105 protein-coding genes and 2 tRNA genes (2 of these 107 running past the window's edge) are annotated in these 115,343 nt (G+C 41.8%); 64 read left to right on the plus strand and 43 right to left on the minus strand.

Annotation, left to right across the window (positions count from 1 at the left end):
- From K6V21_RS14425 to K6V21_RS14440, 4 genes are all read right to left on the minus strand, one after another.
- A protein-coding gene (locus K6V21_RS14425; protein WP_217713880.1) for a DUF6048 family protein crosses the window boundary here: on the minus strand, positions 1-534 show its 5' portion. The gene continues 237 nt to the left of window position 1, outside the view; only the first 534 of its 771 coding nucleotides appear in the window; it begins with the start codon at positions 532-534; the stop codon falls past the left edge of the window.
- Positions 494-997: a DUF6452 family protein gene (locus K6V21_RS14430; protein WP_217713879.1), complete on the minus strand. Its 504-nt coding sequence runs from the start codon at positions 995-997 to the stop codon at positions 494-496. The genes K6V21_RS14425 and K6V21_RS14430 overlap by 41 nt, the downstream gene beginning before the upstream one ends.
- A 3-nt stretch (positions 998-1,000) precedes the next feature.
- On the minus strand, positions 1,001-1,954 hold the full coding sequence (locus K6V21_RS14435) for a glycosyltransferase family 2 protein (protein ID WP_217713878.1): 954 nt from the start codon (positions 1,952-1,954) through the stop codon (positions 1,001-1,003).
- 86 nt (positions 1,955-2,040) lie between these two features.
- Positions 2,041-2,589, minus strand: a complete 549-nt coding sequence (locus K6V21_RS14440) for a DUF4199 domain-containing protein (protein ID WP_007213164.1) — start codon at positions 2,587-2,589, stop codon at positions 2,041-2,043.
- Positions 2,590-2,829: 240 nt separating this feature from the next.
- Here K6V21_RS14440 and K6V21_RS14445 point away from each other — a divergent pair.
- Both K6V21_RS14445 and K6V21_RS14450 read left to right on the plus strand, forming a co-directional pair.
- Positions 2,830-2,903 (plus strand) — tRNA-Thr (locus K6V21_RS14445).
- A gap of 96 nt (positions 2,904-2,999) precedes the next feature.
- Positions 3,000-5,897, plus strand: a complete 2,898-nt coding sequence (locus K6V21_RS14450) for a triple tyrosine motif-containing protein (protein ID WP_224319047.1) — start codon at positions 3,000-3,002, stop codon at positions 5,895-5,897.
- Positions 5,898-6,000: 103 nt separating this feature from the next.
- On the opposite strand, the gene K6V21_RS14455 is transcribed toward K6V21_RS14450, so the two are convergent.
- Positions 6,001-6,330 (minus strand): thioredoxin family protein, encoded by a 330-nt coding sequence (locus K6V21_RS14455; RefSeq protein ID WP_022208383.1) that lies wholly within the window; start codon positions 6,328-6,330, stop codon positions 6,001-6,003.
- 129 nt (positions 6,331-6,459) lie between these two features.
- Between K6V21_RS14455 and K6V21_RS14460 the strand changes: the two genes are divergently transcribed.
- Positions 6,460-8,730, plus strand: coding sequence for a cation:proton antiporter (locus tag K6V21_RS14460; protein ID WP_217713875.1), 2,271 nt, complete (start codon positions 6,460-6,462; stop codon positions 8,728-8,730).
- 53 nt (positions 8,731-8,783) lie between these two features.
- Positions 8,784-9,209: an HIT family protein gene (locus K6V21_RS14465; protein WP_007213177.1), complete on the plus strand. Its 426-nt coding sequence runs from the start codon at positions 8,784-8,786 to the stop codon at positions 9,207-9,209.
- A gap of 41 nt (positions 9,210-9,250) precedes the next feature.
- Here K6V21_RS14465 and K6V21_RS14470 read toward each other — a convergent pair whose 3' ends face one another.
- The 5 genes from K6V21_RS14470 to K6V21_RS14490 form a co-directional block, all read right to left on the minus strand.
- Positions 9,251-10,237, minus strand: coding sequence for a Gfo/Idh/MocA family protein (locus tag K6V21_RS14470; protein ID WP_044265008.1), 987 nt, complete (start codon positions 10,235-10,237; stop codon positions 9,251-9,253).
- Positions 10,238-10,265: 28 nt separating this feature from the next.
- Positions 10,266-10,685 carry an RNA-binding S4 domain-containing protein gene (locus tag K6V21_RS14475; protein WP_022208384.1) on the minus strand — a complete coding sequence of 140 codons (420 nt, stop codon included), beginning with the start codon at positions 10,683-10,685 and terminating at the stop codon, positions 10,266-10,268.
- Between the two features lie 40 nt (positions 10,686-10,725).
- Positions 10,726-11,289 carry an aminoacyl-tRNA hydrolase gene (gene pth / locus K6V21_RS14480; protein WP_007215890.1) on the minus strand — a complete coding sequence of 188 codons (564 nt, stop codon included), beginning with the start codon at positions 11,287-11,289 and terminating at the stop codon, positions 10,726-10,728.
- A 191-nt stretch (positions 11,290-11,480) separates the two neighbouring features.
- Positions 11,481-12,071, minus strand: coding sequence for a 50S ribosomal protein L25/general stress protein Ctc (locus K6V21_RS14485; RefSeq protein ID WP_044265013.1), 591 nt, complete (start codon positions 12,069-12,071; stop codon positions 11,481-11,483).
- A gap of 126 nt (positions 12,072-12,197) precedes the next feature.
- On the minus strand, positions 12,198-12,626 hold the full coding sequence (locus K6V21_RS14490; RefSeq protein WP_044265015.1) for a PUR family DNA/RNA-binding protein: 429 nt from the start codon (positions 12,624-12,626) through the stop codon (positions 12,198-12,200).
- Positions 12,627-12,798: 172 nt separating this feature from the next.
- Between K6V21_RS14490 and nusB the strand changes: the two genes are divergently transcribed.
- The 6 genes from nusB to K6V21_RS14520 all read left to right on the plus strand — a co-directional run bounded on the left by nusB (position 12,799) and on the right by K6V21_RS14520 (position 16,937).
- Entirely contained in the window at positions 12,799-13,725 is a 927-nt protein-coding gene (nusB, locus tag K6V21_RS14495; protein ID WP_007213183.1) for a transcription antitermination factor NusB, read from the plus strand.
- 39 nt (positions 13,726-13,764) lie between these two features.
- Complete coding sequence (gene yajC / locus K6V21_RS14500) at positions 13,765-14,094, plus strand: preprotein translocase subunit YajC (protein WP_007213184.1); 330 nt, start codon at positions 13,765-13,767, stop codon at positions 14,092-14,094.
- Positions 14,095-14,112: 18 nt separating this feature from the next.
- Entirely contained in the window at positions 14,113-15,132 is a 1,020-nt protein-coding gene (locus K6V21_RS14505; RefSeq protein ID WP_217713874.1) for a CdaR family protein, read from the plus strand.
- Positions 15,122-15,760: a dephospho-CoA kinase gene (gene coaE, locus K6V21_RS14510; RefSeq protein ID WP_224319048.1), complete on the plus strand. Its 639-nt coding sequence runs from the start codon at positions 15,122-15,124 to the stop codon at positions 15,758-15,760. The genes K6V21_RS14505 and coaE overlap by 11 nt, the downstream gene beginning before the upstream one ends.
- Positions 15,761-15,839: 79 nt before the next feature.
- On the plus strand, positions 15,840-16,274 hold the full coding sequence (locus K6V21_RS14515) for a DUF5606 domain-containing protein (protein ID WP_044265021.1): 435 nt from the start codon (positions 15,840-15,842) through the stop codon (positions 16,272-16,274).
- 426 nt (positions 16,275-16,700) lie between these two features.
- Positions 16,701-16,937: a hypothetical protein gene (locus K6V21_RS14520; RefSeq protein WP_044265022.1), complete on the plus strand. Its 237-nt coding sequence runs from the start codon at positions 16,701-16,703 to the stop codon at positions 16,935-16,937.
- A 60-nt stretch (positions 16,938-16,997) separates the two neighbouring features.
- On the opposite strand, the gene clpB is transcribed toward K6V21_RS14520, so the two are convergent.
- Positions 16,998-19,586 (minus strand): ATP-dependent chaperone ClpB, encoded by a 2,589-nt coding sequence (clpB, locus tag K6V21_RS14525; protein ID WP_224319049.1) that lies wholly within the window; start codon positions 19,584-19,586, stop codon positions 16,998-17,000.
- Between the two features lie 938 nt (positions 19,587-20,524).
- Between clpB and K6V21_RS14530 the strand changes: the two genes are divergently transcribed.
- The 7 genes from K6V21_RS14530 to K6V21_RS14560 all read left to right on the plus strand — a co-directional run bounded on the left by K6V21_RS14530 (position 20,525) and on the right by K6V21_RS14560 (position 27,045).
- Positions 20,525-21,127 (plus strand): DUF6621 family protein, encoded by a 603-nt coding sequence (locus tag K6V21_RS14530; protein WP_217713871.1) that lies wholly within the window; start codon positions 20,525-20,527, stop codon positions 21,125-21,127.
- 46 nt (positions 21,128-21,173) lie between these two features.
- The gene (locus tag K6V21_RS14535; RefSeq protein WP_224319050.1) at positions 21,174-22,070 is read left to right on the plus strand and encodes a LysR family transcriptional regulator; all 897 of its coding nucleotides are present in this window, start codon (positions 21,174-21,176) and stop codon (positions 22,068-22,070) included.
- Between the two features lie 96 nt (positions 22,071-22,166).
- Positions 22,167-23,177, plus strand: a complete 1,011-nt coding sequence (locus K6V21_RS14540) for a YeiH family protein (RefSeq protein WP_007213204.1) — start codon at positions 22,167-22,169, stop codon at positions 23,175-23,177.
- A 488-nt stretch (positions 23,178-23,665) separates the two neighbouring features.
- Positions 23,666-25,072, plus strand: a complete 1,407-nt coding sequence (gene ltrA / locus K6V21_RS14545) for a group II intron reverse transcriptase/maturase (protein ID WP_224322048.1) — start codon at positions 23,666-23,668, stop codon at positions 25,070-25,072.
- 187 nt (positions 25,073-25,259) lie between these two features.
- A complete protein-coding gene (locus K6V21_RS14550; RefSeq protein ID WP_007213205.1) occupies positions 25,260-25,775 on the plus strand; it encodes an RNA polymerase sigma factor in 516 nt (171 codons plus the stop codon).
- On the plus strand, positions 25,756-26,283 hold the full coding sequence (locus K6V21_RS14555; RefSeq protein ID WP_007215899.1) for a hypothetical protein: 528 nt from the start codon (positions 25,756-25,758) through the stop codon (positions 26,281-26,283). Before K6V21_RS14550 ends, K6V21_RS14555 begins: the two co-directional genes overlap by 20 nt.
- Positions 26,284-26,289: 6 nt before the next feature.
- A complete protein-coding gene (locus tag K6V21_RS14560) occupies positions 26,290-27,045 on the plus strand; it encodes a DUF4252 domain-containing protein (RefSeq protein WP_217713870.1) in 756 nt (251 codons plus the stop codon).
- Positions 27,046-27,128: 83 nt separating this feature from the next.
- Here the strand turns inward: K6V21_RS14560 and recA are convergent, their stop codons facing one another.
- The 3 genes from recA to K6V21_RS14575 form a co-directional block, all read right to left on the minus strand.
- Positions 27,129-28,172 carry a recombinase RecA gene (recA, locus tag K6V21_RS14565; protein WP_044265029.1) on the minus strand — a complete coding sequence of 348 codons (1,044 nt, stop codon included), beginning with the start codon at positions 28,170-28,172 and terminating at the stop codon, positions 27,129-27,131.
- Between the two features lie 102 nt (positions 28,173-28,274).
- A complete protein-coding gene (bcp, locus tag K6V21_RS14570; protein WP_007215901.1) occupies positions 28,275-28,721 on the minus strand; it encodes a thioredoxin-dependent thiol peroxidase in 447 nt (148 codons plus the stop codon).
- A gap of 28 nt (positions 28,722-28,749) precedes the next feature.
- Positions 28,750-29,943: a saccharopine dehydrogenase family protein gene (locus tag K6V21_RS14575; RefSeq protein ID WP_007213211.1), complete on the minus strand. Its 1,194-nt coding sequence runs from the start codon at positions 29,941-29,943 to the stop codon at positions 28,750-28,752.
- Between the two features lie 207 nt (positions 29,944-30,150).
- Here K6V21_RS14575 and K6V21_RS14580 point away from each other — a divergent pair, with 207 nt between their 5' ends.
- A complete protein-coding gene (locus K6V21_RS14580) occupies positions 30,151-30,942 on the plus strand; it encodes an META domain-containing protein (RefSeq protein ID WP_007213212.1) in 792 nt (263 codons plus the stop codon).
- Positions 30,943-31,005: 63 nt separating this feature from the next.
- Here the strand turns inward: K6V21_RS14580 and K6V21_RS14585 are convergent, their stop codons facing one another.
- The 4 genes from K6V21_RS14585 to K6V21_RS14600 all read right to left on the minus strand — a co-directional run bounded on the left by K6V21_RS14585 (position 31,006) and on the right by K6V21_RS14600 (position 34,153).
- Entirely contained in the window at positions 31,006-31,332 is a 327-nt protein-coding gene (locus K6V21_RS14585) for a DMT family transporter (protein ID WP_217713869.1), read from the minus strand.
- A 71-nt stretch (positions 31,333-31,403) separates the two neighbouring features.
- On the minus strand, positions 31,404-31,967 hold the full coding sequence (locus K6V21_RS14590) for a Crp/Fnr family transcriptional regulator (RefSeq protein WP_224319051.1): 564 nt from the start codon (positions 31,965-31,967) through the stop codon (positions 31,404-31,406).
- A 238-nt stretch (positions 31,968-32,205) separates the two neighbouring features.
- Entirely contained in the window at positions 32,206-32,781 is a 576-nt protein-coding gene (locus K6V21_RS14595) for a Crp/Fnr family transcriptional regulator (RefSeq protein ID WP_044265037.1), read from the minus strand.
- The gene (locus K6V21_RS14600) at positions 32,720-34,153 is read right to left on the minus strand and encodes an MATE family efflux transporter (RefSeq protein ID WP_224319052.1); all 1,434 of its coding nucleotides are present in this window, start codon (positions 34,151-34,153) and stop codon (positions 32,720-32,722) included. The genes K6V21_RS14595 and K6V21_RS14600 overlap by 62 nt, the downstream gene beginning before the upstream one ends.
- 135 nt (positions 34,154-34,288) lie before the next feature.
- On the opposite strand from K6V21_RS14600, the gene K6V21_RS14605 reads away from it, so the two are divergent.
- The 10 genes from K6V21_RS14605 (at position 34,289) to K6V21_RS14650 (ending at position 43,387) form a co-directional block, all read left to right on the plus strand.
- On the plus strand, positions 34,289-34,438 hold the full coding sequence (locus tag K6V21_RS14605; protein ID WP_224319053.1) for a hypothetical protein: 150 nt from the start codon (positions 34,289-34,291) through the stop codon (positions 34,436-34,438).
- A gap of 27 nt (positions 34,439-34,465) precedes the next feature.
- Complete coding sequence (gene dnaK / locus K6V21_RS14610; protein WP_217713865.1) at positions 34,466-36,385, plus strand: molecular chaperone DnaK; 1,920 nt, start codon at positions 34,466-34,468, stop codon at positions 36,383-36,385.
- Positions 36,386-36,588: 203 nt separating this feature from the next.
- Entirely contained in the window at positions 36,589-37,134 is a 546-nt protein-coding gene (locus tag K6V21_RS14615) for a helix-turn-helix domain-containing protein (RefSeq protein ID WP_224319054.1), read from the plus strand.
- The gene (locus K6V21_RS14620; protein ID WP_224319055.1) at positions 37,131-38,393 is read left to right on the plus strand and encodes a site-specific integrase; all 1,263 of its coding nucleotides are present in this window, start codon (positions 37,131-37,133) and stop codon (positions 38,391-38,393) included. Before K6V21_RS14615 ends, K6V21_RS14620 begins: the two co-directional genes overlap by 4 nt.
- Positions 38,394-38,705: 312 nt before the next feature.
- On the plus strand, positions 38,706-39,059 hold the full coding sequence (gene mads1 / locus K6V21_RS14625; RefSeq protein ID WP_224319056.1) for a methylation-associated defense system helix-turn-helix domain-containing protein MAD1: 354 nt from the start codon (positions 38,706-38,708) through the stop codon (positions 39,057-39,059).
- Positions 39,056-39,655 carry a BT4734/BF3469 family protein gene (locus K6V21_RS14630; RefSeq protein WP_224319057.1) on the plus strand — a complete coding sequence of 200 codons (600 nt, stop codon included), beginning with the start codon at positions 39,056-39,058 and terminating at the stop codon, positions 39,653-39,655. The genes mads1 and K6V21_RS14630 overlap by 4 nt, the downstream gene beginning before the upstream one ends.
- Positions 39,606-41,411, plus strand: a complete 1,806-nt coding sequence (locus K6V21_RS14635) for a DUF3987 domain-containing protein (RefSeq protein WP_224322049.1) — start codon at positions 39,606-39,608, stop codon at positions 41,409-41,411. Before K6V21_RS14630 ends, K6V21_RS14635 begins: the two co-directional genes overlap by 50 nt.
- A 101-nt stretch (positions 41,412-41,512) precedes the next feature.
- A complete protein-coding gene (locus K6V21_RS14640; RefSeq protein WP_224319058.1) occupies positions 41,513-41,881 on the plus strand; it encodes a MobC family plasmid mobilization relaxosome protein in 369 nt (122 codons plus the stop codon).
- Positions 41,865-42,764 carry a relaxase/mobilization nuclease domain-containing protein gene (locus K6V21_RS14645; RefSeq protein WP_224319059.1) on the plus strand — a complete coding sequence of 300 codons (900 nt, stop codon included), beginning with the start codon at positions 41,865-41,867 and terminating at the stop codon, positions 42,762-42,764. The genes K6V21_RS14640 and K6V21_RS14645 overlap by 17 nt, the downstream gene beginning before the upstream one ends.
- On the plus strand, positions 42,764-43,387 hold the full coding sequence (locus K6V21_RS14650) for a hypothetical protein (protein WP_224319060.1): 624 nt from the start codon (positions 42,764-42,766) through the stop codon (positions 43,385-43,387). The genes K6V21_RS14645 and K6V21_RS14650 overlap by 1 nt, the downstream gene beginning before the upstream one ends.
- Positions 43,388-43,922: 535 nt before the next feature.
- Here K6V21_RS14650 and K6V21_RS14655 read toward each other — a convergent pair.
- From K6V21_RS14655 to K6V21_RS14675, 5 genes are all read right to left on the minus strand, one after another.
- Positions 43,923-44,618, minus strand: a complete 696-nt coding sequence (locus tag K6V21_RS14655; protein ID WP_224319061.1) for a macro domain-containing protein — start codon at positions 44,616-44,618, stop codon at positions 43,923-43,925.
- Entirely contained in the window at positions 44,611-50,007 is a 5,397-nt protein-coding gene (locus tag K6V21_RS14660; RefSeq protein WP_224319062.1) for a DarT ssDNA thymidine ADP-ribosyltransferase family protein, read from the minus strand. The genes K6V21_RS14655 and K6V21_RS14660 overlap by 8 nt, the downstream gene beginning before the upstream one ends.
- A complete protein-coding gene (locus K6V21_RS14665; protein ID WP_224319063.1) occupies positions 49,997-54,286 on the minus strand; it encodes an AAA domain-containing protein in 4,290 nt (1,429 codons plus the stop codon). Before K6V21_RS14665 ends, K6V21_RS14660 begins: the two co-directional genes overlap by 11 nt.
- A gap of 314 nt (positions 54,287-54,600) precedes the next feature.
- Complete coding sequence (locus K6V21_RS14670) at positions 54,601-55,302, minus strand: hypothetical protein (protein ID WP_224319064.1); 702 nt, start codon at positions 55,300-55,302, stop codon at positions 54,601-54,603.
- Between the two features lie 16 nt (positions 55,303-55,318).
- Positions 55,319-56,842: an ATP-binding protein gene (locus tag K6V21_RS14675; RefSeq protein WP_224322050.1), complete on the minus strand. Its 1,524-nt coding sequence runs from the start codon at positions 56,840-56,842 to the stop codon at positions 55,319-55,321.
- A gap of 208 nt (positions 56,843-57,050) precedes the next feature.
- On the opposite strand from K6V21_RS14675, the gene K6V21_RS14680 reads away from it, so the two are divergent.
- On the plus strand, positions 57,051-58,796 hold the full coding sequence (locus tag K6V21_RS14680) for an HNH endonuclease (RefSeq protein ID WP_224319065.1): 1,746 nt from the start codon (positions 57,051-57,053) through the stop codon (positions 58,794-58,796).
- Positions 58,797-59,132: 336 nt separating this feature from the next.
- On the opposite strand, the gene K6V21_RS14685 is transcribed toward K6V21_RS14680, so the two are convergent.
- Positions 59,133-59,597, minus strand: a complete 465-nt coding sequence (locus K6V21_RS14685; protein WP_224319066.1) for an N-acetylmuramoyl-L-alanine amidase — start codon at positions 59,595-59,597, stop codon at positions 59,133-59,135.
- Between the two features lie 263 nt (positions 59,598-59,860).
- Here K6V21_RS14685 and K6V21_RS14690 point away from each other — a divergent pair, with 263 nt between their 5' ends.
- From K6V21_RS14690 to K6V21_RS14710, 5 genes are read left to right on the plus strand one after another with little or no spacing between them, the layout of a single operon-like run.
- Entirely contained in the window at positions 59,861-61,120 is a 1,260-nt protein-coding gene (locus K6V21_RS14690; protein ID WP_224319067.1) for a carboxypeptidase-like regulatory domain-containing protein, read from the plus strand.
- A gap of 48 nt (positions 61,121-61,168) precedes the next feature.
- Complete coding sequence (locus K6V21_RS14695; RefSeq protein WP_195511817.1) at positions 61,169-61,720, plus strand: RNA polymerase sigma-70 factor; 552 nt, start codon at positions 61,169-61,171, stop codon at positions 61,718-61,720.
- Positions 61,717-62,574, plus strand: coding sequence for a FecR family protein (locus K6V21_RS14700; RefSeq protein WP_224319068.1), 858 nt, complete (start codon positions 61,717-61,719; stop codon positions 62,572-62,574). Before K6V21_RS14695 ends, K6V21_RS14700 begins: the two co-directional genes overlap by 4 nt.
- Before the next feature lie 19 nt (positions 62,575-62,593).
- Entirely contained in the window at positions 62,594-64,150 is a 1,557-nt protein-coding gene (locus tag K6V21_RS14705) for a carboxypeptidase-like regulatory domain-containing protein (protein WP_224319069.1), read from the plus strand.
- Between the two features lie 55 nt (positions 64,151-64,205).
- On the plus strand, positions 64,206-64,382 hold the full coding sequence (locus K6V21_RS14710) for a DUF4250 domain-containing protein (protein ID WP_007213229.1): 177 nt from the start codon (positions 64,206-64,208) through the stop codon (positions 64,380-64,382).
- Positions 64,383-64,394: 12 nt separating this feature from the next.
- Here the strand turns inward: K6V21_RS14710 and K6V21_RS14715 are convergent, their stop codons facing one another.
- The 3 genes from K6V21_RS14715 to K6V21_RS14725 form a co-directional block, all read right to left on the minus strand.
- The gene (locus K6V21_RS14715; RefSeq protein WP_224319070.1) at positions 64,395-65,492 is read right to left on the minus strand and encodes a DUF4421 domain-containing protein; all 1,098 of its coding nucleotides are present in this window, start codon (positions 65,490-65,492) and stop codon (positions 64,395-64,397) included.
- Between the two features lie 579 nt (positions 65,493-66,071).
- On the minus strand, positions 66,072-66,299 hold the full coding sequence (locus tag K6V21_RS14720) for a hypothetical protein (protein WP_007665603.1): 228 nt from the start codon (positions 66,297-66,299) through the stop codon (positions 66,072-66,074).
- Positions 66,296-66,841 carry a GNAT family N-acetyltransferase gene (locus K6V21_RS14725; RefSeq protein ID WP_224319071.1) on the minus strand — a complete coding sequence of 182 codons (546 nt, stop codon included), beginning with the start codon at positions 66,839-66,841 and terminating at the stop codon, positions 66,296-66,298. Before K6V21_RS14725 ends, K6V21_RS14720 begins: the two co-directional genes overlap by 4 nt.
- A 164-nt stretch (positions 66,842-67,005) precedes the next feature.
- On the opposite strand from K6V21_RS14725, the gene K6V21_RS14730 reads away from it, so the two are divergent.
- The 5 genes from K6V21_RS14730 to K6V21_RS14750 all read left to right on the plus strand — a co-directional run bounded on the left by K6V21_RS14730 (position 67,006) and on the right by K6V21_RS14750 (position 72,900).
- Positions 67,006-67,545, plus strand: a complete 540-nt coding sequence (locus K6V21_RS14730; RefSeq protein WP_217713852.1) for an RNA polymerase sigma factor — start codon at positions 67,006-67,008, stop codon at positions 67,543-67,545.
- A 4-nt stretch (positions 67,546-67,549) separates the two neighbouring features.
- Positions 67,550-67,903 carry a hypothetical protein gene (locus tag K6V21_RS14735; protein ID WP_022209788.1) on the plus strand — a complete coding sequence of 118 codons (354 nt, stop codon included), beginning with the start codon at positions 67,550-67,552 and terminating at the stop codon, positions 67,901-67,903.
- 24 nt (positions 67,904-67,927) lie between these two features.
- The gene (locus K6V21_RS14740) at positions 67,928-68,470 is read left to right on the plus strand and encodes a hypothetical protein (RefSeq protein WP_224319072.1); all 543 of its coding nucleotides are present in this window, start codon (positions 67,928-67,930) and stop codon (positions 68,468-68,470) included.
- Between the two features lie 31 nt (positions 68,471-68,501).
- On the plus strand, positions 68,502-71,249 hold the full coding sequence (locus K6V21_RS14745; protein WP_224319073.1) for an outer membrane beta-barrel protein: 2,748 nt from the start codon (positions 68,502-68,504) through the stop codon (positions 71,247-71,249).
- 76 nt (positions 71,250-71,325) lie between these two features.
- Positions 71,326-72,900: a ClC family H(+)/Cl(-) exchange transporter gene (locus K6V21_RS14750; RefSeq protein ID WP_224319074.1), complete on the plus strand. Its 1,575-nt coding sequence runs from the start codon at positions 71,326-71,328 to the stop codon at positions 72,898-72,900.
- Between the two features lie 16 nt (positions 72,901-72,916).
- Here K6V21_RS14750 and K6V21_RS14755 read toward each other — a convergent pair whose 3' ends face one another.
- A complete protein-coding gene (locus K6V21_RS14755) occupies positions 72,917-74,284 on the minus strand; it encodes a TrpB-like pyridoxal phosphate-dependent enzyme (RefSeq protein WP_224319075.1) in 1,368 nt (455 codons plus the stop codon).
- A 134-nt stretch (positions 74,285-74,418) separates the two neighbouring features.
- On the opposite strand from K6V21_RS14755, the gene K6V21_RS14760 reads away from it, so the two are divergent.
- A complete protein-coding gene (locus K6V21_RS14760) occupies positions 74,419-76,248 on the plus strand; it encodes a TrkH family potassium uptake protein (protein ID WP_224319076.1) in 1,830 nt (609 codons plus the stop codon).
- A 24-nt stretch (positions 76,249-76,272) separates the two neighbouring features.
- A complete protein-coding gene (locus K6V21_RS14765; protein ID WP_044265075.1) occupies positions 76,273-76,959 on the plus strand; it encodes a potassium channel family protein in 687 nt (228 codons plus the stop codon).
- A gap of 38 nt (positions 76,960-76,997) precedes the next feature.
- Here K6V21_RS14765 and K6V21_RS14770 read toward each other — a convergent pair whose 3' ends face one another.
- From K6V21_RS14770 to K6V21_RS14805, 8 genes are all read right to left on the minus strand, one after another.
- A complete protein-coding gene (locus K6V21_RS14770) occupies positions 76,998-77,366 on the minus strand; it encodes a winged helix-turn-helix transcriptional regulator (protein ID WP_217713845.1) in 369 nt (122 codons plus the stop codon).
- Between the two features lie 114 nt (positions 77,367-77,480).
- Positions 77,481-78,101 (minus strand): energy transducer TonB, encoded by a 621-nt coding sequence (locus tag K6V21_RS14775; protein WP_224319077.1) that lies wholly within the window; start codon positions 78,099-78,101, stop codon positions 77,481-77,483.
- 68 nt (positions 78,102-78,169) lie between these two features.
- Positions 78,170-78,607 (minus strand): LytR/AlgR family response regulator transcription factor, encoded by a 438-nt coding sequence (locus tag K6V21_RS14780; RefSeq protein WP_224319078.1) that lies wholly within the window; start codon positions 78,605-78,607, stop codon positions 78,170-78,172.
- A gap of 128 nt (positions 78,608-78,735) precedes the next feature.
- Positions 78,736-79,497 (minus strand): LytR/AlgR family response regulator transcription factor, encoded by a 762-nt coding sequence (locus K6V21_RS14785; protein ID WP_224319079.1) that lies wholly within the window; start codon positions 79,495-79,497, stop codon positions 78,736-78,738.
- A 4-nt stretch (positions 79,498-79,501) separates the two neighbouring features.
- Positions 79,502-80,701, minus strand: coding sequence for a sensor histidine kinase (locus tag K6V21_RS14790; RefSeq protein ID WP_217713930.1), 1,200 nt, complete (start codon positions 80,699-80,701; stop codon positions 79,502-79,504).
- Between the two features lie 322 nt (positions 80,702-81,023).
- The gene (locus K6V21_RS14795; protein WP_224319081.1) at positions 81,024-81,866 is read right to left on the minus strand and encodes an aldo/keto reductase; all 843 of its coding nucleotides are present in this window, start codon (positions 81,864-81,866) and stop codon (positions 81,024-81,026) included.
- A 68-nt stretch (positions 81,867-81,934) separates the two neighbouring features.
- Entirely contained in the window at positions 81,935-82,498 is a 564-nt protein-coding gene (locus K6V21_RS14800; RefSeq protein ID WP_217713841.1) for a flavodoxin, read from the minus strand.
- A gap of 19 nt (positions 82,499-82,517) precedes the next feature.
- Entirely contained in the window at positions 82,518-83,501 is a 984-nt protein-coding gene (locus K6V21_RS14805; RefSeq protein ID WP_224319082.1) for an aldo/keto reductase, read from the minus strand.
- A 241-nt stretch (positions 83,502-83,742) separates the two neighbouring features.
- Between K6V21_RS14805 and K6V21_RS14810 the strand changes: the two genes are divergently transcribed.
- Complete coding sequence (locus tag K6V21_RS14810; RefSeq protein WP_025831973.1) at positions 83,743-84,633, plus strand: helix-turn-helix domain-containing protein; 891 nt, start codon at positions 83,743-83,745, stop codon at positions 84,631-84,633.
- 4 nt (positions 84,634-84,637) lie between these two features.
- Here the strand turns inward: K6V21_RS14810 and K6V21_RS14815 are convergent, their stop codons facing one another.
- On the minus strand, positions 84,638-85,456 hold the full coding sequence (locus K6V21_RS14815; RefSeq protein WP_224319083.1) for a class I SAM-dependent methyltransferase: 819 nt from the start codon (positions 85,454-85,456) through the stop codon (positions 84,638-84,640).
- A gap of 212 nt (positions 85,457-85,668) precedes the next feature.
- Positions 85,669-86,997, minus strand: coding sequence for an MATE family efflux transporter (locus K6V21_RS14820; protein WP_224319084.1), 1,329 nt, complete (start codon positions 86,995-86,997; stop codon positions 85,669-85,671).
- Positions 86,998-87,255: 258 nt separating this feature from the next.
- On the opposite strand from K6V21_RS14820, the gene K6V21_RS14825 reads away from it, so the two are divergent.
- From K6V21_RS14825 to K6V21_RS14875, 11 genes are all read left to right on the plus strand, one after another.
- The gene (locus K6V21_RS14825; protein ID WP_224319085.1) at positions 87,256-87,960 is read left to right on the plus strand and encodes a hypothetical protein; all 705 of its coding nucleotides are present in this window, start codon (positions 87,256-87,258) and stop codon (positions 87,958-87,960) included.
- Positions 87,961-88,657: 697 nt separating this feature from the next.
- On the plus strand, positions 88,658-89,053 hold the full coding sequence (locus tag K6V21_RS14830; protein ID WP_224319086.1) for a helix-turn-helix domain-containing protein: 396 nt from the start codon (positions 88,658-88,660) through the stop codon (positions 89,051-89,053).
- A gap of 246 nt (positions 89,054-89,299) precedes the next feature.
- Positions 89,300-90,316: a sensor histidine kinase gene (locus K6V21_RS14835; protein WP_224319087.1), complete on the plus strand. Its 1,017-nt coding sequence runs from the start codon at positions 89,300-89,302 to the stop codon at positions 90,314-90,316.
- Positions 90,317-90,351: 35 nt separating this feature from the next.
- The gene (locus tag K6V21_RS14840) at positions 90,352-91,110 is read left to right on the plus strand and encodes a LytR/AlgR family response regulator transcription factor (protein WP_217713835.1); all 759 of its coding nucleotides are present in this window, start codon (positions 90,352-90,354) and stop codon (positions 91,108-91,110) included.
- Between the two features lie 123 nt (positions 91,111-91,233).
- On the plus strand, positions 91,234-93,144 hold the full coding sequence (locus K6V21_RS14845; RefSeq protein ID WP_224319088.1) for a TonB-dependent receptor plug domain-containing protein: 1,911 nt from the start codon (positions 91,234-91,236) through the stop codon (positions 93,142-93,144).
- Between the two features lie 14 nt (positions 93,145-93,158).
- Positions 93,159-93,671 (plus strand): ECF transporter S component, encoded by a 513-nt coding sequence (locus tag K6V21_RS14850; protein ID WP_224319089.1) that lies wholly within the window; start codon positions 93,159-93,161, stop codon positions 93,669-93,671.
- Positions 93,672-93,690: 19 nt separating this feature from the next.
- Positions 93,691-95,196 (plus strand): 4Fe-4S binding protein, encoded by a 1,506-nt coding sequence (locus K6V21_RS14855; RefSeq protein ID WP_224319090.1) that lies wholly within the window; start codon positions 93,691-93,693, stop codon positions 95,194-95,196.
- 50 nt (positions 95,197-95,246) lie between these two features.
- Positions 95,247-96,635 carry an aldo/keto reductase gene (locus tag K6V21_RS14860; protein ID WP_217713831.1) on the plus strand — a complete coding sequence of 463 codons (1,389 nt, stop codon included), beginning with the start codon at positions 95,247-95,249 and terminating at the stop codon, positions 96,633-96,635.
- Positions 96,636-96,760: 125 nt separating this feature from the next.
- Positions 96,761-97,837, plus strand: coding sequence for an MBL fold metallo-hydrolase (locus K6V21_RS14865; protein ID WP_309493826.1), 1,077 nt, complete (start codon positions 96,761-96,763; stop codon positions 97,835-97,837).
- Positions 97,838-98,088: 251 nt separating this feature from the next.
- The gene (locus K6V21_RS14870) at positions 98,089-99,027 is read left to right on the plus strand and encodes an EFR1 family ferrodoxin (RefSeq protein ID WP_224319091.1); all 939 of its coding nucleotides are present in this window, start codon (positions 98,089-98,091) and stop codon (positions 99,025-99,027) included.
- Between the two features lie 85 nt (positions 99,028-99,112).
- The gene (locus K6V21_RS14875; RefSeq protein ID WP_217713829.1) at positions 99,113-99,706 is read left to right on the plus strand and encodes a type 1 glutamine amidotransferase family protein; all 594 of its coding nucleotides are present in this window, start codon (positions 99,113-99,115) and stop codon (positions 99,704-99,706) included.
- A gap of 14 nt (positions 99,707-99,720) precedes the next feature.
- Here the strand turns inward: K6V21_RS14875 and K6V21_RS14880 are convergent, their stop codons facing one another.
- On the minus strand, positions 99,721-100,758 hold the full coding sequence (locus tag K6V21_RS14880) for a hypothetical protein (RefSeq protein ID WP_224319092.1): 1,038 nt from the start codon (positions 100,756-100,758) through the stop codon (positions 99,721-99,723).
- Positions 100,759-100,768: 10 nt separating this feature from the next.
- Positions 100,769-102,850, minus strand: coding sequence for a hypothetical protein (locus K6V21_RS14885; RefSeq protein ID WP_224319093.1), 2,082 nt, complete (start codon positions 102,848-102,850; stop codon positions 100,769-100,771).
- 365 nt (positions 102,851-103,215) lie between these two features.
- Between K6V21_RS14885 and K6V21_RS14890 the strand changes: the two genes are divergently transcribed.
- The 5 genes from K6V21_RS14890 to K6V21_RS14910 all read left to right on the plus strand — a co-directional run bounded on the left by K6V21_RS14890 (position 103,216) and on the right by K6V21_RS14910 (position 106,827).
- Positions 103,216-103,764: a DUF4738 domain-containing protein gene (locus tag K6V21_RS14890; RefSeq protein ID WP_224319094.1), complete on the plus strand. Its 549-nt coding sequence runs from the start codon at positions 103,216-103,218 to the stop codon at positions 103,762-103,764.
- Between the two features lie 47 nt (positions 103,765-103,811).
- Entirely contained in the window at positions 103,812-104,489 is a 678-nt protein-coding gene (locus K6V21_RS14895; protein ID WP_224319095.1) for a response regulator transcription factor, read from the plus strand.
- On the plus strand, positions 104,486-105,775 hold the full coding sequence (locus K6V21_RS14900; RefSeq protein ID WP_224319096.1) for a sensor histidine kinase: 1,290 nt from the start codon (positions 104,486-104,488) through the stop codon (positions 105,773-105,775). Before K6V21_RS14895 ends, K6V21_RS14900 begins: the two co-directional genes overlap by 4 nt.
- Positions 105,776-105,873: 98 nt before the next feature.
- Positions 105,874-106,311: a PepSY-like domain-containing protein gene (locus tag K6V21_RS14905; RefSeq protein ID WP_217713824.1), complete on the plus strand. Its 438-nt coding sequence runs from the start codon at positions 105,874-105,876 to the stop codon at positions 106,309-106,311.
- Between the two features lie 12 nt (positions 106,312-106,323).
- On the plus strand, positions 106,324-106,827 hold the full coding sequence (locus tag K6V21_RS14910; protein ID WP_217713823.1) for a PepSY-like domain-containing protein: 504 nt from the start codon (positions 106,324-106,326) through the stop codon (positions 106,825-106,827).
- Positions 106,828-106,945: 118 nt separating this feature from the next.
- On the opposite strand, the gene K6V21_RS14915 is transcribed toward K6V21_RS14910, so the two are convergent.
- A complete protein-coding gene (locus K6V21_RS14915; protein WP_217713822.1) occupies positions 106,946-108,157 on the minus strand; it encodes an L-serine ammonia-lyase in 1,212 nt (403 codons plus the stop codon).
- A 10-nt stretch (positions 108,158-108,167) separates the two neighbouring features.
- Entirely contained in the window at positions 108,168-110,693 is a 2,526-nt protein-coding gene (locus K6V21_RS14920) for an endonuclease MutS2 (RefSeq protein ID WP_224319097.1), read from the minus strand.
- A gap of 113 nt (positions 110,694-110,806) precedes the next feature.
- On the opposite strand from K6V21_RS14920, the gene K6V21_RS14925 reads away from it, so the two are divergent.
- The 6 genes from K6V21_RS14925 to K6V21_RS14950 all read left to right on the plus strand — a co-directional run bounded on the left by K6V21_RS14925 (position 110,807) and on the right by K6V21_RS14950 (position 115,033).
- A tRNA-Ser gene (locus tag K6V21_RS14925) sits at positions 110,807-110,891 on the plus strand.
- 274 nt (positions 110,892-111,165) lie between these two features.
- Positions 111,166-112,392 carry a site-specific integrase gene (locus K6V21_RS14930; RefSeq protein WP_224319098.1) on the plus strand — a complete coding sequence of 409 codons (1,227 nt, stop codon included), beginning with the start codon at positions 111,166-111,168 and terminating at the stop codon, positions 112,390-112,392.
- A gap of 110 nt (positions 112,393-112,502) precedes the next feature.
- Positions 112,503-113,009: an ORF6N domain-containing protein gene (locus K6V21_RS14935; RefSeq protein WP_195643202.1), complete on the plus strand. Its 507-nt coding sequence runs from the start codon at positions 112,503-112,505 to the stop codon at positions 113,007-113,009.
- Between the two features lie 258 nt (positions 113,010-113,267).
- Positions 113,268-113,720 (plus strand): RadC family protein, encoded by a 453-nt coding sequence (locus K6V21_RS14940; protein ID WP_224319099.1) that lies wholly within the window; start codon positions 113,268-113,270, stop codon positions 113,718-113,720.
- 298 nt (positions 113,721-114,018) lie between these two features.
- Positions 114,019-114,552 (plus strand): antirestriction protein ArdA, encoded by a 534-nt coding sequence (locus tag K6V21_RS14945; RefSeq protein WP_224319100.1) that lies wholly within the window; start codon positions 114,019-114,021, stop codon positions 114,550-114,552.
- 280 nt (positions 114,553-114,832) lie between these two features.
- The gene (locus tag K6V21_RS14950) at positions 114,833-115,033 is read left to right on the plus strand and encodes a DUF3873 domain-containing protein (protein ID WP_224319101.1); all 201 of its coding nucleotides are present in this window, start codon (positions 114,833-114,835) and stop codon (positions 115,031-115,033) included.
- 101 nt (positions 115,034-115,134) lie between these two features.
- Here the strand turns inward: K6V21_RS14950 and K6V21_RS14955 are convergent, their stop codons facing one another.
- A protein-coding gene (locus K6V21_RS14955; protein ID WP_224319102.1) for a hypothetical protein crosses the window boundary here: on the minus strand, positions 115,135-115,343 show its final stretch. Its footprint extends 1,924 nt past the window's final position; only the last 209 of its 2,133 coding nucleotides appear in the window; its start codon lies off the right edge, out of view; its stop codon occupies positions 115,135-115,137.

Here is a 115,343-nt window from a genome sequence, read left to right on the forward strand (position 1 = left end):
TCCTCCCCAGATACCATCCATTTGATTGGGGTTTCCGATACTTCCGTCAAAAATGGGGTCGGTCACGGGGAGAGCTGTTATATCATATTTGAAGCTACTCATTGCATAGCGTAAGCCAACAAACAGGAAATTATCGAACTTCTTTTTATAAAGAGCGTTATAGTTCATACCGATACGGAAATAAGGTGCATTACTTTTGTAATTCGTTCCGTTATCATTCCATGCGTCGGTGCTGCCATATCCAAGTTCCACAATCGGGAAGAAACGGTTTTTAAGGTTGACGTCAACAGCTACTTCCGAGCTTAAGAAATCACCTCCCAGAACTTTGCTTCCGATTCCCCACAGGTCCACACTGACAGTCACGCCATTGTATAGCGGGAAGACATTCTCATCCGCTTCTTTCTTTTCCTCCTGCTTGGGCGGATTGGAAGCGGGAGGCCGGTTGCTGTTCTGTGCCTGTACCGGGAGCCCTGTCAGCAAGAAAAATGCCAGATTAAGGCTGAGGATAAAAGAGCTTAAGATTTTCCGTTCCATAAATGCTTACTTCTTTTTCTTGAATATATATGGAGTCAAGTAGATAGCGACTGTGTGCTCCGCCTGTGATGCTTTGTTTCATCTGATAGCCGCAATCCATTGACAGGAAATAGGGCGTATTCTTTTGGTAGATAATAATAGTATCTTTTTTAATCTTGGGATCTTTGCTATAGTGAAATATCAATACGGTAGAATCTGCTGTATAGCGCAGAGGCAATGATAGCGAATGCACTTTCTTCTGATTGTTAAGAATGACGGAGTCTGTATCGAATGCTGTAATAGTCAGCGAGTCGAGTGTATCGTTGAACACTCTTTTACTTTCCCTGTCCACCGTATATAGATAACATTCCATCATCGGACGTGCATTCATGGAGCAGTCTTCTTCTTCCGAACAAGAAGAAACGATGCTGATGATGGGATAAGCAATCAGACAAAGCAATATCAGTTTTACTAATTTTTTCATAGTCTATATTGTTTTTTCTATTTGATATTTATTTCGTTCAGGAGCACTACGCGAAATCAGTTCGCCAAGGAAGCCTGCAAGGAACAGTTGAGTTCCGATGATCATGGCGGTCAGTGATAAGTAGAAGTAGGGGGAGTCCGTAACCAGGCGGTAAGGCATTCCGTTATACATATTATACAGTTTCGTGATTCCTACAATAATCACTGAAATAAAACCGAAGATGAACATCAGTGAACCGAGCAACCCGAAAAAATGCATAGGTTTTACTCCGAAAGCTGACAAGAACCAAAGTGAAATCAAATCCAGATATCCATTGAAGAAACGGTTTAAACCGCCGAACTTTGTCTTTCCGAATTTACGTGCCTGGTGCTGAACTACTTTTTCTCCGATTTTTTTGAAGCCGGCATTTTTGGCGAGGTAGGGGATATAGCGGTGCATTTCGCCGTACACTTCGATGTTCTTCACCACATCCAGTTTGTAGGCTTTCAATCCACAGTTAAAGTCGTGCAGGTTCTTGATGCCCGACACTTTACGAGCTGTTGCATTGAATATTTTTGTAGGAATGGTTTTTGAAAGTGGGTCGTAGCGTTTCTTTTTCCATCCGGATACCAGATCATAACCGTCTTCCGTAATCATACGGTACAGTTCGGGTATTTCGTCCGGGCTATCCTGCAAATCTGCATCCATGGTGATGACTACATCTCCCTGTGCCTTCTCAAAGCCACAGTACAATGCCGGCGATTTGCCATAGTTACGGCGGAACTTGATGCCATGCACGGTATCCGATTTTCGGCTCAGTTCTTCGATAATTTGCCAGGAACGGTCGGTACTTCCGTCATTTACGAAAATTACTTCGTATGAAAAACCATTGGCTTTCATTACCCGTTCAATCCATGCGTACAGTTCCGGAAGTGATTCTTCTTCATTATATAAAGGAACGACAACTGAAATATCCATCTTGTGATTTATGATTTATGAATTATGAATTAGGGTTGAAATCACATCTGCTTTTTTACTTTATCACTCATTTTAATTATCCATCTTTATCTTCCGCCTATATGCTCTGCCGGTGGGCGCTTCATGACAAATAAGGCGGTGGGGATAGCAAGTAATGATCCGTAGAATACATTCTGAGACATCAGTTGCATGGTGATATCTGTTGGAGATAGCGAGCGCATCGCACTTATAATTTCTTTAAACTGCTCTACATAGGCATCCATCCCCGGTATGGTATGGCTGGTCAGACTGTTCAGTAAGCTTTCGTATGTGTTTAGCACAAACCCTTGATCAATAAAACGGAAATATACATAATGAGCTACCGCCGTAAGCAATGCGGCAAACATATACATAAATACAGTGAAAATCCATGCATGAAGAAAACTGATGGCACCACCACAAACTTGGTTACGGTACATTCGTACATAATAATACGCCATAAAAGGCACGCATAGAGTTAGTCCTGCAAAGAGGAAAAATAGGAACGGTGTAGTTAACCCTAAAGGAAATAAAATGAACTTCAAAATCCAAAATCCTCCCAGGTAAGTGCCGAATAACATGGCATATCGTTGTAAGTAACCTTTGTTCTCTGTCATCTTTCATTAGGAATAATGGCGCAAAGGTATAAATAATATTGTTTGTAACCCCCGTATTCTTGTTAAAGTTGAAAAAAGTTTGGGCAAAGTATTGCAGGTTTAATAAAAATGCATACCTTTGCACCCGCAAACAAAAATACGGGTAAGTCCTATACGGCCAGCTCCCTTCGAATCCTCCAGGGCTTGATCGCAGCAAAGGTAGTTGGTTGTAGCGGCGCGATATAGTAAGCTTACCCACCCGCCTCTTTAGCTCAGCTGGCCAGAGCACGTGATTTGTAATCTCGGGGTCGTTGGTTCGAATCCGACAAGAGGCTCAAAGAAAAAGAGATATGTTCTAACAAGAATGTATCTCTTTTTTTATTTGTTTTTTGCGAAAAAAGTAATAGCTTTGTTCTGTAAAACCTAATATTATGATACGAAAACAACCTTATACCTTCTATGTACTCTTCGTTTTTCTCTTCCTGATCCCTTTTGGTAAAGCGTTTGCCGGTTGGAATAACTTCATTGTAAACTTTGATAAAAGCCTTTATGGGAAAGGTCCCCAAACTTGGCAAATAGCTCCTTATGATGACCATTGGGTGTATTTTGCCAATAAAAACGGTATGGTGCAATTTGATGGTAATGTGTGGAAAGTATTTCCGTTAAATAACTTCTCGGATGTGCGTTCCGTATTGGCATCCACTATTCAGAAAAGAATCTATGCCGGTGGTATTAATGAATTCGGCTATTACGAACCGGCAGAAGACGGCGAACTGATTTACCACTGCATGTCCGATACGCTTGACAACTCTGTTCGTATGCTTGGCAATGTGTGGGGAATCCATGAGGCGGATAATATCCTTTATATACAAGGCGATGACCGTGTAGTGAAATATCTGAATGGAAAATATACCGCCATCGAAATGAATGCCAAGATCGACTGTTCCAATATGGTGAATGGTATCCTCTATATAGGTACCGATCGTGGTGTATGGGTACTGGTCGGAAATACTTTCTTTCCATTGCAGGGTGCGGATTCCCTGGCTTCCAATCGTATCCGTGGAATCATTCCACATAAGGGTGGGGGAATCATCATCGTGACGGCGTATGACGGTCTGTTTTATTATAATGGTCGTACCATTGCTCCTTTTATTACCGGTGCAGAGGACTTTATGCGTGAGAACGAAGTTTTTTGTGTGGCTGCTCAAGATGATAAGATAGCTTTGGGAACTATTCATAAAGGCTTATTACTGATAGATTGCGCTACCATGGATGTGAAATACTTCAACGAGAATAACGGGCTGCGTAATAATACGGTGCTTTCCGTTGCCTTCGACGGCCAGGGAAATTTGTGGGCGGGCTTGGATAGTGGTATTGATCATGTTTGTCTGAGCTCTCCTTTTACCAATTTGTATTCATATCCTTATTCTTACGGTACGGGCTATGCTGCTGCTGTTGAGAATGGCTATCTGTATCTGGGTACCAATCGGGGACTTTATTATACTTCTTATCCGGTGAAGCTGAACGGTAGTTTACCGGATATTCATCCCGTTCCTCAATCCAGTGGTCAGGTGTGGAACCTTTGTAAGATTGGTGATGATCTGTTTTGTCTTCATGATCGTGGAATTTTTCAGATTAAAGGTACAAGTATACATAGAATCACGGATATTACAGGTGCCTGGTGCTGTCAAGAGGTTATGGGGCGACCCGATCGTATGTTTGTAGGGGTGTATAATGGCATTTATCTTTTGGAGAAGAAAGCGGGCGAATGGCATATGCTTTGTAAGATCGAAGGATTTGTTGATTCAAGCCGTTTGTTTGAGCAGGAGTCTGCCAGGATTCTATGGGTTCATAATTCCGGCATTATCACCCGTGTGGAGTTGAGTGAGGATTTAACCCGTCAGATCAGTGTAAAATCCTATGGTGTGGCAGAAGGTTTTCCGGTTGAGCGTGATATTTATGTAGCTAAAATAGAAGGTCGTGTTTATTTTGCCACTTCCCACGGTATCTATAAATATAATATTCACAAAGATATGATGGAGCCTTGCAACGATATGAATAATTTGTTGAATGGCACTGCTCCCTATACGCGTTTATTGGAATATCATGACCGGCTCATCAGTTTGAGCCCTTATGAAATCTGTATAGCTAACCTGGGGACTTATAAGAGGGGAGCCAATACCAGTATCAATTCCATTCCCCAGTCTTTGCTTGAGTTGGTGCCGACGTATGCAATTGTTCCTTTATCGGATTCGCTTATGGTGATTCCGAATGAAGAGGGATTTGCCCTGTTCACGATTCCGGCGGTGAAGCACCGGCAAGATCTTGCCCATTCCGTATATATCCGGAATATGTATATTACCTATCCTAAAGATTCTTTGATATATACAGCTAATTTTCTTGGAAAGAAGCCATCCCTCGCTATTAACTATACATCCAATTCGGTTAGGTTCGATTATAGTCTTTCTTTTTTGGCTTTTGGAGGAGATGATATTCGTTTTCAGTATCGTTTGAATGAAGGAGCATGGTCGGACTATACCACTGTGCATACCAAGGAATATAGTAATCTGTCCGAAGGTGATTATACTTTTGAAGTAAAAGCCATTTATCCGGACGGTACTACTTCATTGGATGAACTTTCTTTCCGTATTCTTCCGCCTTGGTATCGCAGTGTGCCGGCTTATGTCTTCTATTTCATTCTTATGCTTTTGGGAGTATGGTATATCTACCGTTGGGATGATGTGCGTGTGAAGCGTAAGAAAGAGCAGGCCGTTGTAGAAAAGGATAAAGAATTGCATGAAATGGAGAAGGAGTTTGAGGCTGAAAAATCCCGTCGTGAGAAACAGATTATGCAATTGGAGAAAGAAAAGCTGGAGTACGACTTGCAGCATAAAAGCCAGGAGATGGCTAACCTGATGATAAACTTTGTCCGTAAAAACGAGATGTTGACGGAGATCAAATCGGAGATTTTCAAAGTGGCTTCCTCGCTGAAAGGGGAGGGGGCCCGTGAAGGCAAGCAGCTCCTTTTGATTATAAACGGTAAAATTGACTCCAACATCCAAAGTGATGAAGTGCTGAAGCGCATCGAAGATCAGTTCGACTTGATTCATAATAACTTTATGAAGCGTCTTCATGCCCGTCATCCCGATCTCTCTGATAATGAGCGCATGATGTGTGCCTATCTGAAAATGAATCTTTCCACTAAAGAGATTGCTCCTTTACTGAATATCTCTGTTCGTGGTGTTGAAACTATCCGCTACCGGTTGCGCAAAAAGTTTGGTTTGGAGCGTGAGGATAGTTTGACAGATTATTTAAGTAATAAGTTGTAAGGGGACTGTCGTTGTACTAAATCCCGCATACGTTTTAGCTAAAGTTTAGCTATATGTATGCGGGATTTAGTACAACTGTACTATCCCCATTTAGTCGTTCTTTTTATGCTTTTAATTCGTACTCTTTCACTGCCTTTTCTAATCTTTCCAAAGGCAATTCTCCCGATTGTCTCCAAAGCTGTTCACCTTTCCTCATTAATATAAATGTGGGGTACATCTCAATGGTGTAGAAATCAGCAAGGGCACTTTCCTGGTCGATATCCACTTGCACTACTTCGAGGGTTCCTTCCATTGCCTTTTTAAATTCTTCTACAATAGGCTGCATGCGTTTGCAATGCGGGCACCAGCTTGCGTAAAATTCTGCCATAACCCAGTCGCCATTGGCTAACTTTTCCCTGTTCCGTTCTTCACGGGCTTCTTTTTTCTCTTCCATAATGGTATGTTTTAAAATGATTGATTATACTTTGAACAATACCGGAAGAAAAAAAGTTTCTATCATTACAATTATTAATGCTATAAAAATTGCTACTTTTGTAAGCAAAAACATGAAAGGACAAATAATATGTCACACTTGGCTACTTTAATAAACGACTTGGCGTTGATCCTGATTTGTGCAGGAATCATGACGCTATTGTTCAAGAAACTGAAACAGCCGTTGGTGCTGGGGTATGTAGTGGCAGGCTTTCTGGCCAGTCCGCATATGCCATATACCCCCTCGGTGATGGATACGGCTAATATACAGACTTGGGCGGATATCGGTGTAATATTCCTTCTGTTCGCACTGGGACTGGAATTTAGTTTCAAGAAAATTGTAAAAGTTGGTGGAGCGGCTATCATTGCTGCCTGTACCATCATATTCTGTATGATTCTTTTGGGAATAACCGTCGGTACAGGCTTTGGCTGGCAGCGTATGGACAGTATTTTTCTGGGAGGTATGATTGCCATGTCTTCCACTACCATTATTTATAAAGCGTTCGATGATTTGGGAATGCGTAAGAAGCAATTCACAGGATTGGTGCTTAGCGTGCTGATATTGGAAGATATTCTTGCTATTGTATTGATGGTGATGCTGTCTACTATGGCGGTAAGGCATAATTTTGAAGGTTCGGAAATGCTGGAAAGTATCGGAAAACTGCTCTTTTTCCTGATACTTTGGTTTGTGGTCGGTATCTACCTGATACCCGAATTGCTGAAGCGATGTCGCAAGTTGATGAGTGAAGAAACACTGCTTATTGTCTCCCTTGGACTTTGTTTCGGTATGGTGGTTATGGCTGCTCATACGGGTTTCTCTGCAGCATTCGGAGCTTTTATAATGGGTTCCATTCTTGCTGAAACGGTTGAGGCTGAGAGTATAGAACGGTTAGTGAAACCAGTGAAAGATCTTTTTGGTGCCGTATTCTTCGTGTCGGTAGGTATGATGGTGGATCCTGCAATGATTGTGGAATATGCACTTCCTATCATTGTAATAACACTGGCTGTTATTTTGGGACAGTCCTTGTTCGGTACGTTGGGTGTGCTGTTGGCTGGGCAGCCTTTGAAGACGGCTATGCAATGCGGTTTCAGTTTAACTCAGATTGGTGAGTTTGCTTTTATTATCGCATCGTTGGGGGTGTCGCTCCATGTGACGAGTGATTTTCTGTATCCTATTGTGGTGGCAGTTTCGGTTATTACCACCTTTCTTACTCCCTATATGATTCGCTTTGCCGAGCCGGCTTCAAATTTCGTTGATACTCATTTGCCGGCAAAGTGGAAAAACTTTCTGTTGCATTACTCATCCGGTTCACAGACTATGAATCATGAGAGCCTGTGGAAGAAGTTTATTTTGGCTTTGACGCGAATCACTATTGTCTATTCCATAGTGAGCATTGCGGTTGTTGCGTTAGCTTTCCGCTTTCTTGTTCCGTTGCTTTTGGAGCATATACCCGGAATCTGGGGGAAGCTGCTTGCTGCTTTCCTGACTATTCTGTTTATTGCTCCATTCTTGCGGGCTATTATGATAAAAAAGAATCATTCGGCTGAATTTGTAACTTTATGGAAGGATAGTCGGGGAAATCGTGCACCGTTGGTAGCAACAATCGTTATACGTATTCTGATAGCCGTATCTTTTGTGATGTTTGTGATAGCAGGCTTGTTTGAAGTCTCTGTTGGTTTATTGTTGGGTGTGGCTGTTTTATTGGTTACGATGATGATATTGTCCCGGCAACTAAAGAAACAGTCTATCATGATAGAGCGGAAATTCTTCCAGAATCTGCGTTATCGCGATATGCGGGCCGAGTATATGGGAGAGAAGAAACCGGAATATGCAGGACGTTTGTTGTCCCGTGACTTGCATCTGGCGGATTTCGAAATCCCCGGTGAATCGGCATGGGCGGGAAAGACGTTGCTGGAGCTTAATTTGGGAAAACAATTTGGTGTACATGTCGTCTCTATTCTTCGCGGAAGGAAGCGGATCAATATACCGGGAGCTTCCGTAAGGCTTTTCCCGGAAGATAAGATTCAGGTCATAGGTACAGATGAAGAACTGAACCAGTTTGGTACCGAAATGGAGAAAGCTTCTGCTCTAGATATGAATGTAGTTGAAAAGAGTGAAACTATCCTGCGTCAGTTCCGCGTGGATGCGCAATCAGAATTTCTGGGCAAGACGATGCGTGAATCCGGTATTCGTGAGAAGTATCATTGCCTTATAGTAGGGGTGGAGAGAGGAGAAGAAGCCTTGCATGCTCCCGATTCGCATGAGCCGTTTATGGAGGATGATGTGGTATGGGTAGTGGGAGAAAAAGCCGATGTGTATAAATTAGTCGGCCAAAAGAATGAAAATATCGACATGGAATAAAGATGGAAAGTTTATCTTTGTTCCGTAAACATAAATAATAAACCAAGAATATCATGAAAAGTGATCCGAAAGAATGTCTGTATTGTCAGAATAACGAGACGCTGCACAATCTGATGATTGAGTTTGCCGAACTGAGTGTATCCCGTGTGTTTTTGTTTAAGGAGCAAACATACAGAGGGCGTTGCCTTGTGTCTTACAAAGACCACGTCAATGATTTGAATGAATTGAGCGATGAAGATCGTAATGCTTTTATGGAGGATGTGGCGCGTGTAACTCGTGCCATGCAGAAAGCGTTTAATCCCGAAAAGATTAATTATGGTGCATATTCCGATAAGTTGTCACATCTGCACTTTCATCTTGCTCCCAAATATGTAGATGGTCCCGATTACGGTGGTACTTTCCAGATGAACCCGGGAAAAGTATACTTAACGGATGCTGAATACAAAGAATTGATTGAGGCTGTGAAGAAAGAGCTTTGATAGTGATTAGGGGTGAGTGATCACTCACCCCTAGTCGCTAATTAAAGTTTATTCAGTATTTTGTCCATTGCCCAATTAGTGAGCGTTGCGCTTGCTCCGTCGCAAGTGCAGATGGATTTGCCTAAAAGGTGGTCGACAACGGCTTGGATAAGCGGTTGCTGTACATGTTCCGGATTAGCTACCGGGATTTCTTCTCTTCCTTTTTCTGTATGAAGGGCGATAGGGTCGTAAGTAAATACAGAGAAACAAATCATTCCTTTGTCTCCTATCACTTCAATGCGGTCTTCGCGTGCGGAGTCGTGCGCTACGAAACACCAGGAACCGCTACCTACCAATCCGTTATCAAACTGGAAGCATGCACTCAGAGTATCTTCGGCAGGATAAAGCCCGCCACGGTTACTTTTATATCCGCTGGCTTCGAGGATACAACCGAACATGTTTTGCAATAAGTCAATCTGATGTGGGGCTAAATCATAGAAATAGCCACCGCCGGCAATGTCTGGTTGTACACGCCATGGGAGATTCTCCTTGTTGTAATCTAAATCACGGGGGGGCTGGGCAAAACGAATTTGAACGTTGATGACGTTGCCTATGCTTCCATCCTCTATCAATTCTTTTACTTTGAGGAAGTAGGGCAGATAGCGACGGTAATAAGCCACAAAGCAAGGAACCCCGGTTTCATTGGAAATACGGTTGATGCGGCAGCACTCTTCGTAGGTTACGGCCATAGGCTTTTCTATATATACGGGTTTGCCGGCTTTCATTGCCATGATAGCATAAGTGGCGTGTGAAGAGGGAGGGGTAGCAATGTAGATAGCGTTCACATCTTCATCGTCAATCAATTCCTGGGCATCATCATACCACTTTGGAATACCTCTTTCCTTAGCATAAGCTTTGGCTTTGGCGCCATCGCGACTCATGACAGCAATCACTTCCGAACCTTCCACCTTTTGGAAGGCGGGACCACTTTTATATTTGGTCACTTCTCCGCAACCAATAAATCCCCATTTTATCTTCTTTTCGCTCATAATGATGTAATGTGATTATCACTCTTTTTTATTCTTCCTCAAAATCGAATTCAAAATCAAAGTCGTCCATGAATTCGGGAGTTGTAAACTCTTCCAAAGTTCGGCGATCCTTTTTCGTGGGACGACCTGCACCTTTGGCACGGTCAATGAAACCACTGATACGGCTCATCTCCAGCAGTTCATACTGATCGGGAGTCGTAACGTTCTCCATCATTTCCGTAACGAGCTTTGCACCAATACGTTTCTCGATAGCTTGCAATACTTTGAAAGAGTAGGTCACAGGTGGTTTGCGCACTTGTATCACGTCACCTGGTTTCACTGTACGGGCAGCTTTTGCTAATCCTCCATTGATACTGATGCGTCCTTTCTTACATGCTTCGGCGGCAATGGTACGTGTCTTGAAAATACGTACAGCCCACATCCATTTATCTATTCTTGCTTCACTCATATTGTTTTTTAGTAGTTAGTAGGAAGTAGTTAACTACTATCTACTTCTTATTAAATTGGTTCATTGTAATATCAATTCCTGCCAGGCAGAAGCTTTTGATAATGTCTCCTGCAGTCTTTAAGCGTTCGTCCATGGTCTTCCAGTCTTCGTCAGTGAAGTGGCCCAGTACATAATCTATCTGACCACCTCGTGGGAACTCGTTACCGATACCAAAACGGAGCCGGGCATAGTTCTGTGTGCCCAGGATGGCTGCAATGTGTTTTAGTCCATTGTGTCCGGCGTCGCTACCTTTTCCTTTCAGGCGCAAAGTACCAAATGGCAGAGCAAGATCATCTACTATTACTAACACGTTTTCCAATGGAATGTTCTCTTTCTGCATCCAGTATCGCACGGCATTTCCGCTGAGGTTCATGAATGTAGAAGGTTTCAGCAGTAAAAGCTGGCGTCCTTTCACGGATAGGGTAGTGGTGAAGCCGTAGCGGCCATCATTGAAAGTGACCCCTGCTTCTTTTGCTAATGCATCCACTACCATGAATCCTATATTATGGCGGGTTTCGTGATAGTCAGGACCGATATTTCCTAATCCAACAATTAAGTATTTCATTTCTCTGAGAAATTGTATCTTTTCACCACGGAGTTATACTGAGTTTCACGAATTTTTTTTCTTCTTGTGGTGAATAATTATAAAAAACAAGGAACGCGGATTATCACAGCCTTCGCGGATTAATGAAATCTGCGTCTTCTGCGTTAATCCGCGTTCCGGAATATGTTATCTTTACTGAATGAAAGAAAAGATTAGTTGCCAGCAGTAGCGGCAGCACCTCTCGCGGCACGAGTCAGCTTAACTGCGCATACAACAGCTTCTTTTGCGTTCATCAATTCCAGACCTTCGAAGCTCAACTCGCCAACTTTAACAGTCTTGCCCAGACCTAAGTGAGCAACGTTTACTGTCAGTTTTTCCGGAATAATGTTATATAAAGCTTTCACTTTCAGTTTGCGTGTCTGCAATACCAGCTTACCACCGGCTTTCACACCTTCTGCCAAACCTTCCATCTGTACAGGAACTTCCATTACGATGGGTTTAGATTCGTCAATCTGATAGAAGTCAACGTGCAGGATTGTATCTTTTACCGGGTGAAATTGGATATCTTTCATGATAGCGTTGATTTTTTTTCCGTCGATAACCAGGTCAACTACATAGATGTGCGGAGTATAAACCAAGTTACGCAGACCATCAGCAGATACAGTGAAGTGAATGTTTTCACTTCCTCCGTAGAGTACGCAAGGTACACCGTTGTCTTTACGAATAGCTTTCAAAGCTCTTGCTTGTTCCGAAGAACGTTCTGCAATAGTTCTTGCAGTACCTTTTACTTCAATTGATTTCATTTTTTAAATTTTTTGTGTTACTCTAAATTAAGTTGTTTTGTTGCTTAATTCACCATCGCACGATGTGGGGTTAGCCACACAATGTTGCAAAAAAGCGGTGCAAAAGTACAGCTTCTTTTTGAATTATCAAAGAGTTGGCTCTTCAAAATCAATATCAATCTTGATTTCTCCGTCCAATTCCATTCCTTTGGTATTCATTTCAGCTATAGCATCCAACTCTGCTTCTGCATTTTCATCCGCTTCTGCATTCATATCGCTTATAACTTCCAACATTTCTTTCTGGTTAATGAAATCAATAGCTTCGTTCAGGCCGTTCATGAATTTCTCAAAATCTTCTCTATATAAGAAAATCTTATGTTTTTCAAAACTTACCTGCAAATCTTCGCCTTCACCGGTCACTACCTTCTTACTTTCAGTAATGGCCAGGAACATTTCATCTTTTCTGTTCTTCTTTACATCCAGATAGTAGATTCGTTTACCTGCTTTAATTGATTTGGAGAATACAATCTCCTTATCGTTCATGTCCGCACCGTTTTTCTTCTTTAAGTCTTCCATATTTTAGGTTTCTTGTTGTAATTGGCTTCAAAAATGACGATTTTTTTTAAACTGTCAAAAGAAAAAGCCCGGATAATGAATATCTGCATTAAAAAATGTGATTTATTTGCGTAAACTCATTAAAAATGTCTACTTTTGCATCTCGTTAACAACAGTATTGATTAATAGATTTATGATTAACAGAGTTCTTATTCGTCTTAAGATTATACAGATTGTATATGCTTATTATCAGAATGGCAGTAAAAATTTAGACTCAGCGGAGAAAGAATTATTCTTTAGTCTTTCAAAAGCGTATGACCTTTATAATTATTTGCTGATGCTGATGGTAGCTCTGACGACTTACGCACAAAAACGCATTGATGCGGCAAAGTCCAAGTTAGCTCCGACCGCGGAGGAGTTGTATCCCAACATGAAATTCGTAGAAAACAAGTTCGTTTCACAACTGGAAGTGAATAAGCAGTTAATGGAGTTTGCTGCCAACCAGAAACGTTCGTGGGCAAATGACGAAGACTTTATCAAGGGTTTGTATGACAAGATTATAGTTTCTGATATATATAAGGAATATATGGCTTCGTCTGATAAATCTTATGAAGTTGACCGTGAACTATGGAGAAAGCTCTATAAGGCATTTGTTTTTAATAACGAAGAGTTGGATGTTTTGCTGGAAGATCAGAGCCTTTATTGGAATGATGACAAAGAAATAGTAGACACTTTCGTGCTGAAGACAATTAAACGTTTTGAGGCAAAAAATGGTGCTAACCAGACTTTGTTGCCGGAATTTAAGGATGAGGAAGACCAGGAGTTTGCCCGTCGCTTGTTCCGTCGCGCTATACTGAACTGTGACTATTACCGTCATCTGATCAGTGAAAATACACGCAACTGGGATTTGGATCGTGTAGCCTTTATGGATGTGATAATAATGCAATGCGCATTGGCGGAAATTCTAAGTTTTCCGAACATTCCGGTAAGTGTTTCGTTAAATGAGTATGTTGAGATCGCTAAAGTCTATAGTACGATAAAGAGCGGAAGTTTCGTAAACGGTACATTGGACGGAATAGTTAATCAATTAAAAAAAGAAGGTAAGTTAGCGAAAAACTGATACCTTTGTTGAGTATTAAAAACTAAAAACGAATATTTTATGAATTTAATGACCGTATTCTTGCAAGCTCCTGCCGCAGCCCCTGGTGGTGGTAGCATGATGTGGATTCTTTTGATTGCTATGTTTGCTATCATGTATTTTTTCATGATTCGTCCGCAAAACAAAAAGCAGAAAGAAATTGCAAACTTCCGTAAATCACTTCAAGTAAACCAAAAGGTGATTACTGCCGGCGGTATTCATGGTGTGATTAAAGAAATTAATGACAATGATATAGTACTTGAAATCGCTTCTAACGTTAAGATTAGAATAGATAAAAATTCTATATTTGCGGCTGCTGCTGATGCTAACAGCAATCAGGCTGCTAAATAATTTTGAATAAGTGAGCCTATGATTGATCGTAGGAACATAAAACGCATATATTTAAAAACAGCGAGAAAAGTTAAGGACTTTCTGCTCAGTGATAAGAGCAGAGAGTTCTTAATTTTTTTATTCTTCTTTTTTATAGCCAGTGGTTTCTGGCTACTTCAGACGCTGAACAATGATTATGAAACGGAATTCTCCATTCCGGTACGTTTGAAGGGAGTGCCCAATAATGTGGTTATAACTTCCGAACCACCTTCTGAACTGCATATCCGGGTGAAAGACAAGGGCACGGTGCTGCTCAACTACATGCTTGGAAAGAGCTTTTTTCCTATTACTCTGGATTTTTCTGATTATAAAGGGACTGATAATCATGTACGTATCTACTCTTCACAGTTTGAGAAGAGGTTGCTTAATCAGTTGAATGTATCTACAAAACTGCTTTCTGTAAAACCTGATACTTTGGAGTATATTTATTCTACAGGTGCTTCCAAACTGGTTCCGGTAAAGCTTCAGGGCACGGTGAGTGCAGGGCGGCAATATTATATATCCGATACTGTTTGCAAGCCTGATTCTGTGTTGGCTTATGCGCCGGAGGGAGCATTGGATACCATAACCGTTGCTTATACGCAAAAAGTGAAATTCGAGGATATTTCCGATACATTGAGGCAACAGGTTCCTCTGTTGGCTCCAAGAGGAATTAAGTTTGTGCCCGCTTCGGTAGAAATGGTTTTTCCGGTAGATATTTATACTGAGAAAACGGTGGAAGTTCCCTTGCGGGGAGTTAACTTTCCGGCAGGAAAAGTGTTGCGTGCGTTCCCTTCGAAAGTCAGTGTCACCTTTCAGGTTGGTTTAAGCCGTTTCAATAAGATAACGGAAAGTGATTTCCATATCAATGTTTCTTATGAAGAACTCTTGAAACTGGGTTCGGATAAGAAGTACACAGTAAAACTGAAGTCAGTACCCAAAGGAGTTAATCAGATACGTATCAATCCGGAACAGGTCGACTTTCTTATCGAGCAAGTATCCTTCGAATATGGCGATTAAAATAGGAATAACCGGTGGTATTGGCAGTGGGAAAAGCCTTGTTTCCCGTTTGCTGGAAGTAATGGGGATTCCTGTTTATATTTCAGATATTGAGTCGAAGCGGTTGACGAATTCGGATGCTTTGATCCGTCGTGAATTGATTGCTTTACTGGGTGAAGAGGTGTATACCGGTGATGAATTAAACAAACCTTTGCTTGCTTCCTATATTTTTGGAGATCCTGAGCATATCCGTACAGTGAACAGTATTATCCATCCGCGGGTACGGGACGATTTCCGTCAGTGGGTAGAGCATCATACTACCTATCCGGTAGTAGGCATGGAGTCTGCAATTCTGATTGAAGCAGGATTTGCAGGCGAAGTAGATGCTGTGGTTCTGGTTTATGCGCCCGAAGAAGTTCGCATCATGCGTGCCATGCAGCGTGACACCGCTCCTCGCGAATTGATAGAACGCCGTGTTCGTAGCCAAATGAGTGATGAAGAGAAGCGTACTCAGGCTGATTTTGTAATTGTAAACGACGGTGAAACTCCGTTAATTCCGCAGGTTTTAGAGGTAATAACTTCTCTATCTAAAAATATTGCTTACCTTTGCTTAAGCGAAAATAGGCTGCACCTCGGTAAAAACAAATAAATTTGCTTTTACTCTCGGTTTGCACTATCTTTGCCCACCGAAAAAATAAAATATTACTAATAAAAAAATAGAACATACTATGTTGAAGACTATTTTGTCTATTTCCGGTAAACCGGGATTGTATAAACTCATTTCACAAGGTAGAAATATGTTGATCGTAGAGTCTCTCACGGACAAGAAACGCTTCCCCGCTTATGGTAACGAGAAAATAATCTCTTTGGGTGATATTGCCATGTATACGGATACGGACGACGTACCTTTGAAGGATGTGTTGACTGCTATGAAAGAGAAAGAAAACGGTGCTGCCGTAGTAATGGATTTAAAGAAAGCTACCGCTGATGAACTTCGTGCTTATCTGGGTGAAGTTTTGCCGACTTTTGATCGCGATCGTGTATATCTGGCTGATATCAAAAAGCTTATTTCCTGGTACAATCTGTTAGTTGCTTGTGGAATAACTGATTTTGAAAATACTGCGGAAGCAGAAGTTACAGAAGAAGAAAAGACGGAAGAATAAATTTAAAATAAACTGTTCTTTTAACAGAAAAGGCGGATTATCAGGGTCATCCCGAATAATCCGCTTTTTTTTATGCGGTATCTTTAATTTTGATTACTTTTTTTATACCTTTGTTGCCATCCTGAGATGCGGAGTGGGCGGTGGCCTCTCTCACAAAGATTGAAGGATAATTATGGATAAAAGCGTTTAATATTATCTTGTACTTGAGATCTGGACAATTTCATGCTATTCAAGGATGATAGACAACAAACGCTCATGCTCTGTTGTATATGCATATTCAAATGTATAGTACGGAGCGTGGGCTGTTGTATATTATTTGAATAGTGGCAGTCCAGAGCCCCAGGTACAGTAATAACAGCAGTTCCCACGCTTTTTTTATATGAATTTATTGCCTTTAAGGGGGACTTGAGGCTGGCATTAATTAAGATGGAAGAGCATAAGAGCGTAACAGTACAGGTGGATAAAGCCGCTGGTAAGATATATGTGGATGGAGTGTTGCCGAACGCTACGCTTTGTTTATATCATATCCGGGGGAAGGTGATTGAGGTAAAACAGGCGAGGGAAGAGAACGCTTCGTTTGATTTGCCATGTTCTGGAGAGTATGTGTTGGTTGTAACGCATGCGTTGTCCGTACCAGTTGTTAAGCAGCTCGTTATAGAATAATAAAAAAGCTGCCTTGCTTTCAGCGGCAAGACAGCTTTTTTTATTTGCGGATATTTTAGTTTAGTTTTTGAATATCAGTCCTTCACCACCGGCGTCTACTATAATTGGTTTACTGCGGTCTACTTCCTGAGCGAGCAGCTTTTTCGACAAGTCATTCAGTAAGTAATGTTGGATGGCTCGTTTCACCGGACGGGCACCAAATTCCGGATCATATCCGACCTTTGTTAAGAACTCTATAGCTCCATCCGTCAATATCAGTTCCACACCATTCTGGGCCAGCATCTTTTGTACACCTTTTATCTGGAGTACTACAATCTGCTTGATTTCGCTTTCATTCAGGGGCAGGAACATGATTGTCTCATCAATACGGTTTAGGAATTCCGGGCGAATTGTCTTTTTCAACATATTCATCACTTCCTTCTTCGTTTCTTCAATCACTTGTTCCTTGTTAGTACCATTCAGCTTTTCCATCTGACTCTGAATGTAAGCACTTCCCATGTTGGACGTCATAATGATGATGGTGTTCTTGAAGTTTACCACACGTCCCTTATTGTCTGTCAATCGTCCGTCATCCAATACTTGCAGCAAGATGTTGAATACATCCGGATGCGCCTTTTCTATTTCATCGAATAGCACGACTGAGTATGGTTTACGACGAATAGCTTCAGTCAATTGTCCACCTTCATCATAGCCTACATATCCCGGAGGCGCTCCAACCAGGCGTGACACACTATGCTTTTCCTGATATTCACTCATGTCGATACGCGTCATCATGCTTTCATCATCAAATAGGAATTCAGCGAGTGCTTTGGCAAGTTCCGTTTTACCCACACCGGTGGTACCGAGGAAGATAAACGAACCAATCGGACGTTTCGGATCTTGCAGACCTGCACGACTACGACGTACGGCATCGGCAACAGCTTCAATGGCTTCATCCTGTCCGATGACACGCTGGTGAAGTTCATCTTCCAGATGCAACAGTTTATCCTTTTCGCTTTGCAGCATCTTGCTGACGGGGATGCCTGTCCAACGGGATACTACATCTGCAATGTCTTCGGCATCTACTTCTTCCTTAATCATGGCTTTGTCGCCCTGCATGGCATGGAGCTCCTTTTGAGTATCCTCAATTTCCTGATTCAAAGCCTGCAACTTACCGTAACGGATTTCGGCAACTTTACCGTAATCTCCCTCACGTTCAGCTTTGTCAGCTTCGAATTTAAGGTTTTCTATTTCAACCTTATTCTGCTGGATTCTGTTGACCAATGTCTTTTCACTTTGCCATTTGGCTTTGTACGATTTTTCCTGTTCTTTCAGTTCGGCAAGTTCCTTACCGATTTGTTCCAACTTCGGTTTATCGTTTTCGCGTTTGATGGCTTCGCGCTCAATCTCCAGTTGTTTGATCTTACGTGAAATTTCATCCAGTTCCTCCGGTACGGAGTCTACTTCCATACGTAACTTGGCAGCGGCTTCATCCATCAGGTCGATAGCCTTATCCGGCAAGAAACGATCTGTGATATAGCGGTTGCTCAGCTCTACGGCAGCTATGATGGCGTCATCTTTAATCCGTACATGATGATGATTCTCGTAACGCTCCTTCAATCCACGCAAGATGGAGATGGTGCTCAATGTATCCGGTTCGTTCACGTATACAATCTGGAAACGACGCTCCAGTGCCTTATCTTTTTCGAAGTATTTTTGATACTCGTCAAGAGTTGTTGCACCGATGCTTCTTAACTCACCGCGCGCTAATGCAGGTTTCAGAATATTGGCAGCATCCATGGCACCTTCACCCTTTCCGGCACCAACCAGCGTGTGAATTTCATCAATGAAGAGAATGATATCCCCTTCTGATTTCTTCACCTCATTGATAACGGCTTTCAGACGTTCTTCAAATTCACCTTTATACTTTGCTCCGGCAACCAGCGCACCCATATCCAGTGAGTAAACTTGCTTGTTCTTCAGATTCTCCGGCACGTCACCACGCAGGATACGGTGGGCAAGTCCTTCCACAATGGCAGTCTTACCGGTACCCGGTTCACCTATTAATATAGGATTGTTTTTGGTACGGCGACTCAGGATTTGCAATACACGACGGATTTCTTCATCACGGCCGATAACCGGGTCGAGCTTTCCGCTTCGGGCGGCTTCATTCAGGTTGATGGCATACTTTTCCAGTGACTGATAAGTATCCTCGCTGGATTGTGAAGTAACTTTTTCTCCTTTGCGCAGTTCTGTGATGGCTCCTCGAAGCTCGTGCTCCGTCATTCCCGCATCTTTCAGGATGGTGGCAACTGTGCTTTTTACAGTCAGCAATGCCAACAGCAAATGTTCCAGTGAAACAAATTCGTCACCCATCTCTTTGGAATACTGGGTAGCCTTCTGGAATACTTCGTTCGTTTCACGACTCAGGTAAGGCTCTCCGCCCGAAACTTTGGGTAATGAATCAGTTTGTTTGTCAAGGACGAGTGCGATCTGCTGTCCGTTCATGCCCAGTTTCTGGAAAATGAAGTTAGTGACGTTTTCGCCCACCTTCATCACCCCCTGCATAACATGAACCGGCTCGATAGCCTGCTGTCCACGGCTCTTGGCCAGGTTCAGCGCTTCTTGCACCGCCTCTTGCGATTTAATGGTAAAGTTGTTAAAGTTCATATCTTATATCTCCTTTCTATTTTTCATTTTCAATAACACTTGAATGGGCGCAAAAGATTTGCCAATAGCCTGTACCTGACAATTTTACAGTTAAAAGATGAAAGATAATGCCAAAATGTCTTTATTGTGCCATGCTATTGATATATCTGACGCATCAGGCGTATAGATTCCACAATAGAATCCTTAGGAACAATAAGTAGAATGGGAAGAAAGTCGTATGAAAACCACGCTTTGCCTTATTGTTTTCGTTCTTTTGCCCGTAGCAAAACTTCGTCCCACAGTTGCGGGCTATACGTTTTCCATATGGGGGCTGTGTAGCCCGCAATTGAGGGACGGACAGCCCTCAACCGGAAGACAAGGTTTTGCTTATAGCATAATGACATTAACTTTAAGGCTTTAAGGGGAAAAGGAAGGATCATATCAAGTTTCTCCTCTATAATTCTGCTTTCTATAATAATGAGATAATGGAGTATAACTCCTTAATTCCTAACGAAGTGATACTCCTTTAACACCTGCGATGAATAATTCAGGCTAAAAAAGGAGGTATTTGCATCAATTCGAACAAAGTTTGCATAATGCATATTAAGGACTTGTGAATTAGTGAATTACAAACATAAAAACGCTCTTTTTTTCTGTTTTTCGGTGTAGGATGCAACTTTCCTACACCTTCCTACGCTACTTCCTACACCATCTATCTATTTGATAACCAGATAAAAACAATAGCGGGTGTAGGATGTAGGAAATATTGATATAAACTCGACAATATGAGTTTCTTTTCAGCGATTATCTTTTTATGAAAGAGCAGTGACGAAATCCCAGAGAATCTTATTTTCTAAGCATTACTAAAATATACTAATGTGTAAATTTTGAGTAAAAACTAGTGCAGGGCTGAAAGGAATATTGTATCTTTATCCCTCAAAAATAGAATAGAATAGATTATGGCAGAAAATGTAAAGCTCGCAGAGAATGTGATACTGGTGGACGTAGCATACTTTAATGACGTAGTTAAAGATCTGAAGAGATATTTTGAGTTGCAGTTGGGACGTCCGTTGCAGAATATTTATGTAGAAGAGTGGGCTTCTTATCTGGCACTCGACTCCGGTGTTCGTGATAAGGACAATAACATAGAAGTACTTTTTGTACATGACAGCCAGAGCAATAAGTTGCTTCACTGCGATCCGTCTGATTTGAATAAAGATTTGAACGGGGTAGGCTATACAAATCAGTTAGGTGAGTTTACATTTACTTCTGTATCTTCTGAAGGATTGGTTCCACGGGCAAATCTCTATCTTGATCTGCTGAATATAGCACTTAACTCTGCCGATGTTAAGCGGCTTATGCTGGTTCCGTTTATTGATGATTACGGTGCTAAATTAATGGAAGTTTTGGATGAGCATTTAAGAAATGCTGATACTGAAAACTCAAAAGGATTGTTCCTTTTCAATATGGATGAACCTGCGCATCCCCTTGGTTGCAAATGGGATTTACTGGGTTACTCCATGATGCGTGCATTGGGCATCAAGGCCGAAGAACTGGAATAATGTCTGTTACTTATCACTAATCGCTAACCTTTAATCACTAGCTCCCGTGTCTGATTTTCGTTTAAAAGTATTTCAGTCTGTAGCGAAGAACCTGAGTTTCACGAAAGCTTCGCAAGAGTTGTTTGTCAGTCAGCCTGCCATAACAAAGCATATACAAGAGTTGGAAAGCACTTATCAGGCGCGTTTGTTTGACAGGCAAGGTAGCAAGATTAGTTTGACCGAAGCGGGAAAGTTACTTTGGGAACATTGTGGCCGTATTCTGGAAGATTATAAGCGATTGGAATATGAGATGCATTTGCTGCATAATGAATATACCGGAGAATTGCGTCTGGGCGCCAGTACTACCATTGCCCAATATGTTTTACCTCCATTGCTTGCCAGCTTCATCAAAAAGTTTCCGCAAGTAAATCTTTCATTGATGAACGGCAATTCACGTGAGATAGAAGCGGCTTTGCAGGAACACCGCATAGATCTTGGGTTAGTGGAAGGTGTTTTCCGTTTACCAAATCTGAAATATACTACTTTTTTGGAGGATGAACTGGTGGCTGTGACACGTACGGGAAGTAAACTACAGGTAGGTGAAGAAATTACTCCCGAAGAGTTGCTTCGTATTCCTTTAGTGCTTCGTGAAAGAGGATCGGGCACCTTGGATGTCTTTGAGAAAGCATTGCAACAGCATAATATAAAGTTATCGTCTCTTCAGGTATTAATGTATTTGGGTAGTACGGAAAGTATCAAACTTTTCCTGGAACATACTGATTGCATGGGAATCGTTTCCATTCGCTCTATCACCCGTGAACTCTATGCCGGACAACTGCGTGTCGTTGAGATAAAAGATATGGTTATGCTTCGTGATTTTAGTTTTGCCCAACCTCAGGGACAGGAGAGCGGGCTTTCCCAGGTCTTTATGCAGTTTGCTGCACATCATAACCATAAGTTATAGCGTATAAACAGATACAATTGGTGTATATAGGTAAAGAAGCCTACCTTTGCACCCGGAAATCAGAAATAATATAAATATTGATATACAAAAAAAATTATGGCTTCAATTCAAACTGCGAGTGTAAACACTCTGGCGTATCTTCAACGGAAGAACAAAATTACTTATGTGTCTTTAGTGGTGCTTTTATCAATCTTCTTATTATTGGATTATATCCCCGGTTATTCTACTTGGGTGACACCTCCTGTCGCTTTGTTCCTGGGATTGATTTTTGCTTTGTCAAGCGGGCAGGCACATCCGAAGTTTAATAAGAAAGTATCCAAATATCTTTTGCAGTATTCAGTGGTGGGATTGGGATTCGGTATGAATCTTCAGGCATCTTTAGCCTCGGGTAAAGAAGGAATGGAGTTCACTGTTATTTCAGTAGTGGGCACTATGCTTATCGGTTGGTTCATCGGTCGTAAATTCCTGAAGGTAGACCGTGATACTTCTTACCTCATTAGTTCCGGTACAGCTATCTGTGGTGGTAGTGCTATTGCGGCGGTAGGTCCTGTGTTGCGGGCAAAAGATACGGAAATGTCTGTAGCACTGGGTACTATTTTTATTCTGAATGCTATTGCACTGTTTATCTTTCCGGTAATTGGCCATGCTCTAGATATGAGTCAGCAAGAATTCGGAACATGGGCGGCAATTGCTATACACGATACCAGTTCGGTAGTGGGTGCCGGTGCGGCTTATGGTGAAGAAGCTTTGCAAATTGCTACGACCATTAAATTGACACGTGCCTTGTGGATTATTCCTTTGGCTTTGATTACTTCTTTTGTATTCAAGAGTAAAGGACAGAAGATAAGTATCCCCTGGTTTATTTTCTTCTTTATTTTGGCTATGGTATTCAATACATATGTATTAAATTCATCGGAAACCGGTATTATGATAGGAGAGGGAATTAACAGTCTGGCCAGAAAGACACTGACTATCACTTTGTTCTTTATCGGTGCTTCCCTTTCGCGTGATGTATTGAAGGCAGTGGGTATCAAACCACTTATTCAAGGTGTGTTGTTGTGGGTTACAATTAGCGTAAGCACGCTGGCGTATATTTATTGGTTCTAAAGAAAGCACTTATTAATATTAATATAAGGTATGCGGCAGAAGAAAATTTCTTTTGCCGCATTTTTGGTTCGCCCAGCATGGGTATATTCTAATGGGTGCAAGTCCCTAACACGCCCTGATAGTGGGAAGTGTTTAGCCAACGCCAAGGGTGTCCATCGTGAGTTGGAATCTGAAGGAAGGTAGCGGCAAACATCTGGCCTGACGTACAGAAACCGGATATAAGGCTAAAGGATGTGGGTTAGTCTGCTAAACAAGACAAAGCCTTATAACTATCCGGAAACATCCAAAGTAAATCCGGCAGGTATAAGATGGAAAGAATGTATTCTTAACTGGGGAGGTCTCACAGACGTGCAGATGTTTTTTTTTCAGAAGCACGGAGTAAAGCTTGCTGTGAGAAGTCAGCAGACGACATAGTACCCGAAAAAAAAAATCGGCATTCGGGGAAGGTCTGAACTTTATTTAAGCGAGTAGTCAATGAATGTTACCAAATAAAGGAACGAATGCAGAAAATATCAACCTTGAGTGATAACTGCCGGCAAAAGGATAGGACGGAATCCGAAAGCTATGCCGGAGTGCAGACCTTTATTGGGATAACTGAAAACCACCTCGTGGAAGCGCAATTTACCAAAGATGCTTTATTGGAACGTATTGTGTCGCCCGCAAACATGAACCGCGCCTACAAGCAGGTCGTGGCCAACGGTGGCTGTGGAGGTGTCGATAAGATGGAAACGGAAGATTTACTTCCTTACCTGAAACTCCATAAAGACGAACTGATAAACTCTTTGTTGGACGGTAGCTATCGTCCCAATCCCGTCCGGCGGGTTGAAATTCCCAAGGATGGAGGTAAGAAACGTCAATTAGGTATTCCTACCGTTATTGACCGTCTTATTCAACAATCCATCAGCCAGGTGCTTAGTCCGCTTTACGAACGCCAGTTCAGTGACAACAGCTTTGGCTTCCGCCCTAAACGCAGTGCTCACCAAGCCTTGCGACGCGCCCAATCTCATATCAATAGTGGTCATAAATACTGTGTTGACTTGGACTTAGAAAAGTTCTTCGACACAGTTAATCATAGCAAGTTGATAGAGATTTTGTCACGCACCGTGAAGGATGGTCGTGTTATCTCCCTCGTCCATAAATACCTCCTCTCGGGGGCAATGGTAGCTGGTCACTACGAGAGCCGTGTTCAGGGAACTGTCCAAGGAGGACCTTTGAGCCCCTTGCTGAGCAATGTTATGCTCCATGAATTGGATACAGAGTTGGAATCCCGTGGGCACAAGTTTGTGCGTTATGCGGACGACTGTATGATTTTCTGTAAGAGTAAACGTTCTGCCCTGCGTGTAAAGAAGAGCATAAGCGCTTTTATTGAGAAAGATCTTTTCCTAAAGGTAAATCAAGATAAAACCAGCGTTGGTTATGTTCGTGGCATGAAGTTTCTGGGTTATTCTTTTTATGTAAAGAATGGCGAATGTCGCTTATCTGTCCATCCCAAAAGTTACCTTAAACTGAAAGTTCGCTTGAAAGAACTGACCGGAAGAAGTAATGGTATGGGGTATGAGCAGCGCAAATCAAAGCTTCATCTGTTTATACGTAGCTGGATTGAATACTTTCAGTTGGCAGATATGCAGAGTTATCTGAAACGTATAGATGAATGGCTTCGTCGTAGGATACGCATGTGTATATGGAAATACTGGAAGAAGGTCAAAACTCGGTTTGCCAATTTGCAGAAGTGTGGCATCAGTAAGTTCTATGCCTGGCAACATGCCAATACTCGCTTAGGGTATTGGTGTATAGCTGGGAGCAGAATCCTAACTTCTGCCATGGATAATGACAAATTGAAACTAGTGGGGTACCCTACCTTGATGGAGTATTACAGTAAATTGCATCGTAAGTAAAGAACCGCCACGTGCCGAACGGCATGCGTGGTGGTGTGAGAGGTCGGAAAGCGAAAGTAGGAAGAAAACTACTTCGTTTTCCTCCTACTCGATTATAAAATTCATTTTCTTTGTAACAAACTTCTGTCCCTTTACGTCTAATCAATAGATACAACCAATAAACAGGATTGAGATACAGAAAAAGCCCATGGATGCTGAAAGTTTTAAAAATGAGTTTCTGCCCTACCACCGCAAGCTGTACAGTGTAGCCTATCGGCTGCTTGAGAATGCGGCAGATGCGGAGGACTTGGTTCAGGAAGCCTATCTGAAGCTATGGGATAAGCGGGAAGGATTGATGGTTATCAGTAACCCGGAAGCGTTCAGTGTCACTTTGGTAAAGAATATGTGCTTTGATTTGCTTCGTTCAGGGAAGTATGTCTTATCCAGGCAAACTGTGGAATTGACTGCTGTACAGGATATTTCTCAAGCTGATAATCTGGAGGTACGTGACGAAGTAAGGCAAGTAAAAGATATCATTGCCCACTTGCCCGAACAGCAGCAGCGGATTGTGAACCTGCGTGATGTCAAAGGCTGTTCTTACGAAGAGATAGAACAAGTGACCGGATTGAACTCTACAAATATCCGTGTACTGCTGTCCCGGGCGAGGAAAAGAATACGTGAGGAATTTAATAAATGGAATAACTATGAAAGTCGAGGAAATTGAAAGGCTGCTCGCCGAGTTTTATGAGGGGAACACTACCGAGAGCCAGGAAGAGGCGTTGAGAGATTATTTCAGAACAACGGAAGTGCCCGAACATCTGCAAAAGGATAAAGAAATTTTTCTTAGCCTTAACCAGGGTGCAGATAGAGATGTGGAAGTTCCTGCGGGCTTGGGGGATAAACTGAGCCGGCTGATTGATGAAAAGGCTGAAGAAGAACAACGTTTCTTCCGACCTAACAAATCCAGACGTAACTGGCGCTGGATTGGGAGTGTTGCAGCAACCATACTGGTAATTATAGGCATCGGATATGGTGTGGAAAATCTGGGAAAAGATGTGTGTCCGCCCACACCGCAGGATACATTCTCTGATCCGGAAGAAGCTTATCAGGTTTTGCAAGCCACTTTGATTGAAGTTTCCACCAATCTGAATCAAGGCATTGCCCAGGTGAAGGAAACGCAAATGGATATGAAAAAAGTTAATCAGGAAGTAAAAAAAGAAATGCAAAGATAAACGATTATGAAACTCAACAAGATTTTATTGGCAGGTGTGCTGCTGATGCTCCCCCTGCTCTGCCAGGCGCAGAAAAATATATTCAATACGTATAATGATATGAAAGGGGTTTCCTCTGTTTATATCTCAAAAGCGATGATTGAAATGAACCCCAATCTTTTCACGAAGGATATCTATATTGGGAAAGTGTCCGGTAAGCTGGAAAGCGTACAGATTGTTTCTACAATGGATAATAATATCAAGAAGGATTTGCGGAAAGATTTGCGTACACTGGTACAGTCGTCCAAATATGAGCTGTTGATGAAGCAGAAGGGGAATGTCTCCAGTTCCGAATTCTATATTAATAGGAAAGGGGATAAGGTGAAGGAACTGATTATGATTATAGACGGTGCTGCTAACTTGAAGTTCGTTTATCTGGAAGGAGAAATGACTTTGAAAGATATTCAGAATATCATGATGTATCAAAATACCAGTATGAATGCGGGAGGGAATGTATATCGTATCGTAGACGGTACTCTTGATTTGGCGGATTTGGGCGTTTTGGACGGTTTGAAAGGATTGGAAAGCTTGCAGGGCTTAGAAGGTTTGAAGAGTTTGGAAAGCTTGAAAAGTCTGGAAAGCCTGAAAGGATTAAAGAATTTGAAAGACTTAGGTAAACTAAAAGATAGCGAATATTTAAAGAAACAGATGGATGCCGATTCCTGGAAACGTTTTGAGGAGAGCATGGAGATGCTGGAAAAGCGCTTGGAAGACTTGGAATGAGGCTGTCCGCTGATAGGTGTAAATAGTTTGTTGAGAAAGGGGAACCGATTCCGGTTCCCCTTTTGTTATGAGTGAAAATTTGATTACTTGTCTTTTTTTAATGCTTCGAAAATCAGTCCTTCCAGTTCCTCGGCCAGTTCCGGATTATCAAGGATGACCTGTTTGGCTGCATCACGTCCCTGGGCAATTTTTGTGTCGTTGTAGCTGAACCAGGAGCCGCTTTTCTTGATGATACCTAAGTCGGCACCCAAGTCGATGATTTCACCGGCGCGGGAGATTCCTTCACCGAACATGATGTCGAATTCCGCGCGGCGGAAGGGAGGAGCTACTTTATTCTTTACAACCTTTACTTTGGTCTGCTTGCCCAGCACTTCTTCACCATTTTTGATGGCCTGGCTTCCGCGGATGTCGATACGTACGGATGCATAGAATTTCAGTGCATTACCACCGGTCGTTGTTTCGGGATTGCCGAACATGACACCGATCTTCTCGCGCAACTGGTTGATGAAGATGCAGGTGGTACGCGTTTTGCTGACGGTACCGGTCAGTTTACGCAATGCTTGCGACATAAGACGGGCTTGCAGACCCACCTTGTTTTCGCCCATATCACCTTCTATTTCGGCTTTTGGAGTTAAGGCGGCCACAGAGTCGATAACAATGATGTCGATAGCTGAGGAGCGAATCAGCTGTTCTGCAATTTCCAATGCTTGTTCACCGTTGTCCGGTTGGGAAATGAAGAGATTATCTACATCTACACCCAGTTTGGCAGCATAGAAACGGTCGAATGCATGCTCAGCATCAATGAATGCCGCAATGCCACCGGCCTTTTGTGCTTCGGCAATGGCGTGGATGGCCAGAGTTGTTTTACCGGATGATTCCGGACCGTAAATTTCGATGATACGTCCACGCGGATAACCGCCGACGCCAAGCGCTACGTTCAGTCCGATAGAGCCAGTGGGGATTACTTCTACTTGTTCGACGATGCCGTCGCCCATTTTCATGATAGAACCTTTGCCGAAGCTCTTTTCTATCTTGTCCATAGCGGCTTGCAGGGCTTTCAACTTTTCGCTGGATGCCATCTTGCCGCCATTTTCGTTATCAAAATTAAGTTCGTCTTTCTTTGCCATATTGCTTACTGTTATTAGAGTTGACGAGTTGACCAGGCATTAGTTGACAAGGAATGACCTTGCTATCTCCTTGTCAACTCGTTAACTAATTTCCTTGTGTACTTATAATATTTGTGCGGCGTGGTCTTTGGTTTTCACCTCCTTGGGAGTGATGATTCTCTCTATCACTCCTTCTTCATTGATAATGAAAGTGGTGCGGAAGGTTCCCATATATTTACGTCCGTACATACTTTTTTCTCCCCAAACACCGAATTGCTCCACGAGTTTCTTATCCGTATCTGCAATTAGCGGGAAAGGTAAGTTGTTTTTCTCAATAAATTTCTGGTGCGACTTTTCATTATCTACACTTACGCCAATTACTTCGTAGCCGGCCTTGCGTAATTCTGAATAATTATCGCGCAGGTTGCAGGCTTGTGCCGTACATCCTGAAGTCATATCTTTGGGATAGAAATAAAGAACTATCTTCTTTCCTTTATAATCGCTGAGGCGGATTTCTTCGCCTTTTTCATTGATGCCCAATACTTCGGGCGCTTTATCTCCAACTTGCATAATCTATAATTAAATTAAAAATGAAGAATTATACTTCCAAATCTTTATCAAACACTTCATGCCAAGGCAATCCCTGTTTGTTCAACTGTTCCATGAATGGGTCCGGATTAAACTCTTCCACATTCCATACTCCCGGTTTCTTCCACAATCCTTTGAGGAACATCATGGCACCTATCATGGCGGGAACTCCTGTTGTATAGCTTACACCCTGCATACCTGTTTCCTTATAGGCTTCCTGGTGGCTGCAATTATTGTAAACGTAGTAGGTGCGTTCTTTACCGTCTTTCAATCCCCGGATACGGCAGCCAATGGAAGTTTCTCCTTCATAATTTTCACCCAGATCCTGCGGATTAGGCAATACGGCTTTCAGGAATTGCAACGGAACGATTTTTACTCCGTTGTAATCTACTTCATCGATACGAGCCATACCGATGTTCTGGATTACTCGCAGGTGAGTCAGGTATTCCTGACCGAAAGTCATCCAGAAACGTGCACGCTTGATGGTAGGGAAGTTTTTCACCAAAGATTCCAATTCTTCGTGATATAACAGATAGGAATCACGTGGTCCGATATTCGGATAAGTCAGGTCCTTATGGATTTCCAACGGTTGGGTAGTTACCCATTGGCCATTCTCATAGTAACGTCCGTTCTGTGTGATTTCACGAATATTGATTTCCGGATTGAAGTTCGTTGCAAATGCCTTATGATGATTACCTGCGTTGCAATCTACGATATCCAGATATTGCATTTCATCGAAATAATGTTTGGCAGCATATGCAGTATAAATACCACTTACCCCCGGATCGAAACCGCAACCAAGGATGGCGGTCAGTCCGGCATCCTCAAAACGTTTCTTATATGCCCATTGCCAGCTGTATTCAAAGTGAGCCACATCTTTCGGCTCATAGTTGGCAGTGTCCAGATAGTTGACTCCGCTTTTAAGACAAGCTTCCATAATGGTAAGATCCTGATAGGGAAGTGCTACGTTTATGACGATTTCGGGTTTGAAGCTATTAAAGAGAGCAACCAGTTCATCCACATTGTCGGCATCTACCTGTGCGGTCTGGATGTTGGGGTTACCGATTGCTTTTACGATAGCGTCGCATTTGGACTTTGTGCGGCTGGCAATCATGATCTCAGTGAATACATCCGGATTTTGAGCCACCTTGTGCGCAACGACGGTACCTACACCGCCTGCACCGATAATAAGAACTTTACCCATTTCTTTTAATAACAAATTACGAGTTACAAATTATAAACTATCCTTCTTTTTTATTGGTGAGCAAATATAGGATTTAATTCGCAGATAAACATTAAAATCCGACTAAATACTTTTTATAAAAAGCTTCTATTTCTAAACAAACCGCTTGTATTTGGGTTATTTTGTATATATTTGCCCCGCGAAAATTAACTTAAACAACGAATAACAATGAAAAAAGTAATCGTTTCTCTTTGTATGGCAGGAGCTTTGATAGCTCTGTCATCTTGTCGCTCTTCCAAAGATGCTGCGACATTATCTTCCATCAATGGTGAATGGAATATTATTGAAATAAACGGTGCTGCCGTAGTGCCTGCTCCCAATCAGGAATTCCCTTTTATCGGTTTTGATACGAATACCGGAAAAGTGTTCGGTAACAGCGGTTGTAACCGTATGATGGGTTCGTTCGATGTGAACGCTAAACCCGGTACAATTGATCTCGGAGCTATGGCAAGTACGCGTATGGCTTGTCCGGATATGACGCTGGAACAAAACGTGTTGTCTGCTTTGGGACAAGTGAAGAAGTATAAAAAGTTAGGCAAGGAGAACATCGCTTTGTGCGGTTCATCCAATCGTCCTATTATTGTATTACAAAAGAAAGCTCCTACAGTGAAACTATCAGATTTGAGTGGTAAGTGGATTATTTCCGAAGCCGGTGGTCAGTCCATTCCCGAAGGTATGGAGAAACAACCGTTTATTGAGTTCAATCTTTCTGAAAAGAGAATACACGGCAATGCCGGTTGTAATCTTATTAATGGCGGATTTGTTGCAGACAATGAGAACAGCTCTGCAATTTCTTTCCCGCAACTCATTAGCACTATGATGGCTTGTCCGGATATGGAAGTAGAAGGCCGTGTGATGAAAGCACTGAATGAAGTGAAGTCTTTCGGTAAACTGGCCGGTGGTGGCATCGGACTTTATGATGCGGATAATACACTGGTGATGGTACTGGTAAAGAAGTAATCCGAATAATCCAGAATATAGAAAAACAGGATGCCAATATCAATTGGTATCCTGTTTTTTGCTTTAATGAGATACTACTTTCAAACCGATAATTGAACCTATCAGCGTTACAATAAAAAATAACCTCCATATAGTAGCAGGTTCCTTGAAGATCAGTATGCCCGCCAATACGGTTCCTACCGCACCTATCCCTGTCCATACAGCATAAGCCGTACCAATAGGCAGGGCTTGCGTTGCCTTTATCAGCAAAAACATGCTGATACTCATCGAAATAATGAAACCGGTGAACCACCAGTACATTTCACTACCGGTTGTTTCTTTAACCTTGCCCATGCACGATGTAAACGCTACTTCGAACAATCCGGCCACAATCAAATATATCCAACTCATAACTTTTGTTTTTTGTGTGCAAAGTTCATGAATTGGTTTGACTTCTTATTTAACAAATGATAAAAAGTGATTTATCTGAATTTAGCCCGAATACGGCTTAAGCTGACTTGTGTAATACCAAGATAGGAAGCGATATAGCCTAATTGTACTCTTTGCAAAAGATCCGGAGTATGATTCATCAGGTCTCTATAACGTTCCAGGGATGTCTTGAACTGTCGGCCGATAAACCTTTCTTCTGTTTTGAGCAATTCCTTTTCTGCAAATTCTCTTCCCCAGTTGGTGATGTGTATATCCTTGCTGAATAATTCATGTAAGGCTCGTTTCCTTACTTCATATAGTTCACATTCTTCCAAAAGTTCTATATTCTCATAGCCTCTTTGGTTGGATACATAGCTTTTCATGGATACCACCGTATCGCCTTCGCGTCCGAACCAGAATGTTATTTCGTTGTCGGCTAACTCAGTATAGGCACGTACAATGCCTTTCTTGATGAAGTATACTTTGGTCTCTACCTTGTCCGCCCTGAATAGGATATGCCCTTTGGGGTGAGTGACTTCAGAGATGATCTCCTTCAGCGCATTCTTTGACGGCTCCGGCAGCTTGCCTATATTATCGATAATCTGATCTAAATCCATATTGAGTACTGTATTATGTATCTTTATTTATGGCATTTGCACGGTGTTATCTCCGTACTGTCTCCGTATCATCTCCATGCTATCTTCGTATCACCTCCGTATCTGCTCCGTACCATCTCCATAGTCATAGGTATAGGCTTGGTACGGAGGTGGTACGGAGCAGATACGGAGCAGATATGGAGATGACAGATTGCGAAGTTGCAGATTCCGAATAAGGAAATGGATGTCTTGGGATGATTTATTTCCTTCTCTTCAGCCCTGCCCGTATTCTGCTCAAAGACTGTGGTGTAATATATAAATACGATGCTAAATGTTTTAACGGAACATATTGCAACAGTTCCGGATTCTCTTCCATTAGGGTCAGATAACGCTCTTTGGCACTTGGAGTACCGTATGCCAATGTGTAGCTATCAATGAATAAAATTTCCTGTTCAAAGATTTTTCGACCGAAGTTGGATAACTCTATAGAACTATTGAAGAGTTCTTCTAAATCCGGTTTGGCAATACCATAGGCAATACTTTCATTCACAGATTCAATATTCACTTGTGAGACTTCATTATTGGCATAACCCCAGGAGGAAAAAGCTATTTCTCCTGTTCCGGCAAACCAAAGGGAACTTTCAGTACCGTCTATCATATAATAAGCACGCCAGATACCCTTTTTCAAGATGTAGAAGTTACTGTTACGTTCTCCTTCTTTCACAATGGATTCCCCTTTACCGAAATGATATTCTGTCATGTGTGACAAAAGTTCATGCAGGCTTTTTTCCGGGAGTCTGTATCTTTGGCAGAATTTCTTTATCATCATTTCCATGCTGCAAAGATACTATATTTTTTTTGTGCTTTCTTTTTGCTTTTATATAAATAGTAAGTATGAAAAGGGTGGTCAGTAGCTCAGCCAGAGGGGTTGCCAACCAGATACCCGGATTACCAAAGAGTAGGGGGAGTCCGAAGAAGCACGCTGTCAGCAGGACGAAACCACGCAACAGGGTAATGATAGTGGCATAACGAGCCCGTTCCACACTTTGAAAATATCCGATGGAAACGATATTGACAGCGAAGAAAATAAAGCCGGTAGCATATAGAGGAAGTCCTTTGCTGGCTATTTCATAGGCCGGATAACTGCGGTCGATGAACATGGAAACAATCTCCGAACTGAAGAAGATGGTGACCAGAGCGAAGACAGTACCACAGCCGATGGCTGTTTTCAGCGCCAATAAATAGGCGCGACGTACACGGGTTTCTTCATGAAGTCCGTGATTGTAGCTGATAATGGGTTGAGCGGATTGTGCAATGGCGTTGTATACCATAAATATGATAGGGAAGAAGTAACATGCAATGCTGAATGCAGCTACACCTTCTTCTTGTAAATAATGTATAAACACGATGTTTCCGACAAACATCATGCAGGCAATAGCTACTTCACACAGAAAAGCAGAAGACCCTAGCCGGCACATATAACCTATATTACGACGAGTCAGTCGCATACTTTTGCGAGTGAATTTTACGGGGTAAAAGCGTAGAGCGCATTTGCGGTGGGAGAGGTAGATGATTATCATCAATGCTCCCACCGTAGTACCGATGGCGCTGGCAATAGCTGCACCGAACATGCCCCAACCGAAAGGAAAGATGAACAGGTAATCGAGAATGATATTCAAGATGGCAGCTACTACGTTGCACATCATGGCAAAGTTGGGTGATCCGTCCAGACGCAGGAAGAACATTCCTGAATTAAGCAGGGCGGTAAACACCGAGAACGGGACAAACCATACCATATATTCTACAGCCAGTGGGGTCAAACGCTCGGAACCGCCCAAAAGATGTACTACCTGTGGGGCGAACGAACAGAATAGCGTGGAGGTACCTATCAACAACAATGAAGATACAACTATAGACTGAGTAATATTGATGCGGGCAGCTTTTACTTTTCCATGTGACAAGTGGATGGAGGCTACAACAGATGCTCCTACACCAAACATCAGTCCGATGCCCGTAGAGAATAACCATAATGGCGCCACTATATTTACTGCTGCAAGTGCATCACTGCCAATACCTTTTCCTACGAATATTCCATCCGTAATGACAAATAATGCGGAAAATATCATTCCCAGTACAGTAGGGAGTAATAATTTGCGGAACAATGCCGCGATGTCTGTGTTTCTAAAATCAATGCTATCTCTTTCCATAATTATATTTAGTTACGAGCTACAAGCTACGAGCTACGAGTGGCTGCGCTATGATGCCGAAAGGCACTCGTAGCTTGTACTCTCTGCTTTTTCGTCGGCAAAATTACTGCTTTTATGTGGGAGGGCGATTAACAAATGGTAATTTTCGACAGAAAAACAAAGAAGAATTCTGCCAAACTGACAGCCTTTCTGCCAACCTATAAAATTACAACCTTCCTGAACATTTTGGCACGACGTTTGTCTTTTTATTGGCGTCTGCTGCTGATGCAGGCGACCGAAACTTGAATAATAACAAATAAAATATTAAAGATCATGGGAAAAATTATTGGTATTGACTTAGGAACTACAAACTCTTGCGTTGCTGTATTTGAAGGTAACGAACCTGTAGTAATTGCAAACAGTGAAGGAAAACGCACTACTCCGTCTATCGTAGCATTCGTTGACGGCGGTGAGCGTAAAGTGGGTGACCCTGCAAAACGTCAGGCTATCACGAACCCGACAAGAACCGTATCTTCAATCAAACGTTTCATGGGTGAAACTTGGGATCAGGTACAGAAAGAAGTTGCCCGTATGCCATATAAGGTTGTAAAGGGTGATAACAATATGCCGCGTGTAGATATCGACGGACGTCTGTATACTCCGCAGGAAATTTCAGCTATGATTCTTCAGAAAATGAAGAAGACTGCTGAGGACTATTTGGGACAAGAAATTACGGAAGCAGTTATTACTGTTCCGGCTTACTTCTCCGATTCTCAACGTCAGGCTACAAAAGAAGCCGGTCAGATTGCCGGTCTGGAAGTGAAACGTATCGTAAACGAACCGACAGCTGCTGCTTTGGCTTACGGTATCGATAAAGCGAACAAAGATATGAAGGTTGCCGTATTCGACCTTGGTGGTGGTACATTCGATATCTCTATCCTGGAATTCGGTGGCGGTGTATTCGAAGTATTGTCAACAAACGGTGATACTCACCTGGGTGGTGATGACTTCGACCAGGTAATCATCACTTGGTTGGTAGATGAATTCAAGAATGACGAAGGCGCTGACCTGACTCAGGATCCGATGGCTATGCAACGTCTGAAGGAAGCTGCTGAAAAAGCTAAGATTGAATTGTCTTCTTCTACAAGTACTGAAATCAACTTGCCGTACATTATGCCGGTAGGTGGTGTGCCTAAGCACTTGGTGAAGACTTTGACTCGTGCTAAGTTCGAAGCTCTGGCTCACACTTTGATTCAGGCTTGTCTGGAACCGTGTAAGAAGGCTATGTCTGATGCTGGTTTGAGCAACTCGGATATTAATGAAGTAATCCTTGTAGGTGGTTCTTCACGTATACCGGCCGTACAGAAACTGGTTGAAGATTTCTTCGGTAAAGCTCCTTCTAAGGGTGTGAATCCGGATGAAGTAGTAGCCGTAGGTGCTGCCGTACAAGGTGCTGTGTTGACGGATGAAATCAAGGGTGTGGTATTGCTGGATGTTACTCCGCTGTCTATGGGTATCGAAACTCTGGGTGGTGTAATGACTAAGCTGATTGATGCTAACACTACTATTCCGTGCAAGAAGAGCGAAACATTCTCTACTGCTGCTGATAACCAGAGCGAAGTAACGATCCACGTATTGCAAGGCGAGCGTCCGATGGCTGCTCAGAATAAGTCGATCGGTCAGTTTAACTTGTCAGGTATTGCTCCGGCTCGTCGTGGTGTTCCTCAGATTGAGGTTACGTTCGATATTGATGCTAACGGTATCTTGAAGGTGTCTGCCAAGGATAAGGCTACCGGTAAGGAACAAGCCATTCGTATCGAGGCTTCTAGCGGTTTGAGCAAAGAAGAAATCGATAAGATGAAAGCTGAGGCTGAAGCTAATGCTGAAGCTGATAAGAAAGAGCGTGAAAAGATTGACAAGCTGAATCAGGCTGACTCAATGATCTTCACTACTGAAAATCAGTTGAAGGAATTGGGCGACAAGTTGCCGGCTGATAAGAAAGCTCCGATTGAAGCTGCTTTGCAGAAACTGAAAGATGCTCATAAAGCACAGGATTTGGCTGCTGTTGATACTGCTATGGCAGAATTGAATACTGCATTCCAGGCTGCAAGTGCTGAAATGTATGCACAAAGCGGTGCTCAAGGTGGTGCACAGGCTGGTCCTGATATGAATGCCGGACAAGCTGGCGGTGCTCAGGATAACGGTAAGCATGGTGATAATGTGCAGGATGCAGATTTCGAGGAAGTCAAATGATTCCGATAAGGATACAGATAATAAACAATAAGCAAAAGCGTGCAGCTCAATGAGTTGCACGCTTTTTGCGTTTATGGGGTTCATGGTTGCTATGTGTTTTCTATGGGCTTTTTTATCTCTTATTTGCGACATGTTTGCGACACGTCTTATTTGGCGATAAGGTACAACTTAAATTGATATAAACCATTTAAAACGAGAAGAATATGCCAAGAGGAAATTACACCATTCAAAGAAGTTGCGAGGAGTGTGGTAAAATCTTTACTCCTTCCACATTGATGTCAAAGTATTGTTGTCCTGCTTGTTCCAAGAGGGCATACAAGAAAAGGCAAATCGCAAAAGAGAAAGAGGCGGTACGTCAAGCATTGGTCAGGCGAATCCCATCTAGTAAGGGGTACCTGACAGTTAAAGAGTCTATGCTGATTTACGGTATTAGCAAAGATGTACTTTATCGTATGATACGGCAGGGCTTGATACCATCATACAATTTTGGTCAGCGTCTGACACGCATTAGTCGGCAGTATATGGATGAACACTTCAAAACAAAGGTTGGCAGTAGAAAGAGAAAAAAGGAAGCATTGTCCTTTGAACCCAAAGACTGTTACACCATCGGAGAGATCGCAAAGAAGTTCCATATCAATGACAGCAGTGTATTTAAGCACATACGCCGTCATTCTATTCCTACACGCCAAATCGGTAACTATGTTTATGTTCCCAAATCTGAAATTGATAAATTATATAAGTCGTTATGAAGAAAGCATTACCTAATACCAAAGTGACCGTCAAGCTCAGAAGGTCGAACTACAAAGAAGAGTGGTATTTGATTATAGAATCATACCCGGTTTATAAGCGAGGTTCTAAACGGGCAAGTCGTGTGGTGGAATCCATTAACCGGACTATATCCACACCTGTTTGGGATAAATCGTCCATTGCACGCATTTTGCCAGATGGAACATTCAACTATAAGCCTAAGCGTGATTTGAATGGAATTATCCAATGTCGTTCAACCATAGACCAAGAGGCTTGTATCTATGCTGACAATGTTCGTAAGTTACGCCAACACGAATACGATAGTGCCATCCTATACACTGATAAGGAAAATGAAATCGCTGCACAGAATGAGCGGAGCGAACAGGATTTTATCAAGTATTTCAATAGTATTATAAGCACACGTCATCCCAACAGTTCTGATTCAATAATAGTCAATTGGAGGCGTGTAGGCGAATTATTGAAAATGTATTCGCAAGGGCAGCCAATTCCATTCAAGGCAATTTCCGTTAAACTGCTTGAAGACATTAAGATGTTCCTTCTCCGTGCTCCAATGGGAGGGAATAAGAAAGGTACCATCTCACAAAACACGGCATCGACTTATTTCTCTATACTCAAAGCTGGATTGAAACAGGCATTCATTGGTGAATATCTGACCGTTGATATAAGCGCGAAAGTAAAGGGAATAACAAATATAGAGAAACCTCGTGTTGCGCTTACCATGAATGAAGTGCAAATGTTGGTTGATACTCCTTGCAAGGATGATGTTTTGAAACGTGCGTTCTTGTTCTCTATTCTCACTGGATTGCGGCATAGTGATATTCAAACTTTGAAATGGAAACAAATTCAGCAAACAAGTAAGGGCACATGGCAAGCAGTCGTAATTCAGCAAAAGACAAAAAGGCCCGATTACAAGCCAGTCATTCAACAAGCCCTTCAATTATGCGGTGAACGCTCAAGCAATGACGAAGCTCTCGTTTTTGAAGGATTGACTGATGCCTCTTGGATTTCCCGTCCTCTGAAAGTTTGGATAGAAGCATCTGGCATCAAAAAACATATCACCTTCCATTGCGGGAGACATAGCTACGCTTCGCTATTATTGGAAAACGGTGTTGACATATACACCATCAAGTCTTTGATGGGACATACAAACGTCAAAACTACGCAGATTTATACGCATATCGTAAATGAACAAAAAGAGAAAGCCGCCAATACGCTGTATATAGAGAATTTGGCTTTATAGGTTATAGTGGAGATTTCCACCATTGAGCACCAATGACTTATATAGTATCAACGACACACTTACCACCGTATCCCCCTCATGAAGCATCGGCTTTTTGAGGGGGATTTTGTTGTATAGACGTTCTCTGTGAAGAGAGTATTAGTCCTAATAGTGGTTTATTCCTATTTTATTATCTCTTTCAGCAAATCATTGTGTTAATGAAAACTAAATCTATCGGTGGCAAATAAGTGGCTAATTGGTGGCTTTCAAGCACCTATTTAGCACTCATAAACATCCCTATACTTTTGCGGCATCAACTTTAATACGAAGAAAATGGCTTATAAAGTAAATTCATTGGAGGAAATGCCGAATGCGTTGTCCTACTTGATTGAGTCCGTAGAAGTACTGCAATCCAAAGTAAATGCCTTGCAACATAAACAGACAAGTAATTCACCTAAGTGGATGGATATAGATGAGCTTTGCGCTTATCTTCCATCACATCCAGCCAAGCAAACGGTTTATGGATGGGTATCAACCAAACAGATTCCCGTACATAAAATAAATAAAGCGTTGGCTTTTCTGCAATCAGAGATTGATGATTGGTTGAAGAACAAATCGCATAAGACACAGGATGACTTAATGGAAGAAGCCAGACGATTTGTCGAATCTAAAAAGATTATCAGATGATGGAAACAACAGACTATTGTTTTTCATTCTTTCGCAAGCCCATTCAAAACATCGAACCGATAAGGGCGGTAGGTATTGTGGATGTGTATCGTTATATCATCGGGCATTATGCGCAACCGCAAACCGAAACCCTGCGTTCGATGCAATCTTCTCCCGAAGCAAAAAGATACAAAGCCACTCATTTTGACTATTGCACTTTTTCGGGATTATTTTGCAAGCGCAATGAGAAGGAACTGATTATGCACTCAGGATTGATGTGTTTGGATTTCGACCATGTGGAGAATATCGTGGAGCTAAAACAGCAATTGCTCAATCATGAATATTTTGATACGGAACTGTTATTTGTCAGTCCATCCGGTAATGGATTGAAGTGGATAATACCTGTTGATTTGAAAGGTTGGGAACATTCCCGGTATTTTAAGGCTGTTGCCAACTGTATCAAAGCAACAGGTTTGCCATTAGTGGATATGTCCGGCAGTGATGTGGCTCGTTCATGCTTCTTACCCTACGACCCACAAGCATATATTAACCCTAAATACAAAGATGATGTCGAAGAAAATATTTTCCGCCCAAGATTGGGAGAATGTCCCTTCTGAAATACAGCAGACATATATGCCAAGTATTGCTCCTATATATAATAAGGTGGCGGAAGATGTGGAATGTGTTGTCCGGGAGATAGAACAACGTGCCATTGATATAGCACCCTCCTACAAAGATTGGGTAGAGTTGGGTTTTGCTCTTGTGGATGGCTTGGGAGAGAACGGACGGGAGTATTACCATCGCATCAGTCGGTTTTATCCAGCCTATCAAAGGGAAGAAACAGACAAACAATATACGCATTGTCTGCAATCCAAAGGACAAGGCATTACTATCCGTTCTTTCTTCCATTTGGCAAATCAAGCCGGAATCTCATTGGCTCCGTTCGGCAAAGAACATTTATCCATTTTACCAAATATCCAAAATGGTAAAACGGGTAAATGGATAAAGTCAGAGGAAGAACTTCCTACATTTCCTGAATGTGTGTTTGAGCATCTTCCTCCTTTTCTAAATGAGGTTGTCAATAACTCCATTTCGGTAGATGACCGTGATACGATACTGATTGGGGCTATTGTGTGTTTGTCGGTATGCTTTCATAATATTTGTGGTGTGTACGATGAGCGTATTGTTTATCCGAATCTATACCTATTCGTTGTGGCAGATGCCGGTATGGGAAAAGGAGCATTGACCTTATGCCGAGAACTTGTAGCTCCCATCAACCGCCATTTGCATGAACTTTCAAAACGATTGGAACAGGAATACAAGGAAGCGATGAATGCTTATATCAAAGGCAAGAAAGATAGTGGAAGGTCTATGCCAGCCGAGCCGCCCATGCGTATGCTTGTCATTCCTGCCAATAGCAGCGCAAGCTCTTTCTTGAAGATATTGGGAGATAATGACGGAATAGGACTGTTGTTTGAATCGGAAGGCGATACGTTAAGCCAGGCTTTGAAGTCGGACTATGGCAATTATTCCGATGTGTTGCGAAAGGCATTTCATCATGAGTTGGTCAGTTTGAGCCGTCGCAAGGATAGGGAGTATTGCGAGGTGGCTAATCCGAGGGTTTCTGTAGCTTTGGCTGGAACTCCCGAACAGGTAAGAAGATTGATACCTGATGCGGAAAACGGATTGATGAGTCGCTTTTGCTTCTATATCATCCGCTTCAAACGAGGCATAAGAAATGTGTTTGCCACAAGCGACATCTCCCAATCTAAAAATGCAATGTTCAAACTATTGGGAGATAAATTCTGCCATCTGCATGAGGATTTTGTACGGCAGGGAAATTATTCCTTTTCCCTTCCCTCCGATTTACAGGAACACTTTATTGAATATCTCAGCCGTGTGAATGAGGAGTGTTGTGACGAAGTAGATAACAAGATGCAAGGTGTAGTCAGACGGATGGGACTGATTGCTTATCGTATAATGATGGTGTTGACCGCTGTCCGGCATTTGGAGAATGTACATCGTAATTCTTCCTCACTTGACGAGACAGAGCAATTGGTTTGCCATGAGTATGACTATTCTATAGCCATGAGTATTTGCGAAACCTTACTTTATCATGCCGTATTCATTTATCAGAATTTGTCAGGAAATCAGTCCAAACGATTCAATTCCGCTTCGCAAGAGATTGGCGTTTATGCACGAAGGAATACCCTTTATAATATGTTACCCGATACTTTCACAAAGAAGGATTATGATGCACTGGTTTCATCTTTGGGCGAAAATGGAAGTACGGCAAACAAGTGGATAGAAGCCTTTATTAAAGATGGTAAGCTATGCCGGATAGAGCAGGGGAAATATAGGAAGATTTTTTGAGTGGCAAGTTTGTGTTTTAGTGTCACTAAAACCTATGCGGTAAACGGATGGAACTGCCCACTCTCAAAAAATCAATTTATGAACATAAAGTTAAGATAAATATGAAGGAGAAGAAACTTGGCGGTCGCCCTAAGTTGGCGAGTTATCAGAAACGCACGAAATGTTTTCGGGTAATGTTTACCGAGAACGACTATATCTATATCCAATCCAAAGCGGAACAGGCAGGATTGTCTGTCAATGAATTTTGCCATCAGGCGGCAATGGATTGTCAGGTCTGTCAGCGCATCAGTCCGGAAATGGCATCGACAATCCGTGACCTTTCCGGTATAGCCAATAATGTCAACCAGATTGCCCATCAGATGCACACTTATGGTTTGGATACAGTCAAACAACAATGCTTTTCAATCATATCAGAAGTCAGTAGAATTATCACCCAAGTAAAGAATAATAGCCATGATAGCGAAGATTAAAACAAGAACGGATTTTGGAGGAATTGTGAATTACGCCAATGACCAAAAGAACAAGAAGAAGTGTGCCACACTTTTAGCACACGAAAGTGTCTGTGCCATCAGCAATAAAACCATAGCCGATTCTTTTCAGATACAAGCGTCCATGCGCCCGAAAGTAAAAAGTCCGGTGAAACACGTATCACTTGCTTTTTCTTCGCAAGACATTAGCCGTTTCCCCGATAACGAAGAAGGAGATGCGCTGATGGTGGAGATAGCCAAGAAATGGATGGAGCAAATGGGGATTAGCAATACTCAATATATCATAGCCCGACATCACGATACGAAACATCCTCATTGTCATTTGGTGTTCAATCGGATAGACAATGAAGGCAATCTCATTTCCGACAGCAATGAAAGAATACGTAATACTAAAGTATGTCGGGCTTTGACTAAAGAATATGGATTGTACTTTGCCCCTAAAAATAGTAAAGCCAGAAATAAGAGTCGTTTACGTCCTCATCAACTACGGAAGTATAATCTCCGTTCCTCTACTCTTGATGCGTTAGCAATATCTCACTCATGGTATGACTTCTTTCATGTTCTTAAAAGTCAAGGGATAGATTTGCGATTTAATCATGCTGAAAACTCTGACAAGATACGTGGAGTCTCCTTTTGTATGGATGAATTTAGCATTGCAGGTTCTAAACTTGATACTGACCTTAGCTTCAATCGCCTTTGTACAACACTGGGCAGTGTGACCGCAGAACTTATTTTACAACCTCACCAATCCATCACTTCCGGTGCAGGTGGAGGAACCAGCAATGAACAAGGATGGCGAGATGACAAAGACAAGGAAAAACAAAGATATGACCCTTTTTATAAACCCTCAAGACGTAGAAGATAATGAAAGAAGATGTAGTAGCTGCGAATCTTGCAAATTTGCGCCAAAGTATTAACGAGCTAAAAGAGTGTATTGAAAAACAGAATGTCACTATTCCCAAATCGGAACAATCTGTAGAAGTGAACATTGACGAGAAAACCATCTATGATGTGGTAGCCAACAGTTTCTGTGTTTGCTGGAACGAAGTTTTGTCTGTGGTAAGGAATCATATCTGGAAACAGCAATCGGACACGTTGACATTTTCATTGTGGTTCCCAAAACTTGTTGAGTTATTCAAGCAGAAGTCCAAACTCCTTGAATATCTTTATCGGCACGTTTGCGATTACAATCTCAACCGCATGAACATCGAGGCTAATACCGATTGCATATTAAAACGGCAGGATGAGATACTTGCCAAAATCAATGAGCTAAAAAGTCCTGTAACGGTTATTCCGCCAAATATCAATGGGATGTTTATACGTGGCTATCATATTAAACTTCGCTATGTTGTAGTTCTTATTGTCATCATTGTTACGTGGGCTGTTGCAGCGTCAGTTAGTAGTACGAAGCATAGAGAAGAAGCCTTTGCATATTATTCGATGTATCGGGCGGTGAAGGAACAATGTGAGAGGTTTATTGGGCAATAAACAAATTACTCATATCATGGTTAGTATTTGGTAGGTTGATGTTATTATTACCTACTAAATCTAACTATTTACGGAATATTCCTATTTAAAAACGTATCAAACCTTTATATTTTTATACAATTGCATACATGTAGCCTGCTGATTAAAAATCACTATATCAAATCTGCTACAGGTCCACATGGGACACCATATCTAACCATGTTTGCTAATCCTCATGTGCGTGTGATGACCACATATAATAGAGAACACTTACTTGATAAGAATTCATGGACAGTTGCTTAAACGCCTGTAATTGATACTTGTAAAGAGCAAATTTGGGTACAATGTCTAATGGGATATTTGCACTCTCTTTTGCTGTCTGCCGAAATTAAAGGTGTCTTTAGCGATATATATGGGCTCTTAAACAGACTGTCCTGTTTATTCTTTATGAACCAATAGACCGCATCGCTTACGGTCTTCTCCTTGAATCGGGATGTAGCTTTAATATACTCAATAACTGAATCCCGTACTTCGTAAGTTATTGTAATAGTAAATGTTAAAAATCTAAAGTTGGTTTAATTTTGCAACTCATCACAAGGTCAAAACATTTTTGGATGGTCGTAAAACCTATTCCTTGATATTCAATCAGTGAAATCATTGACTTTATCTGATCTTCATTGATTGCCTTATCAATAATTTCAATTTGCTTCGTCAAACGATTACCCATGATATTTTTTTTCTCTGAGTACGAAATACAGTTCCACTTCTCTTTGAAATTATCAAATATGTCATCTGGAGAAAGTGGATCATATTCATATATTTCAATGGTTATATTGCATTTCTCCAAATACTTATACATAAGATCAAGTACTTCAACCTTGTTCAAACCTCCATTATGGGTTCCCAAGAGAGGAAAGGCTATTGAAGTTATCCCTTTTTCTTTATATGTGTCCACGAATTTTTGAAGACCTGCTTCAAGATATTCAATCTTGCTTGGGTATTTCCAGTGAAATTTTGTCGGAAAGTTAAGCACCCATTGAGGGCATGATTCTGATTTATAGAGCCAAAGCTTTCCTATACCAATTAACTTTGACTGACATAGCTCTTTGTATTTTTCGAACATATCTGGGTATCGCAACTTGAATACAAGCGCAATACCTTTCCCCATGACACCTACACAGTTAACTGTATTTACAATAGTCTGCATCTTGGTGTTGAAGATATTACCTTTATGAAAAGTTATATTAGCCATCGACTTCTGATTTTAGTAGATTATATCGTTCAATATATTCTGATGACATGACAATGATGCCTTCTTTATCATCAAAGACTTTCTCGCCATCTTCATATTCAAACATGTGTTCAAGATATTTTAGACCACCAGCATCTTTTGTATATGAAGATATATCGCATTGATACAAGATCATCTTATATTGAAGAAGAATTTTTTGCGGAATATTCAGAGCCTTTGCATCCTCTAAAATTTCATTTTTTAAGTCTTCTGTACTGAATTTTCTCTGAAAATATGTGCCCATATTGTCATTTTTCAAAAGAACTTCTGTTAGCTTCAATTCATAATCAGTGAAAGGAGTCAGGTTCCAAAGTTCATTTATTATAGATAATGTGTGCTCATGTTGATTTGCACGGTCAATAGCTTTCCCTATATCGTGTACAGCGAGCACAATACGCATTAGGTCAATACTCATATAATTTGTATCAAAATTAAATGCATATTTCTCAAATTGTTTACAAACCAACATTGTGTGTGTGTTTACGACATAATGTCTCACACGTGTGTTGTAAAATCCTTCAAGTTTAGGCATTACTAATTCTAATGATGTAATCAGCTCTTCTGGCGAATAGGCATCATCTTCAAAACTTATTCCTAGGAACTCCTCTAAGATATTGGAATCTGTAATTTTCTCTTCATGCACTTCCGGTTTGTATTGATAAACAAGCCATCTTGGAGAGCGTGCATTTGGATTCATATTAACATAGTAAATATCAAAAGGTACATTACCACATTCTACTGATATATATTCACGTACCTGTATTACATGCCCTTTTATAGCCTTAATGAATGAAGACGGATTATTATTCACTCGTATCTTGTTGATTTGAGCACTCTCAATCTGGAATATATACTCACCAATATATGAAGTCTTTATATTTATTCTTTGCTTTGAAATATCGAATTCCAATGGAGGGTTCTCTTTTTCAAATATACTTTCTACGTCGTCGGCGCAATAGATGTGTTCACAAATAGGGTCATGTTTGAATATTGACTTTAGTATTTCAGTTTCTTCGGGGTCGTAGCAAATTATTTGATAGTCGTTTAATTCCGAAAAGTCAAATTCATTCTTAACAAGAAATTCTTGTTGTTTTTTTTCTTGAACGACTTTACTCCATCCGCTGCTGTACAGATTTACAGAATCAATGTTATTAGGGTCATCTACAACTTTATATACTCTTGCCCAACCTGTTTGCATATTACCAGTACTGTAATAGCATAGATTGGAATGTTTTGCCAGAACTTCTTGGAGATCAAATTTGAAGAAAACTGGCATAGGACACATCGGAAGACCGTTATTTTCTGCCTTGCTGAAATACTTTGTGCCACGCTGCTTTCCTAAGCATTCGTTATAGAACTGCGTTTGTGTTCCAGTTCTATAATAGAAACGTGCAAATGGATGCGCTTTTGCAGATCTATGCACAACAGATCCTGCTGCATCATATTTCAGCAAACCAAGTTCATTTGCTCTGTTCCTGCTTAATATTTTTCTTGTCTTGATGACTTCTATTGCATTAAACATATGGGTAAAATGGTATACAAATGGCTTATACTCACGTTCTTTAAGGTTATTATAGAACTCAACAAGGTTAAGTTCACTCGTGTATGCTTTTTCAATTCCAGATGATCTGAAAGCTGGGTTCTTTGCCAAAGCAATCCAATCCCATCTATATTTGTAGCGGTCTATCAATTCTTGAGTGAATACAATAGTTCCATTTTGGGAAATTCTTTTCCAGTCAATCTTATTCTCAAAAGCATCAAGGAAAGTCTCATCTATGACAATATCTCTTCTTTTACAAATAACAGACCAATTTACCCTATCTTTGAACTGTTTAAGGTTTTCCATAGATGGAGTAAGTTGGGGATCCGAAGAGACAATTGTCCAATCAAGGTTATCTTTGAATGTTTCAAGAACTTTGGTTTTGCTCAAATCGATATGACTGCTTTTTGTCAGAATTGCCCAATTGAGTTTGTGCTTGTATAAAACTATCACTTCGTATAGTAGTTCCTTACGTTTAGAAATACTATCCCAATCAAGATCCTTTTCCTTCAGTAGGTTCAACGTTCTCAAAGTAGGAAAGAAGCTATCTTTTTGACTAAAAGATTTCCAGTCAATATCCTTGTCTACTAATTTCGGTAGCATATCTTCTTCGAATACAAGATCAGTTCTTCCAATGAGTTCTTTCCAATCCCATTCCTTATCTACGAGTTTTATTATTATCTCTGCTGTAAATGGAATCTCTTTACGCTTAGATAGGTACTGCCAATCCCATGATAGAGACTTATTGTCAAGAATGAATTCTGGAGAGAATTTGCAATCTTTTCTGGAAGAAAGTTCTTTCCAATCCCATGAAAGTGTTTTATTTTCTTGAACAAAATCAGCCGTAAGTAAGAATCCTTTGTTTGAAGAAATTGCAGTCCAATCCCAACTATATTTAAGGAGGTCTGACATCATTTCCATTGTAAGCTTCATGTCTATTCGCTTCGACAAAATGCCAAAGTCTAAATATTTATCGAATCTACGAATGCGTTTTACAATTTCAAATGGACGTTTCAGGTTAAAACTGAAGCATTTGCTATGTTCAGATAAATATGCCCAGTCCCATTCACTTTCTCTGGATTGAAGAATACTGTCGCACCAGTTAATTGATGCTAATGTAGAAAGATATTTAAAATTCCAGTTGTATGCTTTATCCGAAAGGATGCTAAGAACTACATCTTCCCAAACAGAAAAGTCTTTAATGGCTTTTTTATCCCATAATAAGATTTTATTAAGAGCCTTTGATGCCGATAGAGCATCCCAGTCAATAGGAAATTCCGTATCCTTATATTCAGTTAGAATCTTATTGATGTCGAAATCCTGTCTGTTATATACATCAGAATAATTCCACTCATAAACAACCGAAACGTTTGTCAGTTGAGAATTAGTCTTAACGATATTGAAAATATCCTCGGTGCTAAATCTAACAGTTAATTTGCACCATAGGTTCTTTCTAATCTCTTTGTCAAGCTGAGAAAAGATGATAGCAAGTTCAATTCTAAGATCTGACTTACCCAAGTCATTTTCAGTTAAGACATCTGTGATTATGTAGTCCCAATCCCAATGCTGGAAATACTCAGGAAGGTTGTCAGTGATGAAATCATGATCTAAGCGCTTAGTCAAAACAGACCAATCCCATCGATCTTCATAATCATCAAGACAATCTATTATCTTGTTAGTATCTGCATTGTTAGAAATGTAGTACCAATCAAGTTTGTCTAAGACATTGAGCTTATCAAGGGCTGCGAAGTTTAGAGTTGAACAGAAATTCTTTGTAATCATATGCCAATCCCAGTTAGGATCGGTTATATTTTTAAGTATTGTGACCTTTTCTATGCAATCAGTAAGTTTATCCCATACTTTCTGCTCGGTTACCTGTTGTTTGAAATCTGCTCTATTGTATAGAGTAGTTAGATGATCGGCTGCAATTAATGGTATAGCAATGCCTAGAGACAATTCAGATACGTGTCTCTCGATAAAATCAACATCATTAGTTATGATGTCCCTGCCCGATAACACAGACCAAATCCATTTGAATTCGGGATTCAGGTCAATTAAGACATTATCGGTAATAGATTTAGATATGTGTTTCAGACCCTTGACAGAGAAAGAGCTGTCTTTATAGTGCTCGAATACCTCAGAAGTCCATGAAATGCCTTTATTACATTCAAGACCTTCCATGTTGTTTTCGGATTTCCACATTACAAAGCCTAACTTCTCATGCCAATCTATCAGCTTTATAGTCCATAAATATTCTGCTGTGTTGGCAAGATAGCGATTTTGTAGCCACTCTTTCTTCTGAATAACAGCAAATGTAAATTCGCTTGAATCACAGTAGGCATCAGCATATTCAGAAGACATAAACGCTCTTGACATCACCGTCTCAAACTGCAAATAATTTGATAATGCAGATACGTTTTTAAGTATGTATGATAAATCTGATTCAGTCGAAATATACTGCCAGTCCCATCTTTTATCAGGATGATTAACAATGACATCAGGATATGTGCTAAGGTATCTCTCAGATACAGAGTACATATCAAATGGAACATTCGCAATATTGTTGATGACAAACTCATCATCGAGTTTCGATAAAATAGTTTCCCAATCCCAATCTATATCTTTATGCAATTGGGGAATGACAATTACTCTTTTAATGAAGTCTGCGCTTCTCTCAGCAGACAATGTCTCGAAGTCCCATGGATAAGAAATTGCAGAGTCAACTATAAAGTCATCGTCAAAACGTGCTGACAGTACGATCCAATCCAAAGAGTCCTTATATTCTGTCAAGTGAGGAACTAAGTCGTCTGTAGGGCATACGTCAGAAATCATATTCCATTGAGAGCCATTTGCTTCTTTTGCAATTTCCGTAAAAAGTCTTTCGTCGCTCCAATCAAGACGGCTGTTGCTAAGAAAATCATCAAGATTCCAAACATCTTTATATGGAATCATAGATTGATAATCTAGTACTTCTTCGCTTTCGCGTACCAGATACAGATATTCTCCAATGTGGATTTTTTTGTTTATGTATAACTTATTGCAATCTTGTAAAAGAAGGTCGTTAGTATGTCTTGATATAGTACCATTATGAAATACCAACGGATATTTCTTTCCGTTAATCTCATATAACCTAAAATCAACATAAATCTCACCCATGCGAGATTCTGTACTCTTTTCGGCTTTGAAAATGTTGACTTCACTATTGCATTGTAAAGACAATCGAGACACCAACTCAGAAGGTTCGCCATAAATGTATTCTTTCAGTTCCGGAAAATCGAAGTCATCATAGCTCAGAATCTGACTGTTTGGGATTCCTGTGACTATTCCCAAAGCATCGCGGAATGGGAACATCTTGTATTTTATGCTTTCTTTTGGTTCAAGGTCAAAGCTTTCCATCAAGGCAACAGAGCCACTATGGAAGGTGTATTTCATCCCCATTTTTAGGGCAAGACATCCGATGTTAGACAAACAAATCAGATGGTCTTTTCTGTTGATAAGTCCATACGAAGCGACCTCGGAAAGTATTCCTTGAAAAATACCTTCCTCACCCTTGTCTGCATAACGTTTTGGATTAGCATCGAAGTCATTTTCTACATTGAATCCTAGTGTTTTAGCAAGTTGATTCTCGTAGATTCTTCCATTTTTTTCCAGAGTCAGCAGTATGATTCTGTCCAGTTTGGTCAAAGGATATGTGGTGTAGTAATTTACATTGCACATAGTCCTTGCCAATCTCCACTCACGGAACATTGTGTCTGTCGTGCGTGAAGAATATATAAGCTTACCTTCTTCAATTATCGTCTTATAATCCATACTCCTGAGCTGTTATAATTTTACCATATTTGTTATTTGGATCACTAATTGTCGTATAGACATTGTCATAGATATCCTTTGTTCTGAAGAGCTTGCTGTCGCCTACGATTATTAGCAATCGCTTTGCTCGCGACAAGGCAACATTTAGACGGTTCGGTGACTGGGCAAATCCAAGGTCTTCCTGAATTGGATAACCCATTCCTGGGTAGTTCTCGAAATTGGGCTTCTGACCCTTTTCTGTTTGTATACAATGGCTTCGAACCATTGAAACAATGATGATATTTCGTTCCATGCCCTGGAATCTATCTACAGTGCTTACTCTAATAGGTATCTGAGAATTATCAAATTCTCTAGTCATTTCCTTTAACAGACGAAGTTGTTTACCATAGAATGAAATCAAGCCAATCTGCTTGTCTTCCACACTTGCCCAACTGTCTGTGTATTGATGAAATGACTCAGATTCATTAAGTTGAGTCAATAGTTTCTTAATGATCTGTACTTCGCCATAGTTTACTCGTGATGTGCCGTCCAGCATCTCTGGACTTGAAGAATCAATCCAGAGTACATGGGTGTCAGGAGTAATAGGTCCTGCCGTAATCCCATGATACCTTGAAGCTCCATTATTAATGAAGTCAAGATCGTTCACACCTAAATCTTTTGGTGTCACTAAACCGCATTCCAGACCGCCTTCGTCTTTGTAGAATTGCTTGATGACATCATTTATGGCTGGATGCATACGGAACTGATAATTGAAGACACCCTTAAGATTAGAGTCAATCTGATTGTATAGTCTCTCAAAATGACTTACCTCAAGAGTTTTGAAGTTCTTAAGCACGTAACTTCGCAACTCTTTCATTTTCTGCTTTTCTTCATCATTCTTTTCTCGCTTGATACTATAATCAAAAGAATTGATGAAGGACTCACGAGACAACATAGGAGGAAGCTGCCTATGATCTCCAATAATGACGTTTTTGACACCATAGATCAATGGCAATGACAATTCGGCAGGAGTAGCTTTGCTGGACTCATCCTGTATGACCATGTCAAATCGAATCTTAGGGTTGTACTCCCCATCTCTTTTACTGAAAATCTGCCTATAGATGCTATAGAATTTGGTCGGCTTAAATCGGTTCCGCTTTCCTGATTCCATAGCTTCTGACAGAATAATATTCTTCTGACCGATTGAGCTGCATGTAGCACCAATGACGTTGCAATTAGACACATAGTTTTCAAAGAAAAGGTTCTTTAGCTCAGGAGTTGGCTCATCAAGTAATTCTTTCCATAACTCTTGGGCTTCTGATGGCATCTTTTCCATATCCATGCGTCTGCTTATATTTTCCATCCAATTCAGTAATATAAGCTTTTCGGGTACTTCATATACTGAATCTTCGATAGTTGTTACGGCATTGTCTTCTTCATCATCGTCATCGAGGTCAACAGTGCCTTTTTTCTTTCTCCAATCTTCGCCTTTTGCCCATCTGTACATGGCTGTGTAAGAAAATTGTAAGCCTTCGGATTCCAAGCGAGATTCGTCGCCTATGCGAATAGGCTTAATTAGATTATGCTGGTCATTGACAACTCTGTCAATAGCATTATCTACAGCAAGGTTAGTCTCTGACGTAAGAAGTATTTTTTTATCAGGGAACTCTCTTGTGTGTTGCCAAATCATTTCTGCAATAGCTGTAGATTTACCTGTTCCTGGAGGTCCTTGTATCAAAGCCAAATCTGGAGCAAGGAGTGCTTTAGCTATTGCAACTTTCTGAGGTTCATTATTTTCAATTTTTTTATTGAGAATATGTTTGCTTATTTCCTGTAGTTCAAGTTTTATATTCTCATCGAAATCTTTTATACCCGCAGCCTTAGATGCATCAAATATAAAATCTCCTAAAGAAACATTCTCTATTTCCCTTCCTTCGATAATCCTATTTAATGATTCTTTTAGTCGTGCAAGTTTTTCCAGATCTCCAGACAAATCAGGTGTGATATACTCTACATTGGATTCTTCAAACAGCTGTTTTGTAAATTCATAGTTGTCACCAGAAATATCCAAAACAATCTCTGGATATGCTGAAATTCGAATCAACTTACCGATTGGAAGATCTCCTGCTAAGAAATCTGCGCTTTTAAGTTCTTGAACAGCTTCGATTCGTTCCTCATTACGGCTTTGTTTGTCATAGAAGTATAATAACTTTACGCAGTCCGATGGAACATCAGAAATCGTACACGAATAACGAGAAGAATCAAAAGAGTTCAACTTATGGGCAAGATGAGGCTTAAAAGCAAGAAGATCTTCTATTTTCGTAAATTCTTTAAAGAAAGATAGCTCCGTACCTTTCTTGACGAGTTCTATGTTTAGATCCTCAAAAGCATTACGGAGTTCTTCCATGATTCCAGTCAGCTCAGCTTTCTTGTATTTTATATCAAAGTTACATTTGTGACCTCGTTTATACAGACCAAAATCAATAAAGCCAAACTCTCGACTCAGCTGAGTCAAGAGCTCTGGAAGACTAGTTTCTTTCCAATTGAAGTCAATGCCAATTGATGAACCGTTTCTTTCTATGCCAAAGCTCTTGTTTCTAAGCTCAATGTGGATTTGATCATTAAATCGATCGAGTTCTTCGGTAGTAGCCCATGTTCTATTTTCTTTGTATTCATAAAAATAGCGTTCGGTTACTACATAGTTTCTCTTGCCAAATACCTTGTCGATAATTTTGCGGTCAAGCATATATTCGAAATGAAAATCATCAGTGATATTACTCTTAAAGTATTCTGTATCAGAAAACATTTCGGATGTTTCCTCATCCTCTATTTCTTCTTCAAATTCGATGTTGGTTTTTGGGGCTTTCTTAATCTTTCTCCAAAAAGTAACAATACCATCTTTTCCTTTAGGTAAGCCCAATATATTCTTTGACCAATCATATGTATTGAGTACATCTTCATTGATTTTGAAATCAAATTCCACTCGATACATTCTCAGGTCAAAAAGTTCATTTAATTGTTCTAATACCTTGTTATTGAAGTAACCTCCTTCTATGACAAGTTCCTTACGAACAGAGACTCCACCTATAGCACTTGTATGTTCTTTGAATGTCTCAATATTCTTGAAATTATGGTTAGGATAGATTCTGTCCAGATAATATAGAATGCTTGGATAAGTGGGTATGATTGCAGATGCAGTATCAGGTAAAGAGACCTGCAACTGCTTGAAGTCTTCATTGCTTTTAAGCCTGTGAAGTTCATTGATGGCAATCTGTAAACGTCTGTTTTTGTCAAAGTCGTAGTCAATTTCAAGTTTGTCTAATAATCCTTTTACTCCAGTAAACTGAGCTTTTTGATCAGTTATCTTACCATCGATTACAGGATAGAAAGTAAAAGAAACATATTCTTTATTAGCTTTTGTACTTAACCTTGATTTTACAGACTCATCCAACTTACACCAATTAGAGATTGGCGCAATGATATAACCATCATCGAAATGACAGTAATCCTCTGTTATGTCCAAAGTCTGAATTATTGCTTTTTTAATTTGCTCAGTATTGTCAGAAGTGTCAAGAACAACATGAAGCTTCTCATTGACAATTTCTGATTTTGAAGGGTCAATCGCAAGGGGAACTGTCCTCTGACGCAATATCTGTTCCTGGACTTCCGTATGTTTCTGCCAAATATCTTTTAGAAGAGTCTTGTCTGAACTTTTTTTCTGTAAGTTTTCAGTCACTACCATTTTATGGCTGACCACAACATTCATGTATTCTTTATTAATCTTAACAACTTTGACATCAAGGTTTTTGCCTACATATACCTCGAGGTCAGGAACTCTTACAATGTCCATTTGAGAACTAGGCAAAAATGCTTCTATGCCATAAACATCAACAATCATGCCACCTTTGGTGCGGCATTTCACATAACAAGAGATTGTCTCATTGTTTTCTAATGCAGTTTTAACTTTTTCCCAAGTTTTTTTCAAGCGAGCTTTTTTATGGGAAATGATAAGATATTTATTTATAGAAGTTTCTTTTTCGATTATTACCTCAACAACATCACCTATTTTAAGATTGGGATTATAACGAAACTCAGATGCAGAAATTATTCCATCGCGTATATAACCTACGTTGACAATAACTTCGCGCTTATTTATCGAAATAATTATACCTTCGATTATTTCGTTGTTGTTTATAGCATTCAACAATTTTTCATTATCTAATCTTTGTTCTTCTATGTTTATTTCGTCATTGACTTGGTTGTTTTCATAAGCATCCCAATCGAAGTCTTTTATTATCATAACTTTACATTTTTGAGTTTGGATAATTATTAACATTAAATATTCTGTAATCAGTATCTTTGAATGCTATCTCACTTTCTTTATTGAAGAGAAGAAAGACGATCTTTTCGCTTTCAATTCCTAATTCTGATTCAGCCAACACGTGTTCTTAGTCATCGAGTTGGATAAAGCCAACTTGTATGTATTATGTTCAACAACAACATCAGCATTCTATGTGGCAGACTTTACTTTGGTTATATAGTCCAAACCCATGTCTTTGCAAACGTCAAGTATTGCTGATATGATTGCTTCTTTTTTCATAATCATTATTTTACTTATCCTTCTTTCTCCCTTCTCTCTTTTACCTTTTCCAATCCCGGCATCTTTTTAGCTAATGCGCTTTCTCCAGCAGGGAAGTAGAGTGGAAAGACTTGAATTAAGAAACTTACAATTTCATTGCGCTTCTTGCTCAGATTGAAAAAGACGGAACAAACGTAGTACATAAGTTCTTGCTGACTGCAAGTGTCTTTGGGCTGTATGTTGATTAAGGGAGCAACTATCCAGTCATGTTCGGCAAACGATAGAGCACTGGCAAGAATCGCTTTCTGTTCTTCTTCAGTGAACATATTGATTTTATCTGCTAACCATTCAAGTTCTCTTTGCTGAAGAGCTTGTTGCTTTTCGTTTTGATGTTCCAATAAAACAGATACTTTCTCTTGCTTTTTTTCTGTCAAGGCATTTTCTAATGCTTGATTCTTTCGTTTAAGAACATTGAATTTCAGCAAAGCAGCAATGTACATACAAAAATACCCTACTGCAATATCGAATATTAGGACAAGCAGATAATTGTTGCTTGAATTTTTGGTGTCCCTAGCCATGTACTCACTGATAGGAATAACGGCTAATAGCATGATGATGGCTATTGCATAAAGCGCTCTGTATCGCGTTTTATGGTTTACCTGCGGTAAGGAGGCAAACAAAAAAGCGATAATCAAAACGGCAATTATTGCACTGAGTGGTATGAAAGATGTTCCCATAGGTTTATTGTTCGGTTTATGGTTTAACAATAATGCGCCAATAGCCAGCCTTATCAGAACCCTCATGGATAATAATACCCATATCTCGAAGACTTTTGATGCTCTTTTCAATCGCACGTTTTGATACACCAATTTTATTTGCCATGTTCTCTGCAGTGATTGATGAATCAGAAATGATTAGATCAATGATCTTTTGGGCTGTTCTACTAACCTTTTTAGGTTGCTCGTTGCTGTTTACACCGAACTTTTTCTCCGAACTTTCTTCGTTTACACCGAACCATTCCGTGTTTACACCGAACTTTTTCTCCGAACTTTCTTCGTTTACAGGGTACTTTTCGAGGGTACTATTTACCCTGTTGGCCACTTCCCCAACAGGTATTCTTCCGTTCTCCCCCCAGTTCAGATTATAAAAGGTCGTGAAGAAAGAAGTCGCTTCCGTTTGATATTGTGGTTCTTTACCTTGCAGGAAATTGGGCAGTTTCTCCGTAAGTTCCCGTATTTTCCGTAAGCCCGAGCCACGTTTCTCCATATAGTCCAATTGTGTAAACATATCCGCAATAACAGGATTACGACGCATGGACGGCACTTTGTATATGTCACGGTCTTGAATCTGTGTACCGTCAAGCATCGCACCGGGTGATACTAGTTCTACACGGTCATCATAGATGTCAATATGTACTTCACCACCCATTACTGTGTAATCTCTATGGATAAGATGGTTTACCAATCCTTCAAATATAGCACGGTCGGAATAGTCGGGGAGATTGAGACGATAGTTTGGCATCTTTACCCAGCCACTCATGGTGTAGTTCTTGATGAAGTCCATCCCATATTTTAAGAGCAATACAAGGTTCGCCCGATGTTCTACGGAACTGATGGCATCATCTTTATAGAGTCCAGTCCAACGGGTACAGAAAATACGTGATTGGAATACGGTACAGTTATCCACAAACAGCAATCCGGCATTGGTTAGTTTGCCGTCTGATGTGACCAGTCCGAATGATTCCAAGTATTTGTCATTCCATTCCTGGTGAGTTTGTTCATGAAATGTATTGGCGAGGATAATGAAGGAATGTTTGTTGGCATCCACTTGGGTAGGAAGTGAATCCCAAGTCATATGCGTGCCTTTTAATACCAACGAAAGTAATTGTTGGGAGTTACATTCCACACTTTCATTACCCACTCTTGTATAGGCAGTGCGTGTTCCGTCTTGGTAATAATAATAAGGTGTTAGCATTCCTGCCTTTACTTTCACTTCAAGTAGAGTATGTCCTTCATGTTCTATCGGAATAAGTTGCACTTCCGGAACAGGATCAAGTCTTGCCTTTATCATTTCGCTGATAAAGTCTGCATCGGCTTGCGGATTTTCCAAACCAACAATCATTCCGTCATCGTTCACTCCATAGAACAAACTGCCACCGTCCGTATTGGCAAAAGCTGATACGGATTTAAGCCATGACTTTACTTTCTTACGTTCCAGCATTTCCTTGAAATCGTAAGCTGAGCATTCAGTTATCAATGTATTGTTATGTATCTGCATCGCTTTCTTATTGGTTCTTAGGTATAATTCCACACAATCATACACAAAGGTAAGGATTAAACCGTAGAACCAATGTTAAAATCATCCCTTTGTTTGTTTTTTATGCGTTTATGTCACGTTGCTTATGAAGGAAATAACTACTTTTGTTATTAAGAGCCTAGCGGCTTATGGATGTATATTGGGGATTATATGTTAATTTGCTTTTGATATGTCGAGCTTTGTTTGTCGAATCTTTAATGAATCAGGTGTTGAACTAGGGATTAATCTTCCACAGTCGCATCCTGCATGGATGGATATGCTTAATCTGTTCTGTGGTGTAACTCCGGTTGAATGGATAGATGATAGTTCTCACAATAAACTTTTCCATTGTACCCGAAAACTAAAAAACAGAATACATGAGATCTGTAGTAGTTATAAATCACAAGAATTTGATTTATATAAAGTTGAGAATTATTTTAATTGCCAAATAGATAATACGCACTTAGCATTTCTTAGAGAGGGAGCTTTGTTGAAGGTAGATAATAATTTGATAAAGAAAGCTATATTTATGGTTGGAAACGCTAATTTTTCCGCATCATATGATATAATATCGTATGGAGACAAGGAAGAATATACAGGACCAGATGATTTAAAGACTTGCATCTGTCGTTTCTGTGGTAAGAAATATCCTGAGGTACGTTTTAAGAAGAAAAATGCTCATGCAATTCCTGATGCTCTTGGGAATAAATTTATTTTCTGTAATGATGAATGCCAGAGTTGTAATTCTGTTTTGAGTTATATTGACAAGGAATTGACGGAATATCTTAAATTTCGTCGGTCGGAGAATAAAATTGCTAACAAGAAAAATAAAATTATTCAAGTGTATGGGCATAATTTTTACTATGATGGCCCTACTGGGGAACTTAAAATATCACGTTTGGCGATTCTTTACGAGACAGAAAGTCAATATTTTGTCAAACTTGAAGGTGCTGATCCAATAACACATTTAGGAATTTATAAGACGCTAGCCAAGATTGCTATAGATTTAATGCCGCGTGATCTTGTGAACGAGTTCGGTACAACAATTGACTGGATTAAGGGTTACTTTGTTCCCAAAGTACTTCCAAATGTATTTTATGTCTATCGTGATTCATGCATAAGTCAGCCTTTAGTAAAGGTCTTTGTACGACATAAACAGACTGTAAATTCACAGTATCCAAAGTGTATTGTTGCATTGACTTTGATTGATTTGACTTTCTTTTATATCGTGCCATTTGGAAAGGATGAACAAATCTATGAGAGTGATTATTTAATACCTTATTTGAGCTATATTATCCAAAGCATTCAATTTACAGGAACAAGACTGAATATAGATAAGATTGATATGGCAGATAGAGTTGATAAGATTGCTCATGTAAAGGAATGGGTTGATAAAAATGAGTGTGAGATTGTTGATCAAAGTTATTTTAATCACACTCAAGAAAAGAATCCGAATACAGTTGACTTTCCTCCGTTTAATCCATCTCTGATAAATATCGTTAATGCTCAAGCTAAGATAGAAAATCAAACATTGAATATAGAATTAGCAAAGGATTTAAGAATTGAAGATTCTATTGTCAGCATTATTGATCAAAATTTTAATATTGATGCTTCACAGTCCAATTGTAGTTGGTCTGGAAAAATTGCAATTCTGGCAATTTGTAATCGGGAAACTGTATTAAAAACAGTTTGTAAAGTAGATGTCAGCCATAAGTGTATGTCTCAGGTTTGTTCGTATGAGGCTGGAGAGATGTCTCCGTTTTTTGTTGAGTATATACTTGATGTAGCATGTAAACAGATAAAGAAAAGAGTTGCAGATAAATTTCATAAGTATGATTTCTCACGGCTTGCAGACTATCTGATGGAGTCTATGGGGCATATTCAACATCCTAAGGAAGATGTGGAACAGTCAATGATGAAACATTACAGTGAATGATATCTTAATCGCTTTCTTATTGGTTCTTGGGTACAATCCCACACTATCTACAAAGGTAGGGATAAAACTGAAGAATCTATTAAAAATACAGCTTCCTTTTGATTTTTATGCGTTTACATCCCGTTGTTTATGAATAAAAATCGTACTTTTGCAGTCAAGAGCTGTGGTTGCTTATGGATGCTTATTTTCGGATTTGCGATATAATTGCAACACGTGTACGCAAGTTGCTCATACTGAGATAATGTTGATTTTGAGGAAGTGAAGTAAATAGACTGTCATATTAAAAAAAGAGTCGTAAATCAATGATTTACGACTTTTTTTTGCTTTAGGTTTCTTCTAGTCATTGCTATAGCGTAAGCAATGATATTCAGTCGCTGCATCGAAGCAAGGACATTCTTCCAGCCATGATTCCGGTTCTATTAATGAATGGTTATCCATAATTTGAGGTAAATCACGATGCCCGCAAATATGACAGTCCGGATAATCAATAAGGAGCGTTTTGAGTAAAACAATCATGGAGTGCTTTTGCCATTGAGTGCGTGTATCTTTGGGAAGTCCGTGCCGGTTAAGACCACCTTCGTAACATATAGCGATGCTGTCAAGATTGTGCCCTTGGGCATGAGCTCCGGGTTTTCGAACAGAACGTGTACTCTTAATATTTCCGTCTCTCCGAATGTAATAATGATAACCGATACCATTTAGTCCACGCTGGCGGTGCGACTTTTCGAATTCAATTTCCGTTAATGTTTCATTCTCCTTTGTTGCGGAGCAATGAATAACTATCAGATGAACAGTTCTCATAGCTGTTAAATGTTTTGAAGGTGAATAGTTTGTTTATTAATCGCATGAGAACAATAGAAAGAGATCAAGGTTCACATTAACAGTTACTTATTTCCCCTTTTTGTATTCTTTTATAATAAATCAGACGACAAAATAACTGTTCGAAATATTTAAAGCCGGAAACATTTTCCTTACTTTTTCTTCCAAAACCGATAGGGTTTTTCATTTCTGAGCGATCTTAGTAGTAGAAAACGAGAATTGTTCACCTTTAAAATCATACGAAGATGAAAAAGTTAGCTAGTATTGCAGTTGGGTGGTTGATGGCATTTTTGCTGTTGGGTATTTCACCTTTATGGGCACAGGAAGAAGCCGGGAACTATTTCACTATTACAGGAATAGTGAAAAATAAGGATAATAAGAGAAAACTGGAGAATGTGAATGTGTCTGTTCCCGGTACGAACATCGGAACCGTTACGAATGCAGATGGTGTGTTTTCTCTGAAGATAAAGGACACGGAGACTATTCTGGGATTGGAGGTTTCACATATTGGGTATTTGAATTCTCAAGTTTCTCTGAAGGATAAGGAAGATGTATCTGATCTCACTATCTGGATGCTGCCGGCTCCTAATCTACTGAGTGAGATTGTTATCTTTGGCAATAACGCCCGGGGGCTTGTGGAAGAGGCGATTAAAAAAATTCCGGTGAACTATTCGGTTGATAAGAATTTGCTGACTGCATTTTATCGGGAGACAGTACAGAAAAGGCGACGCTATATCAGTGTATCGGAGGCTGTGATAGATGTGTCTAAAACTACGTACAGCGACCGGGAACCATCGAATGATAGAGTGCAACTACAAAAAGGACGTCGCCTGCTGAGCCCGAAAACCAGTGATACACTGGCAGTAAAAGTGGTGGGCGGGCCTAATCTTTCTATTTATCTGGATATTGTGAAGAACGGAGATGCATTGTTGAGCATGGAAAATCTGAATTATTATGATTTTCATATTGAGGAACCTGTGAATCTGGATAATCGTATGCAATATGTAGTCAGTTTTCGCCCCAGAGTCAGCCTGATGTATGCATTGTTTTACGGAAAACTCTATATTGATTTTGAGAAACTGGCATTCACCCGTGCGGAATTCTCTCTGGATATGCAAAACAGAGTGAAGGCGGTGGAAGCTATTCTTCATAAGAAGCCTCTCGGACTACGTTTCAGACCACAGGAAGTTTCCTATCTGGTGACGTATAAGGAACAGAATGGAAAAACTTATCTGAATTACATACGGAATGAAATTCGTTTCAAATGCGACTGGAAAAAGCGTTTATTCTCTTCCAGCTATACCGTATTTTCCGAAATGGTGGTAACAGATAGAAAGAGCGACTTTGCAGCCATTCCTAGCAAGAAAGCTTTCAAAGAAAAACAAGTGTTCTATGATTTGGTAGACGAATATTGGAATGAGGATTTCTGGAAGACATACAATATTATTGAGCCTACAGAGACTCTGGAACATGCTGTGAATAAATTGAAAAAGCAATCCCGTTAGATTTCAGATAGTTTTCTTATATTTGGAGACCAACAATAATTCCGGAGTATGCTGAATGAGCTGTTCATACTGACTAAAATAAAAGAGGGCGATATAAAGGCGTTTGAGGAAATCTTCCGTCGTTACTATTCCCCTCTTTGCTGGTATGCCGCAGGTATTACGGGAGAGATGGAAGCTGCCGAGGAAATTGTGGAAGAGTTGTTCTACGTGTTTTGGAAGGACCGGGAACATTTGCAGATATTCCAGTCCGTAAAAAGCTATTTATATAAAGCTGTACGAAATGCAGCACTCCAGTTTTGCGAGCATAAGGAAGTCAAGGAACGGTATCGCGAATATGTATTGGCGGGTAATGCTACGGAACAGGATTCTGATCCTCACCGGCAGTTGGAGTATGAAGAGTTACAGGGACTGATCCGCCATACTCTTGATAAATTACCCGTGCGCCGGCTCCGGATATTTGAAATGCATCGCATGGAAGGAAAGAAATATGCGGAGATAGCTTCTTCATTATCTCTGTCCGTCAAGACGGTAGAGGCTGAGATGACGAAAGCGCTGCGAACCTTACGAAATGAAATTGATAATTATATCCTTACGAAATGATTGAAGTGAATAAAAATAGGACGAAGACGGATGAGGCATGGGAACGCTTGTATGCCCGTTTGGATGAAGATAACCTGCTCGTCGGAGTAGGGCGGGAAGGGATAGTGCGTCGCAAACTTCTCTTGAAATGGGGAACATTGGCGGCTGCCGTAATTGCCGGTTTCGTCTATCTGGCATCTGCGTTGTGGTTTGTTCCGGGAGGAGAGATCGAAAGCCTCAATTTGGTGACGCAAGAAAATCGTGAAACATCCATGTTGGTTACCACGCTCGAAGACGGTTCTGTAGTATATCTGGCACAGGAGAGCACGCTGAAGTATCCCGAACATTTTGCTACGGACAAGCGGGAAGTGAACTTACAGGGAGAAGCTTTCTTTGATGTAGCAAAGAAACATGAACAAACTTTCCTGATTGAAACGGAAAAGGTACAGATAGAAGTGTTGGGTACAGCTTTCAATGTCCGTAGTCATGGAGATGACTCCTTCCGGCTCTCCGTGCAGCGGGGCAGAGTGAAGGTCTCACTGAAGCAAGGCGGACAAAGTGTACTGGTAAATGCTGGGGAAACCGTTACCTTGCAGGCGCGGCAGTTACAACTGAGTGAGACAGGAGATTCCGATGAGTTCAGACAATATACAAAGAATATACGTTTCAAGGACGAATGCCTGGAAGATATTCTGCGAGTGGTGAATGCCGAGGCTTCCGCTTTGCAGATACAGACGGCATCGCCGGTTCTGAGTAAACGGAAGCTGACCATTGAATTTGAGAATAATTCCCCCGAAACAGTAGCGGAACTTATTTGCTGGGCGCTGAGTTTGAAATGTTCGCGTGAAGGTGATAAACTGATTTTATCCGAATGATAACTTAACTATATAAATCATGAAACTTCATCGTTTCTTCATAATTTTTCTGAGCCTGCTTCTCATTACCTGTGGCATGAGGGCGGACGGAGGAGATGTGTTGGAACGTATCATCCGGTTGCCCGGGACGAAAGGAACGGTATATTCCCTGTTGAGCAAAGTGTCTGAACAATCCGGTTATCTTTTTGTATACGACAGTAAAGTGGTGAACAATGACGTCGAAATCAAGACAAAAAAGAAAAACTGTACGGTCCGGCAGGCCATCTATGAAATTGTAGGCGACCGGACATTAGAACTGAAAGTGATAGGAAATCACATCTTGATTCTGCCTCCTGCGGAGAAGGTCGTACGGAAGCGGAAAGTCTCGGAAGAGACACCCTTGCCAACCTATTTCACCATTACCGGCCTTTTGCGGGATAAAGAAACGAGTGATCCCGTTGTGAGTGCGTCGGTCATTCTTCAAGGAACTTCAATAGGTAATATTACAAATAAGAACGGGGAGTTCAGGCTCAACCTGCCTGACTCCCTGAAAAATGGCAAGCTTTCTTTTTCCCATTTAGGATATGTTGCACAAAGCATTGAAGCATCTACGCTGATTGGCCGGGACAATGTGTTGAGCCTGGAACCTAAAATAGTTCCTTTGCAGGAAGTGCTGATACGGTTGGTGGAACCCAAGAAACTATTGCGTGAAATGGTAAATCAGCGTGGGGAAAACTATTCATTGAATCCCGCTTATCTGACTACGTTCTACCGGGAGGGGGTGCAGTTGAAAAATAAATTCCAGAGCTTGACGGAAGCTGTTTTCAAAGTTTATAAATCTTCTTTGCCGGAGATTAACGTATCCGATCAGGTGAAGCTGCTAAAGATGAGTAAGATTGATAACCGGGAGAGTACAGACAGTCTGGTTGCTAAGATCAGGGCCGGTATCCAGGCTTGTTTGCAGTTGGATATAATGAAAGACCTGCCGGATTTTCTGTCGGTTGATGCGGAAGATAATCCGTATATGTATACCTCCGGTGACATTGCATTCATAGATGACCGCTGTGTCAATGTGGTTTATTTTGAGCAGAAGCGGAGTGTCAGGACGCCTCTTTATTGTGGGGCGTTGTATATTGATTCTGAGAATAGCGCTTTGGTGCAGGCCCGCATTGAGATAAATCCCAAGTACATCAAGGAGGCTACACGTATCTTTGTCGTCAGACAGGCACCAAAGATAAATCTGACGACACAGAAGGTGGTATATACTATTTCGTATAAACCGTGGAAAGGTACTTATTATATCCATCATATCCGTGGTGACCTGTACTTCAAGATGAAGCGGAAACGTTTTTTCTTTAGCAACCCTATTTTGCATACTTGGTTCGAAATGGTGACTTGTCTGGTGGATACGGAGAATGTAACCCGCTTCTCCCGAGCTGAAAGATTGCCTCCCCGCACCGTACTTGCAGATGAAGAGTTTAAGTATGATGAACATTTCTGGGAGGACTTCAACGTTATTCCACTGGAGGAAGAACTCAGCAGAATTATAGAGAAAGTAGCGTTAAAGATAGAAAAAATAGATCATCAGGAGGAATAAGATAATCCGGATAATTGTAATTTTGCAGCCGGAATCAATAAGTATTAGTAGAAAGATGGAATTGCCTAAAGACCCGATGATGCTTTTCAGCTTCATCAATACGAAATTGCGTGACTGTTATTCTTCATTGGATGAACTCTGTGATGATATGAATGTCAATAAAGAGACGATTGTAGGACTGTTGCAGTCAGCCGGATTTGAATATAGCGCAGAACATAATAAGTTCTGGTAATCTGCAGATAGATTATTTTTTCTTCCGGTGCTCTTTCTTCAGATAGAAGTTGAATCCGGCATATATTTGCAACGTCCCGAATCCATTGTTCAGGGAGAAGTTATCCCGGTAATAATCATACGTCCTGCCCAGAAAGGAAGTACCTACAAAATATTTGCTGTTATTGTATACAACGCCCGCCCGTAATATAAAATCAATATTGAAGTTCTTGTACCAGTCGCTGGGCTCTTCTGTGTCTTTCTCTATGCGCGACGTCTTGTAAGCAACAGCCGGACTGAGCGACAGGCATGCCAGACAGTTACGGGCAAATACCCAGTTATAGGCATATCCGAAATTGAGGCTGATATTGGTATATTTTATGTGTCTGACCTTCATTCCGGGACTCATCGTTTCCTGAATGATTTCGGGCAGCTTGGCATAATCAAACTTCAAATTATGCGTAGATACCGAAAGACCGGCTATGAGTGTACCTGCATTCCGACGTTGGTTGGTGGACTGGCTGAAAGCTGCCGGATAGGAGAAATGCCGGTTGTTGAAGATATAATATAAGTTGAATCCTTTCATATTTACTTTCAGACCGTTGAAGTCTTCCGAATAATTAGAAGGAACACGGTCGGAAAAGCCTGTTACTTCATGGATCTTGTAATCGTTACCTGTGCGACGATAGAAAATATCCACCCCTAACTTGGAACTGTAAAGGCTGAGGTCAAATTCTGTCCCTCTGTTTTTCCCGCTTTTCTTTCCAAGGAGTCCGTCCGTATCTACTGACCATCCTAAAAATATCCAGCGCCAACCAAAGTAAGCCCCTATCTTGTTGCGAGGGTTGGGGGTGAAGCGGAGCCGTTGGGGTTCGGGGGCGGCGGTACCTACGGAGTAATATTCGTAGTTTGTGAAATGATCGAACATCAAGGCATAGTTGTATCGGTTGGGGCTTATATAAGTTGTGTCGAAGTCATTGAAGTTGAGGAATTTCTTTATAGCTTTCATGAAGGCCCCCTGATGCTTTTCGGTACTAAGGCTATCGAGTGCGGTAGAACTTTCCTCTTCGTTTTGCGCAAACAAAGAGAAGGGTAACAATATCCACAGGCAGAAGATAAGTCTTTTCAGCATCAATCTTATTTCTTAATTAATAGTTCGAGTCTCTATGCTATAAACAACGCAAAAAGAAAAAGTGCAATTGTTCTATTTGCGAATTTAACAGTTCTTTTGCATATATCCAATAATATGGAGGGATTGTTTCATTATACCTCTTCTTTTTCGTCGTTCCTCCTCGTCTGTAGTTTCACCGCTTGAAACTGTTGGTTTCAAAGCATGAAACTCTTGGTTTCTCGGCATGAAACTATGAGTTTCAAGCAATGAAACAAATCAGAAAATGCAGAGGTTAATATAATCGGACAGATAATGCAGAGAAAGGAGATACAGTGTTAGCAATAGGTTATTACTACACTTACCAATATTGCATCAGTCAAAGATTCGTTGTGTTAATTATTAACACAACGAATCTTTAATAGTTAACAAAAATATAGTGTCTATTAAAACATGTTGTAATATGTTGTAGATCACCTTGAAAATTTGGAGATATCCTCAAAGTCCGTATCTTTGCAATGTGTTTTTCATAGTATTAGATTTAAGGTTAACAAAAGATTGGCTGTCTGGGATAGATAGCCTTTTTTTATAGATATAAGTGAACTACATATCGGGTACCTTTATCTTTTCCGGATTTTCTTCCCGATATCTTTTGAAATCATTCTCTATCAAGTCTCTCAAATCTTTAAGAAACTCTTCGCTACACTCTTCTTTTGCCAGGGAATAGTAGTATTCCAAAGTTTGCAATGCAAACTTATCTTTCCCAATCAGGGCAAATGCAGGAATTTCATTCTTTACTGCATTGCGTACTAATACTGCTTGATCTCTCATAATGAATTTTGTTTATGCAGAATATATGATTCGTTATCAGTCTTGAGGAGTGAATACATCTTCATATCCAGAATCTGCCCGTTCTTGACTGCATTACTTCTGAGTGTTCCTTCATTTTTGAATCCGCTTTTTTCAAGAATCCGGCAGGAGGCGATATTATAGCTAAACGGCTCTGCAAAAATACGGAGGATATCAGTGTTACTAAAAACATACTGGCAGGTCTGTTTGATGGCGCAGGTTCCCAAGCCTTTGCCCCAAAAAGGTTCTGCTATATAATAGCCTATTTCGGCAGTCAGCGAGTGGATGTTATCTTTGCGAAACACACCAATGCTTCCCACTACTTTGTCATCAGCGGTGATGGCGAAGGCGAAAATACTGTTCTTATCGGCCTTCAGCATTTCATTGATATAATATTTTGCATCGTCTTCAGTGTAGGGATAAGGCAGACCGTCCCGAAGGTTGTCCTGAATGTTTTTGTTATTTAAGGTTGCTGCAAGTTCGGCGGCATCATCTATTTTCCATATTCTGATTTTACATTCCATATCGATATCCTTCTTTTTTAATTAATCTGAAACGGGAGAGTTGCCGGCAAAGATAAGAAACTTTATTTTTAACCACTTATTTAATAAATGCAAAATGTGAACTTCCCGATTTAACTTCATCCTTCTTTCTGTTTCTAACCTAATAAAGCTAAGAAACTGAATTGATGATAAACGAGGATAAGATCCGGCAGGTATATGCTTCCGACCCGAAGAAAGGGTTTAAGATGCTGATGGATAACTTCCAGGTACCTATATATAATTATATACGGCGTTTGGTTGTGTCGCACGAGGATGCAGAAGATGTTCTTCAGGAAGTCTTTATCCGGGTGTACCGTAATTTGGACCAGTTTCGTGGTGAAAGCTCGCTGAGTACCTGGATATACAGGATTGCAACCAATGAAAGTTTGCGCTTGCTGAATACACGAAAGGATGAAGAAGCAATTCCTGCCGAAGAAGTACAAGAGGAACTGATAGGTAAACTGAGGGCTTCCGATTATATTGATTACGAAAATGAACTGGCAGTCAAGTTTCAGGAAGCCATACTGAGTTTGCCCGAAAAACAACGGCTAATATTCAACCTACGCTATTACGATGAGCTCGATTATGAAGAAATCAGCCGTATACTGGATAGTAAGGTCGATACTCTCAAAGTGAATTATCACTATGCGAAAGAAAAAATAAAAGAATACATCTTAAACAGATAGGACGATGAATAAAGAATTTGATTTTGACGATATCGGTAAAAAGACACCTTACCGCACTCCTGATAATTTTTTTGAGGATATGCAGCAGAAGGTGATGGAACGTACTTGCGGCGGGCAACGCCGGAAACATCGTTTACAGATAATGTTCTCTACTGCCATAGCGGCAGCTGCAATACTGGCAGGGGTATTGTTTGTTCCGTCTTATCTCCGGACGGAAGATGCACCTGCAGGAACTTCGGATATGCTGGCTATAGAAAGAAGTAGCAGCGATCCGGTTGATAAATGGATTCACGAACTGTCGGATGAGGAGTTGGAAGAGCTCGTCAACTTCTCTGAGAATGACATATTTTTAAATTAGGTATTAATTAAAAACAAGAAGATTATGAAGACTAAGTTTATTTATGTAATTTTGGCTGCCCTCCTGATTGGTAGCCAGACAATTTCTGCTCAGAACAAGGATAACAAAACCAATAAGCAACGTCCTACACCTGAACAAATGATTCAAAGACAAGCCAATCAGATGGTGACGAAACTGATGCTAGATGATGCAACAGCTGCCAAGTTCACTCCGGTTTACGAAAAATATCTGAAAGATTTGCGCGAATGCCGGATGATGAACCGCAGGGAAAGGCCCAGGAACAATAATGCGGAAGCAACCCCGGCTACCAAACCTGTACTGACAGATGCGGAAATAGAAAAGCAGATCAAGGATCAGTTTGCGCAAAGCCGTAAGATACTGGATATTCGCGAGAAATATTATAATGAATTCCGCAAGATTCTGTCTCCCAAGCAGATTGCAAAAATCTATCAGACAGAAAGAAGCAATGCGAATAAATTCAGAAAAGAATTTGACAGAAGAAAAGGTCAGAAACATGGTCAAGGAAAACGGCCGGCTCATGCAAGACCAGCTTCAAATAATAAATAACATTTTTCATTAAACTACTTGGTAAACACGAATGGACCATGGCAGGCATACATATTTGACTTTCCGGAACATCTTAATCTATGTTGTTTTGTTGTGGTCAGGTATGACCGTTCATGCACAGTCCGGCAAAGGAAGCTTTGCCGGACGTGTTGTTGATAAGGATACGAAGCAGCCGGTGGGGCATGCGGCGGTACGTTTGTTAACCTTGCCAGACAGTACTTTTCTTGCAGGTGTAGCCACTACGGACGACGGTAAATTCAGGATGCCGGTTGTCTGGCCCAAAGACAAGAAATTGCTTTTAGAGATTTCTTTCATTGGCTATACCACTTTTTCTAAATCTATTCCCTCTTCATTCAGAGGTACTTCGCAGAACTTGGGTGATATTGCACTATTTTCCGATGGCATTTTGTTGGGTGAAACGGTAGTGGTGGGTAAAGCTCCTCTGGCAGTTACCGAACAGGATACCACGGTCTTCAATGCCTCTGCCTATCGTACCCCCGAAGGTTCCATGCTCGAAGATCTTGTAAAACAATTGCCCGGTGGAGAGATAGATGGCGATGGAAAGCTGTTGATTCATGGCAAGGAAGTTAAGAAGATATTGGTAGACGGCAAAGAGTTCTTTGCGGATGATCCGAAAGCTGCCCTGAAAAATCTGCCGGTAGAAATGGTGGAGAAGCTGAGAACTTATGAACGTAAATCCGATTTGGCACGTCTGACCGGAATTGATGACGGGGATGAGGAAATGATACTTGACCTGGGGGTGAAAAAGGACATGAAGAAAGGATGGATGGATAATTTCATGGCAGGCACGGGCAACAAAGGGCGGTATGAACTTGCCAATACCCTGAACCGCTTCCGGGATAATTCCCAACTTACTATTATCGGCAATCTGAATAACACCAACAATCAAGGCTTCTCGGAGTTGCAACGGGAGTCATCGGCTGCCAGTGGAAATATCCTGAATAGGGTGGGACTGGTTACCTCACATTCTTTAGGTATGAATTTCACTCATGACTGGGACAGAGTGAAGCTTCGCTCCAATGTGCAATATACGGGTACCGACCGTTCGGAGGATAATAGTACTACGGTGGATAATTTCCTGAAACAGGATAAATCGATAAGCCACAGCACTAACAGCAATCACATGAAGAACCACAACCTGACGGCGAATGCTTATCTGGAATGGAAAATAGATTCAGTCACCAATCTGGTGTTTCGTCCGCAATATCGCTATGTGGCAAGTGACAGGAGGAATAGTGGATATCAACAGAGTTGGTCGGACGAAACACTTCTGAATGAGAGAACGGCTTCTAATCTTTACGATAATTCCCAGTATAATCTGACCTTCATGTTGCAAGTCAACCGTAAGTTCAGCCGTAAAGGACGGAATCTGGCTTTGAAAGTGGATTATGGAACGAATACTTCTTCTGCCGACAGGAAAAACTTTTCTACTACACATTATTTTAAGAATGATACAGAGAAAGTAGTCAACCAGCGTGTGGATGATGAAGGTGACGGATATAATTATCGTCTGCAACTGGTGTATGTGGAGCCGTTGCCTAACCGTTACTTTCTTCAGTTTCGTTACAGTTATCAATACCGGGTAACTAATTCGGACCGCTTTGTCTATAACTGGGATGAGGCAATGGAAGATTTTGTTGCCGATTACGATTCTCTGGCCAGTAATAGTTTTGAGAGCCAATACAGCACCCATCTTTTCAATATGGCTGTCCGTACTTCCCGGAAAAAGTACAACTACAATATAGGTGTCGATCTGGAACCCCAGAAACTGGATAGCCGTTCTTTTCTGGATGATGTTTCCAAGCATCAAATGAGTAAAACTGTTCTCAACTTTTCACCGACACTGAATTTCCGTTATAAGTTTTCCAAGCGTACACAGTTGCAGGCAATTTATAGAGGAAAAGGACGACAACCGAGTGTTCGTGACCTACAACCGGTTGCCGACATGACGAATCCATTGAATATCCGTATCGGTAATCCTTCTTTGAAACCTTCATACACCAATACGTTTACACTGAATTATAATTCGTATAATGTGAAACATCAGCGCAACATGGTGGTATCTTTTTTTGTGGAGAATGTGCTCAATAGTGTAACGAACCAGGTGACTTACGACAGCGAAACGGGAGGCAGAACCACCATGCCTGTTAATTTGAATGGTAACTGGCGGGCATCAGGTGCACTTTCATTGAGCGGGCCTTTCAAGAACCGCAACTGGCTGTTTCGTACCTATTCCTATTTGCAATATAGGAATCAGAACGGGTATACCACTCAGAACAAAGAAGAGCCGATGAAGAGTTCCGTGCAGCATCTTACGGCGCGTGAACGCCTGCAATTTACTTTTCGTACCCGGCAACTCGAACTGAGTGCGCGTGGAGAAGTGCTGTATAATAATTCGTATAATAACGTGAAAGATATGCGCACAGAAACGTTCGACTATCAACTTGGAGGAGACTTGCAGTATTATCTCCCCTGGGGATTCGAGTACAGCAGTGATCTCACATATTTTCTTCGTACCGGATATGGATACGACAGCAGTGGACGGAAGAACCTGATATGGAACTGCCAACTGTCGAAAGCTTTCTTGAAAAAGAAACAACTATTACTTCGTTTTAAGTTTTATGATATTCTTCGCCAGGAGATTTCCATGGTACGCACCATTTCGGCTACTGCCATACGTGATGCGGACTACAATGTATTGGGACGTTATTTTATGGTGCACACTATCCTGCGATTGAATATGATGGGGAAAAAGTAAAAAACGCAAAGTGTGGAAACTTCAACAGGGTTAATTTGTTGTAGATACTCAAATTAATAAAAGAAAACTCTGAGGAATGTTTCAAAGGTTCAAAAACTTTAGAAAACTGAGGAAGTGGTATGTTGTGAAACTGAAACTGGTTGATGCCCGCCTGTATTTCGTCAGCATCTTCGTAGGATTGCTGACGGGGTTGGTGGCTGTTCCCTATCATTATTGCCTATATTATTTCTTTAACTTGCGAAGTGAGTTTTTTGCTTCCCGTCCAGAGTGGTACTGGCATATTCCTCTTTTTCTTTTCTTTTGGGCGGTACTGATATTCGTATCCTGGCTGGTAATGAAAATGCCGCTTATCACCGGAGGAGGTATTCCTCAAACGCGTGCTGCCATCAACGGGCGCATCACTTATAAGCATCCTTTCATAGAGTTGGTTTCTAAGTTCTTCGGCGGTATTCTTTCGGTCTCGGCCGGATTATCGCTGGGACGTGAAGGGCCTTCCGTACAAATAGGTTCGTATGTGGGATGCCTTGTGGCACGCTGGACACATATTCTACGTGGTGAACGAAAGCAATTGCTTGCTGCCGGTGCCGGTGCCGGCCTTGCGGCTGCGTTTGCGGCGCCGCTGGCTTCTTCATTGCTTGTCATCGAATCCATCGAACGTTTTGATGCTCCCAAAACCGCTATTACTACCCTGCTGGCCGGTGTAGTGGCCGGTGCGGTGGCAAGCATGGTTTTTCCGGTAAATTCTTATCATTTGATACAAGTGGCCGAGCCCGGTTTTTCTTTTGGAGTCCAGGTGAAGTACTTTCTGTTACTTGCAGTGATTATTTCTGTTTGCGGAAAATTGTATTCCATGATGATGGTCTCTTTCAAACGGGTGTATGCAACGGTGAAATCTTCGGTATATATGAAGATGTTCTATCTGTTGCTGGTCGCTTATATTATTTCCTTTATGCAGGTCAACCTGACGGGTGGGGGAGAACAGTTTCTTTTGGAGCAGGCGCAATCCGGAAGCCATGCACAAATTATGTGGGTAACGGCAATGATGCTGTTGCATTTCGGTTTTTCTGTTATCTGCGTTTCATCCGGTTTGCCGGGTGGAAGTTTTATTCCTACACTGGTCACCGGTGGATTACTGGGGCAGATTGTTGGTTTGTTGGGAGTGGAATATGGGGTTATTGAGCCGGAGAATGTCAGTTATGTAATGTTGATTTCAATGTCTGCTTTCCTGGTGGCTGTGATACGTACACCTTTGACGGCTATCGTATTGATTACCGAGATAACAGGACATTTTGAGGTGTTCTACCCATCGGTGGTAGTGGGTGGATTGACTTATTATTTTACGGAACTTCTTCAGATAAGGCCTTTCAATGTGACGCTTTATGAGGATATGATCAATACTCCTGCTTTTCAGGAACAGACAAGGTATAAACTGTCCATAGAAGTGATGACGGGTTCATATATGGATGGTAAACTTGTAGACGAACTTTCTTTGCCTGAAAACTGTGCCATTATCAATGTACACCGGGATGGTAAAGACGCAAAGCCCCCCGGAATACGGTTGATTCCGGGGGACCAGATTGATATTGAATTGGATGCGCAGGATATTGAAAAACTCTATGAGCCGCTCGTCAGCCTGGCAAACATTTATTGATATGGATGAGGTATCCTTATGCCAGACTGCCTATTTCATCCAGATTCTTCTGAATATCCTGATCAGTCAGCTCGTAGTTTACGAGGTCACCGGAGAGATATTTATCGTATGAAGCCATGTCAATCAATCCGTGACCGGAGAGGTTGAACAGGATTACTTTCTCTTCACCTGTTTCCTTGCATTTGTTTGCTTCGCGGATGGCGGCGGCAATAGCGTGGCAAGATTCCGGTGCGGGAATGATACCTTCAGCTTGGGCAAACAAACAGCCGGCCTCAAATGATTCCAGTTGCTTGATGTCTACAGCTTCCATCAGACCGTCTTTCAATAGTTGAGAAACGATGACGCCTGCACCGTGGTAACGCAATCCACCTGCATGAATATTAGCGGGAGCAAAGTTATGTCCCAGCGTGTACATAGGCAGTAGCGGAGTGTATCCTGCTTCGTCACCGAAATCATATTGGAATTTACCGCGTGTCAGTTTCGGGCAAGAAGCCGGTTCGGCAGCAATGAAACGTGTTTGCTTACCTTCCAGAATCTTGTGGCGCATAAATGGGAATGCGATACCACCGAAGTTAGAGCCACCACCAAAACAAGCAATTACCATATCAGGATACTCTCCCGCCATTTCCATCTGTTTTTCGGCTTCCAGACCGATTACAGTCTGGTGCAGAGCTACATGGCTCAATACAGATCCTAATGTATATTTACAATTCGGTGTAGTCTGGGCCAGTTCGATGGCTTCTGAAATAGCGGTTCCCAATGACCCCTGGTAGTTGGGGTGAGCCGTCAGGATATCTTTTCCTGCACGGGTGGACATAGACGGAGACGGCGTGACCTGTGCGCCGAACGTCTGCATGATGCTGCGGCGGTAAGGTTTCTGCTCATAACTGATTTTCACTTGGTAAACGGCAGCTTCCAATCCAAATAGGCGGGCAGCGTAAGCCAGCGAAGCACCCCATTGTCCGGCACCGGTTTCAGTGGTAACGTTGGTTACTCCTTCTTTCTTGCAATAATAAGCCTGGGGAATGGCAGAATTCAGCTTGTGCGATCCCATCGGACTTACACTCTCATTCTTGAAATAGATATGTGCCGGAGTACCCAATGCTTGTTCCAGTCCATAAGCACGAACCAGTGGAGTACTACGATAATATTTGTACATTTCGCGTACTTCTTCGGGAATTTCGATCCACTTATCGGTCTGATTCAGTTCCTGTTTGCACAGTTCCTGTGCAAAGATGGGATATAAATCTTCAGCTTTCAGTGGTTGTTTGGTACCGGGATGAAGCGGAGGCATCGGTTTGTTCACCATATCTGCCTGTATATTGTACCAATAATGTGGTATTTCCTCTTCCGGGAGGAAATATCTTTTTGTCTTGTTGCTCATAGTGGTTACTTCTATTAAAATTTTTACGAGGCCAAATGTAACTATTATTTTTAAAACAATTTCTTTTTTCTTTTGTTTTTTGTCTATACGCATTGTTTTGTTTATGTTTGCCCGATATTTAATTTGATGTATACATGAAGATTTATCATAAATTCTTGTTGTATCAGAATAAATGGATTCATCCGTACACTCGGATCATTCTTGGAGGGGTGACTTATATAGCCTACCTGGCTTCTATTCTGTTAATTATGGGAGTGGTATATGAACACGGCTTTACTATTTCCGAACACGAGGCTTCTCAACTGCAAACACTCTATCGGTTTGTGTGGGGTGTTTTCCTGTCCGAAGTCACTTTGCGCCTGTTATTGGAATACAGGGACACAAAGCGTACTTTTAAGAGATTGACGTGGATATTGATTGCCTTGCTTTACCTCACCCTTATCCCTGTCATTTTTCATCGACCGGAAGAGGAGGGAGCTATTCTGCATTTTTGGGAAATATTGAATGGAAAGCCCTATCATATAGTGCTTCTGCTGATTTTCTCTTTCCTCAATTTATCCAATGGCTTGGTCAGGGTGCTGGGACGGCGAACGAATCCTTCTTTGATTCTGGCTGGTAGTTTCCTGATAATCATTCTTATCGGAACAGGTTTGCTAATGCTTCCCCGATGTACGGTGAGCGGTATTTCGTGGGTGGACTCACTGTTTATTTCTACCAGTGCGGTTTGTGTCACGGGGCTGACTTCGGTGGATGTAGCGTCTACTTTTACTACACCTGGTTTTGTAGTGATCATTCTGCTGATACAGATTGGCGGATTGGGTGTGATGACACTGACCAGTTTTTTTGCGATGTTCTTTATGGGAAATACATCCTTTTATAATCAGTTGGTGGTTCGTGATATGGTCAGTTCCAATTCGTTGAATTCGTTACTTTCCACTTTGTTGTACATATTGGGATTCACGTTGGCTATTGAAGGTGTCGGTATGCTTGCCATCTGGAGTGATATTCACGCTACGATGGGGATGACGTTTGAGGAAGAAGTGGCGTTCTCGGCTTTTCATGCTATTTCCGCATTCTGTAATGCTGGTTTCTCCACGTTGCCGGGAAATCTTGGCAATCCGCTGGTGATGACAGGGCATAATCCGTTCCTTATCTATATATCCCTGTTGATTATTCTGGGGGGTATCGGTTTCCCGATATTGGTGAATTTCAAAGATATAGTACTCCATCATTTGCGCCGCATCTGGAAATTCCTGCATACGTGGGAGTGGGACAGACATCGTTTTTATCATCTGTATAATCTGAATACACGGATTGTGCTGATTATGACTTTCCTGTTATTGGTGTTTGGTACGGTGCTTATCGCTGTTTTTGAGTGGAATCATGCTTTTGCCGGTATGTCAGTCGCTGATAAATGGACACAGGCGTTCTTTAATGCGACTTGTCCGCGTACTGCCGGATTTACAAGTGTGGATCTGGCCTCTCTGGGAGTACAGAGTGTATTGGTTTATATCTTCCTGATGTGGGTAGGTGGTGCTGCGCAGTCCACGGCGGGTGGTATCAAGGTGAATGCGTTTGCAGTAGTTGTTCTGAATCTGGTTGCCGTGTTGCGTGGTACGGAGCGGGTGGAAGTATTTGGTCGTGAACTGTCTTACGATTCCATTCGCCGTTCCAATGCGACGGTGGTGATGTCTATCGGTGTTTTGTTTGTATTTGTGTTTATTCTGACAATCTGGGAACCTCAGGCATCTGTCATGGCACTTCTGTTTGAGTGTGTGTCGGCGTTGAGTACGGTAGGTTCCAGTCTGAATCTTACTCCGACTTTGGGGGATAATAGTAAGTTGCTTGTTGCTCTTCTGATGTTTATCGGACGTGTGGGACTGATTACGCTGATGTTGGGTATCATTAAGCAAAAGAAGCATACGAAATATCAGTATCCGAGTGGGCAGATCATTATAAATTAGTAGTAAGTAGTAAAAACAGAATTTATGAAGTATATTATTATCGGTTTAGGAAATTACGGACACATGCTTGCCGAAGAACTGTCTGTATTGGGACATGAAGTAATTGGGGCGGATGTGAGTGCAAGCCGCGTAGACAGTATCAAAGAAAAGATTGCTACGGCTTTTGTGTTGGATGCAACAGATGAACAGGCACTTGCCGCTCTTCCCTTGAGCGGTGTGGATGTGGTAATTGTGGCTATTGGCGAGAATTTTGGTGCTTCTATTCGTGTGGTGGCTTTGCTGAAACAACAAAAAGTGGCTCATATTTATGCGCGGGCTATTGATAATGTCCATCGTTCCGTGCTTGAGGCTTTTGATTTGGAACGGATTCTTACTCCGGAGGAAGATGCAGCCCGTGGTTTGGTACATCTGTTGGAGTTTGGTTCCAATATGGAAACCTTCCGGGTAGATACGGATTACTATGTGGTGAAGTTCGCTGTGCCGGAAAAGATGATAGGATATTATGCCAATGAATTGAATCTGGACAAGGAATTTGGCTTGAAACTGTTGGCGCTGAAGCGTGCCAAGACGTTGAAAAACTGTCTGGGTATTTCATTTACCGAACATGATGTGATGAATGAATTACCTGAAAATGACCAGGTACAGGCGGGTGATGAATTGGTTTGTTACGGACGCTATAAGGACTTTCAGAAATTCTGGAAAGCGATGTAAAAGGAATCTTTGCTATAACAGGTATATGTAGGGGATTATTATTGTCCCCTTCGCCTTTTCCTGTCATTGATAATGTCGTTCATATTCTCTTGTGCCCATGAAATCAGGGAGTTGATATGTGGCAACAGAGACATGGCCCTTTCCGTCAGCGAATATTCCACTTTAGGCGGCACTTGAGCGTAAATCTGTCTTCTCACAAGTCCGTCTTCTTCTAATGTGCGGAGTGTAACGGTCAGCATCTTTTGTGAAATGTCCGGTATCGTCTTCTGTAACTCATTAAACCGCATTACGGGGGCTTGTGTCAAGGTAAATAGTGTCAGAATAGACCATTTATCACTGATGCGGGCCAGTATCATCCGGATAGGGCAATCAGCATAAGAGCCATTTTGTATATCTGTTCTATTCATATTGCTTTGATTTCTAAAACACTCTACAAAAGTAACTAATATGCCGATTGTATGCAAATTATCTTATAATTTGTTGGAGGCTTAACTTATTAAACTTATTTGGGTCTTCTGACTTCATTCATCGCTAATCGTCGTAATCACCGTTTGGGTCAGAATTGTATCTTTTTTTACAGATGAACTATAAGCAGCTATAGTAGCACTATTTGCTCCATCCTTTTTTTCGCCTCTCATCAGAGTCATTTTCAGATTCTCTGTTTCTACTTCTACAATGGATACGGTAGGCTTTGTTAGTGATGTACCGTCCGGTAGAGCAAACTTTATGGTGATTTTATAATCTGTGTTGACTTTTTGCCCTTCTTTTTCCACAAACTCTGATGCGGGTATTCTTTTTACGGTCTCAAGTACTTCTATGTCTAAGGCAGGACAAAGTTTTTTGGTTATTCTGCTATTTGTTATTGCACCTTCTTTAGTTACAGTGAAATCTATTGTAACATCTCCTTGTATTTTCGCTTCAATCGCTTTTGAGGGATATTCAATATTTTCCCTGAGAAAAGTAAACATAGCCCGCATACTGTTGTGAGCATCGGTAGCGCTGCAAGTATGAGAAGTGGAAACTTCCATTTTTTTATCAGAACTTTGTGCCTTAACAGAAGTTGTGGTTTCGCAAATTAAGGTAAGAACAGAGAACAGTAATAATGCTAATCTGTTCATTTTTAAACTCTTTTTGTCAATCATGATAATGTTTTTTAGAATGTGATACATTAAAAATATTTATAATCTATGCTATAGCCGGTCGCGTCAACCTATATTTGTATATGCAGTTTGCTCATTAATATAGGCAGATAAGAATCACTGATCGGAATGGTGGCTCCTTCAATGCGGATTCTTTTATGTTCGATGTAGTTGATATGAGACAGTGAAACAATATAGGAACGGTGTACGCGACAAAAAATTCCTTCAAGGCATTCTTCAAAGTGTTTTAGAGTCAGTTGCGAAAGTATAGGTTTACCTTCTGCCCGATGTACTTTGACATAATCTCCGTATCCTTCCAAATATAGAATATCTTCTTGATTAATGCGTACAATCCGATTTCCGTCACGGAGGAAGATAGACTGATTGCTCAACTTATTTGTAGCAAACAGGGAGTTTACTTCCGTTAGAGAACGGTTAACTTGCTCCAGATACTCCATCAGTTCATTGAGAGTAGCAATATCCCCATCCAGAATAATACATTTCAGCATAATGTTTCGTTTAATTTATTCTTATCATTTGCTGCAAATTAAAGGAAAATATCAGCTAACAAAAGTTAAGTACCGGCAAACGGGGATTCTTTGCAGGTGAAGCGAACAACAGACCGGGGTGAATGTCTTTAATCCTCTTCTTGCATAATCCATTTTTTGAATATCGGAGTTTTCACTTTACTTATGATAATGCGTTCGGGAACAGGTATAAGCAAGTTGACGGAAAGCCGGTTGCCTGACCAGAGCTCTATGTCTTTAACAGACTTACGTGAAATAATGAATTGACGGTTGGCGCGAAAGAAGTGCTGTTGGTTCAATTGCTCATAAAGTGTATCGAGTGTGTAGTCTACCGGATGTTTTTTACCGTCAAAAGTATGAGCCGTAACTTTTTCCCGGGCAGTATAGAAATAGTAAATATCATCTACTGGGAGCGGATAAAACTTATCAGCAAACATAACCAACAATTTTTTCACTTCTTTCCGGTTCTCAATCATGGCATTAGTCCGCAGGATATGTTCTTTTCGTTCCATCGGATTGAAAAGGAGAAATTTGTTCAATGCATGTTCTAATGAATTCAGCGTAACGGGCTTTAGGAGATAATCAATGCTGCTCACCTGAAAAGCTTGTAAAGCATACTCATCATAAGCGGTAGTAAACACTACGGGAGCGGCAACTTCTACCTGTTCGAAAATAGTAAAAGCCAAACCGTCTGCCAGATGAATATCCATGAAAATGATATCCGGTGGTGATGAACTTTGAAACCATTCAATACTGTCTTCGATGCTTTCTAATTCGGCAACCACTTCAATGTCGGCCACTGAGTTTTGCTGTAAAATAGCTTTCAAGCTGTTTACTGCTGCTGTTTCATCTTCAATGATTATTACTTTCATACATTTATTCCAATATATCAGACAGTGGAAGAGATACTACAAAATATCCGTTGGAATTGTTTATCCGTATGCTTTTTCCGGTCAGCATTTGATAGCGCCCCTGAAGGTTCTTTAATCCTATCTTGTTGCAGATGCACTCTTCTTTTTTGGGGCGGATAGGATTGGATACGGCTAATAAATCTTCAGATGTTGTATAAACCTCAACCTGCAGGGGGTGTTGCATGCTGATGATGTTGTGTTTCACGGCATTCTCAATAAGCGGGAGCAGACTAAGAATAGGCAGCCTCTTCTGTCGGCAGCCTTCTGCAATCCGGATTGAGAAAAACAGCTTGTTTTCATAACGTACGCTGAGCAGATAAGTATAAGCTTTTGCAAACTGTAGTTCTTCATCAAGGGTGACTAATGTTTTGTGATTACTTTGTAAGATATAACGGAAAACATTGGATAGTCCTTCCAGGTATTCAAGTGTCTTATCTTGTTCGTTCATGCGGATTAACGAATTAAGTCCGTTTAATGAGTTGAAGAAGAAATGCGGGTTAATCTGTCCCATCAGTGCATTGTATGAGTTTTGTAGTTTTTCGACTTTTATTTTTTCATATTCCAGTGTCATTTCTTGCTTTTTATCAAGCAGATGGAGCAAAAGCATGCTTAGCATGATAGTCAGTAGGACAAAAATATGTTCTACCAGCAGAGGGTATGAATTGGTGCTTGAAAAAACGGCACTTACTCCCATCTGTGCCTTATTGGGGGAGCTTATAGAATCTGGAGCCATGTCTAATGTCTTTTTTGAGACTTCCGTTATAAAAACTGCGTGTTCCGTGAAATTATAGGAGGTAATGGCGTCATGCTTTTTTTCCATGATGATTATTTTCTTTAATGCAGGATATGCCTGGTATAGCCCGAAAGCAACGAATACAATAATTCCTATTGCAAACCCTATTGTTTTCACTTCCTTGCGCCGGAATATTATGTTTCCCCATTTATACATCCACCTGTAGAGGATAAATAAAATGAAAGAAAAGAGCCAAAACCATACTATAGAAAACCAGAAATCATATTTTTCTATTTCCCAAGTAATGCCGGATGCTTTTGAGTCCATTATCAAATCATAGCGTCGCATTAACAATGCAAAATTGGCAAAAAGGGTCAGAATCACTGATATGGTGAGCCCAATCAACAATTCATTCTTTGTTAAATGCCATATAATAAAATCATTTTTAGTTTTATTACTCTGTTTTTCGGGGAATGTAATATTCATGAGACTCTGTGTTTTTTGCAGGACAAAAATAATCAATCTGTTCGCTTTATTTCAAATGAGACGGTGAAACGGACAAAACAGACTGTGAATCGTCTCTAAAATACTACGTTTTCAGTATTGAGATATCGTGCATTTATATAGAGCAATCGGCATAAAAGTTATTTTGTATTCCTGTTCAATTTTAAACACTTTACAAAAGTAACTAATATGCCGATTGTATGATTCGTTGAAGTCGTTGGTTTATTAAACCTGTGTTCTGATATTTATTTTAGTGCAGTCCGCCCAACCATTCCACCATCTTCGGATCACGGTGGGAGAAGAAACAACTTGTCTTAGTGTCCAATGCCGCTATTTTCTCCATATCTTCTTTAGTCAGTTCAAAATCGAATACATTGAAATTCTCAACAATGCGTTCTTTACGGATAGACTTCGGAATAACCACTACATTTCTCTGTATCAGCCAGCGCAACACAACTTGTGCGATAGATTTGTGATATTTGTCTGCAATTGCCGCCAGTGTTTCATTTCGGAATAAATCGTTCTTTCCTTCGGCAAACGGTGCCCACGACTCAATTTGAACTCCTTTCCCTTTCATGAATGTTTCAGCTTCAATCTGTTGATGGAATGGATTGGTCTCCACCTGATTGACGGCAGGAACGATTTCATTGAAGAGAATCAGATCTGCAAGACGGTCCGGCATGAAGTTACTGACACCGATGGCACGAATGCGACCTTCTTTATATAATTCCTCCATTGCACGCCATGAACCGTAATAGTCATTGAATGGCTGGTGAATGAGGTATAAATCCAGATAATCGAGTTGCAGGCGCTTCATGGATGCTTCAAAGGCTTTCTTGGCTTTGTCATAACCGGCATCTGATATCCAGAGCTTGGTAGTGATAAACAAGTCTTCGCGGGGAACTCCGCTACGTTTGATAGCCTTTCCCACTGCCTCTTCGTTGTAATAGGCGGCAGCTGTATCTATGGAGCGGTAACCGGCCTCGATGGCATCATACACACATTGTTCGCAGAGGGCTTGGTCTTCAATTTGATAGACGCCAAAGCCCAGAATAGGCATTTCTATGCCATTATTTAATTTTACTTTTTGCATGATATATTTCTTTTTATGGATTTATTATAAAACAATTGATAATACTATTAATCCTCTGACATTGCAGATTATTGTATTAATTTAAGCCCTTTCAACCAGCTTTCCACCTGCGGACGGGAGGATGAGGCTTGCCCACCGCTGACGAGGAACCCTTTCTTGCTGTCTGCCTTACCGATGTGTTTTGCGAAATCCTTGAAACAGTTTTGTTCGCCGCCTCCGCCGTGCGTGCAGAAGGGGATTACTATTTTACCGTTAAGGTCATGGCTTTCCAGGAAAGTCAGAATGGGCATTGGCGTTGTTCCCCACCAGTTGGGATAACCCACGAAGATGACGTCATAGGATGCGATGTTTTCAACCTTGTTCTTGAGTGCCGGTCTTGCATTATCCTCTTTCTCTTTCTTGGCTACTTCGGTGCAGGCATGATATTCTTCCGGATACGGCTTGGCTACCTGAATTTCGAACATATCTCCTCCGGTGAGGCTTTTGATGTGGTCAGCTACTGCGCGCGTGTTTCCCGAACGGGAAAAATAGGCTACCAATACTTTCTTGTCCGTGGAGGAGCTCTGTGCTTGTACATTCATACCTAATGTTGTCATTACAATTACGATTAGTGAAATAATTCTTGTTCTCATGTTATTTCTATTTTAATGATTATTTTCCGACTCTTTTAGCCAATTCTTCCGGATAGCGGTCACCTGAGATTGGGATGGAGTTAAGCATATCATTGATCTTTCTTAGTTCTTCCGGTGTAATCTCCACATTTATGCTCTGTAGATTCTCTTCTAAACGGCTTAGTTTTGTGGTTCCCGGAATAGGGGCAATCCAAGGTTTAACAGCAAGTACCCACGCCAGTGCGATTTGTGCGGGAGTTGCATTCTTTTCATTTGCCAGTATTTTAATGAAGTCAATGATTACCTGATTTGCATTCAGATTCTCTGTAGTGAACCGGGGAACAATATTGCGGAAATCACTCTTATCGAACCGGGTATCTTTACTAATACTACCCGTCAGAAAACCTTTACCCAGCGGGCTGAAAGGAACGAAACCTATTCCCAATTCTTCAAGAGTCGGCAATAACTCTTTTTCCGGTTCGCGCCACCACATGGAGTACTCACTTTGCACGGCAGTCAGCGGAAAAACAGCATGTGCCCGGCGAATGGTCTGTACTCCCGCTTCCGATACTCCCCAATGCCGTATTTTACCTTCTTGTTGCAGTTGTTTCATTGTTTCCGCTACTTCTTCAATAGGAGTTTTAGGGTCTACCCGGTGCAGGTAGTATAAATCTATATACTCTGTTCTCAACCGTTTAAGAGAACCTTCAATGGAGCGACGCATGGTCTCCGGTTTTCCAATGACTATTTGTTTTCCATCTACAATCTGAATTCCGCATTTGGTAGCGATGACTACTTCTTTGCGATAAGGTTCTAAAGCCTCACCTACCAGTTCTTCATTGGTATAGGGGCCATACACTTCGGCTGTATCAAAGAAAGTGACACCTTTTTCTACGGCTTGATGAATCAGTTTGATCATTTCCTTTTTATCACCGGCGGCACCGTAGCCATGACTCATTCCCATGCAGCCTAAACCCATTGCGGAAACTTTAAGTCCGCTTTTTCCTAATTCCCGATATTTCATAACTATTGTTTTTTATAAATTTTGATGTTGCAAAGGTAAGCTGCGAAATAGCGTTTGTAAATAGACAGATTACTGCTTTGCAAACCATAATTACAGTTTCAGAATCTTCCTTGAATACTTGAAAATGAGGTGCATGCACAGATTACAGTTTCTCATACCAATATTACAGATTTAATGATACGGATGTTTGAAAGCTAAGAGAAAACCTTTATTTTTGTCATCGGATAAAATGAAGAAGAATATGGGAGCAATCGTAAAGTTGAATACAATTCATGAGTATAATATGGCGGTGGGAGTGGAGACATTACATCCGCTCGTCAGTGTGGTTGACTTTTCAACGCTGAAGTCATTAAAGCACGGGCGCAAGAATTTCGGCTTTTATTGTATCTTCCTGAAACAGCTTAAATGTGGTGAGTTGTCTTATGGACGCAGCACCTACGATTATCAGGAAGGTACGCTGGTTTTTGTCGCTCCGGGACAGGTGGCAGGCGTGGATGATGACAAAGAAACATTGAACCCGCAAGGGTGGGCATTACTATTCCATCCTGATTTATTGCGTGGCACATCATTGGGACGCAAGATGAAGGACTACAGTTTCTTCTCTTATGAAGCGAATGAAGCTTTGCACATGTCCGAGCGTGAGCGTCAGATTATCCTTAACTGTTATCTGGAGATACAGGAAGAACTGGAACGAGCCATAGATAAGCATAGTAAAAGTATTATCGCTTCTACCATTGAACTTTTGCTGAACCATTGCCAGCGTTTTTATGACCGCCAATTCATTACGCGTGAAAGCCTGAATAAAGATATCTTGGTTCGTTTTGAGAATTTGCTCAGTGATTACTTTGAATCAGACCAGCCGCAAACTGTCGGTTTGCCGTCTGTGCAATATGCTGCGGACAAACTACATCTTTCTGCCAATTACTTTGGTGACTTGATTAAGAAAGAAACTGGAAAGTCGGCTCAGGAGTCCATTCAACTCTTTGTGATAGAAAAAGCAAAGGAACGGCTCTATGATGAGAATAAAACCGTCAGCGAAGTTGCCTATGAACTGGGCTTCAAGTATCCGCATCATTTAAGCCGTTTGTTTAAGAAGGTAGTAGGGGTAAGCCCGAATGAGTATCGGGCATAATTCCTTATTTTATCTGATACCCTAACAGTGAACTGAACCTCTTGCAGATACCGGGGAATTTTCCCATCAGCATTCCGCCGAATCCCCACCTTTTGGGAAAGAACTTCTGATAGAGTGCCTGCTCAATAAGTTGCAGGCGTGGTTCCCAGACTTCCACTTCATGCCCGTCTTTCAGTCCGGAACGGATTTGGGCATTGTGCCCTCGCAGGGAGTCGGGCTTGATATGCTTGGATTTGGCAAGCATAGGGCCACATACGTCGAACCACACTTCGCCACCACTGAACCGGTCGGCCAGACGGGTGAGCAGTTGCCGTACCTGCTTTTCGTAGAAGTACATCAGTACGCCTTCAATGACGATGATGAATTCTCCTTCCGGATGTGTCTCACGAAGATCGTCCATCCATTGGGTTTCCAGTAGAGAACCGGCTATGTAGCGGTCGCCTTTCGGTTCGGGCAGCAGTTCACGGCGCAGGTCGATGACTTCCGGCAGATCCATTTCATAGAACGTGGCTTTGTCATGTTCTTCGATACGCTGATAACGGGTGTCGAGCCCGCACCCTACATTCACGACTACCGGGTTCCGGTGGGTGGCAATGAACCGCCGGATTGCATTATCAAAGTAGAGTCCGCGCACAACGCACCCCACAGCACTTAGGCTGGCACCGTCGAATTTGGAATAATCATAATCAATGCTTTCCACAAGCTGTTCGGCTTGCTGGTCGCGCAAGATGGCATCTTTGCGGCGGCTTTCTTTGGCTCTCATGTAGAGAGGAATCAGCAGTGTTTCGGCCACTATGCTCTTAAATTCATACTTCTTTTTCATTCTTGTGTTATTTGAGTTATTTGTACTGTCAGGCAAAAACGAACAATATTCAAATTCATTCAAAAAAAAGAGAGAACTTATACTTCGATAAGCTCTCTCTTCTTGCAATTCTCCATATTTCTTTTCCGGATCCATACGCTACTTTTCTTTTTTTGCCAAAGTTACGGTTCTTCCGTCAAGAGGGCAATACCTAAAAGTAGGGAAAATGCGTATCAGCGTCTCCTTGCCACATATCTCAGATACCAGATACATATCAGCAGCGAAACTACTGTCGAGATGGGTGGAGCAAAGCCCATGATGAACAGTGATGAACTGTCTATCTGGCTGAACCAGTATGACAATGGAATACGGAACAGGAAAGTCGCTATCAGACTGTGAATCATCGGGAACAGTGAATTTCCCTGTCCGCTGAAGTAGGAATTTATACAGAATACGAAACTGACAACGATGCAGTCGATGCTGTATCCCCGCAGATATTCCGCCGCCATAGCCACCACAGCCGGATCTTTGGTGAAAAAAGCCGTAAGCGTTTCCGGTAGGAATTGCGAATAGAGGCAAACCGACAATCCGAAAACGAGAGCAAACCCTATTCCGGAAAGGAGGCACTTGTTCATTCGCTGTATCAATCCTGCACCATAGTTCTGTGCTGTCATGGTTGCCACGGCCGATGATATGGCCATCGGAGGCAACATGGCGAATACGATGATTTTCTCCACTACACCCAGTGAAGCCGATGCAATGACCCCCATCTGGTTTACGATAACGGTGATTATCAGAAACGAGACATTAATCAGTGCATCCTGCAAGGCTATGGGAGCACCCAGTGTCAGCACTCTTTTGGACAGAACTCCGTTCAGCCGGATGTCCCGCTTCGTGAACTCAAAGTGGAATCCGCGCCGGTGCAGAAACCAAAGCGCTATCGCAAAACTGACACCCTGTGCTGTAACCGTGGCAATGGCAGCCCCGGTAGGCCCGAGATGAATATATCCCACCAATACGAAATCGAGAACGATATTGATCACGCAGGCCAGTCCCACAAAATAAAGCGGCGTTTTTGAGTCACCCAGTCCGCGCAAGATACCGCACACGACGTTGTAACCCACGATGAACAGGATGCCGACCGAGCATACCAAGATATAACTTTGGGTATCGGCCATGGCCTCCGTTGGAGTATGCATCAGACTGGCAATCTGGCGATGGAAGAATACCATAACCAGAGTAAGCACCACGCCAATAATTGAAAACAACCACACGGACGAGCCGATTGTGGAAGCCACTTGCCGGTCGTCTTTCGCTCCGGTTGCAATGGCAATCAGTACGGTGGTTCCTGTGGTAATGCCGAGGATGATACCCGTAATGGTTTGCATCACCTGGCTACCGATGGCAACGGCCGCTACACTCGCAGAATCATCATATTGTCCCACAACAAAGAGGTCGGCACCCCCGTAGAGTGCCTGAAGTGCATTCGCTATCAGGAAGGGTACTGCAAACTCTAACAGTACTTTGGGAACGCTGCCTTGTGTCAAATCTAACTCTTTCATCAAACTCATTCTTTCATCAATCGGGCTAAAGCTGTAATTCTGGTATAAAAAAGGTGCCGGACAGGGTGAATGATTTGCACCATTCATCTTATCCGGCATCCTAATTATTGATTATCATGCCCTCCGATGAGGATTTAATTTCCTGTCTTTGTTTTCGGGGTGCAAATGTGGTCAATGTTTCTATAACCACCAAATTATATCCGGAATTTATATAAAAAGAAAATTCAAAGACCTATCTTTGCTGAAAATTTGTATACTATGCTCGTCTCCACTATGACACCCGAAGAGGTGTGCAGAGAAATAAAAAACGATTATACTCTTTTTCAAGAGAGAATATTAGAAGAAGGTGCTAATGCCCATCGAAAGTTTATTAAGGCCATATTGTTTCCTGTTATGCACCAATTTTCCTGGATGTCACCATTAGGGAATAAATGGTGTTCAATATTGATAGTGCGTTATCGAAATGAAAGGAAGCGTCCTGGCATTATTCCTTATCTTAAGTATGAGAATTTAGGGATGGGAATTATTTATCCTAAGAAAATATATAGTAATATCTCAATCATTGATTTCAGACCGCATTTTTGGAAAAGATATAGAGAACGTCTATTAATACCTAATGGGCTGGATGGCCTCTCTTTTGATGAACAAATAAAGCATTTTTTTATGAATAGTGGTCTTTTCACAATAGATTTTAGGAAAGGTTCTAATAAAAATCATGAAGGCTTTGTTGGATATACTAAGACTGGAGTATTCTTCGGTGTCGTATTAGAAGAACTTGATTATCTTTGTGTAAAGACTTTTGTTCCTGTAAATATGCTTTTTGATGGGCAGGTAGAACAACTGAATAGTGCTGATGAACTTAGAAAGAAAATTATGTCCCATCCTGATTATTTTAACGGGAGGGGAAAGCTGTTTCATATAATGAATAATGGTTTTATTTATTTAGATGAAACGAATAAGTAAGTATTTGTTCATAATGGATAAGGAATGAGCATTTTAGTTTAAAACCATACATGACTTGAGTTTCTTTGCTGTGTTGCTTGAGCAAAAGGATAGAAGATTTTCTGTATATGTGTAAAAAAAGTAAGTTAATCGCTCGTTTTCCCTACAATACCGTTTTGCAAGAAGAAAGAAATAGAAATGGCAATCCATTTATTGTGCATATATATACTATTTCTTTATGCATCAAGCCCAGTTTATACAGATTCTATACGTTGGATATCTATATCGGACACGTTGCATCTATACTTCTGACGCATCACATCTATAGTTCTGACGGCTAACATCTATAGTTCCGGCATCCAACGCTTATATAACCGTCACCTCACACTGTTGTATCCGTCATTTCAGCTTCTATTTTCCGCTATTTTAAATGTATATATTTGTGTATCCTTCTGTCTGTCTTGTTATTACATGTTTTTACTGCTGTGTTTTCATTCACACAGGCGTCCGGACGAAAACAACGCATTCTCAGCCGTTCAAATATGCAAAGTGTCAATTAGTCAGTAGTATCGGTACACGATAAATCAGATGAAAGTGCTATTCCCGCTTATTTATTCTGAGATGTAGGGGGAATGGAAGAATAAGTTGATGTTAAATATACAGGAATAGATTGCGGAAGTTAATTATATAGTTAACTTTACGGTAAAATAAAACAGTAATGGAATATATCCGAAAAATAAAGGTGTTCAAAACATACTATAAAGAGTTCTATTTGGCACAAACACCTGAAGTAAGAACAAAAATTGATTATGTTATTGAGCTTATTAAGCAATTAGATAGAGTACCTAAAAGCTATTTTAAACAGATAGAAGGGCAGAAAGGCACACCGGAACGCAATGATTTTGAGCGGGGCGCAGAGGCTTTTATTCTTGCAGAACGTCTGAAAGAAGAACGTCTGAAAGCCGGTCTTACCCAGGAACAACTTGCAGCGAAAATAGGTACAAAGAAAACCTATATCTCACGTATTGAGAATGGAAAAGCAGATGTACAACTCTCCACTCTCTTCCGCATTTTCGAAGGGTTGGGGAAAAGGGTCAGTCTGACTATTCTTTAAAGAAAGTCTTTTTAACCACAGATTTTCCAGATTTGCACAGATTATCTATCTTGATAATCAATTATTTAATTTTAATCTGTGTCAATCCGTGTAATCTGTGGTGAGTTTTGACTCCTTCATCTTTAATGCACTCTCTTTCCTTTTAAGTTAAATTCGTTTTTATCGCCTGTTTTTTCGTTTTGCTTCTTTTGCCGCTGCTGCGTCTCGATAATTTTGTTTTTCTTTGCAGAAAAGAAGAAAAAATATATGTCCTCATTTGATACCTACATAAGCCGTAAACTGCCGCTGGTCAGCCTGATTAGTGCGGTTTTCATTATATATCCCAACATAGCCTGCCTCCCTTGGGATATAAAATTCTGGGGAGTTTGTGCGGGCTTTTATTGGTATTTTGCCTACCGTTTCTTTTTCTTCTGGGGACTGATTAGTCTGTTGATACGCTATAATCTGCGTCGGTTACCGGATGCACAGTTTAAGGAACGCTTTGCCCGCAACTTCGGCTATTCGTTGCTTGCCTACGCGGGGTTTGCATTCGTTTCCTACTGGATTGCCTCGTATGGCATCCGCACCGACTTTCTGGGCAGCACCTTGCTTTCCCAATTCTTCATCCTGTGCTCCCTCTGCACGCTTATCGGCCACATCTCCATGCTCTATTCCAAACAACGGGAGAAGGAACACGAGATTGAGCGCCTGCGCATAGAGAACCTGCAAAGCCGTTGTGATGCATTGGCCAACCAGATAAACCCGCATTTCTTTTTTAACTCACTGAACGGAGTGCAATCGCTCATCCGCAAGAAAGATGACGAGAAAACACTGATGTACGTGCATGAGTTGTCTGACATCTTCCGCTACATTCTTCAGAGTGATAAGAAAGGGCTCGTCACGCTGAGGGAGGAATTGGAATTCATCCAGTCTTTCCGCTACGTGATGGAAGTGCGCTTTGCCAATAAGCTGGTGTTCTCCATCCGGGTAGATGAGGCTGTGCAGGATGAACTGACATTGCCGGTACTTTCATTGCTCCCACTGGTGGAGAACGTGACCGTTCATAATATGATAGACAGTGAACATAAGATGGAAATATCTATCCGGCTGAATGAACAGAATGAGTTGGTGGTGTCCAATCCTGTTTACCCCAAACTCTCTCCGCCCGATACCAACGGAACCGGATTGAAGAATCTGGAAAGCCGTTTCGCTTTGCTGATGAACAAGCAAATTCGGGTGGAGTGCGATGAAGAAACATTCCGGGTTTATCTCCCTTTAAAATAAAAATAGAATCAATATCAAAACAAAAGAGTAGCGATATGAGAGTGCTTATTGTAGAAGACGAGACTGCCGCTTATGAGAATCTGGTAGATATTCTCAAGGAAGTCTCCTATGATATTCAGATTTCCGGTAATACGGAAAGTGTGACCCAGACTATCCATTGGCTGCAATCCAATCCGGCTCCGGATTTGATATTCATGGATATACATTTGTCGGACGGCTCGGCATTTACCATCTTCGATAAAATGGAACTGGAAACCCCCATTGTTTTTACGACGGCATACGACCGTTATGCGATAGAAGCTTTTAAGGTGAATAGTGTGGACTACCTGCTGAAACCGGTGAAGGTGGAGGATGTGAAGCATGCACTGGATAAATATAGCAAGCTGACTCATCAGGATATTCTGCAATACTTGTCTCAGTTGAACCTGTTGGCACCGGCGCCCAGATATAAAGACAAGCTATTGATTCCCTATAAAGATAAATTGCTGCCTGTCAGTCTGAGGGATGTTTCGTGTTTTTATACGGCGGATAAGAATACGTGTGTGTATCTGAAAAATGGGACCCTGTATCCGTACTCCAAGACGTTGGAACAGATAATGTCCTCTCTGAATCCCGCCGACTTTATCCGGGCGAATAAGCAATTCATCATAGCCAAGAACAGCGTGACGGATATAACAATCTGGTTCGATAGCCGCCTGTTGGTGACGCTCGACGTGGAGGTTCCCGAGCGTGTCTATATCAGTAAGAATAAGGCGTCGGAGTTCAAGTCGTGGTTGGTGAGTAATAACGGTTAGGTTACAGGACGTTAATCAGTAATTTAGGTATATACTACTGTAATTTGTCTACGGTTTCTGTAGGCGACAGTCCCTATATTTGCAATCGAAAACTATTATAGAATAAAAAGAGTGTTTTTAAAGATGAAAAAAGAGAGAACGATACTTGCATTATGTACAGGCTGCCTGATAAGTGCGGCAAGCCTGCAAGCACAAACCGGCAAGGACAGCACACAGGTAGCGAGAAGCTACGCTATTAATGAAGTGGTGGTGACGGGCACACGCAGCGAAACGGATGTACGCCATCTGCCCATGACCGTATCAGTGGTGGGACGTCCGCAACTTGAAGCGAGCCAACAGGCTTCCGTGCTTCCGGTACTGAACTCCCAGGTGCCCGGTTTCTTCTCCACTTCACGCGGTGTGATGGGGTATGGTGTAGCTACAGGTGCATCAGGACAGATGTCGCTGCGTGGAATCGGAGGTCCTGCACAGGCGGGGTTGCCCACTACCGGACTGTTGGTTTTGATTGACGGACATCCTCAATATATGGGTTTGATGGGACATCCCATTGCCGATGCTTACCAAACGATGATGGCGGAGCGAGTAGAAGTGCTTCGTGGCCCGGCATCAGTGCTTTACGGTTCCAATGCCATGGGGGGCGTCATCAACATCGTCACCCGCAAGATGCAGGAAGACGGTGTGAATACAAGCATTAACATCGGTGCCGGCTCTTATGGAACCTTGCAGACCGAAGCAACCAACCGCATCAGGAAAGGACGTTTCAGCAGTACGGTGACGGCTTCTTATAATCGCACGGACGGGCATCGGGCCGATATGGGCTTTGAACAATATGGCGGTTATGCCAAGTTGGGTTATGACTTTACGGACAACTGGAAGCTGTGGGGAGATGTGAATATCACTCATTTCAATGCCATCAATCCGGGGGCGGTAAGTCGCCCTTATATCGACAACGACCAGCGCATCACTCGCGGTATGACCTCTTTTGCTCTGGAGAATCATTACGAAAAGACCTCGGGAGCATTGAGTTTCTTCTATAACTGGGGAGACCACTGGATAAACGACGGCTACCAGCCCGGCGGAAAACCGCTTGACTACCGCTTCAACTCCAACGACCAGATGCTCGGTGTATCATGGTATCAGAGCTTGCAACTTTTCAAAGGGAACCGGGTGACTGTAGGAGCCGATTATTTTCATTTCGGCGGTGAAGCATGGAACAAATTCTCTGACGGACATCGTGAAACTTCGGCGGATAAATCCCTGAATGAAGTAGCCGGATATGTAGACTTCCGGCAGGACATCGTCACCTGGCTCACACTGAATGCCGGTGCACGCGTAGACCATCATTCGCAGACAGGGACGGAGTTTATTCCACAAGTCGGTCTGGCCTTCCACCTCCCGAAAGATGCGGAAATCAAGGCAATGGCAAGTAAGGGATTTCGCAATCCCACCATTCGCGAAATGTATATGTTCCCTCCGCAAAATCCGGATTTGAAGCCCGAGAAACTATGGAATTATGAACTTTCCTTCTCGCAGCGCCTTATGGAAAACCGTTTGTCATACGGCGTAAATGTGTTCTATATCAATGGTGAAAACCTGATTCTGCGTCTTCCCAATCCGGCCGGAAGCGGTATGCTGAACCAGAATTCCGGTGAGATTGAGAACTGGGGAGCGGAAGCGAATATAGGATACCGGTTCAATTCAACATGGGGTGTCACGGCAAATTATAGCTGGCTTCATATGGAGAATCCTGTGCTGGCATCTCCCGAACATAAACTTTACGGAGGCGTGAACTTCAGGAAAGGACGTTGGAGCGCATCTACGGGCATCCAATATGTGAAAGGACTTTATACCGACCTGGATGCGGAAACCAAGGAAAACTTTGTGCTGTGGGATATGCAGGGGAGCTTCAAAGCGACCCATTACCTGTCGTTCTATGTGCGTGGCGAGAACCTGCTGGCACAACGTTACGAAATAATAGTCGGCTATCCTATGCCGAAAGCTACTTTTATGGGTGGAGTAAACATCAAATTTTAATAAGTATATAGATTATGAAAACAACAACTATCAGACTTTATTCTCTGGATTACGGCAATGTGAAAACGTATTTTGCCGCTGCTCTTTTCATTCTGGGCAACTTGGCTCTGCCACAACTTTGCCATCTTATCCCGCAAGGCGGCCTCACGCTGCTTCCCATTTATTTCTTTACGCTTATCGCAGCTTATAAATATGGTTGGAAAGTAGGGTTACTGACTGCTGTCTTTTCTCCGGTTTTGAATCATCTGCTTTTCGGTATGCCTGCTGCGGGCATGCTTCCGGCTATACTACTGAAATCGGCCTTGCTGGCGGTGGCTGCCGGATATATTGCCAATCGTTCTAAACATGTCTCTGTCCCGATGCTGGCATTGGTGGTTCTAGCTTATCAGCTTGCGGGCACACTGGGCGAGTGGGCCATGCTGGGTAACTTCACTCTTGCCTTTCAGGATTTCCGTATTGGTATTCCGGGAATGCTATTGCAAGTTTTCGGCGGTTATCTGTTCATTAAGTATTTGGTTTATAAATGATGTTCCATAAAATAGAAGTATGTTACGAAAAATCAGACTAACGGTTGCCATTTTCTTCTTTGTGCTGATTACGCTGCTGTTCCTCGACTTCACGGGGAAACTGCATGGTTGGTTCGACTGGATGGCTAAAATTCAATTCTTGCCTGCGTTGTTAGCCTTGAATGTAGGGGTTGTGATAGCCCTGATTGTGCTGACGCTGCTTTTGGGCCGTGTGTATTGTTCGGTAATATGTCCGCTGGGTGTCTTTCAGGACGTGGTTTCATGGCTGGGCAAAAAGCGGAAGAAGAACCGCTACTCTTATTCGCCTGCGCTCAATTGGTTGCGCTATGGAGTATTGGGCGTGTTTATATTGGCTTTGATAGGGGGCGTCGGCTCTCTGGTGGCGCTGCTTGCACCTTACAGTTCGTATGGTCGGATTGCCTCCAATCTCTTTGCCCCGGTTTATCAGTGGGGAAATAACCTGCTTGCCTATCTGGCGGAACGTGCGGACAGCTATATGTTTTATTCCGTGGATGTGTGGATGAAGGCTGCGGGGACTTTTGCGATAGCTGCCCTGACGTTTGTCATTCTGGCTGTGTTGGCTTGGCGCAACGGACGTACATATTGTAATACGATTTGTCCGGTGGGCACGGTGCTGGGATTCCTGTCACGTTTCTCTCTACTGAAACCGGTGATTGATACCAGTAAATGCAATGGCTGTGGACTGTGTGCACGCAACTGTAAAGCAGCCTGCATCGACTCGAAGGCTCATAAAATAGACTATAGCCGTTGTGTGGCTTGCATGGATTGCATTGGAAAATGCAAGAAGGGAGCCATCCGCTATGAGCGTCCGCGTAAAGAAGCACTGCAACCGGTAGTTGCCGGAAAGGTGAATAGCGTGTCACCGGAACAGGTGGATAATGCACGCCGTGCCTTCTTCTCTGCCGGAGCCATATTTGCCACAAGCACCTTGCTGAAAGCGCAAGAGAAAAAGGTGGATGGCGGACTGGCGGTTATCGAGGATAAAAAGATTCCCAAGCGTACGACGCCTATTTTCCCGGCAGGTTCGTTGGGAGCGCGCAACTTTACGGAGCATTGTACGGCTTGCCAGCTTTGTGTGTCGGTGTGTCCTAATCAGGTATTGCGTCCTTCCGGCAATCTGATGACATTGATGCAACCGGAGATGTCTTATGAACGTGGCTATTGCCGTCCGGAATGTGCCAAGTGTGCCGAGGTATGTCCCACGGATGCTATTCATCTCACCAGTTTGGCCGATAAATCATCTATCCAGATAGGTCATGCCGTATGGATTAAGAAGAACTGCGTGCCCCTGACGGACGGGGTGAATTGTGGAAACTGTGCCCGTCATTGTCCGGCTGCTGCCATTACGATGGTGCCTTCTGATGCGAATGATGACAAGTCCCCGAAAATCCCGGCCGTCAACGTGGAGCGTTGCATCGGTTGCGGAGCCTGTGAGAATCTTTGTCCGGCACGTCCGTTCAGTGCTATTTATGTAGAAGGGCATGAGAGACATAGGGTGATATAAAGGTGGTAATGTGATAGGGTGATAAAGTGATAAATGTTAGAAGAACATATATGGAAGAAAATAATAAAAATATAAACCGCAGGGATTTCCTGAAAATAGTGGGTATCAGCGCTGCCACTACTACGGCTGCCGCCACTCTTTATAGTTGCAAGCAAAAAGACGGGGTGACGCCCGGAGGTACTGCATCTACGCCGGTGCCTACGGATAAAATGACTTACCGCACCTCTGTGGCTCAGAAAGATCGTGTTTCACTTCTCGGCTATGGCTGTATGCGCTGGCCTACTGTTCCTTCACCGGACGGGAAAGGGGATATGATTGACCAGGATGCCGTAAACGAATTGGTGGATTATGCCATCGCACACGGGGTGAATTATTTCGATACATCCCCGGTTTATGTGCAGGGATGGTCGGAGAAGTCAACAGGCATTGCGCTGAAACGTCATCCGCGTGAGAAACTGTTCATTGCTACCAAGCTCTCTAATTTCAGTAATTATAGCCGTGAGAATTCCATTGCCATGTATCGCAAGTCGTTCGAGGATTTGCAGACGGATTATATCGATTACTATCTGCTCCACTCCATCGGTGGTGGCGGAACGGAGGCTTTCAAGGCACGGTATATTGATAACGGAATGATGGAATTTCTGTTGAAAGAGCGGGAGGCGGGGCGTATCCGCAATCTGGGATTCTCTTTTCACGGTTCGGTAGATACATATGATTATGCGCTCTCCCTGCACGATGAAGTGAAATGGGATTTTGTACAGATACAGCTTAATTATGTGGATTGGAAACATGCTTCGGGACGCAATGTGAATGCGGATTATCTGTATGATGAATTGGTGAAGCGCAATATTCCGGCGGTCATTATGGAACCGCTGTTGGGAGGACGCCTCTCTAATGTGCCCACTCATATCATGACGCGTCTTAAACAACGTCGCCCGGAAGATAGTGTGGCATCGTGGGCATTCCGCTTTGCCGGTTCCCCGGAACTGGTGTTGACGGTGTTGAGTGGTATGACGTATATGGAGCATCTGCAAGATAATATCCGTACATACTCCCCGCTGATTCCTCTGACCGAGGATGATAAGGAATTTCTGGAAGAAACGGCACAGTTGATGCTGAAATATCCTACGGTGCCTTGCAATGACTGCAAATATTGCATGCCTTGTCCGTATGGTATTGACATTCCTGCCGTGCTTATCCATTATAATAAATGTGTGAATGAAGGCAATGTGCCGAAGAGCCAGCAAGATGAGAATTACAGGCAGGCGCGTCGTGCTTTCCTTGTAGGATACGACCGCAGTGTGCCACGCCTGCGCCAGGCAAGCCATTGCATCGGTTGCGACCAATGCTCGCCCCACTGTCCGCAGAGTATCAATATTCCTAAGGAACTGAGACGCATTGATGCGTTTGTGGAACAGTTGAAACAGGAAACGTTGTAAAAGTTACAAGCTACGAGCTACAAGCTACGAGTGGCTGCGCTATGTTTGTGGGCAAAAAAATCGCTCGGCTATCACGCCGAAAGGTACTCGTAGCTCGTAGCTTGTAGCTCATAAACTAATTTAGAATGAGAAAAACAAAAGTACGTATGTGGTTTGGAATAATAATAGCAGTCATTGCTGTAATATGTATTTCCGTGTTCGCCTTTATCAATCAGCCGAGCTTCGGCCGACTGCCCCAAGGTGAGCGCTTGGAGAGAATCAAACGTTCGCCCCATTATCGTGACGGTCAGTTCAGCAATCTGCACCAGACACCGGTGATGGCGTCGGATAAAGGGTTCTTTGAGGCTATGTTTTCTTTCCTGTTCCGCAAGCCGGAAGGATTGAGACCGGAGAATGCAGTTCCGACCATGAAAACGGACTTGCATAAATTGGAGCGTGATAAAGATGTACTCATCTGGTTCGGGCATTCCTCTTACTTTATCCAGATAGACGGAAAACGTATTCTGGTTGACCCTGTATTCTGCATGGCTTCCCCTGTATCCTTTGTCAACAAACCATTCAAGGGAACCGATATTTATAAACCGGAGGATATGCCGGATATTGATTATCTGGTAATCAGTCACGACCATTGGGACCACTTGGACTATCGTACTGTGAAAAGTCTGAAAGACCGGGTGGGCAAGGTGATTTGCGGATTGGGTGTCGGCGAACATCTGGAACATTGGGGATACAGAAAAGAACAGCTTGTGGAATTGGATTGGCAGGAAAATGCCGCACTGGATAACGGTTTTACCGTTCATTGTCTCCCGACACGGCATTTCTCCGGGCGTGGTCTGAAAGCCAACCAGACCTTGTGGGCGTCCTTTTTGCTGGAAACTCCGTCTCAGAAGCTATATATGGCAGGAGACGGTGGATATGATTCTCATTTTGAAGAAATCGGAAAACGCTTTCCCGATATAGACCTTGCCATTCTGGAGAACGGCCAATATAATGAAGACTGGAAGTACATCCATCTGATGCCTTCGGATATGGGAAAGGCTGCCAGAGAACTGAAAGCGAAAAGAATATTGACGGTACATCATTCCAAATATGCCCTGGCAAGGCATCCTTGGGATGAACCTCTGATGAACGAAAAGAATATGCAGAAACAAGATTCGCTGAATATGCTGGTTCCCGTGATTGGGGAGGTCGTACCTTTATAGAAGACTTTCATCTCTGTAATAAATAGTGGGTCGCTGATATTGTTGTCGTATAACGGCAATGATATCAGCGTTTTTTTTGTGACATCACCTTGTCTTTTATTCTGTTGCAAGGCCTCTGTTCACATACAGTAAAATTGGTGTTTGAAACCGTAATGCGTCTATGGATGCACTTTTATTTATCATGTAACTTTGCATCATTGAAAGTGAGTTCTGTCAATAACGAAAGTATAAACCTCAAATTAGAATCTGATATGGGAACAGATAAAGGAATCAGCCGTAGAGAAGCTTTGGCGAGAATCGGTATGATTGTCGCAGGAGTAGCCACCTCGTCAATAGGATTATCCTCTTTGTCCTCCTGCGCTGAAAAGCCGCAGAAGAAACGCATCATTTTTTATTTTACCGCTACAGGAAACTGTCTGCACGTTGCTCGCCAATTAGCGGAACCGGAAGGACAGTTATTGAGTATTCCGCAAATGGTGAGACAAAACCGGTACGAGTTCGAGGCGGATGAAATAGGTATTGTCTATCCGATATATGGCCATATGCCGCCCAATATGGTGCGGAACTTCATTAGGAAAGCTAAGCTGAAAGCAGGATATAAGTTCGCAGTCCTCACTTATGGAGCGAGAAAATGCGACGCGGTAGAGATATGGGATGGTATATCGCGCGAGGCGGGTAACCCATTTGATTATATTGCCACGCTCATTATGGTGGATAATTGGTTGCCGAACTTCGACATGAACGAACAGATTAAAATAGAGAAGCATATTCCGGAGAACTTGCAGCGAATCACCGGGGACATCTCCCGCAGGCGAGAGTGGCACGAACCGGTAAGTGAAGAGGAGCGGCAGATGCATGCAGGATTCATGACGCTTTCGGGACTTGATCCTGAAGTGGGTTTTCTCAAGAAAAGTGAACGGTATTTTGTCGTTACGGAGAATTGCATCGGTTGCGGAGCCTGTACGGATGTCTGCCCGCGTGGAAACTATGAGTTTACTTCGAATGGGATTGCCATGCAGGGAGACTGCGATTTCTGCTTCGCCTGCATTCAAAACTGTCCGCAGAAAGCTATTCAGTTCAAAAAAAATGACGAAGACCCACTGCTGGCAAAAGGCGAGCGCAATCCGAATGCCCGATACCGGAATGAGAACATTTCACTGATGGATATCAAGAGGGCCAATAGGCAATAAGTTAAGTAGACTGCGCTGTATTTTTGTTTTCAGCATATTAGTGTATCTTTGCAGATAGATTATGAAACTCTAAAAACAGAAAACAATGAAACAGGAAGTATTATTTCTCCTATTGAATGATTATGCCGATTGGGAAGGCGCGTTCCTCGCTATTTCTTTAAATACCGGGGTGATACCGGGGAGCGAAGTGAAATATACACCAAAGACAGTTGCTCCGACGCTGGATGAAGTCCGTTCCATAGGCGGATTCCGCACAGTGCCGGATTATAGTTTTCAGACTATGCCTGCCGATTATGCAGCATTGATTCTGATAGGTGGCATGCAGTGGCAATCACCCGAATCGGAATTGGTGGTGCCTATCGTGCAAGATGCTCTGCAACGTGGCAAAATAGTAGGAGCCATCTGCAATGCTTCCGCATTCATGGGTGCGCATGGCTTTCTGAACGATGTGAAGCATACCAGCAACACGCTTCCATATCTGAAAGAGTTTGCCGGTGAACGATATACCAATGAAGACGGATACCTGGAAAAACAAGCCGTCAGCGACAAGAATATTGTAACTGCCAATGGCACGGGGCATTTGGAATTTACTCGCGAACTGCTGTTGCTTTTAAAGGCTGATACTCCGGAAAAGATTGAAGCTGCTTATGATTATTATAAAAATGGCTTTGTGAAGTAGCTTTTGTCTTGTTATTATTTATATTCCTCAATCACATTGCGGAATATGTCTACTCCGACGATCTCTCTCGTTGAGATATCCGTGACCCATAGCCGATTGTTATGAACCAATAACTTCTGTCCGCCTTTGAATGTATAGCCAGGCACTGATTTGAAGGTCAGGAAGAATTTCTTCTTATCCCTGTCATAACACCGGATACTGCCATCGGCTGCTGAGATGTACATCAGATTTTTGTATAGGGCTATTCCTCGGGGATTAAATTCCAGAGGAAGCGTCTGGCTGGTAGTCATTGTGATATTGCTCCCCTTTTGGATAAGGGAAGTATCGATCACATGTATTTTCCGGTTTCCATATTGTCCGTAGTCGGCGAGAAACACCAATCCGGTCGTATCTACTGCCATCTGGTGCGGATAAAATCCGTTGTTTACATCGAAACCATCTAGGCTTCCACGTGAGTAGTAATTTATATTCTGGTATTTTTCCGCACTCACATCACTTTGCAAGGTTACTTGCAGGCCATCTTTCATGCGTACTATTATATAATCGTCTACAATAGCCATTGCATGGGTGTGAAACAACTGTGCATTTCCATGCCCCCAGTTACGGTTTCCGATTCGGGTTATAAATTTCAGTGTATGTACATCGAAAACATCAATGCATGAACCTATATTGGCGAGATAGAGTCTTCCATTGGCTACGGAAATGGCTTCTACATAGTTGTTGAATGTTTGCGTTGCATCATTGTAGGTCCATGTATTTAATGAACCTATTTTCTGACGAGCGGACAGGCTGTATAATTCCACACTGAAATGTCTGCTTTGAGTATTGGCAATGAAGAGAGTGTCACCGTATATATATGTGCAGCCGGGCATGAATTCACCGGAAACATATCCAAGCTTTTCTGCATTAATCACTTCTCCGGCTTTGTAAGAGTAGTAATAATGTATGGATGAAGGTTGTTCCGGTTCCACTTCCCGGATTATGTCTTCTATCTTTGTCTTTTCACATGAAAGCAGGCATAAACCTGCGAATAGTATATATATTATCTTCATTTCTTTCTTCTTATTTCAATTCATTTAATGGGATGCTTGTCACTGTACCTGTTTCGCGGTTTATCACAAAGAGAGTCTGGCGGGCTAGGGCTATTTTCTCCGGATTGCTAAAAGACTTTCCGTTTATGGTAGAATAGTCTTTTAAAATGCTTCCATCCTGGGGATTGATCTCTACAAGACATTCTGTCTTTTGATTTAAAGTCACAAACATACGACCGTCCCAGGAAACCACATCATAAGCTTGCGTTGGCAGCTTCAGGGTGCGGACCGGATTTAATACCTTCTGTTCACGCATGGTAGTAAGATCATAAGCATAGATTTCCTTTTTACCAATGTGGGTGGTATAAAGTATATTGTCTTTATCTATCGTCATTCCGTATGTTCCCATTACTTCACCTACATTGTTGAAACGGCAATAGTTCGGTATACGCATACAATTATCCGCTGTGACATCTTTTTCCATAAAGACGCAAACACGTCTTTTATCACGGATGAATACACAACCGTTTTTTACTAAAGTTTCGAAAGCATGTACGGTTTGATAGCTGCCTTCACCCCATTGTCCGTTTCCGATACATGTTATAAACTCCAGTGTCGTGGCATCAAAAACATCTGTCCGGCTACTCGTATTGGTTACATATATTTTGCCATGGGCGGCTGTAATTCCATTGGGTTCACCGGCAAAAGTTTCGGATGTGCCGTTGCGTGTCCAGTTCTTGATACGTCCACAATGGATTACTTGCCCGTTCTTCTCTTGGAAGACTTCTACGCTATAGTTTCCGGTAGCATTATTAACTATGTAAATGCGATCCTGATAGGCTGTAACATCTTTAGGTTTGAAGGTCGTTTCTGTAGCTTCGGGTACGTCCGACCATTTTAATGACACCGATAACGGGGTACCGTCTGCAATGTTTTCGTTGTCTTCTACCGGCTGAAAACCGAGGCCGCCGTCTATTGCATCCAGTTCCGGATCTTCTATGACGAATGAGGAACCTACATATTTAGAACTGCCGTATAGGGTGGTCGCATTTTTGCGGGTATGCATAAAACGCCGTGAATAAACAGGGAGACGTTTCTCCTGACCTAACTTCAGATAGACAGCACGTCCCAGGGTAATCCATCCGGGCCCTGTCTGTTCATAGGTCATGTTACCGTCGTGTCCGTATCCGAGGCAATGCCCTATTTCGTGGAAGACGGTATGTATGTTGTATTCATCATCGGGATAATGCTGTAGAAAGCACCATTCTGCCAAACCTAAAGTGCTACCTCCACCCAAACCGTTTACACCACTGACGTGCCCGAGAAGGTATGCGCTGTGGTTTAGTACTTTCTGTTTCAATTGATCGACATTGATGACTGTTTTATTGTTGTCGCTATGTAGCTTTCCTCTGTATTTCTCCAGCTCGTCTGCGAATTCCTGTGAAGAGAATGCGTATGCCAGATTTAACATTAGAGCCACGCCCTCCCGACAATGGGCGGGACGTATCGGATAAGCCCAGCTTCCTTGACGGCTATAGGCAGAGAAAGAAATTTTGTATTGAGGTATTACACCGGTCATTTTCTTATAAAGCGAATCTTCACAGTCGATACGTAAAGTTAGATCTGCCGCACTGATATGGGGATTAGCTTTGATCACGATTGTTTTTCCGGAAGCAGTCGTATATTCCTTGTCTCCGGAAATCATGGGGAGTGCTTTATGAAATTCAATGAAGCCGGGTACCGTTTCAAAATCAGCCAACAGAAATTCTTCATCGTAACCGACAATGCTTGCCCAAACTTTCACATCCTTAATCGGGCGGGGGCAGAAAAAGCGAACGAACAGTTCCTGCTTTTCATTGATAGACACTTGTAGCGGAGCATTGACACGGAAACTTCTTTGGTTGGCATCGAACAGAATATCTTCTGATTCCCCATCCTGTAACATTAACATGGAAACTTCCGGAGTGTAATCTTCCGCCTTGACTTTTATGACTCCTTGTGCACGTTCTTCGGGAACAGGAGGATCAATATAATTAATGATTGTCTCTTCAGAACAACTGGACAAGAGACTGAGAATGATTAATAAAACAGCTAGTTTAATATTTGTCATCATGTATGTGTTTTTTATGAGGCGGCAAAGATAGTTATTTATCCGTAATCTAAGAATAAGACTTGCTCAGTTTAATACTTAGTTGGCTTTTTGAATCTATAATTTGCCGGGATTTGATGCAAACGATAGGGTATATTGGGTCGTATTCCTTTTTTATGTTAAAACAAAAGATTCCATTAAACTTTTTGCTTTTCCTGTTGTCTTATAAACATCAAGATTCAATAGGTATAAATAAAATATAGTATGGTATTAGTTTTATGAAGCGGGCGGAACATCATTCGCCCGTTTTTTATTTCTTTTGCTTTTCCCTTGCATTTTTGCCTCCCTTTTTGTTCCTTTGTTCCCGTTAATTGTAAACAAATGGTAGAATGAGAAACGTATTTTACTTCTGGATATGTATAGCGATGTGGCTGTTGTCAGCTTGTTCTTCTCAGAAAAAAGAGGATAGGGGAGATATACAGGTACTGATGAAAGACAGTGTGGATGCCAATGGTTTGCAACGTATGCAGATATCTGATAGTAAGACCAGTTTTACTTATAAAGGTAAGGAGTATCAATCGAGCGTGGTTCGCAGACCGGATGACAGTTTACCTGTTGTGATTAATGAACAAGGAGATAAATTTGTTGATAACAGCATCACCCTGCGTATAACTTCCGGCGGCAAGTCTATTGTTGACAAGGTGTTTACAAAAGAGAGTTTTGCTTCGTTGGTGGATGCAAAGTTCATGAAGCATTCTATTCTTGAGGGACTGGTGTATGATAAGACCACACCTCAGGGGATCGTTTATGCGGCAAGTCTGTGCTATCCGCAGTCCGACCTTTACATTCCGCTATCGATCACTGTGTCTGCCGATGGCAGAATATCCTTGGCGAAAGAAGAATTGCTGGAAGATTTGCACGAAACAGACAGCATCTGATCAAAGATTCCAGATTGTTTCCTAATTTATGAGTTTCCTTTGCCGGTATGAAAATCCTGATTGTAGAAGATGAACCGGATTTGCGGGAAACGATCCGCATTTCCCTTGTAAAAGAGCATTTCGTAGTGGAAACTGCTGCCGATTATTTTTCGGCACTGGATAAAGTGAATGACTACGATTATGACTGTATCCTGCTGGACATTATGTTGCCCGGTGGAAGCGGTCTGGATTTGTTGCGTGAACTCAAACACCTGCATCGTAGTGACAGTGTGTTGATTATTTCTGCCAAGGATTCTTTGGATGATAAGGTCGAAGGGCTGGAACTGGGCGCCGATGACTATCTTACGAAGCCTTTTCATTTGGCCGAACTCAATGCGCGGGTGAAGTCTGTTATTCGCCGCCGGCAAGCAAAGGGTGATGTTTCCATTACAATGGGAAATCTGTTGCTGTATCCTGACAAGCGTCAGGTAGAAGTAGGAGGAGTGCCTTTGCAACTGAACCGGAAAGAATTCGATCTGCTTTATTATTTTATAGTCAATCCTGATCGCGTTATTAATAAAATGAGTCTTGCGGAGTCTGTGTGGGGAGATAATATCGACCAGGTAGATTCATTGGATTTCATTTACTCACAAGTGAAAAATCTTCGTCGTAAACTGAAACAGGCTGGAGCTACCGTGGAACTGAAGGCGGTATATGGTTTTGGCTATAAACTCTCTGAAGTATGAAATTGCTTCATTATACCTACCGGAAACTCTCGTTGCTACTATTGCTGTTGATGGCGGTATGGGGTGTATTGTTTTATTATGCCATTATTGACGAAGTGATGGATGAAACGGATGATACGCTTGAGAATTATAGTGAGATATTAATCAATAATGCCTTGATGGACCCGTCTATTCTTGATACGGAGGGGACATTGATGTCTTTCTACAAATTCCGGCCTATATCCGAAGAAGAAGCTGAGGACTATGATGAAGAGTTTTATGACTCTACTGTCTATATAGAAAGCGAAGATGAAGATGAACCGGTGAGGGTACTAAAGACTGCTTTCCGTATGCCGGACGGGCAGTTTTATGAGCTGGAACTGATGATTTCCATCTTGGAGCGCGATGATATGGTGGAGGCTATCCTATGGTATTTGGGCGCGCTGTTTCTGCTGTTTTTAATTTGCACATCCATTGGGACACGACTGATACTGCAAAGTGTATTCCGCCCGTTGCATCGCCTGCTGAACTGGCTGCAACAAATTCAGCCGGGCAAGGAGCTTCCGGTGTTGGACAACCCGACGAAGATACGGGAATTTCAGCAGTTGGGTGATGCGGCTGTGGATATGGGAAACCGTAGTTATAAGGCGTATGAGGAACAGAAGCAGTTTATAGAAAATGCTTCGCATGAGTTGCAGACGCCGCTTGCCATTGTTCGTGGCAAGATAGAGTTGCTTGCGGAGAATGAGTCGATGACGGAAGAACAGTTGAAAGAACTGGATGAAATATATACTACATTGGGCAGAGCTGTCAGACTGAATAAATCTTTGTTGCTGCTTTCCCGTATTGAAAACGGACAATATACCGAAACGGAAGATGTTTCTGTAGATGAAGTCTTGGATGAACTATTGCCTGATTTGATGGATATATATGAGGGCAAGAAAATACATCTGGTACGTACGAAAGAGGCGGAACCTTTCGTGATTCGCTGCAACCTTTCACTGGCACAGATCTTGGTTTCTAATTTGGTGAAAAACTCTTTGGTGCATAATCGTGAAGGCGGTGAACTGTATATAGCGACTACGCCTTCTTCTCTTACTATCATGAACAGTGGTGAACATCCGTTGGATGGAGAAAAGTTGTTCCGGCGTTTCTATCGCAGTATTGACGGGAAGAAGGATTCTACCGGTTTGGGGCTTGCCATTGCCCGTTCCATTGCTTTGTCCGCCTCTCTCAGTCTGACTTATAAGTGGCAGGAAGGAATGCATCTGTTCTTGCTTGTTAAAGAATCTCAAAAGAAAAGCTAAAGGCGAATATTCCCAAATCTTTCCCGATTCAGTATCGTTATTTGCAGTGTGAATAAAAACAGGAAATAAATTAGTAACACTTAAAAACAATAACGATTATGAAGAAGATTTTATCTATTCTCGTATTGGCTATCGTAGCCGTTCAGTTCGCTTTTGCCGGTGATGTGATTACCAAAGACGTAAAGGAACTTCCATTGACTGCGCGTAACTTTATCAATCAGTATTTCAGTAAACCGCAGATTTCATACATCAAGATAGACAGTGAGTTCCTGTCCAAGAAGTATGAAGTGACACTGACTGATCGCACGGAGATTGACTTCGACAAGAAAGGTAATTGGACGGAAGTAGACTGTAAAAAGAATGCTGTGCCTGCCGCCCTTATCCCAGCTTCTGTAAAAGATTACGTAAAGGCTAATTTCCCTAATGAAATTATCACTAAGATAGAGCGTAAAAGTACGGGGATTGAGGTGGAACTTGCCAATGATTTCTCTTTGAAATTCAATAAGAAAGGACAGTTTGTCAGTTTGGATGACTAATGGAGGGAGAAGATGATGAAAACAAGATTCTTGATGTTAGCGATGATGATGTGCATGACCGCATTGACATTCAGTGCATGCAGTGATGATGATGACGATGATAAGAGTATTGATGTGCCGGAGGCTGTAACACAGGCTTTGAAACAGAAATATCCAAGTGCTACGGACGTAGACTGGAAGCAGAAAAGCTCATATTTTGTAGCCGATTGCTGGCTGGACGGGAAAGATTCCGATATATGGTTTGATGCCAATGGAAACTGGTGGATGACAGAATCGGAAATATACTGGAATGATGTTCCCGGAGTTGTCCAGACTGCATTTAATAATAGCGAATATGCAAACTGGGTACAAGATGATTATTATTTCTTGCTGTATCCGTTGCAACCCATGCAATATGTGATTGAAGTGAAGCAGGGGAATCAGAAGTATCAGTTATTCTATTCGGAAGATGGAGGGCTGATGAATACTGTGAATGTAACGGGAAAGGATGATACGATTTATCCACCGGAAGAGTGAGAAAGTTACAAGCTACAAGCTACGAGTTACAAGTTGCTGCGCTATGTCAGTCTTTAAACTACTAAACACTATCAAGCCGCAAGGACTTGTAGCTCGTAGCTTGTAGCTTGTAACTCTCTCACATCGGTCGATAATCTTTTGCCAATCCCCCTTCGCTGGTTTCTTTATAGAGTGAAGGCAGGTCGTTTCCGGTTTCTTTCATTACTTCTACAACCTTATCGAAAGATACACGGTGCATTCCATCGGTGAATGAGGAATAAAGGTTGGCATCCAGTGCACGGGCGGCGGCGTATGCATTTCGTTCGATACAGGGAATCTGTACTAATCCGCATACCGGGTCACAGGTCATTCCCAGATGATGCTCTAATCCCATTTCAGCTGCATATTCTATTTGAGCCGGACTGCCACCGAATAATTGATTGGCAGCGGCTGAGGCCATAGCACAAGCTACACCCACTTCTCCCTGACATCCAACTTCCGCTCCCGAGATGGATGCGTTTGTCTTTACAATGTTTCCTACAAGACCGGCTGTGGCAAGTGCGCGGAGGATGCGGATATCGCTGAAATCGCGGCTCTTTGCCAAATGATATAACACTGCCGGCATCACACCGCAGGAACCGCAGGTAGGTGCAGTAACTATGGTTCCGCCTGAAGCGTTCTCTTCACTTACGGCAAGGGCATAGGCAAATACCAGTCCGCGGGATTGCAGGGATTGTTTGTATCCGCTGGCGCGTATATAATAAGTAGAGGCTTTGCGACGCAGGTTCAATGGACCGGGCAATACACCTTCCTGTTCCAGTCCGCGGCGAACGGCTGCTTGCATGGTTTTCCAAACTTCTTGCAAGTAATCCCAGATATCTTCTTCCTCACATTCCTTGACGTATTCCCAATAACTTTTTCCGGTTTTTTCGCACCATTGCAGAATCTCAGTCATGTGGTTCATAGAGTAGATATCAGGAGTGTTGACGGAAGATGCACCATCGTTTTCTTCGGCTAAAGCACCACCGCCCACGCTGAATACTGTCCATGAATCTGTTTCATTGCCTGTTGCATCTACAGAAACGAACTTCATCCCGTTGGGATGAAAAGGGAGGAATATTTTCGGTTCCCAGATGATTTCTACCGGAGCGGCGGGTTGCAGAGTGTCGGTAATGGCTATATTGGTCATATGCCCTTTACCGGTGGCGGCAAGACTACCGTATAAAGTAACTTTAAATGAGGAGGCTTCCGGATGTTTTTCCAGAAATAGCTCGGCAGCTTTGCGAGGGCCCATTGTATGGCTGCTTGATGGCCCTGTACCGATACGGTAGAGTTCTTTGATTGATTTCATACTATTTTATTTATAGGTCAACAACTGTAATTCCTGCACCGCCGAATTGCACATGCTCATCGGCAAAGTGTCTGATACCGGGAACTGTTTGCAGGTACTGGCGGATAAGTGTACGCAAAATGCCCGTGCCTGTTCCGTGAAGAATGCGTACGCGGGACATCCCAACGAGGATGGCATCGTCAATAAAGTAGGTCACTGCCTGCAAAGCTTCATCACCCCGCATACCGCGTACGTCGATGTCTTGTTTGAAGTTCAGTTTCTTTTCGTACATACTGTCCTGCGTCTGGTTGCTGACGAATGTGCTTTTGGTAGAACTGTCTACCTTTTGCGGAACAGTGTTTGTACGCTCCAGACGTTCCACTTTAATGGTAGACTTTATACTGCCGAATGCTATAACGGCATTTTTGCCATTTACTTCCAGAACTTCGCCTACTGAATTCTGTCCTTTTATCTTCACCATCGCTCCCGGTACAATGCTTGCCAGGCGCTCTGCTTCCTGTTTGGCTTTTTGCGCAGCCTGCTCCTGCGCTGATAATCCGTTATCAGTATCTTTTGTTTTCTTTTCTTTCTTACGATTCTGCTTTTCCTGCAATTTCTGCATTTTACGGGCTATTTTCTCCTCCTGTTCTTTAGAGGCAAGAGCTTCCATCGATTGACGGAATTCCGTCAACTCCTGGCGTGCCTGGCGAGTCTTTTCTTTTTCAGCCTGTGCTTCCTTAATGGTACGGATGGTATTCTCAATTCGGGCATTGGCCTCTTGTACCAGTTGTTCTGCTTCTTCCTTGGCTTTTTTAATAATCTCCTTGCGAGATTTTTGTAAGTCCTCCATTTCTGCCTGATAACGGGCGATGGTGTCTTCCATATGTTTCTCGCGTTGGCGGATGGTCTGGCGTTTGCCTTCCCAATATCGCTTGTCGCGTACAATGTCTTGCAGGTATTTATCAGCATTGATATATTCACTGCCGACAATTTCGGATGCGTCGGCAATAACATCTTCCGGAAGACCGATCTTCCTGGCTATTTCTACGGCAAACGAACTTCCGGGATTACCGATCTGAAGTTGGAATAATGCCTGCATCAGGTGGCGGTCATATAGCATGGCTCCATTTACTACCCCTTCATGGTCTTCGGCAAAGTGCTTCAGATTCTGGTAGTGTGTAGTAATAACACCGAAAGTTAACTTTTGGTTGAAACGTTTCAGTACGGCTTCGGCTATGGCACCACCGATTTGCGGTTCTGTTCCGCCGCCGAATTCATCGATCAGGATGAGGCTGCGTTCATTGCAGTTCTTCATCATTATCTTCATATTGGTAAGATGAGAAGAATAGGTACTCAAATCATCTTCAATGGATTGCTCGTCACCGATGTCAATGAATATGCTGCTGAAAATACCCGCATGGCTGCGTTCATGCATGGGAATGAGCATACCACATTGTAGCATATACTGCAATAATCCTACTGTTTTAAGACAAACGGACTTACCACCGGCGTTTGGACCGGATATAATCAATATGCGCTGTTTCTCGGTTAGTTCTATATCGAGGGGAACTACCTTCTTTCCATGTTTGGAGAGGGAGAGTTGCAGTAACGGATGGACTGCCATGGTCCAATCCAGTAAGCGCGTATTCTCAAGTGCGGGTTTTATACCGGATATTTGCAGGGCAAACAAGCTCTTGGCACGGATAAAGTCTATCTCGGCAAGGAATTCGTAAGACTGCAATACCTCGGGAATAGAAGGACGCAGCAGATTGGAGAATTCCACCAGAATACGGATAATCTCTCTACGCTCATCTCCTTCCAGTTCACGGATACGGTTGTTGGCTTCCACTACCTCGGCAGGTTCTATGAACACGGTTTTTCCACTTGCCGATTCATCATGCACGATACCTTTTATCTTCCGTTTCAATCCCGGAGCAACCGGAATTACCAGACGTCCGTCACGCATAGTAGGAGTAACATCTTTGTCTACCACACCTTCGGATTGGGCGTTGCGCAGAATACCATTCAATGAACGGGAAATACTGTTCATGGTGTTTGTCAATTCCCGGCGGATACGTGCCAGTTCGGATGAAGCATTGTCTTTTATCTTTCCGTAAGGTGAAAGTATATTATTTATCTTCTGGATCAATTGCGGGAATGCCAGGATATCTTTGGCGAGATTCCGAAGGCAAGGGTAGGGGGAATCTTCCTCCTCCATATCTTCTTTTTCCAGAAAGCGTACGATGTCCCGTATCGTTTCCAGCGAACGGCGTAAGTCGAAAAGTTCCTGTTCGTCCAGATACATTCCTTCCACGCGTATCCGTTTGAGGGATGGACGAACGTCGAAAAAATACTGTGCGGGGAAGTTGTCCTCTTCCTGTATGATGCGTACGAATTCAGTCACGAGGTTCAGGCGCTCCTCCACTTCCTCAAAGTGATCGGAGAATGCCATATCGGTAACTCGTTCGGCGCCTAACGTACTAAGGCATTTTTCACTTAGTAACTGGCGTATTTGGTCGAAACCTATTTTATATTCAAAGTTCTGCGGGTATATCATGTTGCAAAAGTACAATTTATTCGTGAAAAAAATAGCAGGAAGTTTGTAGATTTAAAAATGATTTGTACCTTTGCACCGCTTTAAGAGAAAAGCACTTCTTGAAAGAGGAGTTTGGAGAGGTGGCAGAGTGGTCGATTGCGGCGGTCTTGAAAACCGTTGTACTGCGAGGTACCCGGGGTTCGAATCCCTGTCTCTCCGCAGAACCTACTGGACAAAAGAGGACAGTAAGAGGACAAAAACCTACAAATCAGCGATTTGTAGGTTTTTTTATTGCCTATAAGTCTTGTTTCCAAGACAACAAAAGGACTATAAAAGACATAGTTTCGTTACTAAATCGTTACCTATTCCCTACCGGACAAAAACGGTAACGATTTGTCCCGAAATGACCGCAGAAAGTCTGAATTTGTCCACCGTCTATCTATCTCACATTTAACAAGTTATTAGTAGTTTTGCAACTTAAAAATGTGAGGTTATGAAGAGTACATTTAAAGTCCTTTTCTATTTAAAGAAAGGCTCTGAAAAAAAGAACGGTGAAGTTATGATTATGGCAAGAATTACCATTGACGGTAAATTATGCCAGTTCAGTACAAAGCAAAGTATTCATCCCGATAGCTGGAATATAACAGCGGGAAAAGCCAAAGGCAAAGATGCAGGCAGGATTAACGCCTTATTAGAAGATATAAAGGCATCTTTGAATAATATCTACCACGAACAACAACGGCGTGATAATTACGTTACTGCCGAAAAGGTGAAGAATGAATTTTTGGGGCATAGTGAGAAACATGAAACTATCCTTAACCTTTTCAAAAAGCACAATGACGATGTTAAGCAGTTGGTCGGCATATCTAAAACGATTGCCACCTACCGCAAATATGAAGTAACCCGCCGCCATCTTGCCGAGTTCATCCAAAGCAAATATAACCTATCGGATATTTCCATAAAGGAAATAAGCCCTATGCTTATAACAGATTTCGAGTTGTATTTACGCACTGCCTGTAAATGCGGCTACAACACGACTGCCAAATTCATGCAGTTTTTCAAACGTATCATTATTATAGCCCGAAATAACGGCATATTGGTAGGCGACCCATTCGCCAGCTATAAAATACGTTTGGAAAAAGTCGATAGAGGTTATTTGTCAGAGGACGAAATAAAAATCATTCTGAAAAAGAAGATGGTTTCCGAGCGATTGGAGCAGGTGCGTGATGTTTTTATCTTTTCCTGTTTCACAGGTTTGGCATACATTGATGTTTCCAACTTGAAACAAGACAATATCCGCAAATCCTTTGACGGTAAACTATGGATAATTACCAAACGGCAAAAGACCAACACAGACGTAAATGTTCCTTTGCTGGACATTCCCAAAATGATATTGAAGAAGTATAAAGACAAGCTGCCTGATGGTAAGATACTTCCTATAATCAGCAACCAAAAACTTAACGCCTATTTGAAAGAAATAGCGGACGTTTGCGGGATAAAAAAGAACTTGACTTTTCACCTTGCAAGGCATACTTTCGCAACGACAACTACGCTTGCAAAGGGTGTACCCATCGAAACCGTTTCTAAAATGCTGGGACATACCAACATAGAAACAACACAGATATACGCCCGCATTACCAATAGCAAAATAGGTAACGATATGCAGGGACTTGACAAGAAATTTGTCGGTATTGAGAAGATTTATAAAGAAGCCTTGTAAACATCCTAATAAGAACTTGCTGCAAAAGCGGCAGGTTCTCTATCCTTATATAACTCCATCCGGACAGTTTGAAAATACAGAAACCATGTTTAATTTAAAATTATAGAATTATGGACTTACAAATCATCCAAAACAAGATTTTTGAAATCAGGGGTTGCCGTGTAATGCTTGATTTTCATTTGGCAGAACTCTATGGTGTGCAGACTAAAGTTTTGAAACAAGCCGTGAAACGTAATGAAAAACGCTTCCCATCGGATTTCCGTTTTACCATGACGAAAGAGGAATGGCACGAACTGGTCACAAATTGTGACCAGTTGCCGGAGAGCCTGAAACACAGTTATGTACTTCCCGATTGTTTTACCGAGCAGGGGGTTGCCATGCTTAGTAGTGTATTACGCAGTCAGACCGCCATAGATGTGAATATCTCTATCATGCGTGCGTTTGTCCTCATGCGCCAAATGTCAATCGGTTACGAGGAACTTCTTAAACGCATCGAAGAACTGGAACAGAGTACGGATGCACAATTCAGCGAGGTGTACCAAGCATTGACCCAGTTATTAAGCAAACCCGAACCGAAGCCACGCAAACCGATAGGATATAGAACCTATGATGAATAACTGTTTAAGGTATTCGGTTGTCTAAGGGGTGTCACCAGTGATACCCCTTTTTCAGTTCCCTAAAGTAATGTATCTCAATCACAAATTTTAGCAAAGTTACAGCCCGGTGGGGACAAGTACCAAATCCGAGCCGTTCCGGTTTTCTAAAAAATCTCCACACCTGCGGGTCGTATTTTTTGAAAAGATATGGTTGAAGTCCCCGCCAAACTGTGGGTGTCCGGCAAAATTTCTTATTGTTTAATTTAAAATTCAAGCGTTATGAAAACAACAGAATTTACCATGCCGGAAATCACTATCTCTTATAAAGACAATGTAAAAGCATCCGAAAGAATAAAAATACTCTCTTCTGAAACTTCTTATTCTTACTTAAAACCTTTCTATTCTGAATGTATGGAACACCACGAAGAAAGTTATGTAATGTTCCTCAATCGGGCAAATAAGGCTTTAGGTGTTTCCTTTATCTCTAAAGGTGGTATGGCTGAAACAGTAATGGATGTGAAAATTATCCTGCAAACTGCCTTAAAAGTCCATGCTTCGGGCATAATCCTCTCACATAACCACCCATCGGGCAATCTACGTCCGAGCGAACCGGACAAGCAAATCACCTCAAAAATTAAAGAAGCCTGCAAGGTCTTGGATTTACACCTGTTAGACCATATCATCCTGACAGAAGAAAGCTATTACAGTTTTGCAGACGAGGGGCTTTTATAAGCCCTTTTTTTACTCTCTCATTACCCAATACAAAAAGCCTGATGGCTTTTGTTTCTATCCTTTTAAACAAGAGAAAAATTTTCCCTAAAACTGATTGGAACATTGTCAAAGGTATATCCGTGCCTGTTACTGTTCAAATTATTTTTTAGAAATCTCCACACCTACGGGTAGTATTTCATAAATAATAATTTGCCCTGTACCAGTCCCGAACCTTTGAAAAGACAATGTTCCCATTCAGTTAAAGGAAAAATTTATGTGGTGGGCGACAAGCGATGTAAACGATTAAAATTCAAAAGTCATGGAAGCAGTAACATTATCAGAAGCAAGAGTTTATGTAGGTACTTACAACAAGTATAACAGTGGTTCACTTTTCGGCAAGTGGTTAGACCTTTCCGATTATTCGGACAAGGACGAATTTATGGAAGCGTGCCGGGAACTGCACAAGGACGACCAAGACCCGGAATTTATGTTTCAGGATTACGAGAATATCCCGGAAGCCCTGATTTCCGAAAGTTGGCTATCAGACAAGTTTTTTGAGCTTCGGGATGCCATCGAAAAACTAAGCGAAACCGAGCAGGAAGCGTTTTTCGTGTGGTGCGACCACCACAACAGCGATATAAGCGAAGAAGATGCGGACGACCTTATTTCTTCTTTTGAGGACGAATATCAGGGAGAATATGAAGATGAAGAAGATTATGCCTATGAATATGTGGAACAATGTTACGACCTACCGGAGTTCGCAAAAACCTACTTTGATTATTCGGCTTTTGCCCGTGACCTGTTTATGACTGATTACTGGATGGATAACGGTTTTGTTTTCCGTTGCGCCTGATTACTAACCGGGTGGAGTAATCCACCCACAACACACCAAGACAATGAAAGTATATAATAAGATAACGACTTTTTTACGATGGTTTATACTTGCTTTTATCATCTATCAGGCAGCCACCAGCACCGCCGGAATGTGGATAGTCCTAATCATAGGCTTTTTTATTATCCGGTTCGTTCTCCGGTTGTTTATCTCTGCCGTTTACCTGTTCTGTATGGCTTTTATTTTCATTGTCCTGCTTTCACTTTTGATTATCTGATAACTCATTTTAAATTATAACAATATGGAAACTTTAAACAAAAACGGGGTAAGCATTACCCAAACGCCGGGAGAGGAAAAATATGTAAAATGCTGTTTAGGCGCATTTAGGGGTCAAATCTATTATCAATATGATTACCGCCATACAGACGGCGAACTGTTCAGCACCCTTGCCAAAACACTTGACAAGTGCCGCAAACGGCGGGATGAATGGTTGAAAATTTAAAAGTAAAAAAAATAATCCAGCTGGAAATATCCAGCCAGATTACCTACTACTTCTTAAACCTAAACGGGAAAGAGAGCGGTAAAAAAACGACACCTTTAATTCTAATTAGATAAACGTCTTTTCTCTATTCTTAGTTCTTTAAATTTTTCTTTTAATTCATTGTAATTAGGATGTTTTTTAATCCAATAATTGATTTGTTCTGCTTTGACATCTTCATATTTTATTTTAGGTGATAATGTATATAATTGCTGAACAGTTCTAACACTAAATCCTATGGCTGATACACAAAAACTTATTATTATCCATAGAT

This window comes from Bacteroides cellulosilyticus (assembly GCF_020091405.1).
Lineage (GTDB): Bacteria > Bacteroidota > Bacteroidia > Bacteroidales > Bacteroidaceae > Bacteroides.

What these genes read in the sequence shown, in the direction of transcription:
- K6V21_RS14600 (WP_224319052.1), bottom strand. Translation starts at nt 34,153, where the DNA reads ATGGAAAGAGATAGCATTGATTTTAGAAACACAGACATCGCGGCATTG.
- K6V21_RS14505 (WP_217713874.1), top strand. Translation starts at nt 14,113, where the DNA reads ATGATTGATCGTAGGAACATAAAACGCATATATTTAAAAACAGCGAGA.
- K6V21_RS14780 (WP_224319078.1), bottom strand. Translation starts at nt 78,607, where the DNA reads ATGCTGAAATGTATTATTCTGGATGGGGATATTGCTACTCTCAATGAA.
- K6V21_RS14750 (WP_224319074.1), top strand. Translation starts at nt 71,326, where the DNA reads ATGTTTCAAAGGTTCAAAAACTTTAGAAAACTGAGGAAGTGGTATGTT.
- K6V21_RS14615 (WP_224319054.1), top strand. Translation starts at nt 36,589, where the DNA reads ATGCCAAGAGGAAATTACACCATTCAAAGAAGTTGCGAGGAGTGTGGT.
- K6V21_RS14660 (WP_224319062.1), bottom strand. Translation starts at nt 50,007, where the DNA reads ATGGATTATAAGACGATAATTGAAGAAGGTAAGCTTATATATTCTTCA.
- K6V21_RS14730 (WP_217713852.1), top strand. Translation starts at nt 67,006, where the DNA reads ATGATAAACGAGGATAAGATCCGGCAGGTATATGCTTCCGACCCGAAG.
- K6V21_RS14685 (WP_224319066.1), bottom strand. Translation starts at nt 59,597, where the DNA reads ATGAGAACTGTTCATCTGATAGTTATTCATTGCTCCGCAACAAAGGAG.
- K6V21_RS14705 (WP_224319069.1), top strand. Translation starts at nt 62,594, where the DNA reads ATGAAACTTCATCGTTTCTTCATAATTTTTCTGAGCCTGCTTCTCATT.
- K6V21_RS14540 (WP_007213204.1), top strand. Translation starts at nt 22,167, where the DNA reads ATGGCTTCAATTCAAACTGCGAGTGTAAACACTCTGGCGTATCTTCAA.
- mads1 (WP_224319056.1), top strand. Translation starts at nt 38,706, where the DNA reads ATGGCTTATAAAGTAAATTCATTGGAGGAAATGCCGAATGCGTTGTCC.
- K6V21_RS14605 (WP_224319053.1), top strand. Translation starts at nt 34,289, where the DNA reads ATGGTAATTTTCGACAGAAAAACAAAGAAGAATTCTGCCAAACTGACA.
- K6V21_RS14825 (WP_224319085.1), top strand. Translation starts at nt 87,256, where the DNA reads ATGCTCGTCTCCACTATGACACCCGAAGAGGTGTGCAGAGAAATAAAA.
- K6V21_RS14490 (WP_044265015.1), bottom strand. Translation starts at nt 12,626, where the DNA reads ATGGAAGACTTAAAGAAGAAAAACGGTGCGGACATGAACGATAAGGAG.
- K6V21_RS14765 (WP_044265075.1), top strand. Translation starts at nt 76,273, where the DNA reads ATGAAGTATATTATTATCGGTTTAGGAAATTACGGACACATGCTTGCC.
- K6V21_RS14890 (WP_224319094.1), top strand. Translation starts at nt 103,216, where the DNA reads ATGAGAAACGTATTTTACTTCTGGATATGTATAGCGATGTGGCTGTTG.
- dnaK (WP_217713865.1), top strand. Translation starts at nt 34,466, where the DNA reads ATGGGAAAAATTATTGGTATTGACTTAGGAACTACAAACTCTTGCGTT.
- K6V21_RS14835 (WP_224319087.1), top strand. Translation starts at nt 89,300, where the DNA reads ATGTCCTCATTTGATACCTACATAAGCCGTAAACTGCCGCTGGTCAGC.
- K6V21_RS14820 (WP_224319084.1), bottom strand. Translation starts at nt 86,997, where the DNA reads ATGAAAGAGTTAGATTTGACACAAGGCAGCGTTCCCAAAGTACTGTTA.
- K6V21_RS14845 (WP_224319088.1), top strand. Translation starts at nt 91,234, where the DNA reads ATGAAAAAAGAGAGAACGATACTTGCATTATGTACAGGCTGCCTGATA.
- K6V21_RS14675 (WP_224322050.1), bottom strand. Translation starts at nt 56,842, where the DNA reads ATGCAGATACATAACAATACATTGATAACTGAATGCTCAGCTTACGAT.
- K6V21_RS14455 (WP_022208383.1), bottom strand. Translation starts at nt 6,330, where the DNA reads ATGGAAGAGAAAAAAGAAGCCCGTGAAGAACGGAACAGGGAAAAGTTA.
- K6V21_RS14885 (WP_224319093.1), bottom strand. Translation starts at nt 102,850, where the DNA reads ATGATGACAAATATTAAACTAGCTGTTTTATTAATCATTCTCAGTCTC.
- K6V21_RS14530 (WP_217713871.1), top strand. Translation starts at nt 20,525, where the DNA reads ATGGCAGAAAATGTAAAGCTCGCAGAGAATGTGATACTGGTGGACGTA.
- K6V21_RS14640 (WP_224319058.1), top strand. Translation starts at nt 41,513, where the DNA reads ATGAAGGAGAAGAAACTTGGCGGTCGCCCTAAGTTGGCGAGTTATCAG.
- K6V21_RS14520 (WP_044265022.1), top strand. Translation starts at nt 16,701, where the DNA reads ATGGAAGAGCATAAGAGCGTAACAGTACAGGTGGATAAAGCCGCTGGT.
- K6V21_RS14560 (WP_217713870.1), top strand. Translation starts at nt 26,290, where the DNA reads ATGAAACTCAACAAGATTTTATTGGCAGGTGTGCTGCTGATGCTCCCC.
- K6V21_RS14720 (WP_007665603.1), bottom strand. Translation starts at nt 66,299, where the DNA reads ATGAGAGATCAAGCAGTATTAGTACGCAATGCAGTAAAGAATGAAATT.
- K6V21_RS14650 (WP_224319060.1), top strand. Translation starts at nt 42,764, where the DNA reads ATGAAAGAAGATGTAGTAGCTGCGAATCTTGCAAATTTGCGCCAAAGT.
- K6V21_RS14950 (WP_224319101.1), top strand. Translation starts at nt 114,833, where the DNA reads ATGGAAACTTTAAACAAAAACGGGGTAAGCATTACCCAAACGCCGGGA.
- K6V21_RS14915 (WP_217713822.1), bottom strand. Translation starts at nt 108,157, where the DNA reads ATGAAATCAATCAAAGAACTCTACCGTATCGGTACAGGGCCATCAAGC.
- K6V21_RS14775 (WP_224319077.1), bottom strand. Translation starts at nt 78,101, where the DNA reads ATGATTGACAAAAAGAGTTTAAAAATGAACAGATTAGCATTATTACTG.
- bcp (WP_007215901.1), bottom strand. Translation starts at nt 28,721, where the DNA reads ATGCAAGTTGGAGATAAAGCGCCCGAAGTATTGGGCATCAATGAAAAA.
- K6V21_RS14900 (WP_224319096.1), top strand. Translation starts at nt 104,486, where the DNA reads ATGAAATTGCTTCATTATACCTACCGGAAACTCTCGTTGCTACTATTG.
- K6V21_RS14905 (WP_217713824.1), top strand. Translation starts at nt 105,874, where the DNA reads ATGAAGAAGATTTTATCTATTCTCGTATTGGCTATCGTAGCCGTTCAG.
- K6V21_RS14435 (WP_217713878.1), bottom strand. Translation starts at nt 1,954, where the DNA reads ATGGATATTTCAGTTGTCGTTCCTTTATATAATGAAGAAGAATCACTT.
- K6V21_RS14760 (WP_224319076.1), top strand. Translation starts at nt 74,419, where the DNA reads ATGAAGATTTATCATAAATTCTTGTTGTATCAGAATAAATGGATTCAT.
- K6V21_RS14805 (WP_224319082.1), bottom strand. Translation starts at nt 83,501, where the DNA reads ATGAAATATCGGGAATTAGGAAAAAGCGGACTTAAAGTTTCCGCAATG.
- K6V21_RS14620 (WP_224319055.1), top strand. Translation starts at nt 37,131, where the DNA reads ATGAAGAAAGCATTACCTAATACCAAAGTGACCGTCAAGCTCAGAAGG.
- K6V21_RS14700 (WP_224319068.1), top strand. Translation starts at nt 61,717, where the DNA reads ATGATTGAAGTGAATAAAAATAGGACGAAGACGGATGAGGCATGGGAA.
- K6V21_RS14665 (WP_224319063.1), bottom strand. Translation starts at nt 54,286, where the DNA reads ATGATAATAAAAGACTTCGATTGGGATGCTTATGAAAACAACCAAGTC.
- K6V21_RS14930 (WP_224319098.1), top strand. Translation starts at nt 111,166, where the DNA reads ATGAAGAGTACATTTAAAGTCCTTTTCTATTTAAAGAAAGGCTCTGAA.
- K6V21_RS14895 (WP_224319095.1), top strand. Translation starts at nt 103,812, where the DNA reads ATGAAAATCCTGATTGTAGAAGATGAACCGGATTTGCGGGAAACGATC.
- K6V21_RS14745 (WP_224319073.1), top strand. Translation starts at nt 68,502, where the DNA reads ATGGACCATGGCAGGCATACATATTTGACTTTCCGGAACATCTTAATC.
- K6V21_RS14695 (WP_195511817.1), top strand. Translation starts at nt 61,169, where the DNA reads ATGCTGAATGAGCTGTTCATACTGACTAAAATAAAAGAGGGCGATATA.
- K6V21_RS14515 (WP_044265021.1), top strand. Translation starts at nt 15,840, where the DNA reads ATGTTGAAGACTATTTTGTCTATTTCCGGTAAACCGGGATTGTATAAA.
- K6V21_RS14920 (WP_224319097.1), bottom strand. Translation starts at nt 110,693, where the DNA reads ATGATATACCCGCAGAACTTTGAATATAAAATAGGTTTCGACCAAATA.
- K6V21_RS14430 (WP_217713879.1), bottom strand. Translation starts at nt 997, where the DNA reads ATGAAAAAATTAGTAAAACTGATATTGCTTTGTCTGATTGCTTATCCC.
- K6V21_RS14725 (WP_224319071.1), bottom strand. Translation starts at nt 66,841, where the DNA reads ATGGAATGTAAAATCAGAATATGGAAAATAGATGATGCCGCCGAACTT.
- K6V21_RS14860 (WP_217713831.1), top strand. Translation starts at nt 95,247, where the DNA reads ATGGAAGAAAATAATAAAAATATAAACCGCAGGGATTTCCTGAAAATA.
- recA (WP_044265029.1), bottom strand. Translation starts at nt 28,172, where the DNA reads ATGGCAAAGAAAGACGAACTTAATTTTGATAACGAAAATGGCGGCAAG.
- K6V21_RS14450 (WP_224319047.1), top strand. Translation starts at nt 3,000, where the DNA reads ATGATACGAAAACAACCTTATACCTTCTATGTACTCTTCGTTTTTCTC.
- nusB (WP_007213183.1), top strand. Translation starts at nt 12,799, where the DNA reads ATGATTAACAGAGTTCTTATTCGTCTTAAGATTATACAGATTGTATAT.
- K6V21_RS14855 (WP_224319090.1), top strand. Translation starts at nt 93,691, where the DNA reads ATGTTACGAAAAATCAGACTAACGGTTGCCATTTTCTTCTTTGTGCTG.
- K6V21_RS14795 (WP_224319081.1), bottom strand. Translation starts at nt 81,866, where the DNA reads ATGCAAAAAGTAAAATTAAATAATGGCATAGAAATGCCTATTCTGGGC.
- K6V21_RS14580 (WP_007213212.1), top strand. Translation starts at nt 30,151, where the DNA reads ATGAAAAAAGTAATCGTTTCTCTTTGTATGGCAGGAGCTTTGATAGCT.
- K6V21_RS14645 (WP_224319059.1), top strand. Translation starts at nt 41,865, where the DNA reads ATGATAGCGAAGATTAAAACAAGAACGGATTTTGGAGGAATTGTGAAT.
- K6V21_RS14670 (WP_224319064.1), bottom strand. Translation starts at nt 55,302, where the DNA reads ATGGGAACATCTTTCATACCACTCAGTGCAATAATTGCCGTTTTGATT.
- K6V21_RS14715 (WP_224319070.1), bottom strand. Translation starts at nt 65,492, where the DNA reads ATGCTGAAAAGACTTATCTTCTGCCTGTGGATATTGTTACCCTTCTCT.
- K6V21_RS14710 (WP_007213229.1), top strand. Translation starts at nt 64,206, where the DNA reads ATGGAATTGCCTAAAGACCCGATGATGCTTTTCAGCTTCATCAATACG.
- K6V21_RS14460 (WP_217713875.1), top strand. Translation starts at nt 6,460, where the DNA reads ATGTCACACTTGGCTACTTTAATAAACGACTTGGCGTTGATCCTGATT.
- K6V21_RS14850 (WP_224319089.1), top strand. Translation starts at nt 93,159, where the DNA reads ATGAAAACAACAACTATCAGACTTTATTCTCTGGATTACGGCAATGTG.
- clpB (WP_224319049.1), bottom strand. Translation starts at nt 19,586, where the DNA reads ATGAACTTTAACAACTTTACCATTAAATCGCAAGAGGCGGTGCAAGAA.
- K6V21_RS14550 (WP_007213205.1), top strand. Translation starts at nt 25,260, where the DNA reads ATGGATGCTGAAAGTTTTAAAAATGAGTTTCTGCCCTACCACCGCAAG.
- K6V21_RS14735 (WP_022209788.1), top strand. Translation starts at nt 67,550, where the DNA reads ATGAATAAAGAATTTGATTTTGACGATATCGGTAAAAAGACACCTTAC.
- K6V21_RS14870 (WP_224319091.1), top strand. Translation starts at nt 98,089, where the DNA reads ATGGGAACAGATAAAGGAATCAGCCGTAGAGAAGCTTTGGCGAGAATC.
- K6V21_RS14770 (WP_217713845.1), bottom strand. Translation starts at nt 77,366, where the DNA reads ATGAATAGAACAGATATACAAAATGGCTCTTATGCTGATTGCCCTATC.
- K6V21_RS14740 (WP_224319072.1), top strand. Translation starts at nt 67,928, where the DNA reads ATGAAGACTAAGTTTATTTATGTAATTTTGGCTGCCCTCCTGATTGGT.
- K6V21_RS14485 (WP_044265013.1), bottom strand. Translation starts at nt 12,071, where the DNA reads ATGAAATCAATTGAAGTAAAAGGTACTGCAAGAACTATTGCAGAACGT.
- K6V21_RS14630 (WP_224319057.1), top strand. Translation starts at nt 39,056, where the DNA reads ATGATGGAAACAACAGACTATTGTTTTTCATTCTTTCGCAAGCCCATT.
- K6V21_RS14590 (WP_224319051.1), bottom strand. Translation starts at nt 31,967, where the DNA reads ATGGATTTAGATCAGATTATCGATAATATAGGCAAGCTGCCGGAGCCG.
- K6V21_RS14785 (WP_224319079.1), bottom strand. Translation starts at nt 79,497, where the DNA reads ATGAAAGTAATAATCATTGAAGATGAAACAGCAGCAGTAAACAGCTTG.
- K6V21_RS14840 (WP_217713835.1), top strand. Translation starts at nt 90,352, where the DNA reads ATGAGAGTGCTTATTGTAGAAGACGAGACTGCCGCTTATGAGAATCTG.
- K6V21_RS14935 (WP_195643202.1), top strand. Translation starts at nt 112,503, where the DNA reads ATGGACTTACAAATCATCCAAAACAAGATTTTTGAAATCAGGGGTTGC.
- K6V21_RS14800 (WP_217713841.1), bottom strand. Translation starts at nt 82,498, where the DNA reads ATGAGAACAAGAATTATTTCACTAATCGTAATTGTAATGACAACATTA.
- K6V21_RS14655 (WP_224319061.1), bottom strand. Translation starts at nt 44,618, where the DNA reads ATGGCTAATATAACTTTTCATAAAGGTAATATCTTCAACACCAAGATG.
- K6V21_RS14940 (WP_224319099.1), top strand. Translation starts at nt 113,268, where the DNA reads ATGAAAACAACAGAATTTACCATGCCGGAAATCACTATCTCTTATAAA.
- K6V21_RS14880 (WP_224319092.1), bottom strand. Translation starts at nt 100,758, where the DNA reads ATGAAGATAATATATATACTATTCGCAGGTTTATGCCTGCTTTCATGT.
- K6V21_RS14830 (WP_224319086.1), top strand. Translation starts at nt 88,658, where the DNA reads ATGGAATATATCCGAAAAATAAAGGTGTTCAAAACATACTATAAAGAG.
- K6V21_RS14875 (WP_217713829.1), top strand. Translation starts at nt 99,113, where the DNA reads ATGAAACAGGAAGTATTATTTCTCCTATTGAATGATTATGCCGATTGG.
- K6V21_RS14470 (WP_044265008.1), bottom strand. Translation starts at nt 10,237, where the DNA reads ATGAGCGAAAAGAAGATAAAATGGGGATTTATTGGTTGCGGAGAAGTG.
- K6V21_RS14690 (WP_224319067.1), top strand. Translation starts at nt 59,861, where the DNA reads ATGAAAAAGTTAGCTAGTATTGCAGTTGGGTGGTTGATGGCATTTTTG.
- K6V21_RS14755 (WP_224319075.1), bottom strand. Translation starts at nt 74,284, where the DNA reads ATGAGCAACAAGACAAAAAGATATTTCCTCCCGGAAGAGGAAATACCA.
- K6V21_RS14945 (WP_224319100.1), top strand. Translation starts at nt 114,019, where the DNA reads ATGGAAGCAGTAACATTATCAGAAGCAAGAGTTTATGTAGGTACTTAC.
- K6V21_RS14575 (WP_007213211.1), bottom strand. Translation starts at nt 29,943, where the DNA reads ATGGGTAAAGTTCTTATTATCGGTGCAGGCGGTGTAGGTACCGTCGTT.
- pth (WP_007215890.1), bottom strand. Translation starts at nt 11,289, where the DNA reads ATGAAATACTTAATTGTTGGATTAGGAAATATCGGTCCTGACTATCAC.
- K6V21_RS14910 (WP_217713823.1), top strand. Translation starts at nt 106,324, where the DNA reads ATGATGAAAACAAGATTCTTGATGTTAGCGATGATGATGTGCATGACC.
- K6V21_RS14465 (WP_007213177.1), top strand. Translation starts at nt 8,784, where the DNA reads ATGAAAAGTGATCCGAAAGAATGTCTGTATTGTCAGAATAACGAGACG.
- K6V21_RS14635 (WP_224322049.1), top strand. Translation starts at nt 39,606, where the DNA reads ATGTCGAAGAAAATATTTTCCGCCCAAGATTGGGAGAATGTCCCTTCT.
- K6V21_RS14680 (WP_224319065.1), top strand. Translation starts at nt 57,051, where the DNA reads ATGTCGAGCTTTGTTTGTCGAATCTTTAATGAATCAGGTGTTGAACTA.
- K6V21_RS14475 (WP_022208384.1), bottom strand. Translation starts at nt 10,685, where the DNA reads ATGAGTGAAGCAAGAATAGATAAATGGATGTGGGCTGTACGTATTTTC.
- coaE (WP_224319048.1), top strand. Translation starts at nt 15,122, where the DNA reads ATGGCGATTAAAATAGGAATAACCGGTGGTATTGGCAGTGGGAAAAGC.
- K6V21_RS14810 (WP_025831973.1), top strand. Translation starts at nt 83,743, where the DNA reads ATGGGAGCAATCGTAAAGTTGAATACAATTCATGAGTATAATATGGCG.
- K6V21_RS14595 (WP_044265037.1), bottom strand. Translation starts at nt 32,781, where the DNA reads ATGGAAATGATGATAAAGAAATTCTGCCAAAGATACAGACTCCCGGAA.
- K6V21_RS14815 (WP_224319083.1), bottom strand. Translation starts at nt 85,456, where the DNA reads ATGAAAAAGAAGTATGAATTTAAGAGCATAGTGGCCGAAACACTGCTG.
- K6V21_RS14865 (WP_309493826.1), top strand. Translation starts at nt 96,761, where the DNA reads ATGAGAAAAACAAAAGTACGTATGTGGTTTGGAATAATAATAGCAGTC.
- yajC (WP_007213184.1), top strand. Translation starts at nt 13,765, where the DNA reads ATGAATTTAATGACCGTATTCTTGCAAGCTCCTGCCGCAGCCCCTGGT.
- K6V21_RS14555 (WP_007215899.1), top strand. Translation starts at nt 25,756, where the DNA reads ATGAAAGTCGAGGAAATTGAAAGGCTGCTCGCCGAGTTTTATGAGGGG.
- K6V21_RS14585 (WP_217713869.1), bottom strand. Translation starts at nt 31,332, where the DNA reads ATGAGTTGGATATATTTGATTGTGGCCGGATTGTTCGAAGTAGCGTTT.
- K6V21_RS14440 (WP_007213164.1), bottom strand. Translation starts at nt 2,589, where the DNA reads ATGACAGAGAACAAAGGTTACTTACAACGATATGCCATGTTATTCGGC.